Raw genomic sequence first — 104,375 nt, 5'->3', positions numbered from 1 at the left:
GTGTCGCGCGGTTCGGTGGGGTGTGGGTCGGGGCCGTGTCGGGGGGTGTCCGTCCTCGGTCCGGTGGTGAGCGTTGCGCGAGAGGTGCCGTGTCTTGACACCGGACTCTGCGGGCGGACACCCCCCGACACGTCCCCTGGCCGCCGTAGGCGACCGCGGGCTCGGTGGAGGTACGCCAGCCAGGGAACGGCGACTCTCGACGCCGGCCCGGGCACTCTCAGCCCGTCCGGCGTTTGAGGACGAGGCCGCAGGGCCGACAGCGGGGTCTGGGGGCGCAGCCCCCAGCAGGGCCCGCATCGACGCCGGTGCCCTTGAAAATACGGAACCTGATCCTCACGTGGCGCAGAGCATCGTTTTCCGCTTCGGTGGGGGTGAGCCGTTCAGTCAGACCCGCTGGTGATTCTCAATGGAGGACCGGTAATGGACTTCACCCTCGAAGTGATCCCGCTGCCCGTGAGCGACATCGACCGGGCCCGTGACTTCTACCGGGACAAGGTCGGCTTCCACGTCGACATCGACCAGGAGGTCATGCCGGGCATGCGTATCGTCCAGCTGACCCCGCCGGGCTCCGGCTGTTCGATCGCCCTCGGCGACAGCATCTGGGACCTCACCAAGGGCGAGACCGTCCCCGAGCCCGGCTCCTACCAGGGCCTCCAGCTCTGCGTCGCCGACATCAATGCGGCCCACGCGGAACTGGTGGAACGGGGTCTGGAGATCTCGGAGCCCGTCCAGTACTCCCCCGACGACGGCGCCACCTTCATGTACTTCAAGGACCCGGACGGCAACGGCTGGTCCATCCAGGAGTACCGCCGTAGGGCCACCGAACCCCTGCATCAGGTCCTGTCGAAACTGGCGGAGCAGTAGCCCACCCAGGGGCGCGGGGCTGTGTCGACATGCGGCTCCGCCGCGTGGGCGCGACCAGCCCACGACGGGCCGCGGTCGCGACCATTCCCGCGCCCCACGGCGATGGGGCGCTACAGAACCGGCAGGTTCTTGCGCAGCTCGAACGCCGTCACCTCGGAGCGGTACTCCTCCCACTCCTGCCGCTTGTTGCGCAAGAAGAAGTCGAAGACGTGCTCCCCCAGCGTCTCGGCGACGAGGTCGCTGCGCTCCATCAGGGTCAGGCCCTCGCCGAGGTTCTGGGGCAGGGGTTCGATGCCCATGGCGCGGCGTTCGGCGTCGGAGAGGGCCCAGACGTCGTCCTCGGCGCCCGGAGGGAGCTCGTAGCCCTCTTCGATGCCCTTGAGGCCGGCGGCGAGGAGGAGGGCGTAGGCCAGGTAGGGGTTGGCGCCGGAGTCCAGGGAGCGGACCTCGACTCGGGCGGAGCCCGTCTTGCCGGGCTTGTACATCGGGACGCGGACGAGGGCCGAGCGGTTGTTGTGGCCCCAGCAGATGTAGGAGGGGGCCTCGCCGCCGGCGCCCGCGGTGCGCTCGGAGCCGCCCCAGATGCGCTTGTAGGAGTTGACCCACTGGTTGGTGACCGCGGAGATCTCCGCCGCGTGGCGGAGGAGGCCCGCGATGAAGGAGCGGCCGACCTTGGAGAGCTGGTACTCGGAGCCGGACTCGTAGAACGCGTTGCGGTCGCCTTCGAAGAGGGACAGGTGGGTGTGCATGCCGCTGCCGGGGTGTTCGGAGAACGGCTTCGGCATGAACGTCGCGTGGACGCCCTGCTCCAGTGCCACCTGCTTCATGACCAGGCGGAACGTCATGATGTTGTCCGCCGTGGACAGCGCGTCGGCGTAGCGGAGGTCGATCTCCTGCTGGCCGGGGGCGCCCTCGTGGTGGGAGAACTCGACCGAGATGCCCATGGACTCCAGCATGGTGATCGCCTGGCGGCGGAAGTCCATGCCGACGTTGGTCGGGGTGTGGTCGAAGTAGCCCGAGTTGTCGGCCGGCTGCGGGCGTGAGCCGTCCAGGGGCCGGTCCTTCAGGAGGAAGAACTCGATCTCGGGGTGGGTGTAGAAGGTGAAGCCCAGGTCGGAGGCGCGGGCCAGGGCGCGCTTGAGGACGTAGCGCGGGTCCGCGAAGGACGGGGAGCCGTCCGGCATGAGGATGTCGCAGAACATCCGGGCGGTGCCGGGGGCCTCGGCGCGCCAGGGCAGGATCTGGAAGGTCGACGGGTCGGGCTTGGCGATCATGTCGGACTCGTAGACCCGGGCGAAGCCCTCGATCGCCGAGCCGTCGAAGCCGATGCCCTCGTCGAAGGCCTGCTCCAGCTCGGCGGGGGCCACGGCGACCGACTTGAGGAAGCCCAGCACGTCCGTGAACCACAGGCGTACGAACCGGATGTCGCGCTCCTCCAACGTCCGGAGCACGAACTCCTGCTGCTTGTCCATCTTCCGCTTCCCCATCCTTGCTGGTCAGGCCGCCTGTCCCCGGTGCAGCGGGAGGCGGTCGGGCACCTGAGCATCACACCACAACACCGTTTCAGGCGCGTTGCGCACCTTGATCGCCGAAGCGACTGAGGGGCGAACGCCCGGCATACGGCGGGTGTCCCTCCGTGGTGCCCGGTGTACTGCTCTGCCGCCCATCTTGCCTGCTCGGACCGACATCCGTAATGCCCGGCCCCACAGGACCCACCCCGCTTTAATTTGCATCTTGGATGCAAGTTTTAATGATGGCACCGGATCGGCCCGATCGAGCCTGAGGAGACCCGATGCTGTCCGAGCAGTCCGCCGCCACCGTGCGTGCCACCCTTCCCGTCGTCGGCGGGGCCATCGGTGAGATCACCGAGCGCTTCTACGCCGGTCTGTTCGGCGCCCGCCCCGAGCTGTCGAGGGACCTCTTCAACCGCGGCAACCAGGCGGCCGGCACCCAGCGGCAGGCCCTCGCGGGGTCGATCGCCGCGTTCGCGACGCACCTCGTGGACCACCCCGATCAGCGGCCCGACGCGATGCTGGGGCGCATCGCCCACAAGCACGCCTCCCTGGGCGTCACGGCGGAGCAGTACGCGCTGGTCCACGAGCACCTGTTCGCCGCCCTCGTCGAGGTGCTCGGCGAGGCCGTCACGCCCGAGGTCGCGGCCGCCTGGGACGAGGTCTACTGGCTGATGGCGAACGCGCTGGTCGCGATCGAGAAGCGGCTCTACGAGGAGCGGGGCGGCAACGAGTGGCGGGAGTGGGAGGTCGTCGGGCGGGTCGAGGAGACCGCCGATGTCGCCACCTTCCGGCTGCGGCCGGCCGACGGGCGCCCGGCGCCGGACTTCCGGGCGGGGCAGTACGTCTCCGTCCAGGTCGGGCTGCCGGACGGGGCCCGGCAGATACGGCAGTACAGCCTCTCCGCCGCCCCGGGCTCACCCGTACGCCAGATCAGTGTGAAGCGGGTCCTGGGGGAGGCGGCTCCCGACGGCGAGGTCTCGAACCACCTGCACGCGCGCGTGCGGGTCGGCGACCGGCTGAGCCTGTCGGCGCCGTCCGGCGATCTCGTGCTCGGCGACACGGACGCCGCCCCGCTGCTCCTCGCCTCCGCCGGCATCGGCGTGACGCCGGTCGTCGCGATGCTGGGGCACCTCGTGGACACCGGACACCAGGGCCCGGTGGTCGTCGTGCACGGCGACCGCTCCCCCGCCGGGCACGCCCTGCGCGCCGACCACGAGGCGTACGCGGAGAAGCTGGCGGACGCGTCCGTCCACTTCTTCTACGAGGCGGGCGCCGACGACACCGAGGCGTCCCACCGCACCGGCCTGGTCGACCTCGCCGACGTCGCCGTACCGCAGGGCACGCGCGCGTACCTGTGCGGGCCGCTGCCCTTCATGCGGGCGGTGCGGGCGCAGTTGATCGAGAAGGGGGTGGCGCCCGCGGACATCCACTACGAGGTGTTCGGGCCCGACCTCTGGCTGGCGCAGGCGGGCTGAGCCGAGGAGCCGGGGCTCAGGGCGTCCGGCCGATCCGCAGCAGCAGCGGCCCGGTGGGATCCGCGGTCACGTCGGTCACCGTCAGGGGGTCCAGCGAGGCGTAGAAGGCCTCCTGGGCCCGCCGCAGCGCGCCGCGCAGCCGGCAGCCGGAGTGCAGGGGGCAGGGGTTTTCGCCCTCGCACTCGACGACGTCGCCGTCGCCCTCGAAGGCCCGCACGATCGCGCCGACCGACGCGGTACGGCCCCGGTCGCTGAGCGAGAGCCCGCCGCCGCGCCCCCGGCGGGCGTCCACCAGGCCCATGTGCTGCAACTCGGCGACCACCTTGGCGGCGTGCGTGTACGGCACCTCCATGTCGGCGGCGACCTCGCGGGTCGTCGGGGTGGCGTCCCCCAGCACCGCGAGCCGCATCAGAAGGCGCAGTGCCAGGTCGGTGGAGCGCAACAGCCGCATGTTGCGCAGCGTAGATAATGCGCATCCGCGATTCAAAATATTGGCCGGATCGGAACGATCCAGCCGTTCCACCGGCCTTTCCCGCGCCCGCCCTACGAGACGTCCCACCTTCCCCCTTACGATCAGCGGACCCGACCGTCCCTTTCGCCAGAAGGACAACGCCTCATGGGCTCCGCCAAGAACAAGAGCAGGACTTCGCGCCAAGCGCGGATAGAAGAGATGCGGCGTGCCGAGCGTGCTCGTGAGCGTCGCAACCGCATCCTCACGATCGTGGCCAGCACGGTGGTCGTCGCCGGTCTCGTCGTCGGCGGTGTCGTGCTCATCCGGTCGCAGTCCGACGACGGCGCCGAAGCCGTCGACTCGAGTACCCCCGGCAAGTTCGTCACCGGCAAGGACGGCGTGCGGACGTGGGAGGGGAAGCTCGGGCGCACCCATGTCGCCAAGAGCGTGAAGTACTCCTCGGAGCCCCCGGTCGGCGGTGACCACAACCAGGTGTGGATGAACTGCAACGGCGACGTCTACACCAAGGAGCTCAAGAACGAGCACGCCGTGCACTCGCTGGAGCACGGCGCCGTGTGGGTGACGTACACGTCCAAGGCGGCCAAGAGCGACGTCGAGGCGCTGGCGGCGAAGGTGAAGCAGACGCCGTACACGCTGATGAGCCCGGACGAGAAGCAGAAGGACCCGATCATGCTGACCGCGTGGGGGCACCAGCGCAGTGTGACGGGCGCGGACGACCCGAACGTCGGCAAGTTCTTCGAGACGTACGTCCAGGGCAAGCAGACGCCCGAGCCGGGCGCGGCGTGCACGGGTGGTCTGTCGGAGTGAAGAGGCACGTCGGCTGGATCGCCGGGACCGCGGCGGCCGTGCTCGTCGCGGTCGGCGCGCTCACCTACGCCGTCGCCGAGGACGGCGGTGCGAGCCGGACGCCGTCCGCCGACTCGGCGGACGCCGGGTTCGCACGGGACATGGCGGTGCACCATCAGCAGGCCGTGGAGATGTCGTACATCGTGCGGGACCGCACGGACGACAAGGAGGTGCGGCTGCTCGCGTACGACATCGCGCAGACGCAGGCCAACCAACGCGGCATGCTGCTGGGCTGGCTGGATCTGTGGGGGCTGCCGAAGGTGTCGGCGCAGCCGCCGATGACCTGGATGGGCATGGGTGACATGCCCTCCGCCGGGGACGGCTCGCTGATGCCGGGCATGGCGACCGACGCCCAGCTGAAGAAGCTCCAGGGTCTCAGCGGCAGGCAGGCCGAGGTCTTCTACCTCCAGTTGATGACGGCCCATCACAAGGGCGGCATCCACATGGCCGAGGGCTGTGTCGACAGGTGCGGCGTCGAGGTGGAGAAGCGGCTCGCCCAGGGCATGGTGGACGCGCAGCAGTCGGAGATCGACCTGATGACGGACCTGCTGAAGAAGCGGGGCGCGAAGCCGGACGCGTAGTACGTACGGGGGTGGTCCGTACGGCTGTGGAATGGCTTTGTCATTAGGTTAGTTGGGATCTTCTTGGTCCTGGCATTCCCCTCGCGTGAACGGTTCGGCGGTTGAGTGGCCCCCGTCGGGTGATCCACTCGCACACGAATCGCACAGGGGGTTCCATGAGATCTCGACGTGCCGCGCTGCGCACCTCCGTGAGTCTGGCGGCGACACTGCCTCTGCTCACCGGCGCGCTGGCGCTCGGCATACCGGTGGCGCACGCCGCGGACAACCCGGGGCGTGACCGGCTCGCCGGGACCAAGCCCGCGTGGGCCACGGCCAAGGCGGACAAGGGCGCGACCTCGGACGGCGCCCCGGTCGCCGTGCGCGTCTACCTCGCGGGCCGGGACGCGACCGGCCTCGCCGCCTACGCCAGGGCCGTGTCGGACCCGCGCTCGGCCTCGTACGGCAAGTACCTGTCGGCCGACCGGGCGCGGGCCCGCTTCGGCGCGACCAAGGCCCAGGTCGCCGCCGTCAAGAAGTGGCTGACCTCCGCCGGCCTCAAGGTCACGGGCGTCACGCAGCACTATGTCGCCGTCTCCGGTGACGTGGCCGCCGCGGAGAAGGCGTTCGGCACGCAGCTGCACAACTACGCCAAGGGCGCGAGGACTTACCGCGCTCCCATGGCGGCCGTCTCGGTGCCGGACACGCTGAGGGACGCCGTCCTGACCGTCACCGGCCTGGACAACGCCCCGCACCTGGCCCGCCACAAGGACCAACTCCCGCCGCCGGAGACGGTGTTCCGCAACGCCGGGCCGTTCTCGGCGTACCACGGCTCGAACGTGGCGAGCACGCTGCCGGACGCGTACGGCACGAAGATCCCGTACGCCGTGAAGGGCTACACGGGCAAGCAGCTGCGCGCCGCGTACGGCGCGGGCAAGCACACCGGCAAGGGCGTGCGCATCGCCATCACCGACGCGTACGCCTCCCCGACCATCGCCTACGACGCGGCCACCTACGCGAAGCGGAACGGCGACGCGGCCTGGACCACCGGCCAGCTGCGTCAGGTCCTGCCGGCGAAGTACACCCGGACCGAGGAGTGCGGTGCGGCCGGCTGGTACGGCGAGGAGACCCTCGACGTCGAGGCCGTGCACGCGGTCGCGCCCGGCGCGCAGGTCACGTACGTGGGCGCCGCCTCCTGCTACGACGAGGACCTGCTCGACTCGCTCGGCAAGATCGTCGACAACCACCTGGCCGACATCGTCTCCAACTCCTGGGGCGAGGTGGAGGCCGCCCAGACGCCCGACCTCGCGGCCGCCTACGACCAGGTCTTCCAGTTCGGCGCGGTGGAGGGCATCGGCTTCTACTACTCCTCCGGCGACGACGGCGACGAGGTCGCGAGCAGCGGCACCAAGCAGGTCGACATCCCGGCGAGTTCGGCGTGGGTGACGGCGGTCGGCGGTACCTCGCTGGCGGTCGGCAAGGGCGACAAGTACCTGTGGGAGACCGGCTGGGGCACGCAGAAGGCGGTCCTGTCGGCCGACGGCAAGAGCTGGACCGACTTCCCCGGCGCGTTCACCTCGGGCGCGGGCGGCGGCACCAGCAGGACGGTCGCCGAGCCGTACTGGCAGCAGGGCGTCGTGCCGGACGCGCTGGCCAAGGCCAACAGCGCCGACGGCAACCGGGTCGTCCCGGACATCGCGGCCATCGCCGACCCCAACACCGGGTTCCTGGTGGGTCAGACGCAGACCATGCCGGACGGGCGGACGCAGGCCTACGACGAGTACCGGATCGGCGGCACCTCGCTGGCCGCGCCGGTCATCGCGGCCGTCCAGGCCCTCGCGCAGGAGGCCGGGGGCGGGAAGCCGATCGGTTTCGCCAATCCGTCGATCTACGCGCGGTACGGGTCCAAGGCGTACCACGACGTCACGGACAACCCGACGGGGTCGGGGCTCGCCGTGGCGCGCGTCGACTTCGTCAACGGCTATGACGCGACGGGCGGTCTGAGCACCTCGGTGCGCAGCCTGGGCAAGGACAGCTCACTGCAGGCCGTGAAGGGCTACGACGACGTGACGGGCGTGGGTACGCCTGCGAGCGGTTACGTGGAGTCGTACCGCCGCCGCTGACGACCGGCTCGGCCGGACAGCAGGTCGCACAAAGAGGCGCCCCGCCGACGGGGGAAGATCGGCGGGGCGCTTTGGTGCCGCAGTGGTTCAGTGGGGCCGGAGCCCGGGGGCTCAGTGGACGGAGTGCTCCTCCAGGGGGAACGTTCCGCCGACGACGTCCTCCGCGAACGCCTTCGCCGCGTTGCCCATGACCTCGCGGAGGTCGGCGTACTGCTTGACGAACTTGGGGACCCGGCCGCCGGTCAGGCCCAGCATGTCCGTCCAGACCAGGACCTGCGCGTCCGTCTCCGGGCCGGCGCCGATGCCGACCGTCGGGATGTGCAGCACGCGCGTGACCTCGGCCGCGAGTTCCGCCGGGACCAGCTCCAGGACGACCGCGAAGGCACCCGCGTCCTGGACGGCCTTGGCGTCGCGCAGCAGCTGCTGAGCCGCCTCCTCGCCGCGGCCCTGGACGCGGTAGCCCATGGCGTTGACGGACTGCGGGGTCAGGCCGATGTGGGCCATGACCGGGATGCCGGACTCGACCAGCAGGCGGATCTGCTCGTGGGAGCGCTCGCCGCCCTCCAGCTTGACCGCGCCGACCCCGGCCTCCTTGACCAGCCGGGTCGCCGAGCGCAGCGCCTGCACCGGGCCCTCCTGGTAGGAACCGAAGGGCAGGTCGCCGACGATCAGGGCGCGCGAGGTGCCCCGTACGACGGCGGCCGACAGCATGGTCATCTCGTCGAGCGTGACGGGCACGGTGGTGTCGTAGCCGAGGTGACAGTTGCCCGCCGAGTCACCGACGAGCATGACGGGGATGCCGGCCTCGTCGAAGACGGACGCGGTCATCGCGTCGTAGGCGGTGAGCATGGGCCACTTCTCGCCCCGATCCTTGGCGAGCGCGATGTCCCGGACGGTGATGCGGCGGGTGCCCTTCCCCCCGTACAGCGCCTTGCTGCCGTCGGAGGTCTTCGCCTGTGGCGTCTGGGCAGCCGAAAGCTGCGTCATTGCAACGGCTCCTTCATGTCATCTCGAGGCGCCCTGACGGCGTCCCCGGACTCCCCTCCATGGTGGCACCTCGTGCCAGGGAGGGCTAGGCCATGCCGCGTGCGTTCCACCACCCAGCGAGGGTCACGTAAGTTCTCGGTAAGAATTTAAGATACGAGACGGTTCCGTATCGTAAATTCGGTACGTTCGAGAGCATGACTTCTCCCGCCGCCACAGCCCCCCGCATACCGGAAGCCGTGCACCGGCGCCGCTGGGCGATCCTCGGCGTGCTGATGCTGAGCCTGCTGATCGTCGTACTCGACAACTCGATCCTGAACGTCGCCATCAAGACCATCTCGACCCCCGCCCCGACCGGCCTGGGCGCCACCCAGAGCGAGCTGGAGTGGGCGATCAACGCCTACACCCTCGTCTTCGCCGGACTGCTGTTCAGCGCGGGCATCCTCGGTGACCGGCTCGGCCGCAAGAAGGTCCTGCTGGGCGGGCTCGCGGTGTTCGGCATCGGCTCCGCCCTCGCCGCGTTCTCCGGCTCGCCCGGTGAGCTGATCGCCTTCCGCGCGGTGATGGGCCTCGGTGCCGCCTTCGTCATGCCGGCCACCCTGGCCGTCCTCATGAACGTCTTCGAGCGCGACGAGCAGCCCAAGGCCATCGGCATCTGGGCCGGCGGCGTCGGCCTCGCCATCGCCGTCGGGCCGATCACCGGCGGCGTCCTGCTCGACCACTTCTGGTGGGGCTCGGTCTTCCTCATCAACGTGCCGATCGTGCTGCTCGCCCTCGCACTGATGCTGTGGCTGGTTCCGGACTCGCGTGATCCGAACCCCGGCCGCATCGACCCGATCGGCGTCGTCCTCTCCGTCGTCGGGCTGGTCCTGCTCGTCTACGGCATCATCAAGGGCGGCCAGCTCGCCGACTTCACGGACGTGACGGTGCTGGTGACCATCGCCGCCGGGCTCGCCGTCCTCGCCGCCTTCGTGGTGTTCGAGAAGCGCAGCGACCATCCGTCCATCGACGTCACGTACTTCCGCAACAAGGTCTTCTCGGCCGCGATCGGCGTCATCGCGCTGGTCTTCTTCGCCCTGATGGGCGTGACCTTCTTCTCGGTCTTCTACACCCAGAGCGTGCGCGGCTACTCGCCGCTGGAGACCGGTCTGCTGATGCTGCCGCTCGCCGCCGCGCAGATGATCTTCGCGCCGCGTGCCCGGCTGGTCGTCGACCGGTTCGGCAACCGGGCCACGACCACCGGCGCCATGCTGCTGATCGCGCTCACGCTGGCGGCGTTCGCCACGTTCGAGGCGGACACGCCCATCTGGCTCCTGGAGGTCGTCTTCTTCCTGATGGGCGCCGCGATGGCGCACATCATGACCCCGGTCAGCGTCGTCATCATGCAGGCGCTGCCCCGCGAGAAGGCCGGTTCCGCCTCCGCCCTGAGCAACACCTTCCGCCAGGTCGGCGGCGCGCTCGGCATCGCCGTCCTCGGCTCCGTCATGTCGACGGCGTACCGCAGCGGCATCGAGGACCGGCTCACGGTGCTGCCGGAGGGCGTGCGGCACACCGCGGGCGAGTCCATCGAGGCCACCCTCGGCTTCGCGGACCGGCTCGGCCCGAAGGGCGAGTTGCTCGTCGAGGCGGCCCACGCCGCCTTCCTGCACTCCATGCACGTCACGGCGCTGTGGGGCGCGGGCGTCGCGGTGCTCGGCGCGGTGGTCGTGGCGCTGTTCCTGCCGGGGCGGCCGGCGGCGTCTCAGGAGGGCGAGGGCGAGCGGGAGTTGGTGTCCACCGAGCAGTGACGGGCGGGGCCGTCGGCCGGCGCCGGGTGCGGGACCTGTCGTACCAGGAGGAGGACCGGGGGAGAACCGGGGAGAACCGGGGGGAGAATCAGCACAGCCCAGCGAAAGGACCGAACCACGTGAGCCTCGCCGACAGCCACCCCCGGCACGACGGCCCCGTCAGGGGCCGTCCCCGCAGCGAGGCCGTGGAACGGGCCATCATGGAGGGCATCCTGAAGCTGCTGGAGGACGGCGTGCCGCTCGCGGAGCTCTCCATCGAGCGCATCGCCCGGACCGCGGGCGTCGGCAAGGCCACCATCTACCGTCGCTGGAGCGGCAAGGAGGAGCTCTTCGTCGACGTCGTGCGCGCCGCCGAGCCTCCGGACCCCGAACTGCCCGGCACGTCCATGCGCGACGACCTCGTGGCGCTGCTGGAGCAGTTGCGCCAGCGCGGTCTGATGACCCGTTCGTCGGTGCTCCTGCACAACGTCATCGCCCAGATGAAGAGCGCGCCGAAGATCTGGGACGCCTACCACGCGATCGTCGTCGAGCCGCGCCGTCGCAAGCAGCACGCGATCCTGCGCCGCGGGCAGGCCAACGGCGAGTTGCGCACGGACCTCGACGTGGACGTGCTGAACGACATGATCTTCGGCCCGATGCTGGTGCGTGCCGTCATGCGACCGGACGCCGACCTTCCGGAAGGGCTCGCGGCGCAGATGGTCGACGCCGTGCTCGAAGGTCTACGGCCCGTCAGTTCGCCCGCTCCGTAGCCCGCATGTGCGCGTTTCGTCACAGAGCGCGCTTTCCTCCACGGCAACCGGAACTTCCGAAGCCGACTTGTACGTCCTCGCCCCCGTACGGCCGTCATGAGTACGGCATGAACGGAGCCGATCATCCCCTAGGGTTTCTGTGGGCGCGGGGGGACGACGGTGTGCACGGCAGGTAGTGAGGCGACGGTATGGCGCAGCAGGCGTACGTGACGGAGACGGACAACGGCGGCTCGGGTCCCGAGCGCCGGGAATCTGGGCTTCGGCGCCTGACGAACCGCCTGAAGGGCCTGGCCGCGGGCTGGCGCGGCGATCCGCGGATCTGGCGTCGCGGGATCGTACTGGCCGCGCTCGCGGCGGTGCTCGCCCTGGTGATGGGGCTGCACGCGAAGATCCCGAACGCGATCGGCAACCTCGGCAGCCTCACCGAGACGTTTCTGCCCTGGCTGGGCCTGTGCGTCCCGGTGCTGGTCCTGCTGGCCCTGGTGCGCAAATCCGCGACCGCGCTGATCGCCGTGCTGCTCCCGGCGATCGTCTGGCTGAACCTCTTCGGCGGCCAGCTCAGCGACAAGACCGGCACCGGCGGCGACCTGACGGTGGCCACGCACAACGTCAACGCGGACAACGCCGATCCGGCCGGCACCGCCCGGGACGTGGCGGCGTCCGGCGCGGACGTCGTCGCGCTGGAGGAGCTGACGACGGCCGCGGTCCCGACGTACGAGAAGGCGCTGGCGGCGACGTACAGGTACCACACGGTGCAGGGCACCGTCGGGCTGTGGAGCAAGTACCCGCTGAGCGGCGTCGAGCCGGTCGACATCAAGCTGGGCTGGACGCGCGCGATGCGGGCCGCGGTGGCCACGCCGGCCGGGCAGGTCGCGGTGTACGTCGCCCACCTGCCGTCGGTGCGGGTGAAGGTGGAGGCCGGGTTCACCGCCCGGCAGCGCGACAAGAGCGCGAACGCGCTGGGTGAGGCCATCGCCGACGAGCCGGTGCGCAAGGTCGTCCTGCTCGGTGACCTGAACGGCACGATGAACGACCGCGCGCTGCGCGCCGTCACCGCCCAGATGCGTTCCACGCAGGGCGCCTCGGGCAGCGGGATGGGGTTCAGCTGGCCGGCGTCGTTCCCGATGGCGCGGATCGACCAGATCATGGTGCGGGGCGTCGAGCCGATGAGCTCGTGGACGCTGCCGGCGACCGGGAGCGATCATCTGCCGGTGGCGGCGCGTGTGAAGGTCGACACATCCGCTTCCTGAAGCGCTCGGGAAAACTCCTGGTCAGCCCGTGGTGTGCGCATGACCGGCCGGGTGCGGACGGGTCTCGGCAACCTGATCGTCAGCTGCCGGAATACTGGGCCTGAGAGGCTTTGTTCCGTAACTGAACATACAAAGTTCGGAACGCTGCTCTCGACCCCCTGAAAGGCACAGGCTCTTTTCATGCCCCTGGCCCTGCTCGCCCTGGCCGTCGGCGCCTTCGGCATAGGTACGACCGAGTTCGTGATGATGGGCCTCCTGCCCGAAGTCGCGAACGACCTGGACATCTCGATCCCCACCGCCGGGCACCTGGTCTCGGCGTACGCGCTCGGCGTCGTCATCGGCGCCCCGCTGCTGGCGGCGGTCACGGCCCGGATGCCGCGCCGCACCGTCCTGATCGGCCTCATGGCCCTGTTCGTCACGGGCAACGCCCTGTCGGCGTTCGCCCCGACCTACGACTGGCTGATGGCCGCCCGCTTCCTGAGCGGTCTGCCGCACGGCGCCTTCTTCGGCGTCGGCGCGGTCGTGGCGACCGGCATGGTCGCGCCCGAGCGCAAGGCCCGCTCCGTGTCGCTGATGTTCCTGGGCCTGACGATGGCCAACGTCGCCGGCGTCCCGGTGGCCACGCTGACGGGGCAGCACCTGGGCTGGCGGGCGACCTTCCTCGGCGTGAGCACCATCGGTCTGGCCGCGATGGCCGCGCTGGCGCTGCTCATCCCGCGCGGCGAGGCACACGCCGCCCCGCCGGCCGGCCTGCGCGGCGAGCTGGCCGCCCTGCGCTCCCTGCCGGTGTGGCTGGCGCTCGGCACCACGGTCGCGGGGTTCGGCGCGCTGTTCGCCGCGTACAGCTACATCACGCCGATGCTGACCGACGCCGCCGGGTACGCCGACGCCAGTGTGACGCTGCTGCTGGCGCTGTTCGGGGTGGGCGCGACCGTCGGCAACCTGCTGGGCGGGCGCCTCGCGGACCACTCGATGCGCAGGACGCTGTTCGGGGGTCTGCTGTCGCTGGTCGCGGTGCTGGCGATGTTCCCGCTGCTGATGTCCACGGCGTGGAGTGCGGCCCTGGCGGTGGCGCTGCTCGGTATGGCGGCGTTCGTGACCGGGTCCCCGCTCAACCTGATGGTGATGGAGAAGGCGTCGTCTGCCCCGTCGCTGGCCTCCTCCGCCAACCAGGCGGCCTTCAACCTCGCGAACGCCGGTGGTGCGTGGGTCGGTGGGCTCGCCCTCGCGGCCGGGTTCGGTGTGACGTCTCCGGCGCTGGTGGGCTCCGCGTTGGCCGTGCTCGGGCTCGGGGTCGCTTCCGTCGCGTATGCCGTGGACCGGCGTCGTGCCGCTCCGCTGGGGGCGCGGGAGCGGGTCGTCGCGGGGCGTGTTCCGGAGCGGGTCGAGGCGGTTCGGCACTGACGTTTTGGCGGCGCGGCTCGACTACGGATGTGCCGCGGTGTGTGGTCTGTCGGCTGCCGCGCCGTCGTGGCCGGTCGCGCGGTTCCCCGCGCCCCTTGAGGGCCCTTCGGGCCCCTTGGGACGCTGCTGCCAGGTCCCTTGTCAGCCGTGTCGGTGAGCTGTCGGTGGTTTGTCGGTAGGGGCTGGGATTGTCGGTGGCATGACGCGAATCGAGAAGGACCCGGGCGGCGCTGGTGTGGCCGTCTCGGTGCGGGGGCTGGTCAAGCACTACGGCGAGACCAAGGCGCTGGACGGGGTGGATCTGGAGGTGCGTGAGGGCACCGTGATGGGGGTGCTCGGACCGAACGGGGCCGGGAAGACCACCCTGGTCCGGATCCTGTCCACGCTGCTGGCGCCGGACGCCGGGAAGGCCGTCGTCGCCGGGTACGACGTCGTACGGCAACCCCGGCAGTTGCGGCGGGTGATCGGGCTGACCGGGCAGTACGCCTCCGTGGACGAGAAGCTTCCCGGGTGGGAGAACCTGTATCTGATCGGGCGGCTGCTCGATCTGCCGCGGAAGGCCGCACGCGCGCGTGCCGACGAGCTGCTGGAGCGGTTCTCGCTGACCGACGCCGCCAAGCGGCCGGCCAGTACGTACTCCGGTGGCATGCGGCGGCGGCTCGACCTGGCCGCCTCCATGATCGGGCGGCCCGACGTGCTCTTCCTGGACGAGCCGACCACCGGCCTTGACCCGCGCACCCGCAACGAGGTGTGGGACGAGGTCAAGGCCATGGTGGGGGACGGTGTGACCGTGCTGCTGACCACCCAGTACATGGAGGAGGCCGAGCAGCTCGCCTCCGAGCTGACCGTCGTCGACCGGGGCAAGGTCATCGCGGGCGGCGGCATCGAGGAGCTGAAGGCCAAGGTCGGCGGGCGCACCCTGCGGATCCGGCCGGCCGACGCCCGCCAGCTGCGGCCCCTCGCCGCCTACCTCGACGACCTCGGCATCACCGGCCTGGCGACCACCACCGTGGACACCGAGGCCGGCACCCTGCTCGTCCCCGTGCTCAGCGACGAGCAGCTCACCGCCATCGTCGGCGCGGTCACCGCGCAGGGCATCACGCTCGCCTCCATCACCACCGAACTGCCCAGCCTGGACGAGGTGTTCCTGTCCCTCACCGGCCACCGCGCCAGTGCCCCGCAGGACGCCACGCCCGCCGACGCCCGCGAGGAGGTCGCCGTATGAGCGCCACCACCGTTTCCCCGGCCCCGGTGACCGCCACCGGCACCGACGACGCCCGCATCACCCTGCGCGCGCACCTGCGGCACACCGGTGCCCTCGTCCGCCGCAATCTGCTGTGGATCCGGCAGGACCCGGAGTCGATGGCCGACGCACTGCTGATGCCGGTCATCTTCACCCTGCTGTTCGTGTTCGTGTTCGGCGGCTCGATCGGGCAGGCGCTCGGCGGCGGGCAGGACCAGTACGTGCAGTACGTCATCCCCGGCATGATCGCCATGATGAGCATGACGCTGTCGCAGGGCGTCGGCACCGGGTTCAGCCAGGACTTCAACTCCGGTGTCATGGACCGCTTCCGGTCCCTGCCGATCGGACGCGGTTCGGTGCTGTTCGCGAAGATCTCGGTGGAACTGCTGCGGATGCTGTTCGCGACCACCGTGCTGATGATCGTCTCCGTGGCGGTCGGGTTCGACATCACCAACTGGCCCGGTCTGTTCGCGACGGTGGCCCTGTCCACGGCGTTCGCCTCGTCGATCATGTGGGTGTTCCTCACCCTCGGCGTGATCATGAAGAACGCGCAGTCCGTGCAGGCCATGGGCTTCCTGGTGCTGTTCCCGCTCCAGTTCGGCTCGTCGATCTTCGCGCCGACGACCTCGATGCCGGGCTGGCTCCAGGCCTTCACCGACTACAACCCGCTGTCCACGCTCGCGGACGCCGCGCGCGGCCTGATGGTGGGCGGCCCGGTCGCGCACGACCTGTGGGTGACGCTGGGCTGGTCGGTCGCCATCACGGCGATCATGGCGCCGGTCGCCATCCACAAGTTCCGTACGAAGAGCTGACGCGACCGGGGGGTGGGTGCGCGTCAGACGAGGGCGGCGGCCTCCTCGGGGGAGAGGCCGCCGCCCTGCGCGTACGCCGACTCGTAGGCCTCGTCCCCCAGTGCCGCGCGCAGGGTGCGCGTGGCCCGCGCGCGGGTCTCGCGTTCGATGCGCGTCGGGACGTGGCCGGGCGGCAGCAGCGCGTCGCCTGCGCCGACGCAGAGAGCGCCGTCGTGGGCGCGCCCGCCGTCGCCCGCGGTGGCGAGGGCGTGGCCGGCGATGTGCAGGAGCAGGGTGCGCATGCTGGGCGCGATGGCCAGGGACAGCGGGTCCGCTGCCTGCTCCAGGGCCTGGCGGACCTTGACCAGGCACTCCTCGGGGCGCCCGTCGACGGCCTCCAGCCAGGCCTCCGAGCCGAGGATGACGGCGTCGAAGATGACGAAGCTGGCGACGGAGAACTCCTGGCGCAGCAGCCGCAACTGCTCCCGCGCCTCGGCGATGCGGTCGGTCATGCCGAGGTGGCCTGCCAGGAACATCCGGGCGGCCGGCATCGCCTCGTTGCGCGCGCCGTCCCGGTGGGCGATCACCTCGTGCAGCAGGCGTTCGCCGCGCTCGGGCTCGCCGGCCTCGATCAGCGCGCTGCCGAGGCGGGCGTTGAGGACGGAGATCTGGGCGCGGGCGCCGAGCCGTTCGGCGCGCTCGATGGCCGCCTCGTAGTCGGTGGCGGCGGACTCCCACTCGCCCTTGCGTTCGCCTGCCTCGGCGCGCGCGGAGAGGGCTTCGGCGGTGCCCCACAGGTCGCCGAGGCGCTCGTAGATCTCCAGCGCCTCGTCGGCGTCACGGGTGGCGTCGCCCGCCCAGTCGCTTCGGTTGGCGAGCAGGTTGGCACGTGCGTACAGGCTCGCGGCGAGCTCCCAGTCGTATCCGGGCGTCTCACGGGAGGTGCGGACGGTGGCGTCGACGACCTCCCGCAGCCGCTCCATGTCCCCGGTGAGCATGACGGCGAAGAACCACAGGGAGCCGGGCAGGCGGCAGGTCTGCGGCATGCCCGGCTCGTAGGTGGCGGCGATGGCACGCAGTTTGGCCTGCGCCTCGGGGGTCTGCCAGGAGTCCAGTTCGGTGTCCATACAGGCGAGATGGACGAGATGGGCTCCGCGCCGGGCCTCGTCGAGCATCTCCCCCGTCCACGGCGGCGGGGTGTCCGTGCACCGCTCCCGCACGGGCCGCGCGCGACGGACCGGCTCGGCGAACGGGTCCGGGCCGAGGGTGTGCACCTCACGGGACCAGTTGCGCGCCTCGATCCGCAGATCGCGCATCTGCCAGTACCAGGAAAGGGACAGGATGAGGCACAGCCCCTCCTGCTCGTCGCGGTCGGCGACGGCGTGGCGCAGGGCGATCCGCAGGTTCTCGTACTCGCGCTCCAGCCGCCTGATGGCGGCGAGCTGGCCTGGGCCGCGCAGCAACGGGTCTGTGGTGCGGGCGAGTTCGCGGTAGTACGTCAGATGGGCGCGCTCGGCCTCCGGGCGCCGTCCCGTCTCGTCGAGGCGATCGCCCGCGTACTCGGCGACGGTCTCCAGGAGCCGGTAGCGCATCGCGCCGTCCGCCGAAGGGGCGGCCACCACCAGGGACTTGTCGACGAGCGAGCCGAGGGTGTCGAGGGCGGCGGGCCCACAGACCGCCTCGGCGGCCGTGAGGTCGCAGCCGCCCGCGAAGACGGACAGCCGCCGCAGCACCTCCCGTTCGTCCTCGTTCAGCAGCTCCCAGGACCAGTCGACGACCGCCCGGAGGGTCTGCTGGCGGGGCCGGACGGTACGGCTGCCGGAGGTGAGGAGGCGGAAGCGGTCGTCGAGCCGGTCGGCGATCTGGCGTGCCGTCAGCATCCGCAGCCGGGCGGCGGCGAGCTCGATGGCGAGCGGGAGGCCGTCGAGACGCCGGCAGATCTCCACGCAGGCCGCGGCGGTCTCGTCGTCGGCGTCGACGCGGAAGCCGGGCCGGGCGGCCGCGCCCCGGTCGGCGAGCAGCCGCAGCGCGACGGGCTCCGGCAACGGCTCCACGGGCCGCAGGAGCTCTCCCGGTACGCCGAGGGGTTCCCGGCTGGTGGCCAGCACCGTCAGCTCCGGGCAGCGCTCCAGCAGCTCCGCCACCAGACGGGCGGCGGCCTCGACGACATGCTCGCAGTTGTCGAGGATCAGCAGGATCCGCCGCTTGCCGAAGTGCTCGGCGAGCCGCTCCACGGGGTCGTCGTGCCGCTCCGATCCGGCGCGCATGGCCTCGGCTCCGGCGCCGTACAGCACGGTCTCGCGGGCCCCGACGGCGGTGAGGACGGCCTCCGGCACCCCGTCGGGGACGTCGACCGGCGCGAGCTCGGCCAGCCACACCCCGTCCGGCGCCCCGTCCCGCACGCTCTCGGCGGCCTCCTGCGACAGCCGCGTCTTCCCGGCGCCTCCGGGGCCGAGCAGGGTGACGAGCCGGGTGGTGGTGAGATCACCGCGGATGGCCTCGATGTCGGCCTCGCGTCCGACGAAGGAGGTGAGACGGGCGCGGAGGTTGCCGGCGGGAGGGGTGGTGGGGGTGAGGGCGGGAGCGGGGAGGACGTCGGGGCTCGTTCCGGACGTGCCGGACGCCCCCGTCCCTGTGCCCGTCCCCTTACCCGCTCTCGTACCCGCACCGGCCGGCAGGACCGGCGTGGCGGGCTCCGGCCGCAGCAACTCCCCGTGCAGTGAGCGCAGTTCAGGGCCGGGGTCCGAGCCGAGCCGGTCCGCCAGGAGGTGGCGTACGTCCTCGTAGGCGGCCAGTGCCTGGGCCGTGCGGCCCGCGTCGCGCAGGGCGCGCAGGCGGAGGGCCTGCAACGGCTCGTCGAGGGGGTGGGTGTCGCACAGGGCGGTGAGTTCGGGCAGGGACTGTTCGGCGTGGCCCAGGGCGAGGGCGGCGGTGTGGCGGGCGCGCAGGGCGTCCAGGCGGCGGGCGTCCTGGCGGGCCGACTCGGCGGTGCGGTCGGGGAGGTCGGCGACGGCGGGGCCGCGCCACAGGGCGAGGGCGTCGTCGAGGGCCTCGGCGGCCTTGGCGGGGTCGCCGTCGGCCAACGCGCGCGTGCCCTCGCCGACGAGCCGTTCGAAGCGGTGCAGGTCGATGTCGTCGGGCGCGGCGGCGAGGCGGTAGCCGCCCTCCGCCGAGACCACCGCGTCCGCGCCGAGGGCCCGCCGCAGCCGCCCGACGAGTGCCTGCAACGCGCCCGTGGCGTCGGCGGGCGGATCGCCCTCCCACACCTCGTCGACCAGCATGCCCGCCGGCACGGTCCGGCCGCCCCGCAGCGCGAGCACGGTCAGCAGGGCACGCAGCCGGGCTCCGCCCAGCGGAACGGGGCTGCCGTCGGGGCGGAGTGCCTGGGCGGTGCCGAGGATGCGATAGCGCACGGGGTCCATTGTCTCCGGTCGGTTCGGCGAGGGTCACAGGGTTGGGGTGTGAGGCGGGTCGGCCGAGGGCACCCCCACCCTCCCTGGAACCACCGGCCCACCGCGAGACGTTTTCCCCGTACGCCCGGTACGGTCGGGCAGGTCCACCGCCCCGTTCTCCCGTCCCGTCACGTCACGTCCCCCCAGGAGCCCCTCCCCATGACCACCGCTCTCAGCCGCCGCAGCGACCGGCGGATCAGCCCCGTCTTCGTGGGCATCCTGGCCGTCACGGCGGTGACGGGCTGGGCGACCTGGTCCGGGTTCGCCGAGCAGGCCGGACTGGCCGTCTTCCTGTTCGTGACCGCCGCCTGGATCGTGTCCCTGTGTCTGCACGAGTACGCACACGCGCGTACCGCCCTGCACAGCGGCGACATCACGGTCGGCGCGAAGGGCTATCTCACCCTCAACCCGCTGAAGTACACGCACGCGCTGCTCAGCATCGTGCTCCCGGTCATCTTCGTGATCATGGGCGGCATCGGTCTGCCGGGCGGTGCCGTCTTCATCGAGCACGGGCGGATCCGGGGGCGCTGGCGGCACAGTCTGATCTCGGCGGCCGGTCCGCTGACCAACGTGCTCTTCGCCGTCGTGTGCACCGCCCCGTTCTGGCTGGACGCCCTGGACGGCGTCCCCCCGGACTTCCGGTTCGCGCTCGCCTTCCTCGCGCTGCTCCAGGTCACGGCGGCGATCCTGAACTTCCTGCCGGTCCCGGGCCTGGACGGCTACGGCGTGCTCGAGCCCTGGCTGTCGTACCGGATCAAGCGCCAGGTGGAGCCGTTCGCCCCGTTCGGTCTGCTGCTGGTGTTCGCGCTGCTCATGCTTCCCCCGGTGAACCGGGAGTTCTTCCAGCTGATCTACACGGTGATGGACAGCCTGGGCGTCCACGGCCTCGATCGCTACTGCGGGGAGAGCCTCTACCGCTTCTGGCAGGGCACCAGCGAGTACTGCCAGGTCAGCCCGTGACCGAGCCCCGCCGCTCGTCCTTGGCGCGCTTGACGTAGTACCAGGTCATGTTCGACGACAGCCCGGCCAGCAGCACCCAGATGATCCCCAGAAAGCTGCCCTGCGCGAAGGACACGACCGCCGCGGCCACGGCGAGAAGACAGACGATCAGGGTGTAGATGGCGAGGCGGGGCATTTCGGTCGGCTCCTTCGGGGGACACTGCTACGGCGACCAGTGTCCCCCATCTTCCGAAGGTCCTGTCCGCGAGCCCTCACACGTCCGTGACGCGCAGCCCGGCGTGTGCCTTGTAGCGACGGTTCACCGAGATCAGGTTCGCCACCAGCGACTCCACCTGGTGGGCGTTGCGCAACCGTCCGGAGAAGACGCCGCGCATGCCGGGGATACGGCCGGCCAGGGCCTGGACGATCTCCACGTCCGCCCGCTCCTCCCCGAGCACCATCACGTCGGTGTCGATCTCGTCGATCTCCGGGTCCTGGAGCAGGACGGCCGACAGGTGGTGGAAGGCGGCCGTCACGCGGGAGTCCGGTAGCAGGGCGGCGGCCTGCTCGGCGGCGCTGCCCTCCTCCGGCTTGAGCGCGTAGGCGCCCTTCTTGTCGAAGCCGAGCGGGTTGACGCAGTCGACGACCAGCTTGCCGGCCAGCTCCTCGCGCAGGGACTGAAGGGTCTTGCCGTGCCCCTCCCACGGCACGGCGACGATCACGATGTCGCTGCGCCGCGCGCACTCGGCGTTGTCGGCGCCCTCGACGCCGTACCCGAGCTCCTCGGCGGCGGCCCGGGCACGGTCGGCCGCCCGCGAACCGATGATCACCTTCTGTCCGGCCTTGGCGAGCCGGTAGGCGAGGCCCTTGCCCTGCGGCCCGGTACCGCCGAGTACGCCGACGACCAGCCCGGAGACGTCGGGGAGGTCCCAGGGGTCCTTGGCCGGAGCCTTCGCGGGGGCCCCGGCGGGCTGCTGTGCACTGTCGGTAGAGGTCATGGGCCGACTTTACGTCCGCGCCGCGCACCCCTACCTCTCAGGTGAGCTGCGTCACGGGCACCCGCCGGAAGGTGATGGTCTCGTACGGGCCGAAGTCGCCGGTCTCGTAGAGGAGTCCGACCGTCGCGTCGTCGACCCGTGCGAGGTCGGAGTACGCGGCGGGCAGCCCGTCCACCGTGTGTGCGGGCCGCCAGGTGAGGCCGCCGTCGGTGGAGGCGCGGATGGTCATCAGGGCGCGGGCGGCGGGGTCGGCGGGGCCGGAGAAGAGCAGGACGTCGGGGTCACGGAGCTGGAGGACGCTGCCCTCGCAGATGGGCGCGGGCAGGCCGGCCTGCGGGCGGAAGGGCTTGACCAGGGTCTCGCCGCCGTCGGTGGAGTGGGCGTCGGCGCGGTTGCCGGGGGACGGGGAGTCGTTGCGCGTGTTGAAGTAGACGCGGCCGTCGGGGAGTTCGGCGGCGGTGGTCTCGTTGACGTTGACGTAGCCGTCGGTGTTCTCGTCGACGTAGCCGATGCGCCAGGTGGCGCCCCGGTCGTCGCTGAGGAGACAGTGCCCGCTGTTGTACCGGGCCTCGTTGCCGACGTCGTCGCCGGTGGGCGGGACCGTGTGGTTGGCGGGGACGACGACCCGGCCGGTGCTCAGCTGGATCGCGTGACCGGGGGTGGTGGCGTACCAGCGCCAGCCCGGGCGCTTCACCTGCGCGGTGATCTCCCTCGAGCTCGACCAGGTGACGCCGTCGTCGTCGCTGTACCGCACCCAGATCCGGCGGCCGTCGGCGTCGCTCACCTCGCCGCGCAGGATGGCGGCTTCGGTGGCGGTGGCGTGGTTGCGGATGTAGACGAGCAGGATGCGGCCGGTGTCGAGGACGACGGGGGCGGGGTTGCCGGCGAGGTGCCAGTTGTTGTCGGCGACCACTCTGAGCGGGCCCCAGGTGCGCCCGCCGTCCGTGGACCGCTTCAGCACGATGTCGATGTGCCCGTGGTCGGCGGCGGACTCGACCCGCCCCTCGCAGAAGGCGAGCACCGTGCCGGCTCCGCTGACCACGACGGCCGGGATACGGAAGGAGGCGTACCCCTCCTGACCCGCGCGGAAGGGAACAGTGGTCTCGGTCATCGTCGGACTCCTCGCCATGGCCGCCGGAGCCCACTGCTTCCCCAGGCCGGGCGAATTCGGGGTGAACTCCGGGTCACGAGTGGTGGGTTACGGCAGGATGCGGTCGCATGGATGCGGTACGGGTGGCGCTGTTGCGCGAAGTACTCGCCGGGACCGAGTGGTTGGGGGCCACGCGGCGGTTCGCGGGGGCGCTGCGGGCGTCCGCCGTGGCGCACGGGGGCGGGCTGCTGCTGGTCGGCACGCCGGAGTACGAGCCGTGGCATCTCGCGGCCCATCTGGTGGACGAGGCCGCGTGGTCGGGGACGCCGGAGCTGGCCCCGACCCTCGTACGGCATGCCGCGCGCGCCTCGGACCCGGCTCATCTGGCCGTCGGCCTGGGCCGGTTGGCGGCGGCCCGGCGCGGGGAGACCCTGCTGGTGGTGTCGCCGGACGAGCCCGGGGCGCCGCTGCTGGAGCGGGTGCACGACGTCCGGCGGGCCGGCGCGAGGGTGTTGGCCCTCGGCCCCGGCGAGGGCGAGCTGACGGCCATGGCCCACGAGACGCTGGCCGTGCCGGAGGGCGGGGAGCTGGATCTGGACACCGTGCAGCATCTGGTGAGCGCGGGGGCGGGCGAGAACGGGGTGCCCTCCGGGCGGGGGCGGGGATGGTTCCGGGACCGTCTGTCCAGGCTGGCGGAGTCTTTGACGGCGCCGCCACCGCCGCGGTGGTGAAATCCGGTTGCCTTCGCCACCTACCCGCCCGACCATGACCCCTCGTGAACCTCCGTGCCGTGCTCCCCGATCTCACCCCCTGGCGGGCCTCCGTCGACTTCCGGAAGTTGTGGCTGGCGGGGCTCGTGTCGTCCTTCGGCAGCTTCCTGACGTTCGTCGCGCTGCCCGTGCAGATCAAGGAGCTCACCGGGTCGGCGGCGGCGGTCGGGGCGATCGGGGCCGTGGAGTTGGTGCCGTTGATCGCGTTCGGGCTGTACGGCGGCGCCCTCGCCGACGCGCTGGACAAGCGGAAGCTGATCGTGTGGACGGAGGCCGGGCAGGCGGTGCTGAGCGCGGCCCTGCTGGTCAACGCGCTGCTGCCGACCCCCGCGATCTGGCCGCTGTACGTCGTCGCCGCCCTGTCCTCCGCGCTGGTCTCGGTCCAACGCCCAGCCCTGGACGCCCTGCTGCCCCGGATCGTGGCCCACGACCACCTCCCGGCCGCCGCCTCGCTCAACGCGCTGCGCTGGCAGGTCGGCGGGGTCGCGGGCCCGGCCCTGGCGGGTGTGGTGGTCGCGTACGCGGGGCTCGGCTGGGCGTACGGCGCGGACCTGCTGACCTTCGTCGTGTCCGTCCTGTTCGTCGTCGGCCTCGCCCCCTCCCCCGCTTCCCACGAGGCCGCCAAGCCGTCGCTCAAGGCCATCGCCGAGGGCGCCCGCTACGCCTGGAGACGCAAGGAGCTCCTCGGCACGTACGTGATCGACATCGCGGCGATGCTCTTCGCGATGCCGCTGGCCGTACTGCCCTTCCTCGCGGACGAGTTGAACGCGCCCTGGGCGCTGGGCCTGATGTACGCCGCCGTGCCGGCCGGCGCGATGCTGGTGAGCCTGACCAGCGGCTGGACCTCGCGGGTGCACCGGCACGGGCGGGCCGTCGTCGTGTCGGCCGCGCTGTGGGGCGTGGCCATCGCGGCGGCCGGTGTCTCCGGGAACGTGTGGCTGGTGCTGCTGTTCCTGACCGTCGGCGGCGCGGCCGACATGGTCAGCGGGATCTTCCGCGGGGTGATGTGGAACCAGACGATCCCGGACGAGCTGCGCGGCCGGCTCGCCGGGATCGAACTGCTGTCGTACTCGGTGGGCCCGCAGCTCGGCCAGACCTATGTGGGCGGCGTCGCGGCCTGGCGCGGCGTACGGACGTCCGTGTGGTCGGGCGGGCTGCTGTGCGTGGGCGCGGTGGGGCTGCTGGCGCTGTGCCTGCCGAAGCTCATGACGTACGACGCGCGGACGAACGAGCACGCGGTACGGCTGCGCCGGCAGCGGGCGGCGGCAGCGGCGACCACGGCACCGGCACCGGCACCGGCCGAGGGGTGATCAGGCGTCGTCCGACGGGCCGGCCGGGGCGTCGTGCCAGCGGGGGTCGTTCTCCCACTCCAGGTTGCGCTCGCGCGCTAGGTCCATCGCCTGCTGGGCCTCCTGCCGGCTGGTGTACGGCCCGAAGCGGTCCTTGGCGGGGCACTCCGGCCCCTCCTCGACCTTCTTGTGGACGAGGCAGTAGTACCACTCCCCCGGCTTGCCGACCGTGCGCTTCTTGAACAAGGCCATGTCCGGCTCCTCTCGCCACCGACATGTTCCCCCATGCCCGCTGGTTAGACTCGCTGGCATGTCTGGCCAGTCACTGCTCGTCCCAGGGGAGCTGTCCCCCACCCGTTCCGTGCCCGGAAACATCCGCCGCCCCGAGTACGTCGGCAAGCCCGCGCCGACGCCGTACAAGGGTCCGGAGGTGCAGACCCCGGAGACCGTCGAGGCGATGCGCGTCGCCGGCCGTATCGCCGCGCGGGCGATGGCCGAGGCGGCGAAGCTGATCGCGCCCGGCGTCACGACGGACGAGCTGGACCGGGTGGCGCACGACTACATGTGCGACCACGGCGCCTACCCGTCCACGCTCGGCTACCGCGGCTTCCCCAAGTCGTTGTGCACCAGCGTCAACGAGGTCATCTGCCACGGCATCCCGGACTCCACGGTTCTGCGCGACGGCGACATCGTCAACCTCGACGTGACGGCGTACATCGGCGGGGTGCACGGCGACAACAACGCCACGTACCTGGTCGGTGACGTGGACGAGGAGAGCCGGCTGCTGGTCGAGCGGACCCGGGAGTCCCTGAACCGCGCGATCAAGGCGGTCAAGCCGGGTCGTCAGATCAACATCATCGGCCGGGTCATCGAGTCGTACGCCAAGCGCTTCGGCTACGGAGTGGTCCGCGACTTCACGGGCCACGGCATCAACTCGTCGTTCCACTCGGGTCTGATCATCCCGCACTACGACAGCCCGCACGCGACGACGGTGATCCAGCCCGGGATGACCTTCACGATCGAGCCGATGCTGACGCTGGGGACGCACGAGTACGACATGTGGGACGACGGCTGGACGGTCGTCACCAAGGACCGCAAGCGCACCGCGCAGTTCGAGCACACGCTGGTGGTGACGGAGACGGGGGCGGAGATCCTCACCCTCCCCTGACCGGGCGGTCGCCGAGAGAACCCGCCCCCTGCGGAGGGCGGGTTTTCTTTGTACGCTTTTACCGACACGGCGTCGGCAAACCTATTGACTTAGGTAAGCCTAACCTCAGAAGATGGGTGCCCATGGACTCCTTCGCGACAGTCATCCGCACCGCGTCCCACGAGCAGCACATGGAGGCGGAGACCTCGACGTTCATGAGCGACCTGCTCGGCGGCCGGCTGGGCGTGGACGCGTACGCGCGGTACACCGAGCAGCTGTGGTTCGTGTACGAGGCGCTGGAGGCCGATGCCGAGCGGCTGGCCTCGGACCCGGTGGCCGGCCCCTTCATCCGGCCCGAGCTGCTCCGGCTGGCGTCGCTGGAGCGGGACCTGGCGCATCTGCGGGGTCCGCTGTGGCGGACGGGGCTGTCGGCGCTGCCCGCCACGCGGGCCTACGCGGACCGGGTGCGGGAGTGCGCCGAGGGCTGGCCGGCCGGCTACGTCGCGCACCACTACACCCGCTACCTCGGCGACCTCTCCGGCGGCCAGATCATCCGGGACAAGGCGGAGAAGACCTGGGGCTTCGCGCGCAAGGGCGACGGGGTCCGCTTCTACGTCTTCGAGAAGATCCCCAACCCGGCCGCGTTCAAGCGGGATTACCGCGAGCTGCTGGACGGGGTCCGCGCGGACGACCTGGAGAAGCAGCGGATCGTGGCGGAGTGCAAGAGGGCGTTCGCCCTGAACACCGCGGTGTTCAGGGCGCTGGGCGAGGAGTTCCCGCTGTCGGCGTGAGCGGCTGCCGCTAGCGTTCGAGGAACACCCGGCCGCCGACCTCCACCCAGCCTCCCGGCTGCGGCGCCGTGAGGATCTGGGAGCCCGCGCCCTGGGTGATGTTCAGGGCGCGGCCCAGCTGGTCGGTCAGGAGCAGCGCCGCCGCTCCCGTGGCCTCGTCCTCCTCGATGCCGTCGTCCCGCCCGGGGAAGCCCCGGGCACGCACCCGTCCGGCAGCCTCGTCCTCCCACGCCCACGCGTAGATCCACTCCCCTGGCGACGGTACGGCCAGATCGTCGACCTCGGCGGCCGTCGTGTACCGGCGGAGCGTCCTCGGCGGCGCCCACTCCGCCCGCGCCTCGATCCAGCAGAACTCCCCGTCCTGCCGCGCGCCCACCACGCCGGCCGGGGTGACCAGCTCGGGCACGTCGAGCAGCCAGGCCGTCCCTACGCACGGGTGCCCGGCGAAGGGCAGGCGCAGGGTCGGGGTGTAGATGTCGACGACTCCGCGCTCGGGGTCGTCCACGAACACGGTCTCGCTGAACCCGAGTTTCGCGGCGAACGCCTGCCGGTCGCTCCGCTCGGGGATCACGGAGCCCTCACGGACGACGCCGAGTTCGTTGCCGTAGCCGCCGGTCGGTCCGCAGAAGACGCGGAGGACGTCGTAGTCAGTCACGGGGGCATTGAAGCACCCATCCGGAAACCGAAGTCGCGGGGAGACGCGGGACGCCCGTCGACGTGCTGTCGCCTCCCCGAACAGGAGCCCTCCTGGTGACCCCGCGACGCAACCTTTGACCTTCCTTTGACCCCTCTATGGGGTTGTTTTTGGCCACTTAGGTAATCCTTAGGTGCGTTAGGTGAGCCTCACCTTCCTGTCATGTGAGGCGCGTCACGCACACTTTCCGGCCATACCCTGGAGCCTTCATGCGACCCGCCAGACTCTCCGCCGTCGCCGCAGCCGCCACCGTGGCGGCTCTGACCGCCGTCACGGGGTGCACCGAGAAGGGCAGCTCGACGGGTGGCGACCGGGTCGTCAACGTGACGTCCACGGACGACAAGTGCGAGGTGTCGAAGAAGGAGTTCCCGGCCGGCCACGTGGAACTCGCCATCGAGAACAAGGGTTCCAAGGTCACCGAGGTCTACATCCTCTTCCCCGACGACCGCATCGTCACCGAGCGGGAGAACATCGGCCCCGGCACCAAGCAGACCGTCACCGCCGAGGTGAAGGCCGGCGACTACACCATCGCCTGCAAGCCCGGTATGAAGGGCGATGGCATCCGGCAGACCGTCAAGGCCACCGGCAAGGGCGCGTCCGCCGAGCGGGACCCGCGGCTGGACAAGGCCGTCGCCGCCTACCGCGAGTACGTGCAGACGCAGGCCGACGAGACACTGCCGAAGGCGGAGGCGTTCGCCAAGGCCGTCAAGGACGGCGACATCGAGGCCGCGAAGAAGGCCTACGCCCCCTCCCGCATCGGCTGGGAGCGCACCGAGCCGGTCGCCGAGTCCTTCGGCGACATCGACCCCAAGGTCGACGTCCGCGAGGACGGCCTGGAGGACGGCCAGGACCCGGCGACGGACTGGACCGGCTGGCACCGCCTGGAGAAGGCGCTCTGGCAGGACAAGAAGATCGGCGACCGGGAGAAGCAGCTCGCCGACCAGCTCATCACGGACCTGAAGGACTGGCAGAAGCGGGTCGGCAAGGCCGACATCACCCCGACCTCCATGGCCAACGGCGCCAAGGAACTTCTCGACGAGGTCGCCACCGGCAAGGTCACCGGCGAGGAGGAGCGCTACTCGCACACCGACCTGGTCGACTTCAAGGCCAACGTCGAGGGCGCCGAGAAGGCCTACGAGCTGCTGAAGCCGGTCGCCAAGGAGAACGACCAGGCGCTGGTCACCGAGCTCGACAAGCAGTTCGCCGCGCTGAACACGCTGCTCGACAAGTACCGGGCGGACAAGTCGTCGTACGACTTCACCTCGTACGACAAGGTCGGCGACGCCGACCAGAAGGAGCTGTCGGACGGCGTCAACGCGCTCGCGGAGCCGCTGTCCAAGCTTGCCGCCGCCGTCGTCGTGAAGTAGGGGGCACCCCGATGACAGAGACCTCGCAGTCCCCGTCCCGGCGTGCGCTGATCGGCTGGGGCGGTGCCGGGCTCGCGCTCGGCGCCGCGGCGGCCGGCGGTGCCGTGGCGATGGCCCGTACGGGCGACGACGTGGACCCGGTGGGCGCCGACGCGGGCGCCGCGATCGGCTTCCACGGCGCCCGGCAGGCCGGCATCGCCACCCCCGTGCAGGACCGGCTGCACTTCGCCGCGTTCGACGTGAAGACCGACGACCGCGCCGAGTTCGTGCGGATGCTGAAGGACTGGACGGCGGCCGCACGCCGGATGACCGCCGGGCAGGCGGTCGGCGAGGGCGCCTACGGCGGTCTGGCCGAGGCGCCGCCGGACGACACCGGCGAGGCGCTGGGGCTGAAGCCGTCGCGGCTGACGCTGACGATCGGCTTCGGGCCGTCGCTCTTCGAGAAGTACGGCGAGGCGTTCGGCATCGCGGACGCCCGCCCCGAAGCCCTCGAAGAGCTGCCGAAGTTCGCCGGCGACAACCTCGACAGGAACCGCAGCGGCGGTGACCTGTGCATCCAGGCCTGCGCGGACGACCCGCAGGTCGCCGTGCACGCCATCCGCAACCTGGCCCGCATCGGCATGGGCAAGGTCGTCATCCGCTGGTCCCAGCTCGGCTTCGGGAAGACCTCGTCGACCACTCCCGAGGAGCAGACCCCGCGCAACCTCATGGGGTTCAAGGACGGCACCCGCAACATCGCGGGGACGGAGACGGACCGGCTGGAGAAGTTCGTGTGGGTGGGCGAGGAGGACGGCCCGCGCTGGATGGCCGGCGGCTCCTACCTCGTCGCCCGCCGCATCCGTATGCACATCGAGACCTGGGACCGCACCTCGCTCCAGGAGCAGGAGGACATCTTCGGCCGGGACAAGGGCGAGGGCGCCCCGGTCGGCAAGGCCAAGGAGCGTGACGAGCCGTTCCTGAAGGCGATGCTGCCCGACGCGCACGTCCGGCTCGCGCACCCCGCCTCCAACGACGGGGCGACGATCCTGCGCCGCGGCTACTCCTTCACCGACGGCACCGACGGCCTCGGCCGCCTGGACGCGGGCCTGTTCTTCCTCGCCTACCAGCGCGACCCGCGCACCGGGTTCGTCCGCATCCAGCGCAACCTGGCCACGGACGCGCTCAACGAGTACATCCAGCACGTGGGTTCGGCGCTCTTCGCGGTCCCGCCCGGCGTCCGTGACAAGGACGACTGGTGGGGCCGGACGCTGTTCGGCAAGGAGGCGTAGGCGTGTTCTCCAACTACCTGATCGGACTGCGCGAGGGCCTGGAGGCGTCGCTCGTCGTCTGCATCCTCATCGCCTACCTGGTCAAGACGGACCGCCGGGACGCGCTGCGCCCCATCGGGATCGGCATCGGCGTCGCGGTCGCCCTGGCGCTCGGCTTCGGCTGCGCGCTCGAATTCGGCTCGCAGGAGCTGACGTTCGAGGCCCAGGAGGCGCTCGGCGGCTCCCTGTCGCTGCTCGCGGTCGGCCTGGTGACGTGGATGGTGTTCTGGATGCGGCGCACCGCCCGGCATCTGAAGGCCGAACTGCACGGCAAGCTGGACGCGGCCCTGCGGATGGGCACGGGCGCGCTGGTCGCCACCGCCTTCCTCGCCGTGGGCCGAGAGGGCCTGGAGACGGCCCTGTTCGTGTGGGCGTCGGTGCGCGCGGCCGGCGACGGCAGCCCGCGCCCGCTGGTCGGCGCCGCCCTCGGCATCGTCACGGCGATCGTCCTGGGCTGGCTGTTCTACCGCGGCGCCCTGCGCATCAACCTCGCCAAGTTCTTCACCTGGACCGGCGGCATGCTGGTCGTCGTGGCCGCGGGCGTACTCGCGTACGGCTTCCACGACCTGCAGGAGGCGCGCTGGCTGCCGGGCTTGAGCGACAAGGCGTTCGACATCAGCGACACCGTCGATCCGGCGAGCTGGTACGGCACTCTGCTGAAGGGCGTCTTCAACTTCCAGCCCGACCCGACCGTCCTCCAGGTCACGGTGTGGCTGCTGTACCTGGTCCCGACGCTCGCGCTCTTCCTCGCCCCGGTAGGGTTCGCCTCCGGGAAGGGGAAGGTGAAGGAACCTGATGAGCAGGGATCGCGGCCCTCGAAAGCTCCGCAGGCTTGACCGGAGCGCACTGATAGCGGCATCGCTGACCGCTTTGTCGTTGACGGCAAGCGGATGCGTGGTGGTCCACGGGGAGAGGGAAGTCCTCCCGTCGGCCACCAAGGCGGAGGCCGCCAAGGCCCTCCAGCAGTTCACCACCGCGTACAACGAGGCCGACAAGGCCTACGACAGTTCGCTGGACGCCGACCATGTCAGCGGCGCCCTCGGTGACATCGACGCGGCGCGGCTGAAGGCGGGCAAGGCGCTCAGCCCCGACGGCAACCCGGCGCACACCCCGCTGGAGCTGTCGGACACCAAGTTCACGATCCCGAAGAAGGCGGGCTGGCCTCGCTGGTTCGTGGCCGACGCGGCCGCCAACAAGGGCGCCACCGCCCGCTGGGTCTTCGTGTTCAGCCGCAACAGCCTGGCCGAGCCGTGGGAGGCGTCGTATCTGACGCTGATGGCCCCCTCCGACGTGCCGCGGTTCAAGACGGACAAGGACGGCTGGGCCGAGGCGGTCCCCGCGAACTCGACCGAACTGGCCGTGGCGCCGGAGGACTTGAGCAAGGACTACGCGGCGTACCTCAAGGACGGCGGGAACACCTTCGCGGACGGCCGCCACACCAGCGGATGGCGTGCCAGTCGGGCCAAGGAGGCCGAACGGCCGGGCCTGGTCCGGCAGTACATCGACGAGCCGCTGACGGGTGGTGACTACATGCCGCTGGCGCTGCGCACCAAGGACGGCGGGGCGCTGGTGTTCTTCACCACCCGCCACTACGAGAAGGAGACGGCCCACTCCGGTGCCGCCGTCCCTACCCCGGACAAGGCCGTGCTGGCGCTGACCACCGGTGAGATCAAGCAGTCGCTGACGGTGGAGATCGTCTCCAACGGGGCGGCGCTGGACCCGAAGGGCTCCGGCAAGGTGAAGATCATCGGCCGGACCCAGGGCATGACGTCGGCGAAGGGCGAGTAGTCACCGTTCGTACGGTGGCTCGCCGTCACCGGGAGCTCAGTGGCGGCGCAGGGGCCAGGCCGCGGAGACGTGGTCGGGCTCCTCGCCGACATGGCGGGCGCAGGCGTCGGTGAGGGTCTCGAGGAGGCTGAGCGGGTCGGGCAGCGGGTGTTCGAGGCCACGTACCCAGTGCACGGTCTGGCCCTCGCCGGTCAGCTGCGCGGGCGGTACGAGGACGTAGGACCCGCGGCAGTGCCAGCGCAGTCCCGGGTGCTCGTCCATGGTCTCGGGGTGGCAGTCCAGCTCGCAGGGCCACCACTCGTCCTCTTCCTCGGGGGTGCCGCGGGTGAGGGTGAAGAACAGCAGGCGGCCGTCGTCGCTCTCGGCGACCGGGCCGACCTCGATGCCCGCGCCGAGCAGTCGCTCCATTGCCTCGAGCCCGGCCTCGAGCGGGACGTCCAGGACGTCGTGCACCATGCCGGTGGCGGTGATGAAGTTGGCCTGCGGCTGATGGCGGGCCCAGCGCTCGATCTGGGCGCGGTCGGTGGTGGACTGCGTCTGCCAGGCGAAGGACACCGGGTGCCGGGCCGGGGTGGGACAGCCGACGCGGTCGCAGGAACACCGGTAGCCGGCCGGGTGTGCGGCGGGCGCGAGGGGCAGTCCCGCCGCCGCGGCGGCGAGCAGCAGGTCCTCCCGGCCACCGTCGCCGGTGGCGTCCTTGGGGCGGCGTCCGCGCAGCCACTGGGAGAGCTTGCCCTGCAGGCCGGTCCGGCCGCCCAACTCCGCGCTCATCTATCCCCTCGCCTCGCTGTCGTGCGGAACAGCATGCCCTATGGTCCCACCATCGTGCGCTTCGGGGGGCCTTAGCGGACAACCGGGCCAGGTGGGGCGAGGTGTACACAGCACCTGGATCGGCGGTAATGGGATCCTTTGGCGGGATTTACTCCGTTACCGCGCGTGCGGGGCGATGCCGTGCAGGGCGTAGTCGACGAGGGTGTCGGTGTACTCGTACGAGATAGGGCCGGTGTACTGCAGCCAGCGCTGGGCGAGGGGCGAGACCCAGAGTTCGAGGGCGATGCGCGGGTCGACCTCCTGGCGGACCTGGCCGGCCTCCTGGGCGGCACGCACCCGGTCGACGTACAGCAGGAGCGAGGGTTCGAGCAGCTTGGTCATGCAGACCCGGCCGAGTTCCTCGTTGACCACGCCCTCGGCGGCCAGGGCGCGGGCCGGGACCTCGAAGCGGGGGTCCTTGAGCTGGTCGACGGTGAGGCGCAGCACGGCCTTGAGGTCGGCGGCGAGGTCACCGGTGTCCGGGATGGCGAACTCGTACTCCGGCCCGGCTTCCCTGGACGCCTGCTCACTGAGGTCGAGGAAGGCCTCGAGCAGGACGTCCGCCTTCGACGACCACCAGCGGTAGATCGTCTGCTTGCCGACGCCGGCCCGGGCGGCGATGCCCTCGATCGTGGTCCTGGGGTAGCCGACCTCCCCGACGAGGGCGAGGGCGGCGTCGTAGATGGCCCGGCGGGACCTCTCGCTCCGGCGGGTGGAGTTGGGTGCGGGCTGCTGGGCGGACTTTTGAGCTGCCATGGCTCGAATTTATCAGGTTGACAAGACGGAGCGTCTCGCCGGACCCTGGGGAGGTCGACGTATCGAGACGATACGTCTCGTCAATGCGGAATAGCGAGAGGAGCCCACCGTGGCCCGAAGCGGCGGAAACATGCTCGGAGTCGGCGGCACCCGCCGGAACCTCGGCCGCAAGGCCCTGCGCGGCGGCGGCCGCAACGGCCGGATCGGCGGCGGGGCCGACCCCCAGGCCCAGAAGAAGGAACTGCTGCGCAAGCTGCAGGAGAAACGACAGGGAGGCGACGGCACGGCGGAAGAGTCCGCGTGACCGGTCCGCCGCCAGGTGGGCCGACGCCCGGGCCCCTATACCTCCGGTACCTCTGGCTCCCGGTCGTCGGCCGGGGGCCAGGCGGCTCCCCAGTCCGTGTCGCGGGCCGCCCGGTAGAGGGCGCCGTGCCGTTTGGTGACCGTCGTGCGGCGTAGGGCGGGTTCGGTCTCGCACAGGTCGAGGAGGACCTGGCCCTTGCGGATCTGGGGTTTGCGGACGACGCGGGCGGGGGCCGGGGCGACCGGAAGGCGGGTGGCGGCGACGTAGCTGAACTTCTCGTCCTCGTAAGGCAGGGAGCCGCCCTTGATCTGACGGTGGAGCGAGGAACGGCTGACCCGGGCCGCGAAGTGGCACCAGTCCGTGCCGGGGACGATGGGGCAGGCGGCGCTGTGCGGGCAGGGGGCGGCGATGTGGAAGCCGGCGGCGACGAGGCGGTCGCGGGCCTCGATGACGCGGGCGTAGCCGTCGGGGGTGCCGGGCTCGACGATGACGACGGCCTGGGCGGCGGAGGCGACCGTGTCGAGGAGGGCGGTGCGGTCGGCCGCGGTGAGCTCGTTGAGGACGTAGGAGACCGTGACGAGGTCGGTGGGGTCCAGGGCGAGGGACGGGCCGATACGGGCCCGCTGCCAGCGGACCTCCCGCAGCGCCGGGTTGGCGGCGGCGATCTCCCTGCCGGCCGCGAGGGCGGGCTCCGCCCAGTCCAGCACGGTGACGCCGCGCTCGCCCGGCCAGGTCGCGCTGACTGCCCAGGTCGCGGCGCCGGTCCCGCCGCCGACGTCGGCATGACTGCCGGGCACCCAGTCCGGCACGGCCTCGGCGAACGCCTCCAGCGCCGCGTGCACCGCCTCGAACGTGGCGGGCATGCGGTACGCGGCGTACGCGGCCACGTCGGCCCGGTCGCGCAGGATCGGGGCGTCGGTGGGGGTCGCCCCGCGGTAGCTGGCGATCAGCCGGTCGACGGCCTGCGCGGCCTGCCGGGGCGGGAGACCGTCCAGGAGGGTGGCGAGGGCGCTGCGCAGGGTTTCGGCGGCCGGGAGTGCGGGGGCGTTCACCCGGCGATTCTACGAGTCCGGGGCGAGCCCGCCGAGCCGGTCAGAGTGAGGACGAGGACCTCGTGCCTGAGGCCGAGCACCACGTCGGAGCCGAAGGTGGCCAGACCGTCCACCACGAGCGGCATCGCGATCGTCTCGACGAGCCTGTTCACGGCCAGATCCCAGATCCGTACGGTCTTGTCGTCGCTGCCGGTCACGGCGTGGGGCCGGCCGTCGATGGTCATGGGGGCGACGACGTTCACGGCGTCGGTGTGACCCGTCAGCGTGGCCCGGTGGGTGTCGTCGGTCAGGTCCCAGACCCGGACGGTGTGGTCGTCGCCGCCGGTCACCGCGTGGGGGCGGCCGTCGATGGTCACCGTCGCCACGGCGCCCACCGGGGTCTCGTGGCCCTCGAGTGTGCTTCTGAGGGTGTGGTCGGTCAGGTCCCACACGCGCACCGTGTGGTCGACGCCGCCCGTGACGGCGCAGGGTGTGCCGTCGACCGTCACCGCGGTCACCGCACGCACCCCGCCGTCGTGGCCCACCAGTCCGGCGCGGAACGTGCCGTCCGTCAGATCCCACACCTGCGGTACTTCGGGCGTGTAGCAGGAGATGACCGCGTGCGGACGGTCATCGACGGTGGCCACGGTCATCGCGCGGATCCCGTCGGTATAAGGGCCCGACGTCAAGGTGGCGCGGAGAGTGCCGTCGGCCAGGTCCCACACCGTCGGACGCCCGGTCACGTAGCTGCCGGTGACGGCGCAGGGGCGGCCGTCCAGGGTGGCCACGGCCACCGCACGCACCCAGAATCTGTGGTCGCCCAAGGTGGAGTGAAGGGTGCCGTCGGCAAGATCCCACATCCGCACCGTCTGGTCGTCGCTGCCGGTGACGACTCGGGGACGGCCGTCGACCGTCGTCACGGCCACCGCACGCACCCAGTCCGCGTGACCGTCCAGGGTGGCGCGGTGAGCGCCCTCGGTCAGGTCCCACACCCGGACGGTCTGGTCCTGGCTGCCGGTCACGGCGTGCGGTCGGTCGTCGATCATCGCCACGGTCACCACGTTCACCGTGAGGGTGTGGCCCCTGAGGGTGGCGCTGGGTGTACCGGCGGTCAGGTCCCACACCCGCACGGTGGTGTCGTCGCCGCCGGTGACGGCGTGGGGACGACCGTCGATCGTCGCCACGGCCACGGTGTTCACCCCGTCGGAGTGCCCGTCCAGAGTGGCGCGCTCGGAAGCGTCGAGCAGGTCCCACACCCGCACCGTGCCGTCGTCACCACCGGTCACGGCATGCGGACGGCCCTCGATCACGGCCAGGGCCACGGCGGACACTCCGCTGCCATGGCCTTCCAGGGTGGCGCGCTCGGAACCGTCGAGCAGATCCCACACCTGTACGGAACCGCCCTGACCGGCGGCCACGGCGTGGGGGCGGCCGTCGAGGTCGGCCACCGCGACCGCCCTGACGCTGCCGTTGTGACCTTCGAGAATGGCACGCTCGGAACCGTCGAGCAGGTCCCACACCCGCACCGTGCCGTCGTCACCACCGGTCACCGCATGCGGACGACCGTCGACCATCGCCACGGCCACGGCCCGTACGACGTCCGTGTGCCCTTCCAGGGTGGCGCGGTGACCCCCGTCGGTCAGGTCCCGTACCCGCACGACACCGTCGTCCCCACCGGTCACCGCATGCGGACGGCCGTCGACCATCGCCACGGCGACGGCTTCCACCTCGTCGGTGGGATCGTCCAGCGCGGCGAGCGTCGTGCCGTCGACCAGGTCCCACACCCGCACGGTCCCGTCCTGACCGCCGGTCACGGCATGCGGACGACTCTCGACGGTCGCGACGGCCACCGCCCGCACACCGCTGCTGTGCCCGGTCAAGGTGTTGCGCAGCGAGGGATGCACCAGCGCCCCGGTCGCCCAGCGCGGCTGCCAGGACCGTAGGCGCGTGAGCTCGGCGACGAGGTGGGGCTGGTTGTAGCGGGCGGCGTCGATGGCGAGGATGTCGCGTCTCGCGGAGGGTGGGGCCAAGGCGTGGGTGTCCGCCGAGGTGCGGTAGATCGCGCACACCGTCCGGGCTTCGGGACTCCGGGCGGAGCGCATGGCCCGGGACAGCGGCAGGGGCGTCGCGTGGACGAGGTAGTCGGTGTCCTGCAGGAGGGCGTCGAGGGCGAGCGCCGCGGCCGCGTGCGTGGCGAGGTGGTCGCGGATGTACGGGTGGGCGGCCGGCCAGTCCCGGCTGCTGGTGCTCGGGTCGCGGGGCACCAGCGCGAGCAGGGCGTCCGTCACGGCCCGGTGCCGGTCGACGTCGTGGCCGGGGGTGCGCAGGTGCTCGGCCATGGTCTCGTGGAAGAGCCGGTAGGCGGAGCCGGCGGGAGTGGCGGCCTCGACGATGTAGGCGCCGGCGTGTTCGTGGAGCCACTGCAGGTCGTCCTGGGAGCACGGCACACCGGACAGGGCCTCGACGAGCGGCGCCCAGAGCGTGGACCAGGGCAGGCCGGCGCCCTGGGCGTAGGCCAGGGGGCGCATGAGGCGTTCGACCTTGGGGCGGTGGGCGCCGAAGCGGGCGAGGTAGGCGGCGAAGGCCTGCCCGGCGTCACTGGGCAGGGTCTGCTGCCAGCCGGGGCGGTCGGGGTCGATGGTGACCTGTCCGTGGACCAGCGCGCGAGCCGTCATGCGCGCAACGAGGAACGAGGTTCCCGCCCGGCCGGCTATCCCCGTGGCGACGACCTCCGCCAGCGCCCGCTTGTCCCGGTACGGGGACAGGCTGTCGGGGTCGTGCGCGTCGAGCAGGAGGTCGCGCGCGTAGTCCGCGACGTCGCCGGGGCGGATGTAGCGGGGCTGGTCGAGGTCGATGACCTCGACGGCCCGGCCGAGCGCGGTGATCAGGGGACGGCGGGTGCCGACGATCAGGCGTACGGCGGGCAGGGCGGTGAGCGGTTGCAGCAGTTCGCGTGCGATCCGGAATCCCTCGGTGGCGTCGCCGACGGTGCCGGCCTCGTCGAGGGCGTCGACCAGGACGGTGACGGGTTCGGTGCGCTGCCCGAGCGCCTGGAGGAGCTCGTCGCGGTCGGCGCCCGGCAGGTGCAGGGCCTCGGCGAGGTCGGCGGCGAGTTCCTCGGCGCTGGCCCGGCGGGCGTGCAGCGGCACGACCGTCAGCCCTGCCGGTGGCAGCGCGTCGGCGGCGGTTCCGGCGGCGGGGCCGCGGGAGGGGTGGTCGGGGTCGGTCAGGGCGAGGAAGCGGCCGAGCAGGGCGGACTTTCCGGAGCCGGGGTCGCCGGTGACGACACGGGCCTTGCGGTCGTGGCGGTCGGCGCGCAGCCAGCCGGACAGTTCGGTGAAGGCGGCGGTGCGGCCGGTGAAGTAGTCGCCCTTCTCGCCCGCGTGCTCGACGCCGCGGCCGCGCGGGTCGAAGTGGCCGGCGTGCTGTCTGCGCAGCCGGGTCAGGGTCGCGACGTCGAGGTCGTCGGCGGGGAGGTCGGGGACGTGGGCGGGGTTGCGGAAGAACGGGTCCTGTCCGTCGCTGTCGACCGTGGAGTGGCGGGCGTGCTGGTGGGGGTGGTGGCCGCGGAAGTGGGCGTTGACCCGCTCGGTGACCTCGCGCACCCCCAGGAACTCCTGGTAGGCGCCGGCCCGTGGCTGGCCGAGCACGTCGGCGAGGGCGTCCACGAACGCGTTCTCCTTGGCCTTCTCCTTGCCGCGGGCCGCCGCGAGGAGCCAGCGCCCGGCACCGCCGCGCTGGGTGAGGGCGAGTTCGTTGGCGAGGACGGCGATGTCACCGGTGCCGGCGGCGGCGTAGCAGGTGTCGAGGATGACGAGGAGGTGGCCGACCGGGCTGCGGACCAGGGAGCGGGCGAGGTCCTCGCTGGGCAGCGCGGTGCTCCACAGGCCCTTCTCGGTGGTGGAGCACAGCAGGTAGTGGCGGTCGTCCGGGCGTTCGCCGTGGCCGGCGAAGTACACCACCACGACGTCCCGCGCGCCCAGGTCGGCGCCGGCCGCCCAGCGTTCGATGCCCTGGGCCAGTTCGGCGCCGCCCGGGTCCACGGACAGCTCGGGCAGGATCCGGGTGTAGCCCATCGGCTCCAGCAGCGCGCAGATCCGCTCCACGTCGTGCGGTACGCCGGGCAGGTCGCCGATGCCCGGGTCGCGGTACGTGGAGACGCCCACGGCGATGAGGAAGCGCCGTCCGGGGGCCGTGGTCGTTCCGTCGTCGTGCCGGCCGCTCACGAAGCCCGCTCTCCGCTCCCGGAGTCCGTGGCGGCGGGGCCGTCGAGCCCGGCGGCGACGGCGGCGCCGGTGGTCCTGGCGGTGAGATAGCGCAGGAGGTCGTGCATGGCCGTTCCGTTGTGGATCCGACGGTCGGTCACCCGGTCGCCGAAGCGGGGGGCCAGGGTGTGGACCAGGGCGACGATGTCGCCGGGGTCGGCGATGTTCGTCCATCGGTCCACCGTGCCCGGCCAGGCGCCGGTCCCGTCGGCGGGGGCGGGGTGCAGGCGGTCGAAAACGATCGGCAGGCCGAGCGGGGAACCGACGGTGACGAGGTCGGTGACCGGCCAGTCCGGGTGTGCGCACAGGGCCTCGTAGGCGATGACCGAACCGAGGGAGTGCGCCACCAGGACGCGGGTGTCGTCGGTGATCTCGGCGGCGATGCGCTGCTGCGCCGACCGTCTGATGTCCGGCTCGCTCAGATAGCGCCGGACCTGCTTCAACGCGAAGATCAGCAGCCGGTCGGAGACCTTGGCGAAGAACCGCGAAGCGGCCAGCGCGACGAGCGCCTCCCGTACCCGGTCGGAGAGCAGGGCCCGGGACCCCGCGAACCCGATCAGGCCGCGGGTGTCGCTGTCGTCCGGGGGCGGGACCGCCGGGTCGGTGCGGGCCGCGGCCTCCCACCAGGCGGCCAGCAGTTCGGCCTCCAGCCCTTCCTCGACGTCGTGCTCGTCCCAGGGCGGCAGGTCGGTGCCGCGCATGCCGGGTTCGAAGTAGATGTCGCCGTAGAAGGCGCAGGCGACGTCCGAGGGGTCGAGTCGTGGTCCGGACGCGAGCCGTACGCCGTCGCGCAGCGCCGGACCGACCTGTTGTGCCATCAGTTCCGGACCGAGGAACTCCTGTCCGACCCCGTGGACGACCACCACCCGAGCCATGCCCCACCCCCAACTACCGTGCCCCGCAACCCGATACGCCGGGCAGAGCCGCTGAAGTGAACTTTAGGACAGGCCGTGCCGCTCGCGCCGGAACATCCGGGAGCGCGGCACGGGACCATGGGCGCCGGACGCCTCCGGACCCCGTCGGCCACCGGACCGCTCACGCTCCCCGGACCGCCCGCGCCACCCGCGTCCCGGCCGCCGCCCGCGGCCGGCTGTCCGGCGGTGTCCTGCGGCGCGGGTGCACGGTGTTGGCCAGCAGGACCAGGAACGTGTCGGTCACCGGGTCCAGGACCAGGGAGGTCCCCGTGAATCCCGTGTGGCCCGCGGCGCCCCGCCCCGCAAGTTCCCCCATGAACCACGGCTGGTCGACGCCGAAGCCCAGTCCGGGTGGGGTCAGGAGCAGTTCCACGAAGTCGGGGCCCAGGATGCGGGCGGGGCCGTAGGAGCCGCCGGAGAGGAGTGCCCGGCAGAAGACGGCGAGGTCGCGGCCGGTGGAGAAGAGACCCGCGTGCCCGGCGACCCCGCCGAGCGCCCAGGCGTTCTCGTCGTGGACGACGCCCCGCAGCATGCCCCGGTCGGCCTTGGCCCAGGGCCGTCGCTGGTCCTCGGTCGCCGCGGCCTCGGGGCAGGGGCCGAAGCGGGTCGCGGTCATGCCGAGGGGGCGGGTGATGCCGTCGTGGACGAGGACGTCGAGGGTGCGGCTCGTGAGGCGTTCCAGGACGTGCTGGAGCAGCAGGAGGTTCAGGTCGGAGTAGCAGTAGGTGCCGGGTACGCCGACGGGTGGCTCGGCCCGCAGCGTCTCCAGGCGCTCGGCGTCGTCGGCGCAGTCGTACAGGGGGAGTTCGGGGCGCAGTCCGGAGGTGTGGGTGAGGAGTTGGCGCACCGTGACGTCGTGCCGGGCGGCGGCGTGGAAGTCCGGCAGGTAGGCGCCGACCCGTGCGTCGATGCCCAGGGTGCCGCGTTCGATCTGCTGCACGGCGGCGACCGAGGTGAAGAGCTTAGTGAGGGAGGCCAGGTCGAAGGGGGTGTCCGTGGTCATCGGGACGCGTGCCCGGGACGGCAGTTCGACTCCGGTGTCCTGCGCCTCGTCGTAGGCGGCGTACCGCACCGCCCAGCCCGCCGCCTCCTCGACGGCGACGTACGGCCCCCGCCCGACGACCAGCACGGTCCCGGCCGCCCAGGGGCGTGGGCCGGTGGTGAGGTCGTGGACCTCCTGGACGAGGTGACGGATCTCCTCGGGGTCGAGTCCGGCCCTTTCCGGAGTGTCCCCGCGCAGTCTCGGCGCGCTCAGCTCTCTGCTCCCTCGGCATCCGTACGTCTGTTCCAGGGACGGCACATTCCCATGAAGCAGGCCAGCGCCACCAGTGCTGCGGCCAGTTGGACGACGGCCATCGGGACGGCGGTGTCCTCGCCGGCGATGCCCACGAGGGGCGAGGCGACGGCGCCGATGAGGAAGGAGGACGTGCCGAGGAGCGCGGAGGCGGACCCGGCGGCGTGCTTGGTGCGCAGCAGGGCGAGGGCCTGGGTGTTGGGGAGGGTGACGCCCATCGCCGACATCAGGACGAAGAGGGCGGCGGCCACCGGGACCAGCCCGGCCTCGCCGAACACGTCCAGGGACATCAGCAGCAGCGCGGTCGCGGCGAGGATGACGACCGCCAGGCCCGTGCCCAGCACCCGGTCCAGGCTGACCCGCCCCACCAGCACCTTGCCGTTGATCTGGCCGACGACCACGAGGCCGACCGAGTTGAGCCCGAACAGCAGGCTGAAGGTCTGCGGCGAGGCGCCGTAGATCTCCTGGATCACGAACGGGGACGCCGCTATGTACGCGAAGAGGGCGGCGAAGGCGAACCCGCCCGCCAGGGTGTAGCCGGTGAAGGCGCGGTCGGCGAGCAGTCCGCGCATGGCGCGCAGCGCCTCGCCGACGCCGCCGCCGTGCCGGTCCTCGGGCGCGAGGGTCTCGGGGAGCTTCCGCCAGACGAGGGCGGCGAGGAGCGTTCCCACCACCGTGAGGACGACGAACACGCCCCGCCAGTCCGTCAGCCGCAGCACCTGCCCGCCGATGAGCGGCGCCACGATCGGGGCGACCCCGGAGATCAGCATGAGGGTGGAGAAGAAGCGGGCCATGGCGACGCCGTCGTAGAGGTCGCGTACGACCGCCCGCGCGATGACGATGGCCGCCGCGCCCGCGAGGCCCTGCGCCAGCCGGAAGGCGACCAGGAACTCGACGGTGGGCGCGAGGGCGCAGAGCGCGGTGGCGACGACGTAGACGGCGAGCCCTGCCAGCAGCGGGCGGCGGCGGCCCCAGCGGTCGCTCATCGGGCCGACCACCAGCTGCCCGAGCGCCATGCCGGCCAGGCAGGCGGTGAGGGTGAGCTGGACGGTCGCGGCGGGCGCGTGCAGGGAGCGGGTGACCTCCGGGAGGGCGGGGAGGTACATGTCCATCGCCAGCGGGGGCGTGGCGGTCAGCCCGCCGAGGATGAGGGTGACGAGGAGGCCGGTGCGGCGCAGGGAACGGGTGGATGGTCGTTCGGCCGTCGGTGCCGCCGTCTGCGGCACGTCCTGTATCGGCCCCCCACGCTCGCCCATGCGCCCCTCCCACTTCGACTGATCCGCCCTCTATGCTCTCAGCTCGTACAGAGTGCCGAGGGTCACATGAGCGAGGGGCGGGGCCGCAGTGGCGGAGCGAAGCGTGCGGTGGGGAGTTCTGGCGACCGGAGGGATCGCGGCCGCGTTCACCGCTGATCTTGTCGATCTGCCGGACGCCGAGGTGGTGGCGGTGGCCTCGCGGTCCCAGGCGTCGGCCGACGCCTTCGCCGAGCGGTTCGGGATTTCCCGGGCGTACGGGGACTGGCGGTCGCTGGCCGAGGACGGCGACATCGATGTCGTGTACGTCGCCACCCCGCACGCGGCACACCGCGCCGCCGCCGGGATGTGCCTGGAGGCCGGACGGAACGTGCTGTGCGAGAAGGCGTTCACGCTGAACGCGCGGGAGGCCGGGGAACTGGTCGCCCTGGCGCGGGCGCGCGGCAGCTTCCTGATGGAAGCCATGTGGATGTACTGCAATCCCCTGGTCCGGCGGCTCAAGGCGCTGGTGGACGACGGAGCGGTCGGCGAGGTGCGGCACGTCCAGGCCGACTTCGGGCTGGCCGGTCCCTTCCCGCCCTCGCACCGGCTGCGCGATCCGGCGCAGGGCGGCGGCGCACTGCTGGACCTCGGCGTGTACCCGGTCTCCTTCGCCCAGTTGCTGCTCGGCGAGCCGTCGGACGTGACGGCGCGCGCGATGCTGTCGCCCGAGGGCGTCGACCTGCAGACGGGCGCCCTGCTCTCCTGGGACGGCGGGGCGCTGGCCTCGCTGCACTGCTCCGTCGTGGGCGGTACGGCGACCTCCGCCTCGGTGACCGGCTCGGGCGGCCGTATCGACGTGCCGAACGGCTTCTTCTTCCCGGACCGTTTCGTGCTGCACCGCGACGGCCGTGAACCCGAGGAGTTCACGGCCGACCCGGCGGACGGGCCCCGCAACAGCCTGCGGCACGAGGCCGCCGAGGTGATGCGGGCGCTGCGGGCCGGTGAGACGGAGTCGCCGCTGGTCCCGCTGGAGGGCACGCTCGCCGTGATGCGGACGCTCGACGCGATCCGGGACCGGGTCGGCGTCCGCTACCCGGGCGAGGCCCCCGAGGAGGGTTCCGGCGAGGACCTCGCGCCCGTGCTCACGCCGGCGTGAGCCCCGGCTCCCCCACCTCCGTGACGAAGGACGCGGCCGTCGTGACCGGTGCTCCGGGCGCGGTCACGTACGGCACCGTCTTGAAGTCGGTCCGCGCCGACTGCTGCCCGAGCGCGACGGTCACATAGCCGCGCCGCCCGTTGTAGAACCGCATGTGCGGGTTGGCCCGCATGTACGTGTCCCAGTTGGCGGGTTTGTCGGTGCCGTCGCGGCCGCTGGCGATCGACGTGGCCACGATCTCGGTGCCGAGCGTGGCGGAGTCGGGGTCGTCGAAGTCGTCCTTGATGTCGAAGCCGTAGCCGACGTGGACGTCGCCGGTGAGGACCATCAGGTTCTCGATCCCGGCGTTCCGGGCGCCGTCCAGCACGCGGCGCCGGGAGGCGCGGTAGCCGTCCCAGGCGTCCATGGACAGCCGGGAGGGCGTGGCCAGGTCGAACTTCCGCTGGGAGAAGGTGACCTGCTGCGGGACGACGTTCCACAGCGCCGCCGAGTCGCGCCAGCCGTCGAGCAGCCACCGCTCCTGGGTCGCGCCGGTCATCGTGCGGGCCGGGTCGTCGACGTCCGGTCCTGGGATCTGGGAGCCGTCGCCGTAGGCCTGGTTGGTGCGGTACTGCCGGGTGTCCAGCACGTCGAACTGGGCGAGCCGGCCCCACGTCAGACGGCGGTAGAGCTGCATGTCCGGGCCGGCGGGCCGCTGCGGGCGGCGCAGCGGCTGGTTCTCCCAGTAGGCCCGGTAGGCGGAGGCCCGGCGCAGCAGGAACTCCTCCGGCGGGACGCTGTTCTCCGGGGTGTCGTCGGCGTAGTTGTTCTCGGTCTCGTGGTCGTCCCAGGTGACGACGAAGGGGTGTGCGGCGTGCGCGGCCCTCAGGTCGGGGTCGGACTTGAAGAGGGCGTAGCGCAGCCGGTAGTCCTCCAGGGTCACCGTCTCACGGTTGTAGAGGGCGGGCAGGGTGCGGTCGGTGTAGTTGCGGTAGCCGCCGACGGAGTTGACGGCGTACTCGTACAGGTAGTCGCCGAGGTGGAGGACGACGTCCACGTCGTCCTGCGCGAGATGGCGGTACGCGGTGTAGTAGCCGTCGGTGTACGCCTGGCAGGAGACGGCCGCGAGCGTCAGTGAGCTCGCCGCGCCGGTCGGCGCGGGCGCGGTGCGGGTGCGGCCCGTCTCGCTGATCCAGGTGCCCGCGCGGAAGCGGTAGTGGTAGACGCGGTCCGGATCGAGCGCGCCGACCTCGACGTGGACCGTGTGGTGGAACTCCGGGTAGGCGATGGCGGCGCCACGTCTGGCGATCTGGGTGAACTTCTCGTCGTGCGCCAACTCCCAGTGCACGGTGACGCGCCGGTCGGGCAGGCCGCCGTCGGGCTGGTAGGGGGCGGGCGCGAGCCGGGTCCACAGCAGGACCGAGTCGGGCAGCGGGTCGCCGGAGGCGACGCCGAGGGTGAAGGGGTCGGTGTCGATCCTGCGGGCGTCGAGCTCGGCGGCACTGGCCGCGCCGGCCGCCGGCAGGTTCACGGCGAAGGCGAGCGCGGCGGCCGCGCCGGTGACGGTCAGGAAGCGGCGGCGGCCGATGTGGCGGGCGGCCGCACGCAGTTCGGGGGCGTGCTGGGGCTGGGGGTGTGCTGCGAGTGTCATCCGGTCCTCCCCTGACTGATGGATGCACGAGGTATTGGAGTGGCCGGGAACGACACTCGCTTGGCGCGTACACAACACCCGGATGGCGGATGGATGAGTTCCGAATGGCGGACCCTCGCGTAGCCTGCGGCCCCAAGCTGCATGACCCGGGGGCTGTGCCGGATGTGCTGCGGCTACCGCCGCGCGGCCCCCGGACCTCCAGCAGAAGAGCAGGTCGGTCGGCGTGACCGGCGCGAACATCGCGAGGCGGATCCACATGATGGCCAGGCAGACGGAGACGGGGACGGGGACGGACGCGGGGATCGCCGTGGTGACCGGAGCGGGCTCCGGCATCGGCCGCGCGGTCGCGGCGGAGCTGCTGCGCGCGGGCTGGTCGGTGGCGCTGGCCGGGCGGCGCGTCGGGACGCTGGAGGAGACGGCGGCGCTGGTGCCGGACGGGGTTGCGCTCGCCGTACGGACGGACGTCTCACGGCAGGAGGACGTGGCCGCGCTGTTCGCCGCCACCGTGGAGCGGTTCGGGCGGGTCGACCTGCTGTTCAACAACGCGGGGACGTTCGGGCCGGGCGGGGTGCCGGTCGAGGAGCTGGCGTACGACGCCTGGCGGCACGTGGTGGACACCAACCTCAACGGGGCGTTCCTGTGCGCACAGGCGGCGTACCGGCAGATGAAGGAGCAGGACCCGCAGGGCGGCCGGATCATCAACAACGGCTCGATCTCCGCGCACACGCCCCGCCCGCACTCCGTCGCCTACACGGCGACCAAGCACGCCCTGACGGGCCTGACCAAGTCCCTGTCCCTGGACGGCCGCCGCCACAACATCGCCGTCGGCCAGATCGACATCGGCAACGCGGCGACCGACATGACCGCGCGGATGCAGACGGGCGCTCTTCAGGCCGACGGTTCGGTGGTGCCCGAGCCGGTGATGGACGTGGCCGACGTGGCACGGACCGTGCGGCACATGGCGGAGCTGCCGCTGGAGGCGAACGTGCAGTTCGCGACGGTGCTGGCGACGGCGATGCCGTACGTGGGACGCGGCTGAACCGTCGCGGCTTTCACAACTTGCACAAGCGGAGTCAGAAATTCCGCTGCGTCGGGGCCGGTAGACGACTTATGCTCAACTTCACCTACACCAGAGCTTCACATTTGGAGTAGGGGCTTCGATAGGCCGAACCGAGGGGGGAACGGCAGCCGTTCCATGGACCGGGTGGGGGTGGACCTCGCGTGGGACCGCGAGGTACGCACCGGTACGTGGAACGGCTGCCGTATGCCTACCTCCTCCGGCGGCACTCAGCGCCCGAGGATCCTGTCGACCTCCGCCACCTGCTCGGCCGTCAGCGGCCCCTTCGCCAGCGCGCCGGCGTTCTGCTCGGCCTGCTCGACGGAACGGAACCCCGGGATCGGCACCGTGCGCAGGCTGCGGGCCCACAGCCAGGCCAGGGCGCCCTGGCCGAGCGTACGACCGCCGCTGGTGAGGACGTCCTTCAGCGCGTCGACGCGGGCCAGCCAGTCCGGGTCGGCGCCGGAACCGTCCTCGAAACCCTTCAGCCACTGAGGCGGCCGGCTGCGGATGTCCCCGGCCTCCAACGCCTGCCCGGTCCTGCGCTTGCCGGTCAGCAGACCCATCGCCAGCGGGCTGCGGTTGATGCTGGCCAGCTCCAGCTCCTCGCACAGCGCGAACATCTCCGGCGCGTCCTGGAGCACGTTCGCCATGTGCTGTACGGCCGCGCAGTGTTCCCCACGCGCGAACACGGCGGCACGGGCCGGGTCGTCGGTGCTCCACGCGTAGGCGCGGATCAACCCCTCCCGCACGAACTCCTCGCAGGCGTCACGCAGCTCGGCGGCGCGCTCCGGGTCGGCGTCGGAGAGGTGCAGCTGGTAGAGGTCGACGTAGTCGGTGTCCAGGCGCTTCAGCGAGGCGGTCAGCGCCCGGCGGGCGTACGCCACGCTGTCGTCGGCTCCGGTGAGGGTGCGGGTCTCCTCGTCGAAGACGTTGCCCCACTTAGTGGCGACGACGACGTCGGCGCGGCGCTTGCCGAGGGCGCGGCCGAGGACGCGTTCGCTGTGGCCGGCGCCGTAGGTGTCGGCGGTGTCGAAGAAGGTGACGCCCAGATCGAGGGCGCGCCGGACAGCCCGTACGGACTCCTCGTCGTCGACTTTGCCCCAGCCGAGCGGCTGCCCGTCGGCCGACTGCCACTCACCGCCGATGGCCCAGCATCCGAAGCCGAGGGCGCTGACTTCGATGCCCGTCCGGCCCAAAGTCCTCTTGGTCTCCATGGTCTCCATGAGAGAGGACGTTAGGAGTTGGAGTGCACACGAGGGCAAGCGCTTGTGAGGGCTTTTCCGGGCGGTCGGTCAGGCCTGGCCGGTCTCGAAGCGGGAGATCCTGCCGTCGTCCTCGACCTCGAAGTGCCAGCGGGTGCGCATCTCGCCCCAGGTGTCGTTGCGGTAGTGGGTGAGGAGGTCCCGGCCGCGGTTCGACTCGTTGTCGACTTCCATGTGGCCGTTGGAGGCGAAGATCTCCCGCTCGATCCAGTCGGCGAGGTCGCGGTCGGTGCCGTCGTCCGCCATGGTCGCGCCGGGCGCGAGGATGCTCAGGAAGCCCTCGCGGTCATGGGCGTTGACGGCGGTGACGAAGGCGCGGACGGCGGGGTCGCTGAGTTTGGACGTCTGAATCGTCATACCGGTCAGCGTCACATCGCCTCCGCAGGCCCGCCACCCGAACGGCGGCGAGCGCGGGCCGGGTGGGTGTGGGCGGTGCGACGGTGGATACACGGGAGGTCGTCCTGCCCGTGTCATCCGCCCGCGCTGTCTGTTCCAGGAGTCACCGTGAGTGCTTACGACCGACGTGATCTGGGCCTGCTGCTGCTCCGGCTGGGGGCCGGCGGGGTGCTGGCCGCGCACGGCACGCAGAAGTTGTTCGGCTGGTTCGGCGGGCACGGCATCGAGGGGACCGGCCAGTTCATGGAGTCGGTCGGCTACAAGCCGGGCAAGGCGAGCGCGACGGCGGCGGGCCTCGCGGAGGCCGGCGGCGGCACCCTGCTGGCGCTGGGCCTGGCGACCCCGGCGGCGGGTGCGGCGGCCGCCGGCGGCATGGCGGGCGCGGCCACCGTGCACGCCCCGAACGGCTTCTTCAACCAGGAGGGCGGCTACGAGTACGCCGCCACCCTCGCCCTCGCCGCGACCGGCCTCGCCATCGCGGGCCCCGGCCGCCTCTCCCTCGACCACGCCCTCGGCCACATCTTCGACCGGGGCTGGATGGTACCGACGGCCCTCGGAGCGACGGCGGCGGTGACGGCGCTGGTGGTGGGGGCGCGGAACAGGAGGCTGGACAAGCCGGAGAAGGAGGAGGGGGCGGCCGGGTTCGAGGGACAGGAGTCGTTGTTCGGGGAGTAGGGGCCCGGCCGGCCGAACGACGGTTCGGCAGCGCCCTGAGGGGCGCGGGGAACTGCGCGACCAGCCACGACGCACCGCAGTCGCCCTACGACCTGTCGCAGCGCTGTCATCGGGCGTTCGGCATCAACCGCAACACCGTCCCCTCTCCATTCCCCGACAGCAAGAGAACCCCATCCGGCCCTGCCGCCAACCCGGCGAACCGGCGGGCCATGCCCGGCATCCCGTGGGCAAAGAGAGCAGGTTCCGCTCGCGGGACCACCCCCGGCGGCACCCCGACCGGCAGGTCCTCCGCGTCGACACGGCTCTCCCCCGTCGTCAGCGCCACGGCCCGCAGCCGGCGCCGACCGGTCTCCACCGTGAACACCTCGTCGCCCAGGACCGCGAGGCCCTGCGGCGCGTCGAGCCCGTCCACGACGACCACCGGCGCCCCCTCCGCCTCGACCCGCAGCACCGCACCGAGCCGCTCATCGCTGACGTAGCACCGTCCCTCGGCGTCGAACGCCACGTCCACGGGCTGCTCCAACCCGTCGGCGAGGACGGTGAGGGCGTCCTGCTCGTCGACGGCCACGATTCGCCCCGCGCCCGACTCGGCGACCACGAGCGAGCCGTCCGGGGCGACCGTGATGCCGAGCGGCCGCCGCAGCCCGCCCGCCCGCTCCCGTACGGCCCCGCTCCCGGGGTCGTACGTCTGGACCTGCCCGAACTGCGAGGTGAGGTGCAGGAGTTCGCCGTCGGCGACGATGCCGTGCGCGAAGTGCAGCAGGGAGTGGGTGGTGACGCCGGTCGGCGACGGCCCGGCCACCCGGTAGTGGTCGGCGGCGTACACCGTGCCGCCGAGGTCGATCGTCACGCCGTACGGCCCGTCGAGTCCGCGCGGCACGATCTCGCGGGTGCGCCCGTCGGGGTGCATCTCGGTGACGCCGCCGCTGGCGTAGCTGGAGACGAACATGCGGTTCTCGGCGTCGAAGGCCGCGTTGTCCAGCCCGACGACGCCGCTGGTGACCAGGGTCCGCGAGCCGCCGCCGTGCAGGTCGACCCGGGTGACGATGCCCTCGGGGCCACGGGACAGCACATGCAGCACCCCGCCCTGGTCGAACCGGACGGCGACCGGCTGGTGCACGTCGTCCGCGACGACCTCGGGCGCGCCCCCGTCCGGCGGGATCCGCCAGACCTGACCGGTGAGCAGAGGATTCGGCCCGCTCATCATGTGCGGGTAGTAGAGGTGCCCGTCCGGGCCGACCTGCATGGCGTTGCCGAGGGCGAGCCCGCCGGTGAGGACGACCGGTTCGCGGTCGCCGTCGGGGAAGAGCTCCAGCAGCCGTCCGTCCGGCCTCATCTCGTTCACGAAGAGCCGGTCGCCGAGGCAGGTGATGCCGTTGGGGTTGGCCACGTCCTCGGAGACGAGCGTGTACTCCCCCTGCGGGCGGCGCCGCCACACCCGCCCCGGCACCAGGTCGGCGATGTACATCGAGCCGTCCGCGCCGAAGGCGAGGTCGTCCGGCGACTGGACGGGGCTGTCCATCGGTACGACCACCTCGACGTCCCCCGTGGCCGGGTCGACGGCGCTGATCTGCCCGGCGAGGAACTGGGCGACGTACAGCCGCCCGTCGGGGCCGAAGGCGACGCCGTTGGAACCCCACAGCCGGTTGGGCGGGTTGAGCCGCTCGACCGCCCACCGGGCACTGGCGGCACCGCCGCGCCCGCCCGTCGCGCCGTACCTGCTCGGCTGACCGCTCGGCCCCCTGCTCGACTCGCGGACGCCGCTCATGCCTCCCCCTCCACCAGCACCTCGCGCATGCCGCCCTCCGACCGCCAGCGCCGCAGCAGTTCGTGGAAGGCGACGGGCCCGTCGCCGTACGACTCGCTGCGCTCTCGTGGCCGCCCCTCGTTGTTGTAGTACCCGGGCGTGCACTCGGCCTGGAACCTGTACAGGTCGGCGGCCTTCTCCCGGATCGTCGCCACCCAGGCGTCCTGCGCCGCACCGGTCGGCTCGACGTACCGGGCCTGCCGTTCGCGTGCCTCCGCGACGACCTCGGCGACATGGGTGGCCTGTTCGTCGAGGATGTGGACGAAATTGACGGAGGCGGCGTTCTGCGTCGAGCCGAGCAGGAAGAGGTTGGGGAAGCCGCGGGTGGTGAACCCGTGCAGCGTCTTCAGCCCCTCGCTCATCCAGGTCTCCAGCAGCCCGGCGCCGCCGCGCCCGTACACCGGGAGCCTGCCGGAGAGCACGCCCGACCGGCCGACGTCGAACCCGGTGGCGAAGACGATGCAGTCGACCTCGTACTCCTGGCCGCCCACCACGACGGCGTTCTCGGTGATCCGCTCGACGCCGTGGGTGTCGGCCGTGTCGACGAGGGTGACGCCCGGCCGGTTGAAGGTCTGGAGGTAGTGGTCGCTGAAGGTGGGCCGCTTGCACATGTAGCGGTACCAGGGCTTGAGGGCTTCGGCCGTCGCCGGGTCCTCGACGATGTCCTCCACCCTGGCGCGCAGTTCGTTCATCTTCTGGAAGTCGGCGATCTCGTAGGCGAGTTCACGCTCCTCGGCCGGGACGTCCGCGTAGGCGTTGGTCGGGATGAGCTTCTCCTGGAGCCGCGCGCTGGACGTCCAGGCGTCGTTCACCAGGTCCTCGTCCTGGCGGACGCCGGTGACGACCTTGAGGAAGTTCTCCATGCGGCGCCGCTGCCACCCGGGCTTGAGCGATTTCGCCCACTCCGGATCGGTGGGCCGGTTGCCGCGTACGTCCACGGAGGACGGGGTCCGCTGGAAGACGTACACCCGCGCCGCGTCGGCCCCGAGGTGCGGTACGACCTGGATGGCGGTGGCGCCGGTGCCGATGACGGCGACGCGCTTGTCGGCGAGCCCGGTCAGACCGCCGCTCGCGTCGCCACCGGTGTAGTCGTAGTCCCAGCGGCTGGTGTGGAAGGTGTGCCCGCGGAAGGTCTCGATGCCGGGGATGCCGGGGAGTTTGGGCTGGCTGAGGGTGCCGCTGGAGACGACGACGTAGCGCGCCCGCACCTCGTCACCGCGATCGGTGCGCACGATCCACTCCGAGTCCTCTTCCTCCCACCGCAGTTCGGTGACCTGGGTCTGGAAGCAGGCGTGGTCGTAGAGGCCGAAGTGGTGGGCGATGGCCCGCGCGTGTTGGCGGATCTCCTCGCCCGGCGAGTACTTCCACTTCGGGACGTAGCCGAGCTCTTCGAGCAGCGGGAGATAGATGTACGACTCGATGTCGCAGTGGATGCCGGGGTAGCGGTTCCAGTACCAGGTGCCACCGAAGTCCGCGCCCTTCTCGACGACCCGGATCTCCTGGACGCCGGCCTGCCGCAGCCGCGCGCCCGCGAGCAGCCCGCCGAACCCGCCGCCGACGACCACGGCCTCGACCCGGTCCCGCAGGGGTTCGCGGGTGAACTCCGGGTCGGCGTGGGGGTCCTGGTCGAACGCCCCGAACTCACCGACGGGCTGCTGGTACTGCGCGGAGCCGTCGGGCCGGACACGCCGCTCGCGTTCGGCGCGGTACTTGGCGCGCAGGGCTTCGAGGTCGAACTCCAGGTGCCGGGGCTCGGGCATGGGGTGCTCTCCTGGTCGTGGGGCCGGCCGCGGGAGGGCCGGGTCAGGGGAAGTGAGCGCCAGTCAAGCGAACCGGGCTGACAGCTCCCGGACATATCCCGGACACTTGATCGATGTGCTCAAGGCCACAGGACGCCGACCAGGTGCTCACGGCCCTGTGGCCTGCCCCAGCCAGTAGCCGAACCCCCGCCGGGTGTGGATCAGCGCGCTCTGCTCCCCGTTCACCTTGAGCCGCAGCCGCGAGACGAGCCGCTCGATCGCGCCGTCGGTCGGCGGGTCGTCCCAGACGTGCCGCCCGATCTGCTCCTTGGACAGCACGCGCTCGGCGTTGACGAGCAGACAGCGCAGCAGCCGGTACTCGGCGGGCGTGAGCTCGATGGTGCGCTCGCCGCGCCGGGCGCGCCGGGTGGAGTGGTCCAGCACGAGGTCGCCGTGGCGCAGGGCCCCGTCCCATCCGCCGGGCTCCCCACCGCGCACCAACTGCCGTGCGCGGGAGAGCACTTCGGCGACCCGGCCGGAGGCCCCGCCCACCGGGCCGCCCACACCGTCCGCACCGTCGGGGCCACCGCCCGGAAGGCTGCCCAGGAACTCGCCCTCGCCCGTGAGGAGCAGGACGGCCGGGCGGTCGGGGGCGAGGAGACGGCGACTGTGCCGCAGCGCCTCGGTGTCCGGCAGCGTCACATCGAGGATGACCAGATCGAACCGGCGCTCGGTGAGCAGGTCGGTGGCCTCGGTGGCACGGTCGACCACGACGGTCCGGTATCCGGCGAGCTCCAGCATCGTGGAGAGCGGATCGGACGTACGGGGGTCGCCGACGACGAGGAGGACCTCCGCTACCGCGTCGGTCGACGGCGGCTTCGGCATACGGTCACTTTACGCGCGGGTTGCCTGAGGCGAGTAAGCGCGCCCCCGGCTGCCCCCTCACGTCCAGGGCGTGGCGACGAGCCGGATCCGCGCGTCGGGACCGAGGAGAGGTGCCGCGGTGGTGGGCAGGGGGATGTGGGCGACCCAGCGATCCGGGGTGGGGTCCTCGTCGACACGCGGCTCCCCGGCGACGCTGTGGTCCCGGATGGCGCCCTCGATGTCCGAGTTCCAGGCGGCCCAGATTCCGGGACCGGCCTCCGGTGTGCCCACGTCGATGACGAGGGTGTCGGAGAAGTCGGCGGTCTGCTCCAGGTGGTCGCCGAGGTCGAGGATGCCGTGCCGCTCGCGCAGGGAGATGATCCGCAGACCGAGGATGAACCGCATGGGTACGCCTTCGGACTGTCTGAGCGCACTGTTGAGAAACGTCGTCGCGAGCGACACCGCGGCCGGCGCGGATGCCGACGCGTCCGGCCCGTCCGGGGCCACGTCGAGCTGGATGGGACACCAGTGGGCCGCGAGCCGCTGATGCATCACGACGGGCAGCCCGCGCACCGACAGCCGCGTCTCGCCCTGCCACACGAGCCCGCCCTCGCGGCGCAGCCGGTAGTCGACGAGCGAGGCCTCGATCCGGGTGTCCCCGAACAGGAACCGCCGCAGGTTCTGGTACCCCTCCTCGGAGTTGACCATCCCGTAGCGCCCGCTGTGGCTCCGGTGCACGAACGCCCGTTGCGCCCCCGGCACATACGCCCGCTCGATCTGCACGAGCCCGTCGCTGTGCGGCCCCACGGCGGCGGAGGACAGCCCGAAGGCCACGTCGTAGTCGGCCGGATCGGTGCCGACCAGGCAGAAGACCCGCTCGACGGGCAACGCCCCCGGCCCGGTCGGCATCCGACGGGCGTCCCATCCCTCGGGCGGCCCCTCGGGGTCGAAGTCGGCCTGCGGGGTGAGGTACTCGTACATCCGCCGGGGCCCGAAGATGTCCGCGCCCTGGACGCCGGTCATGTCCCGAAGCCGCTCCAGCAGTCCGCCGCCGAGGTCGAAGGTGATGCCTCCGTGCGGGGTGCCGTAGGTGAAGAACTTCGCCACGCACCCGACGGCGTCCCGCCCCCGGTCCGGCAGCACCTTCTGCAGCAGACACCGGCAGATCAGCCCGCCCATGGAGTGGGCGACGAGGATGACGGCCGGCGCGCCCGTCCGGTCGAGGATCAGATCGATCAGCTGGAGCAGGTCGGCGGCCGCCGTCTCCAGCCGGTACTCCTGGGGACTGCCGCCCCAGGTGGTGGCCGAGCGGTCGTAGAAGCGGTGGATCCAGATGGTGTTCGCCGGGATGTCGTCGTGCTGGTCCAGGTAGGCCGCCTGGTCCCCCTTCACCAGCAGCTCGTAGCCCTCCTCGCGCAGGAGGCGCAGCAGCGGGCTCTCGAACTGGTGGAAGTGGGGCTGGTTGTTCGCCCCGACGCGGATGTGTACGGAGCCCTCGTTGAAGCCGTAGAAGGGGTCGTCGACGGCTTTGTCGATGCCTCGGGTGCCGCCGGCGAAGCCTCGGACGTAGACGATGGGCAGTCTGCGGTTGTCGTCCACGGCACGCCTCCACATAGCGGGGTCCACTTCTCCTGGTTAGAGCAAGCCCGGAAGTCCCGCCTCCAGGGATAGCCCGCAACGGTGATGTACCGGCATCCGCCGTGAACCCGCGCGACGGACGCCCCGCCCCGCCCCGTAGAGCAGACGACAGACACACGTCTGCGGGGAGGGGACCCAGAACGTGGCAGGACAGGGAGTCAGAACGGCCAGAGGTACGGCGGCCACGATCGCGGCGCTGGTGGCGCTGACCGGATCACAGGCGCCGGGCGCGGTCCCGGCACGGGCCTCGGCGCCGGCATCGGGGCAGCCGCCGGCCGGTCACCGCCCGAGCGTGTCCGGCGACACCCCGTACCGCACCGAGCTGCCGCCACTGCGGACCGGACAGCCCGACGGCGACAGCGCACAGGCACCCGGGCAGCCGACCGCCACGCTGCCGGCGAGCGTGTTCGACGCCTACCGGCGAGCGGAGGAGCGGCTGGCGCGCGAGGCGCCCGGCTGCCGGCTGCGGTGGCAGCTGCTGGCGGCGATCGGACAGGTGGAGTCCGGGCAGGCGGGGAGCGGCCGGGTGAACGGCGAAGGTACGACGGTGACGCCGATCCTCGGACCGCGGCTGGACGGCGTGGCGTACGCGCTGATCCGGGACACCGACGGCGGCGCGCACGACGGGGACGCGGTGTACGACCGGGCGGTCGGGCCGATGCAGTTCATCCCGTCGACGTGGGCCCGCTGGGGCGCGGACGGCAACGGCGACGGGCGCACGGATCCGAACAACGTCTTCGACGCGGCGCTCGCCGCCGGGCGCTACCTGTGCGCGGGCGGGCGGGATCTGTCCGTCCCGGCCGAGCTGGACCGGGCGATCCTCGGCTACAACCACTCGGCGGTCTATCTGCGCACGGTGCGGGCCTGGTACGCGTACTTCCTGGAAGGGCACCGGGTGGTGCCGGACAGCTCCGCCGGCTCCCCGGACGGCCGCCCCGAGCGGTCGTCGACCGCCCCCGCGAAGCCGAAGGATGCCTCACCCACCACGTCCTCGTCCCGCGCGACCGCAACCCCGTCCCGTACTCCGTCGCCCCCCGGTGCCACCCCGGCTCCGACCACATCCCGGCCGGCCGGCGAACCCGACGAGACGAAGGAGCCCCAACTCCCCCTTGCCGTGCCGGACATCGCGGTCCCCGGCGAAGACCTGCTGTCCAGCGACGCCCCGCTGACCAGTAACAGCGCGGACTCGATGCCCGCCGCCCCCTCCACAACCGCCGATACTCGGCGGTAATGTCGCGCCCCGCCGGTCGGAACGACACCGGTGTGAGCGCGAAGGGGCCCTCATGGCGACAAACCTGCCTGCGGAGACGGAAACCGCCCACAACCGTTGGCAGCGCATGTGGAGCCACCGCGAGCAGCTGCTCAAGGTGGCCCGCCGCAGGTCGATGAGTGCGGAGGACGCCGAGGACGCGGTGCACGAGGCGATGCTGCGTGCCGCCGAGCGCCCCGACCTGGACGACGAGCGGCTCGCCGCCTGGCTGACGACGGTCACGATGCGGCTGTGTGTCGACCGCTACCGGCAGGTCAACCGGGAGGCCGAGGTGCGCATCAGCCCGACTCTCGTCGCCCCCGGCCCCGTGCCCGTCGAGGAGGCGGTGTGCGACCGGGCCGAGGCGAAGTGGCTGGCGGTGCGCAGCGGCGAGCTGCCCGCGCGGCAGGCCGAGGCGCTGCGGCTGAAGTCGCAGGACCTCGACGTCGGGCAGGTCGCTGTGCGAATGGGGCTCAGTTACCGGACCGTCGAGTCGTTGCTGGCCCGGGCGCGGCGGACGCTGCGGCAGTCGCTGGCCGCGACGCTCGGGTCCGCCCTGTTCCTGATCGGATGGGGGCGGCCGCGCGGCGGCGGCAAGGTGCAGGCCGCGGCGGTGGCCTCGACGGCGGCGACCCTGGCGGTGGCGGGGTTCGTGCTGCCGTACTCGCCCGACGGGGGCGGCGACGGAGGCGGTACGGCGCCTCGGTCGGCCGTCGCCACACCGGGCCCGGAGACGCTGCGGCCGGAGGGGGCCGGTGAGGGCCGTACGCCTCAGGGGAACGACCCGGCGGCCACGGCGGCGGAACGGAAGACGGTCGAACCGAAGGCGGTGGAGTCGCGGTCCGGCGCCTCCATCCTCCCGCTGTCCGTGCCGCCGCTGCCGGAGCCGTCGGTTCCCGAGGTCCCCGTGTCGCCGCTGCCGGTGCTGTCCGCGCCGGAGGTCGCGGTCCCGCGGGTGCCCGAGGTGTCCGGGGTGCCTGACGTGCCCGACGCTCCGGAGCTGCCCGAAGCCCCCGACCTGCCGGGCACGCCCCCCTCCTCGCTCTCCGTCCCGACGCCGACCCCGACACCATTGCCGTAAATCCACGCGAACCACCCGCTCCGAAACCCGCGCGAAAAAAATCCACCACGGAAACGACGGACGCCCACCCCCTCCCCGTAGAGCAGATGTCAGAGCTGCTCCACGGGCTGAAGGGTGGACCGGATGGGTGTCGAGATCTGTGTCGAAGGGCTGACCAAGGCCTTCGGTCACCAGGTCATCTGGCAGGACGTCTCGCTGACGCTGCCCGCCGGGGAGGTCTCGGTCATGCTCGGCCCCTCGGGCACGGGGAAGTCGGTGTTCCTCAAGACGCTCGTCGGACTGCTGAAGCCGGAGCGGGGGTCGGTGAAGGTCGCCGGCCGGGACATCACCAAGCTCCGCGAGCACGACCTGTACGAGGTGCGCAAGCTCTTCGGCGTGCTGTTCCAGGACGGCGCGCTGTTCGGCTCGATGAACCTGTACGACAACATCGCCTTCCCGCTGCGTGAGCACACCCGTAAGTCCGAGAGCGAGATCCGGCGCATCGTCCTGGAGAAGATGGACATGGTCGGGCTGATCGGCGCGGAGGGGAAGCTGCCCGGCGAGATCTCCGGCGGGATGCGCAAGCGGGCGGGACTCGCCCGGGCGCTCGTGCTCGACCCGGAGATCATCCTCTTCGACGAACCGGACTCGGGCCTCGACCCGGTCCGCGTCGCCTACCTCAACCAGCTGATCGTCGACCTCAACGCCCAGATCGACGCGACCTTCCTGATCGTCACCCACGACATCGCCTCCGCCCGCCAGGTCCCGGACAACATCGGGCTGCTGTTCCGCCGCGAGCTGGTGATGTTCGGACCGCGCGAGGAGCTGCTGACCAGCGACGAGCCGGTCGTACGGCAGTTCCTGCACGGCCGGATGCAGGGCCCGATCGGCATGGCGGAGGAGAAGGACGCCGCACAGGTCGAGCAGGAGCTCGCCGCCCTCGACGCCGACGGCAAGGGCACACCGTCTCCCGGAAGTCAGGCCATGACTCCCCGCCTGCTGCCCGGACCGGGCATCCCGCGCCCACCGCGCTGGGAGGCGATCGCCCGGCGTGAGGAAGCGCTGCGGCAGAAAGCCGGGGCCGGCGCATGAGCCTGTCACCGATCGGAGCGCTGCGGCACTCCGGGAGCCTTTTCGCGATGGCGCTCGACGTCATCCGGACGGTTCCCCGACGGCCCTTCCAGGCAAGGGAGTTCATCCAGCAGGCGTGGTTCGTCGCGAGCGTGACGATCCTGCCGACGGCCCTCGTCTCCATCCCCTTCGGCGCGGTCATCGCGCTGCAGATCGGCAGCCTGACCCGGCAGCTCGGCGCCCAGTCCTTCTCCGGAGCCGCCTCCGTGCTCGCCGTGCTGCGCGAGGCCTCACCGATCGTCACCGCGCTGCTGATCGCGGGCGCCGGCGGCACCGCGATCTGCGCCGACCTCGGGGCGCGGAAGATCCGCGAGGAGATCGACGCGATGCAGGTGCTCGGCATCGATCCCATCCACCGCCTGGTCGTACCGCGCGTCCTGGCGTCGATGGTGGTGGCGGTGCTGCTCAACGGCCTGGTGTCGGTGGTCGGCGTCGCGGGCGGCTACTTCTTCAACGTCGTCCTGCAGAACGGCACTCCGGGCGCCTACCTGGCCTCCTTCACCACCCTCGCCCAGCTCTCCGACCTGTGGGCGGCCGAGGTGAAGGCGCTGGTCTTCGGGGCGATCTCCGGGATCGTCGCCTCGTACAAGGGACTCACCGCGAAGGGCGGCCCGAAGGGTGTGGGCGACGCGGTGAACCAATCGGTGGTGATCACCTTCATGTTGCTGTTCGTGACCAACTTCGTGATGACCGCGGTGTACTTCCAGGTCGTCCCGCAGAGGGGCTGAGAGAACCGACGATGAAATTTCCCCGACTCCTCGCCCGCCCGCTGCACTCCCTCGAAGCACTCGGCGTCCAACTCTCCTTCTACGGCCGCTCGCTGGCCTGGACCGGCCGCACCCTGCGCCGCTACAAGAAGGAGACCCTGCGCCTGCTCGCCGAGGTGAGCTTCGGCCGGGGCGCGCTGGCGGTGGTGGGCGGCACGGTCGGCGTGATCGCCTTCCTGTCCTTCTTCACCGGCACCGAGGTCGGCCTCCAGGGCTACGCGGCCCTGAACCAGCTCGGCACCTCCAATTTCGTCGCCTTCCTCTCGGCGTACTTCAACACCCGTGAGATCGCCCCGCTGGTGGCCGGGCTGGCCCTGTCCGCGACGGTCGGCGCCGGCTTCACCGCCCAACTCGGCGCCATGCGGATCAGCGAGGAGACCGACGCGCTGGAGGTCATGGGCGTGCCCTCGCTGCCGTTCCTGGTGACGACACGGATGATCGCCGGGTTCGTGGCCGTGATCCCGCTGTACGTGATCGGCCTGCTGTCGTCGTACCTCGCCGCCCGCACGATCACCACCGGCTACTACGGCCAGTCGGCCGGCACGTACGACCACTACTTCCAGCAGTACCTGCCCCCCGTCGACGTGCTCTGGTCCTTCGGCAAGGTGCTCGTCTTCGCCGTCGTGATCATCCTGGTGCACTGCTTCCACGGCTACTACGCGAGCGGCGGCCCAGCGGGCGTCGGCGTGGCGGTCGGCCGTGCGGTGCGGACGTCGATCGTGGCGATCAACGTCCTGGACTTCTTCCTTTCGCTGGCGATCTGGGGCGCCAACACGACCGTACGGATAGCGGGGTGAGCCGCCCTATGCGGGTGCCGAGGGTACTGAGACTGCGGTTGTACGGCGTCGTCTTCATCGCCGTACTCGCCCTGCTGCTGGGCCTGTCGGTCGCGGTCTACCAGCAGGCGTTCACGCCGGTCGTGCGGATCACGCTGGAGGCCGACAGCCTCGGCAACCAGCTCGATCCACGGGCCGACGTCAAGCTGCGCGGGCTGCTGGTCGGCGAGGTGCGCGAGGTGCACGCCGACGGGACGAAGGCGCGGCTCGACATCGCGCTCAAGCCGGAGCACGTGGCGTACATCCCGTCCGACGTGCACGCGCGGCTGCTGCCGAAGACGCTGTTCGGCGAGAAGTACGTCGACCTGGTCCCGCCCACCGGCGCCGGGTCCTCGTCCGCCCGCCCGATCCGCGCCGGGGACGTCATCACCCAGGACCGCACCCGCGTCGGCATCGAGGTGCAGCAACTGCTGAACGACCTGATGCCCCTGCTCCGAACCGTCCAGCCCGGCAAGCTCAACGCCACCCTCTCCGCGTTCGCCACCGCCCTCGACGGCCGCGGCGACCGCATCGGCGACAACCTCACCCGCGTGGAGGCCTATCTGCGCCGCCTCAACCCCCATCTGCCGTCCCTCACCGAGGACATCGCAAGCTTCGCCGAAGTGGCGGAGGTGTACGGTGACGCGGCGCCCGACCTCATGGACATCCTGCGCAACACGGTCACCACAAGCCGCACGATCGTCGACCAGAAGGACCGGTTGGCGGCGGCGCTGAAGACCACGGCCACCGTCTCGGGTACGGCGGAGGACTTCCTCTCCGTGAACGGCGACCGGCTGATCACCCTCGGCCAGGTCTCCCGCCCGACCCTGGAGCTGTTCGCCCGCTACTCCCCCGAGTACCCGTGTCTGCTGGCCGGACTGGTCCGGCAGGAGAAGGCCTCGGAGGAGGCGTTCCGGGGCGGGAAGATGCACATCACGCTGGAGGTCGTACGGCCGCAGGGGGCGTACGAACCGGGCGAGGAGCCGCGCTACGGCGAGCGGTCGGGGCCCAACTGCCGTGATCTTCCCGGTCCCCCGGTACCGGCGCCCGGGACACACCTCAACGACGGCTCGAAGCCCGGGAGTTCCTCCGCGGGCGGCCCGCTCGGCGTCTCCGCCACCCGGGCCGAGCAGCGGGCGGTCGGCTCACTCGTGGCGCCGGCCCTGGGCGTGCCCGCCGACGAGGTGCCGCCGGTGACGACGCTGCTGTTCGGGCCGCTGGCGCGCGGGACGGCGGTGAGTGTGGCATGAGCCGTACGACAGCCAAGGGCGCCCGGCAGACCGCCGCCCCGCTGATCAAGTTCAGCCTCTTCGCGCTGGTGACGATCCTGGCGACGGCCCTGCTCGCGGCCACCATCGTGAACATCTCCTTCAGCCCGAAGGACACCTACCGCGCGGTCTTCAGCGATGTCACCGGCCTGGAGAAGGGCGACGACATCCGGGTGGCCGGCGTGCGGGTCGGCGAGGTCGAGGGCATCCGGATCAAGGACCGGACGCTGGCCGAGGTCACCTTCACGGTCAGCCGGGACCGGCCGCTGCTCCTCGGCACGGGCGCGGTCATCCGCTACCGCAACCTCGTCGGCCAGCGCTACGTCGCGCTCACCGAGGGCACGGGCGACGGCACCCGACTGCGCCCCGGCGCGACGATCCCGCTGTCGCGCACACAACCGGCGCTGGACCTCAACGCCCTGCTGAACGGCTTCAAACCGCTGTTCGCCGCGCTCAGCCCGAAGGACGTCAACCAGCTCGCCACGGAGATCATCCGTACGCTCCAGGGCGAGGGCGGCACGGTCAACAGCCTCCTTGTGCACACGGCGTCCCTCACCTCGACGCTGGCCGGCCGCGACAAGCTGATCGGCTCGGTCATCGACAACCTCAACACCGTGCTGGGAACGCTCGACAAGCGCGGCGCCCGCTTCTCCGGCCTGCTCAAGCAGCTGCGCCGGGTCGTCTCGGGCCTGTCCGCCGACCGGGGGCCCATCGGGCAGTCCCTGGTGGGCATCGGCGACCTGACGGAGGCCACCTCGGGCCTGCTGAAGGACGCGCGGCCACCACTGAAGGACGACATCGCCGAGCTGACCGAGCTCACCGGAACGCTGAACGACAACGAGAAGACCGTGGAGGGCGTGCTGAAGCGGCTGCCGAACAAGCTGGGCGAGCTGACCGGGACGGCGTCCTACGGCTCGTGGTTCAACTTCTACCTGTGCGACTTCGACGGCCGGATCGTCCTGCCGAAGACGGAGTCGGCCCCCCAGCAGGTGCTCACGCCCGACCTGCACGTGGCGAGGGCGAGGTGCGGGGCATGAGCCGTAAGCATCGTCCGGAGCCGCTGTTCACGGTGCGGGTGGAGCCACCGAGGCTGCCGAAGCCGCGGTTGCCGCGCGTCCGCCTGCTGCCGCGCCGCACACCCCGCCGGCAACCGCTGGTCAAGGTGCGCGTCGCACCGCCTCGCCTACGCCTCCCCCGCATCCGCCGCCCGCACCTGTCCCCCTTCCGCGAGCGCAACCCCGTCGTCATCGGCGCGATCGGCCTCACCGTCCTCGCACTGCTGACGGTGGCCGCCTTCAACGCCGACCGGCTGCCGGTCATCGGCGACGGCGAGACGTACAGCGCGGCGTTCGCGGAGGCGGGCGGTCTCAAACCGGGCGACGAGGTGCGGATCGCCGGGGTCAAGGTCGGCAAGGTGCAGGAGGTCGACCTGGACGGCGACCACGTCAAGGTCACCTTCAAGATCAAGGGCGAGCCGGCCTTCGGCACCGACACCGGGGCGTCGATCCGGGTCAAGACGATCCTGGGCGCGAAGTACCTGGCGCTGCACCCCAAGGGTCACGGCCAGTTGGCGCCCGGCAGCGAGATCCCGCTCCGGCGCACCGTCCCCGCCTACGACGTCGTACAGGCCTTCAGCGACCTCACCACCACCACGGAGGAGGTCGACACCGACCGCGTGGCGAAGGCCCTGGACACGATCTCCGCCACCTTCGAGGACTCCCCCGAGGAGGTACGGGCGTCACTCAAGGGCCTGTCGCAGATCTCCCGGACGGTGGCCTCCCGCGACAAGGCGCTGCGCCGACTGCTCGACCACGCGAACAGTGTCACCGACGTCCTGGCCGACCGGTCCTCGGACTTCACCACCCTGGTCAAGGACGGCGACAAGTTGTTCAAGGAGATCAGCAAGCGGCGCGAGGCGATCCACAAGCTGCTGAAGAGCTCCGCCGCGCTCGGCATCCAGCTCTCCGGCCTGGTCCAGGACAACCGCAAGGAGATCGGGCCCGCGCTCAAGGGCCTGAACCGTGTGGTGGAGATGCTCGAACGGAACCAGTCCAGCCTGGACAGGAGCATCAAGCTTCTCGCTCCCTACGTGCGGCTCTTCACGAACACCCTCGGCAACGGCCGCTGGTTCGACTCCTACGTCCAGAACCTGGTCGCGGCTCCCGTGGTGCCGCAGCCGCGGACGGGAGGGGCGCGGTGAGCGGCCGTTGGGGCGCGGTGGGCGCCCGCTGGAGGAAGCGCGCGGCGCTGCTGACCGTCCTGGTCCTGGTCGCCGGGCTCACCTACGTGCTGTGGCCGCGCCCGGAGCCGGTCCGCGTGACGGCGTACTTCCCGCGCACCGTCGGTATCTACCCGGGCTCGGACGTCCGCGTCCTCGGAGTCCGGATCGGCGAGGTCAGGGAGATCACGCCGGAGGGCGGCCGGGTGCGGGTGGAGCTGGAGTACGACGCGGGCCGCAAGATCCCGGCGGACGCACAGGCCGCCATCATCAACTCCTCGGTGGTCAGCGACCGTTACGTGCAGCTGCTGCCGGTGTACCGGAGCGGCCCGGTGCTGCGGACCGGGGCCGAGATCCCCGAGTCGCGCACGGCCGTACCGGTCGAACTGGACCGTGTCTTCGACAGCCTCCACACCACGGCCGAGGCACTCGGCCCGGACGGCGCCAACAAGGACGGGGCCCTGTCCCGGCTGCTCGGGGTGAGCGCGGACAACCTGGACGGCCAGGGCAAGAACCTGCACCGGACGGTCGAGGACCTGTCGGCGGCGGTCACGACGCTGTCCGACGGCCGCACGGACCTGTTCGGCACGGTCCGCAACCTCCAGGTCTTCACGGCGGCGCTGGCGGCCGACGACAAGAGCGTGCGGTCGTTCAACAGCAGCCTGGCGAAGGTCGCCGAGCAACTCGCGGGCGAGCGCAAGGACTTGGCGGCGGCGCTCAAGAACCTCGGCACGGCCCTCGGTGACGTGTCGGCCTTCGTGAAGAACAACAAGAAGTCGCTGACGTCGAACGTGGAGGGTCTCAGCAAGGTGACCAAGGTCCTCGTCACCCAACGGGCGGCACTGGAGGAGCTGTTGGAGGTGGCACCGACCGGCATGTCCAACCTCAACAACGCCTACAACCCGGCGGCCGGCACCCTCGACACCCGCAACAACGCCGACCAGGCGCAGGACCCGGCGTCACTGCTGTGCTCCGTACTGAAGACGACGGGTGACGAGGGCGGCAAGAACCCCGACTGCGCGGAGCTGAGGAAGCTGTTCGACTCCCTGCCGGAGCTGCCGCAGGGCGGCGCGGCGGTCACGGGCACGGTCGATCGCACGCTCGGCGGAATCCTGGGGGCGAGGGCATGAGCGACGAGAGCCTGCTCCGGAGGGGCTTGCTGCGAAGGGGTGCGCTGGGGCTGGGCAAGGGCGGGGTGGCGGCGTGGGCGGCAGTCGGCTCGCTGCTCCTCACCGGCTGCGAGTTCAACGGCTGGTACGACGTCCAGCTGCCCGGCGGTGCCGCCTCGGACGGCAACGCGTACCACGTCACCGTCGAGTTCCGGGACGTACTGGACCTGGTCCCGCAGTCGGCCGTGAAGGTCAACAACGTGACGGTGGGCGCGGTCGAGAAGGTCGAGCTGGACGGCTGGCACGCGCGCGTGCACCTGCGCGTCGCCGACTCGGTGAAGCTGCCGGCGAACGCGATCGCCGAACTACGGCAGACCAGCATGCTCGGCGAGAAGTACGTGGCGCTGTCGAAGCCGGCGGGCACGGCGCCGGTGGGCCGCCTCGGCGAAGGCGACGTGATCCCGCTGTCCCGCAGCGGCCGCAACCCGGAGACCGAGGAGGTGCTGTCAGCGCTGTCCGCGCTGCTCAACGGCGGCGGAGTGGCCCAGCTCAAGACGATCACCGTGGAGCTGAACAAGGCGCTGGAGGGCCGGGAGAACAGGGTCAAGTCGCTGCTGAAGGAACTGGATGTCTTCCTGGGCAGCCTGGACAAGCAGAAGGAGGACATCGTCCGGGCCCTGAAGGCGGTGGACCGGCTGGCCAAGCGGCTGGGCAAGGAGAAGGAGACCATCGCGGACGCGGTCGAGGAGATGCCACCGGCGCTCGAGGTCCTGGCGGACCAGCGACGCGACCTGACGAGGATGCTGACGGCCCTGTCGAAGCTCGGCCGGACGGGCACCAGGGTGGTGAACGCCTCGCACGAGGACACGGTCGCCAACCTGAGGCAGCTCCGCCCGATCCTGCAACAGCTCAACAAGGCGGGGGCCAACCTGCCCAACTCACTCGAACTGCTGACGACTTACCCTTTCCCGCGGAACGTGGTGGACGCGATCAAGGGCGACTACGTCAACCTGCACATCACGGCGGACCTGGATCTGGCGGGGATCTACGACAACTTGACGAAGAAGCCGGGTGACGAAGACGGGGACGCAGACGACGGGGACACTCCGGGCCCCGAGCTCCCCGAGACCCCCGGCCTCCCCGACGTACCGGATCTCCCGGACGTGCCGGGCGTGCCGACGCCCACGGCGCTGCCGAGCAGCACGCCGAGTGTGCCGTCCTCACCCTCCGGGGGCGGGGGCGACGGCGACCTGCTGTGTCCGCCGGTGTGCACGGCCGGCTACGCGTCGGGGGCCGGCTGGCCCGAGGGGATCAACCTCGAGGGGATCAATCTCGAACTCGCCGAGCTGATGCTGAAGGGGGTCCAGCCGTGATCACCCGTACGGTCAAGATCCAGCTGCTGGCCTTCGCCACGATCACAGCGGTGGGGGTGTCGTACGTCGGCGCCGAGTACACGGGGCTGGTGGACGAGGTCCTGGACCGCGGCTACACGGTCCGCGCGGACCTCCCGGACTCCGGGGGCGTGTTCCCCGGCGCGGAGGTGACGTATCGCGGGGTGCCGGTGGGCAAGGTCGGCGCGCTGCACCTGACGGGCGGCGACGGTGTCTCGGTGTCCCTGGACATCGAGGACGGAGCGCCTCGCATCCCCGCGGACACGCTCGCCGTCGTGGCGAACCGCTCGGCGGTGGGCGAGCAGTACGTGGACCTGCAGCCGCGCACGTCCCACGGCCCGTACCTGCTGGACGGCAGCGACATCCCGCGCCGGAACACCCGCGTACCGCTGCCCACGACAGACCTGGTTCTCAGCCTCGACCGCCTGGTCAACTCGGTCGGCAGGAAGGACCTGCGGGTGACGATCGACGAGTTGGGCGAGGCCTTCGCCGGAACCGGCCCGAACCTGAGCCGCCTGGTGGACTCGGGTAACGAGTTGGTCGAGTCGGCGTCCGACGCGCTGCCCGAGACGATCGCGCTGATCGAGGACTCGAGGAAGGTCCTGAAGACACAGGCGGACCAGGGCTCGTCGATCAGATCGTTCGCACGTGATCTGGCCCTGCTGTCGGCCCAGTTGAAGGAGAGCGACGGCGACCTGCGCAAGCTGATCGGCAATGCCCGCCCGGCGGCGCAGGAGGTGAACTCACTCCTGAAGTCGACAGGCCCGGAGCTGTCGGTCCTGCTGGCGAACCTGATCAGCGGCGGCCGGGTGACGCTGGCGAGATTGCCCGGCGTCGAGCAGGCCCTGGTCACTTTCCCGGCGATGGTGGCGGGCAGCTACACGGTCGTCCCCGGCGACGGCACGACCCACTTCGGCCTGGTGGTGAACGCCGATGACCCGCCCGCCTGCACCCAGGGCTACGGCACGACGCGCCGCGACCCGGCGGACACGAGCACACGCGAGGCGAACACGCGGGCCCGCTGCACGCTGCCGCGCGGGAGTGAGTCGTCGGTGCGGGGCGCGCAGAACGCGCCAGGTGCGTCGCGCGCGTACGGCAGCGGCGCGGACCATGCGGCGTACGCCTCGCCGTACGTCACCCCATACGACCCGGAGACCGGCACGACCGTCGCTCCGGACGGCAGGAACGTCGAGATCGGCTCGACGGGCGGCCAGCGGGCCGTGTTCGGAAAGGAGTCGTGGCAATGGCTGCTAGTTGGCCCGATGGCATGAGGCGCATGCTGAGCGGCAGGGCGATGACGGCAGGACTGATCGCGGCGACGATCCTCACCACAGCGCTGACGATCTGGCTGACCCTGGGCCTGCTCGCCCAGCGCGAGGCGGATGAGCGCCGCCAGGACGTCCTGTCCGCGGCCCGCCAGTCGGCGCTGAACTTCACGTCCCTCGACTACCGCCACTACGCCCGCGACAGCGCGAACGTCCTGTCCTCCGCGACCGGAGACTTCAAGAAGCAGTTCGCCGCACAGACGAAGCAGCTGACGGAGTTGGTGGCCCGGAACAAGTCGGTCTCGGAGGGCCAGGTCCTGGAGGCGGGCATCGTCCGCTCCGACGCCGACTCGGCCCGAGTCCTGGTGGTGGCCGACAGCAGGGTGACGAACACGGCGGTGCCGCAGGGGGAGGCGCGGACGTACCGCCTTCAGCTCGACCTGGTCCGCGAGGACGGCCACTGGCTGACGTCGGACGTCGAGTTCGTCGGCTGACAGCACGATTGAGGAGTACGACGATGCCGAAGACCACCACCGCGCGCACCTCCGGCCCCACCGCCCGCCGCACGATGACGGCAGCGGCCCGCGCGGCAGCCAAGCGCGCGGAGCGCGGCCACCGCGAGGCCGGCCCGGCGACGGCCACCGACGAGGACGCCGAAGCCCGTGCCGAGCGCTCGCCCACGGGTCGCACGGTCCTCATCGATGCCCCGAAGGACGGCTGGCAGGACCCCCCGGAGCCGACACCGGAGATGTTCGAGGAGGACGAAGCACCGGAGAAGCCAGCCACGCCCGCCCGCCACCGAAGGCTGCTCACGGCCCTGCTCGCCGTACTGCTCATGGCGGGTGCAGCGGCAGCTGCCGTACTGGGGTGGCAGTCCAGGGACGCCCACCGAACGGAAACCGCCCGCAGCGAGGCGCTGGCCGCGGCGCAGAAGGCGGCACCGGTCGTCCTGTCGTACGACTACCGCCACCTGGACCGGGACTTCGCGAAGGCCCGGGCCCACCTGACGGGCGGCTTCCGCGAGGAGTACGGCAAGACGACGAAGACGGTGGTCGGCCCGACGGCCACGAGGTACCACGGCGTGGTGAAGGCAGCGATCGCCGCTCCCGCCTCCGGCGGAACCCCGGCAGCCTCGGTCGTCTCGGCCTCCCCTGACAAGGTCGTGGTCCTGCTCTTCGTCAACCAGGTCACGGAGAGCACACAGGTGTCGGGCTCGCGGCTGGACCTGAACCGGGTGCGGATGACGATGACGCGCACGGACGAGGGGTGGAAGGTGAGCGCGGTGGACGCGCTCTGATGGCGGGTGGCCGCGGCACCCCGGGCACGACGTCAGGTGTTGATGCTGATGTTGAGGTTGGATGTCAGGCGGTCCGGGGCACGATGCTCACCGCGCGGTAGTCGTACCCGTCCTGCTTGAAGCCGGGAGCCTCCCACACAAGCTCGACCTTCTGTCCGGCCGACAGCGTCCGGAACCCGCCCTTCTGGATGTCGGAGTAGTGCCCCCAGCACCCACCTGGCGTCTCGGGGCAGTCGAGCACGCCCCACCCTTCTTCGTCGTGCCATTCACGGACGGTCGCAGTTGCCATGGGGAGACCCTACGGTCCCGTGGTCCGCGGCGTCGGTGACACCGGGACAGATCGTCAGTACCGGATCTCGATGACGCGCCCTTCCACGTCCACGTCCACCTCGGGGGCCGCTGGAATCCGGCCCGCTATGCCCAGCGCGATCCGGTGCGCCGACCAGGCCGCGGCGGCGGCGTCGAGAACGTCGTCCACGGGAACGCGGTCCGCCTCGCCGAGTTCGTCCGGCAGCACGAGTCCGGCTTCGGCCAGAAGCCGACGACGCGCGTTCTGGCCGCGCCAGCTCTTCTTGGGGTAGGCCGACGGCACGCCACCGGCGAGTTCGCGGAAACACACCTCGGGGTGCACTTCGTGGATCCGTTCATCGGCCAGCCAACACGCCCGAGCCTCCAGCAGCTTCGGAGCCAGCGCCCACGCCTGCCGGCTCAGCCGACGTCCGGTGATCTCATGGCATCGATCTCCGGCCGCCACGTAGTCCGACTCCAGCCAGGCCGACCGAGGCGCCACGAGGAAAACACTGCTGCGCCGCACTCCCAACAGCGCCCGCGCCTTGAGATCCGCGGCCCGCCAGCCCTTCTCGACCAGCCCGAGCGGCATGTCCACCGCGATCGCCGCCACCCCGCCGGCACGCTCGATCAGGACATCGAGCCGGACGTCGACCAGGCTGCCCGTGTACACGCCGTCCCTGAGCCTGATCCCCACCCACCCCTGCTTGCCACAGGCATCGATCCCCAGGACATCCATGCCGCCCGCCTCTCGCGCAGGATACGGGTGGAGGCCCATCGTAGGCGGGGCTACGTACGTCGACGCACGATCCCGTTTGAACCGGTGCGGACCAGGGTCCCGGCGAGACCACCCATACAGAGGGAAGGCCTCTGATCTCCGTTGCCACTGATCAGAAGCCCTAAGCGGCAGACGAGTCGGGCTGTACGCCGGGGAGAGTCGTCGCAGCGCTATGACCTGCGAAAACATTCCAATTGACCGCGCCCACGGCTACTCTGACGGCTACGCAAGCTGGCCCCCTCATCGGAAGTCGCGAGGACGGGGCAGGACGCGGCACGGTTCCCCGTTTACGGAATCAGCCTTCGTGCAGGGGTCGCGGACCTCCACGCCTGCTGCAGATCGGCAGGACCAGCCGCCCTCGTTCCCAAGCATTCCGGGCCGGGAGGCTTCATCGCCATCGGGGCTTCAGACGGTCCGCTCGATGTGCTCAGGTTGTCGGCCGGATCGGCTAGCTTGTTTCGGAGCCGCTTCGACAGCTCCCGACCGAAGGACAGACACAGACGTGCAGACCACGCCGCTCAGCCCCGAGGATCCGGCACAGATCGGCGGCTTCGAGCTGCTGGGCCGGATCGGCCAGGGCGGCATGGGACAGGTGTACCTGGGCGAGTCTCCGGGCGGTGAGCCGGCCGCTGTGAAGATCATCAAGCCGTCGGTCGTCGATTCGACCGCCCGGCTGCGCTTCGCGCAGGAGATCGACATCCTGAAGACGGTCTGGGGCGCGCGGATCGCGCAGCTCCTCGACGCGGACGCGGAGGCGGAACAGCCCTGGCTGGCCACGGAGTACGTGGAGGGTCCGGACCTCGGCAAGCATGTGGTGACCCACGGTCCGCTGCCCGCGCTCCTCGTCCTGTCCCTCGGCGCTACCCTTGCCGAAGGCCTGGGTTATGTGCACAAGCAGGGACTGCTGCACCGGGACCTGAAGCCCGCGAACATCCTGCTGGGCCCGAACGGCCCCAAGATCATCGACTTCGGCCTCGCGGTTTTCGCCGAGTCGAGCGCTTCCCTCACCGCAGCCAACACGGTCGTCGGCACCCCGTCCTGCATGCCGCCCGAGCAGGCCAACGGTGTGAAGCCGCTGACAAGCGCCGTCGACGTGTACGCACTGGGTACGGTTCTGCTGTTCGCCGCGACGGGCCACCTGCCGTACCACGCGAACAACATCCACGTGCTGTTCCACATGGTGACTGATCCGACGACCGCCCCCGATCTGACGGGGGCGCCACCCGAGCTGGTCCCCCTCCTGACGGCCATGCTGTCCCACCACGCTCAGGACCGGCCCACGATCACCGAGGTCGTCCAGCAGTGCCGTGGCCTGGTAGAGGCGCAGGGGCTGAAGCTCGCCCAGGCGCGCCGGCGTCTCACCACCTACACGGCCGCGCCGCCCCAGGATTTCCCGACGCTGCTGTCGGCGCCGGCGCCGGAAGACTCACCTCCTGCTGCCGCCCCCGCTATGGCCGACCCGGCAGCCGAGCCGCGTCATGACGAACCGCCGACCCCACCCGTGGTCGTGGACGGGCCCGCTTCGGATGCCCAGCCCACCATGCATCTCGCCGCGCCACAGCAGACGGCACAGGCCGAGCAACCCGCTCAACCGGTGCCCACGGCCCCGGTGCCTCCGAACGCGGAGCACCAGCAGAGCGCTCCGGACGAGGACGTGCCACGGCGGCCAAGCCCCACCGGTCGGACCCCGGCTCGTTCCCTGCGCCATTCCGCCCAGGCCCGCCGCACCGCCCAGCAGTTGCGCGAGACGTACGCAGCGCGCGCCGCGTTCTGACCACATCCCGCGCACCGCTCCAGGTGCCTCCCCCGGCACGCCCCCCACCGCGCACCATTGACCTGCGGGTCTGCCCCGGTGAAGGTGGTTCACGCGCTTTGCCGCCCATACGGCACAGTGGAGCGGTACAACAGCGTGAGCGGCAGGTCTGCCCCAGCCGGGCGTCGGCCGCAACAACAGCACAGCACGACGGACACGGGAGGCAGCGGGTGACCGCCCAGCAGAGCAGCACCGCACCGGTCGGCCCTCGCCCCGACGGGGAGGACCAGTTTCCGGCAGGCGCGCAGGTCTTCGTGCGCGACGAGGTGTGGCTCGTGCGGAACTCCGTGCGCACCGAGCACGACGGCGCGAAGGTCGACGTCGTGGGCGTGTCCGACTTCGTACGGGACCAGGAGGCCGTGTTCTTCACCGGCCTGGACACGATCGAGCTGATCGACCCCCGCCGGACGAAGCTGGTCCGAGACGAGTCGTCGAACTTCCGCCGTTCCCGTCTCTTCCTGGAGGCGGTCCTGCGAAAGACCGCGTTGCCGCAGTCCGAGCGCCGGCTGGCCCTCGCCGACTCGTTCCTCCTCGACTCCCTCCCCTACCAGCGCCGCCCCGCCGAGCTGGCCCTGTCGGGCCGCAACCTGCGCCCGCGGCTGCTGATCGCCGACGTGGTGGGGCTCGGCAAGACCCTGGAGATCGGTCTGACGCTGGCCGAGCTGATCCGGCGGGGGCGTGGCGAGCGGATCTTGGTGGTCACCCCGCAGCACGTCCTGGAGCAGTTCCAGCACGAGCTGTGGACCCGGTTCGCGATTCCTCTCGTACGGCTGGACTCGGTCGGCATCGAGCGGATCCAGCGGGAGATCCCGGCGGGCCGTAACCCGTTCACGTACTTCAAGCGGGTCATCGTCTCGATCGATACCCTGAAGAACACCGACCAGTACAAGCATCATCTGGAGCGGATCAACTGGGACGCGGTCGTCATCGACGAGTCGCACAACCTGATCAACCGCGGCTCCCTGCGCAACCAGCTCGCGCAGATCCTCGCCCCGCGCACGGACGCCCTGATCCTGGCCTCGGCGACCCCGCACAACGGTGACGCGAAGTCGTTCGCGGAGCTGATCGGCCTCCTCGACCCGGCGGCGATCCGTGATCCGGAGCACTATCGCGCCGAGGACATCGAGCACCTCTTCATCCGCCGTACGAAGATCAGCCCCGAGGTCCGCGAGCAGATGAAGGGCCAGTGGGCGGACCGGGGCCCCTCGCAGTCGGTACGGTGTGCGGCGACACCCGCCGAGGAGAAGATCTTCGAGGAGCTGGCGGCCGTCTGGCTGCCCGGGGAGAACGGCACCTCGGTGAGCGGCGTCCCCCTCTTCCCGTACACGCTGCTCAAGTCGTTCCTGTCCTCGCACGCCGCCCTGAAGGCGACCGTCAGCGCACGTATCAAGACGCTGGAGAAGAAGGACGAACCGACGGCGACCCGCGCCGAACTCGCCGCGCTGCGCACGCTCCAGGAGCTGGTGGCACCGATGGCGGAGGCGGACTCGGCGAAGTTCGCTGCGCTGGTCGAACAGCTGAAGACGATCGGTGTCGGCCCCAAGTCGGACGTGCGGGTGGTGGTCTTCTCCGAGCGGGTGCAGACCCTGGAGTGGCTGCGTACAGCGCTCCCGGCGGCACTCGGTTTCCGGGGCCGGGCGGCCGAGGAGTCGACACGGGTGATGCACGGTGGCCTGTCGGACGAGCAGCAGATGCAGTGCGTGGAGGACTTCGGCCTGGCGGACGCGCCTGTACGCGTCCTGCTGACCGGCGATGTGGCGTCCGAGGGCGTCAACCTGCACCGCCAGTGCCACCAGCTGATCCACTACGACGTGCCGTGGTCGCTCATCCGCATCGAGCAGCGCAACGGCCGTATCGACCGGTACGGGCAGGCGCACCAGCCGCAGTTCCGCGCGCTGATCCTCACCAGTGAGGTGGAGGGCGCGAAGGACGACACGGTGGTTGCGGAGCGGCTGCTGGACCGGGAGGACCAGGCGCACCGGGCACTGGGCACGGCCGAGGCGGTGACCGGCCTGTACCGGGCGGAGGCCGAGGAGAAGTCCCTCATCCAGGATCTGCTGCGCGGCCGTACGGTGGACGAGTCGCTGGACGCGCACCGGGCGGAGGCCGAGGCGGACGCGGCCATGGACGACTTCCTGGCGGACTTCTTCGGTTCGGTGGGTGACGCCGGACCGGGCGCGGAGGACGGCGATCCACAGGACACCGAAGGAATGGGTGCCGGCACGTCCGCACTGGGCAACGCGGCGGTACCCCGGCTGTTCACGTCGACCGCCGAGTTCCTCGACGAGGCGCTGAGCGAGGTGTTCCCCGACGCGACCACCAGCCTGGACCTGCACCGGGACACCGAGTCGGGCCTGCTGTCCTTCCGCCCGCCCACCGACCTGGTGCACCGCCTCAAGGCGCTCCCGCTGGACTACGTACGCGAACAGCGCCTGCGCGAGCGGCTGTTGGTGACCTTCAACCGCCGGCTCGCCGAGCACTCCCTGAAGCGGGCCCGCGAGTCGTCCACGTCCAGCTGGCCGGAGATCTCCCTGCTCACGGATCTGCATCCGGTGGTGGAGTGGCTCACGGACAAGGTCCTGGTACGCCTGGGCCGGCAGGAGGCGCTGATCATCACGGCGGACGTGCCCGAGCCCACGTACCTCGTGCAGGGCGTCTACTCCAACGCGCTGGGCCGTCCGACCGTCGTCAAGTGGATGGGCGTGACGCGGGGCGGCGCGGTCGAGGACGACATGGTCGGCCTGCTGCACCGCTCCGGGGTCGGACCGACCATGGCCAACCCGATGCGCCACAGCGAACCGGCGACGGCGCTGGAGGCCGGCATTCCCGACGCACTGGCCGCCGCCGAGCAATTCCTCGACCGGCACCGCGACGCCTGGGACGAGCCGCTGCGCAAGCCGATCGACGACTACAAGGCCCGCCTGGGCGACTGGGAGCAGCCCACCCTCGCCGGTGAGCGGACGAAGAAGTCCCTCGCCTCGCTCGCGGACTCGCTGCTGACCACCGGCCGTCCCCTGATGCGGGTCCTCGCCGTCCTGGTCCCCGACCCGGAAGCGCCCGCTCCTCCGCCGTCCACGGCCTGAGCCCACACCGCCCACGGCCCGGCCCGCCGCCCCGTCGCCCGCCAGACCTCCCGACCTGAGATTCCCTGAGAAGAGACCGGACATGACGTACGACTCCCTGGTCAACCGAGGAGACTACTTCTCGGCGCACTACCTCGCCGAAGTCCTGCCCAAGGACCTCAAGTCGGGCCTGCTGGCCGCCTGGAAGCAGCGCGAGGACGAGGCGAGGGCGGAGGCCGAGCGGGCGGCCACGGCGGGCGCCGACGGAACGGCCGAAGCGGGCCCGGGAGAACCGGACGCCGACGCCCTGCCGGTCACCCCGCGCGCGGGCCTGCGTGAGCTGCGCCGCCGCTACTTCCGGGCCCGTTCCTCCTTCGCGCTCCCCGAGGACGACGAGGACGGCACTGCGGCCGCCCAGGACACCGAGGACGACACGGCGACGTACGACTCCCCCGCCTGGTGCGAGCGGGTCCGCGCCCTGAACGCGGAGGTGCTGCGGGCGCTCGGCTACGACGCCAAGCCGCGCACGATGACGGTCACGCGCGCCGACCAGCCGTACGAGGTCCGGGTCGCGCACGCCGAGAAGGGCCTGGTCGCGGTCGACTGCGGCTGGGCCGCCGAACCGGACGCCGCACTCGACCCGGAGGGTCCCGGCCGCCTCCTGGAGCCGGTTCCGCTGGACGGCCGCAACACCGTGCCGACGGGCTCGAAGCTCGCCTCGTTCCTCTTCGCCTGCGAGGACGCGCCCCGTTACGTGCTGCTGCTGGTCGGCGGCGTCGTCGTCCTCGCGGACCGGATGGTGTGGGGCGAGGGCCGCTACCTCGCGGTCTCCCTCGACGCCGCCCTCCAGCGCAACGACACCAAGGCGGGCGGCGAACTCGACACGATCGCCGCCCTGTTCGGCGCGGACTCGCTGCGCACGCCGGAAGAGGGCGGCGAGAACCCCCTCGCGGAACTCGTCGGCAAGTCCACCAAGCACGCGGTGGGTGTCTCCAGCGAACTGCGCGACGGTCTGCGGCTGAGCGTCGAGCTGATCGCGGGCGAGGTCCTCGCCCGGCTGCGCGAGCAGGGCGTACGCCCCGAGGACATCGGAGACCTGCCCGACCTCGGCAAGCAGTTGACTCGCGAGTCGCTCCGCTACCTCTACCGCGTCCTGTTCCTCCTCTACGCGGAGGCCCGCCCCGAACTGGGCATCCTGCCCGCCGACTATCCCGAGTACCAGCAGGGCTACGGCCTCGGCCGCCTCGGCGAACTCATCGCCGAGCGTGACCTGGTCGACGAGAAGTCCCGGCAGGGCACGTACCTGTACGAGTCACTGGACCTGCTCTTCCGCAAGGTGCAGGAGGGCTACCGCTCGCGGCGGACGCACGGCCCCGCAGGGGCGGAAGCGGACGGCGTGGAGGCCACCCCCAAGGCCAGCGAGGACGTGGGTCTGCGTTTCGAGCCGCTGCACTCCAAGCTGTTCGAACCGGAATCGATCCGGCTGATCGGCCTCGGCACGATCCCGCACCCCCACGACGACACCGACGACGATGACGACGAGGCCGGCCTTGAGGGCTCAGGCGGCGTCCTGGACACCCGGCTGCGGAACGCCACCCTCTACAAGGTGCTGCGCCTGCTGATGATCACGCGCGGCAAGAAGGGCGAGCGCGGCGGCTTCATCTCGTACGCCCAGCTCGGCATCAACCAGCTGGGGGCCGTGTACGAGGGCCTGATGTCGTACAGCGGGTTCATCGCGGGCGACGAGGAGCTGTACGAGGTCGCGAAGAACGGCGACCCGAAGGACGGTTCCTGGCTGATCCCGAGGTCGAAGGTCGACGACTATCCGGGGAACGTGTTCGTGCACCGCCGTGACGAGGAGACCGGAGAGGACGTCCGCGTCGCCTACGCCCCCGGCTCGTTCGTCTACCGCCTGTCCGGCCGCGACCGCCAGACCTCCGCCTCGTACTACACCCCCGAGTCCCTTACCAAGGTCACGGTCCAGCTGGCCCTCCAGCACCGCCTGGATCAGGACGGCACGACGACCGAGGCGCGCGAGCTGCTCGACTGGAAGATCTGCGAGCCGGCGCTCGGCTCGGGCGCGTTCCTCAACGAGGCCATCAACCAGGTCGCGGCCGAGTACCTGCGCCGCCGCCAGGAGGAGCTGGGCACGCCGATCGACACGGAGAAGTACGCGGTCGAGTTCCAGAAGGCGAAGGCGTACGTCGCCCTGCACAACTCCTACGGCGTCGACCTCAACGAGACGGCCGTGGAACTGGCGGAGGTGTCGCTGTGGCTCAACACCATGCACCCCGGCATGGAGGCCCCATGGTTCGGCCTGCACCTGCGGCGCGGCAACTCCCTGATCGGCGGCCGGCGTGAGGTGTACCCGCCGGAGAAGCTGAAGAAGGCGGCCTGGCTGGGGACGACGCCGGAACGCTTCCCGCTGACGGAGGCGGCGAACGGCCTCCCGGTGACGGTGACCGAGCGCACCACCCGAAGCGGTTCGGTGCAGCGGGTCACCGAGAACGCCGTCCACCACTTCCTCCTCCCCGCGAAGGAGTGGGGCGCGGTCGCCGCCGAGAAGGAGGCGAAGGCGCTGGCCCCGGAGGCGGCGCGGGCGCTGGGCAACTGGCGCAAGATGATCACGCGCACGCCAACCGCCAAGCAGGCGGAACGGCTTCAGGCAGCGGCTCGGCGGGTGGAGTTCCTGTGGGGGCTGGTTGTACGACGCTTGGAGATCTCCGAGCGGGACATCTCGCGCCGGATCGACGTCTGGGGCGCGGAGGACGGTTGGCTTCGGTCGCCTGAGGTCGCGGTACAGCGGGACAAGGTCATCGCTGATTTGACGGCTCCGGACACCCCGTACTGGCGTCTCAAGACGTTGATGGACGCGTGGTGCGCGTTGTGGTTCTGGCCGGTGCAGGAGGCCGGGCTGCTGGACGGTACGGCGGAGGTGTACGAGCGGGGGGCTGAGGTACTTCCTTCGGGTGTTGTGGCGGAGGGGCTGCGGGCTGCGGACGAGTCCGGGGTGCTGATGTCCTGGGAGACGGAGGATCTGTTCGGTGAGATCACGGGGGGCGGCGAGCTGACGGCGGCCTCGGTGGAGCGCCGGCGCGCGGGGCGGCGCAAGGAGGCCATCGGGGGTGCGCGGAAGCGGGCGGTGGTTCCGCTGGCGGGGCTGGACGACTGGCTGGAGTTCGCGGAGGCGCTGATCGGCACGGAGGATGTTCCGGCTGACTCGCTGGTGGCGGAGTTCGGGTCGCTGGCGGAGCTGGAGCCTTATGAGGATGCGCTGCCGGATTTGATGGGCATGGAGCATTTTCAGCAGCTGGAGCTGCGGTTCCCTTGGGCGGGGGTTGCGGGGGATGTGGCGCGGGCGCAGGGGTTCTTCCATTGGGAGTTGGACTTTGCGCAGGTATTTGCCAAGGGTGGGTATGACTTGCAGGTGGGGAATCCGCCTTGGGTTCGGCCGAGATGGGAGGAGGATCTGGTACTTGCGGAGCTAGACCCATGGTTCATGTTGACAGAAAAGCCAAGCCCGGCCGAGTGGAGATTGCGAAAGGAGGAATTGCTGGCAGCAGAATCACCGAGCTTTTTCCTCCAAGAACTCGGAACCAATGCCGGCCTTGTAGACGCCCTGGTCGCAAAGTCGATGTATCCGTCCCTGACAGGGACGCAACCAGACCGCTATCGCGCCTTCATGTGCCAGACCTGGAAACACCAACGCAAGAACTCCACGTCAGGCCTAATCCACCCCGACACTCACTTCACCGGAACAAACGAAAGAACACTAAGAGAAGAGGCTTATCGCCACCTGAGGTCACACGCGCGATTTCAGAACGGGGCCAACTGGGCTTTTGAAGACCTGAACCGAAATCAGGAATTCGGCCTTCACGTGTACGGGAATCCGGGAGAAATCAATTTCACTCACCTAAGCGAACTCTACGGGACCGAAGTGCTGACCGACTCCCTAACACACGATGGCAGTGGATCGGATCCAGGAATCAGGTACGGCGACAAGTGGGACACCCGACCTCACGCAAATCGAGTGATCCAAGTAAATCTGGATCTCCTCACAGAATGGAACAGGCTATTCGACACCGAAGACCTACCCCCAGAGCAAACCCCTCTCCTTTATCCAGTCCTAAGATCAGAAAAAGGTGCTATTTCAGCGATTTCCAATTTTCCGACTCGCCTGAGCGAATACGATCCATCAATCACACGCGGGTACGACGAGGCGAACGGGAAGAAGGCAGGGTATATCGAGTGGAGGTCCCAACCTTCGGAATCATGGAACGATGTCGTGCTGCAGGGGCCACACATCGGCATTGGCAATCCACTCAACGCCGAACCTAACATTCCATGCCGCAACAGAAACGATTACAAGACGCTCAACCCGATCGAAATCGCTGCCGATCAGACACCCGCCACCAATTACGTACGGGCCTGCTCTGTAGAGGATTTCAAGTCCGCCCAAGACAAATGGAACGGAGTATCGTACACATCCTATTTCCGCCTCGCTTGGAGAGAAATGATCCCTCCGAGCAACGAAAGGAGTCTTTTCGCCGCCATAATCCCTCCCGGACCATCCCACATCCTTACAGTTCAGTCAATGTCCATGGACAACGAAAGACTGATGGCGCTGACTGCGGGATTCTGGGCGTCGATTCCTCTTGACTACGTCCTTCGAATCACTGGTAGGAAACATCTACAACGAAGCGACGCACTGAAGATGCCCTCTCCGATCGAAGAGCACCCTTTGGCTCACCCACTTCTGGTGCGGACGCTACGCCTAAATTGCCTTACGAACGCATACGCCCCCCTATGGAAGAGCCTTTACCACCCAACCTGGGCCGGATACGAAGCTTGGTCCTACGATGCCTGGCCACATCTCAAAACACTGGCTGGTCACCTTACGTCCGAGTGGAACCACGAAACTCCATTCCGCACCGAGCACGAGCGTCGCGCGGCCCTCGTTGAACTTGACGCACTGGTTTCGGTGTGGCTAGGGATCACATCAGACGAACTTTCCGCACTCTGTAGGACACGGTATCCGCAACTAAGCGAGCGCGAAGAAGCCATGTATTTCGACGTCAATGGTCGAAAGATCGCGCGCAACCACAATACTTACGGCTACGGCCAAACCAAGGAGACATACCCCGCCCTCATGGCACACCTGGAATCCCCCGACACCGCGCCACCTCCGGAGGGATACGCCCCCCCCTTCTATAAAGCCGACCGTGAAGCCGAGATGCGGGGTGCTCACGCACATTTCCAAGCGCGGCTGGATGCCGAGATTGCCGCAGGGCGGTGGACTCCGCCCCAACCAGCAGTCGGTGGGCGTGGCGTGCCGGTGGATGGCTAACCGTCAGTGGCGTGTGCCGACGCCACGCCTGCCGCACCCCATCCCACGCCTCCCGATAGGTTCCGTCCATGCCAGGACAGTTGCTCGAACTGCACGTGGAGAACTTCCGGAGTCTGCGGGACGTGACCATCCCGTTAGGTCCGCTGACGGTTCTCGTCGGTGCGAACGGTGTCGGTAAGTCGAACGTCCTCAAGGTGTTCGACCTGCTCGCCGACATCATCCGTACCGACCTCGAACCCGCCCTCGAATCCCGGGGCGGGTTCGACCAGGTCGCGTTCTGGGGCGGGCCCAAGCCGCCGACCACCCTCCGGATCCGACTCAAGGCCACCTGGACCACCCACTCCAGCCCCAACGCCCCCGACGAGTACGACCTCAAGGTCCGGCGCTACTCGGCGCCCAGCAACAAGGACAGCGGCCGTTACCGACTCACCCGCAGCGAGAGCTTCCAGTTCAAGCGGACGCGAGGGCGAGGCCGCCGCATCACCGTGTCGGGCGAGCGCGCCACAGTGGTCGACACCCGGCCGAGCAGCGGTCTTGAGGACAGCAGCGAGTTCGGTATCCAGCGACTCAGCAGCGGTCTGTCCACCCTCCCCCGCTTGACCAGTACCGAGGGTGGAACCGAGGTGGCCCGGGTGGCCCACCAACTCTCCTCGTTCCGCGTATTCGACGTGAACGTCGACGCGGCTCGCCGTCCTTCCCGCGTCGACTACGACGACCTGTCATCCGACGCGGACAACCTGGCCGCCTTCCTGTACGCGCTCCACACGGGCGACGACGACCTCTGGAACCGGCTGGTCGACGACGCCCGTTCCGTCCTTCCGCAACTGCTGGACATCGAATTCGTCCACATCGGAGGCCGGGCAGATCAGGTCACTGTCATCCTTCGTGAGCGCGGGCTGCGGCAGCCCACCCCCCTCGCCGACGCCTCTTACGGGACCGTCCGCCTCCTCGGTCTCCTGGCCCTGCTCCACGACCCCACACCTCCCGCACTCACGTGCGTCGAGGAGATCGACCACGGTCTTCACCCCCAAGCGCTGAGGTTGATCGTCGAGCGCTTGAGGGAAGCCAGCGAAAGGACCCAGTTCATCGTCGCCACGCACTCCCCCGCACTCACCGACCGACTCCTGCCCGGAGAGATCGTGATCTGCGAGCGGGACGACGAGGGAGCCTCGCTCATCCCCGCGATCAGCACGGACGACGTGAGTGCGATCGTCGAGGAGAGCGGAGACCTGCCGCTCGGTGAGCTGTGGTTCTCAGGTGTTCTCGGAGGCGACCTGACGGGAGACGAGCTGTAGTGGCCGGGAGCAGAGGCCCTCAGGGGCGCGGCGTCATCGTGCTGGCCGGCGAGGACTCCAACGACTGCCGGATCGTCGCCGAGATCATCAAGCAGCACCATCCGGACCTGGGCAGCGCCCGCCTGGTCGAGATCAGCGACAAAACCCGCCTCAAGACGGCCACCGGGCCCGACCTCGCGGCCCGCGTCCGCACCATCGTCGGCAAAGCGAAGGGCCGCGCGCTCCGGGCGAAGGGCCCACTCGTCGGCCTGGTGATCCACGAAGACCTGGACGGCTACACGGACACCGAGTACACCCGTGTCCGCGCGAACGTCGCCGGAGCACTCTCCCGCGAAAGCCCCTGTAACTCGGCGTTGGCGCTTGCCGCTTGGGAGTCGGAGGCATGGCTCTTACTCTTCCCGGACGCCTTCCCGGCTGTCCGGCCCAACTGGAAGGTTCCCGCGCAGCTCCGAGGCCGCGACACCGGAACCATCAAGAGTCCCAAGGAAGACCTGAAGCGCAAACTCGGTTCCCCGGCGTTCCGGGAGTGCGACGGGCCCAAGGTCGCCGAGCAGGCCCGATCGCTTGGCCTACTGGCCTCGGGCCCGACCGGCACCAACCGCTCCTACAAGGACTTCGTCCACGAACTCGGCCAGTGGTCCGCAGTTTCCGTCCCAAGTCCGCGCCGCAGGTGAGCCGTTCACAACCTGCCCTACAGCTCAGTTCATCTGGTCTACGGCGTACCCAACGAACATAGCCCAGGCATCCGGGCCAACAGCCAGTCCAGCATGGGCCGTGTCCTTGGAGTCCCGCACATGGATCGAGTGGGGGCAGGTGGCCACCTCTACGCACTCCCCGCCAGCTCCACTGCTGTAGCTGCTCTTGATCCAAACAAGATCAGGTACAGCACCTTCAGGCATCGCGGTCGTCATGTCGCTCCAAGAAGCTTCTCTACAAAGGTCAGCGAATCGTGCGGAGTCATCCCCTGTGCTCGCAGGATGCCGTACTGCTCCTCGAACTCGCGAACTGCACGTCGCTCCGTATGCAGGCGGCTGTCCTGGTGCGCCTCCACGTAAGCGATCCTGCGCCCTTCCCTCGTCTCAATCAAGGTGAAGGGCCCGCCAAGCGCCGCGTGTGACTCGCGGCACGTCGGCATCACCTGGATCTCCACGTTTCTCGACTGACCAACCAAGAGAATTTGCTCCAGTTGTCCCTGCATCACAGAGCGGCCTCCGAGAGGCCGGCGGAGCATGGTCTCCTCGATAACGAAGCTGATTGTGGGCATGGGCCGCCGGAAGAGGATCTCCTGCCGGACGAGGCGAGCAGCAACCCGTTGCTCGATGGTGTCCTCATCCAGCAAAGGACGCCACATCCCGAACACTGCCCGCGCGTACTCCTTCGTCTGCAACAACCCCGGTACAGCCTGGTTCGCGTACACATGCAGCTCAACCGCCTCAGCCTCCAACCGAGCCGCATCCCGAAAGAACGCCGGATACTGAGCCCTCGCCACCTCCTCCTTCATCTCCTGGAGAACCCCGCCCGCGTCCAGCAGCCCGTCCGCCACATCGATGAACCGAGGCGGCGGTACCCGCCTCCCCTGTTCGAACGCCGCGATCGTGGAAGCCGAGTAGCCGGTCCGCGAACCGAACTCGGCCCGCTCCAGCCCCGCCCGCAGCCGGAAGCGTTTCAACTGCCGTCCGAACACCCGGAGGATGCCCGAGTCCGGCTCGGGCGGTCCCGGAGACTCCGTCCCGACATCCGAGCCCATGCCCGCAGCCGCGGTTCCGTCCGGCTCCCCTGCCAGTTCGCTCACCCGCTCGCTCACCTCCACCGCCCGTACCGATCAACGAACACCGTAGAAAGCACACGCTGACCACGCCGCCGAAGCTCGAAATTTCACCCGCACAAGCGTTCAGGCGGCCGAGTGGACCGCTCCGGCCTTGCCGCGGTCATGGCGTTCCCTGCAATCGCGGCACAATGCGCGGGGATCATGCGTACGGATCGCGCGTTCGCAGCCGTCGCAGGTGACCAGCGGCGCCCGCTGTGCTGCGGGCGTCGCCGCCGTCGCCGTACGGAGAGGCTCCGTCGGCAATGGCGGCGGAAGAAGGGTCGTCAGGCGGTATTCGACGAAGCTCGCCGGGTGGCGGATGGGGTCGCCCTCGGGCGGCAGGCCCGCAGTGAGCGTGCGGGTGATCTGGTCCGGCGTCGCGGCACGGCCGAGCCAGATCTCGACGGCGGGCACGAGCCGCCGGATGTCCCGTTCGGACAGCAACAGCCGGGTGTCGGCGAGCCGTAGACGCGCGAGCAGGTCAGCCGCCGGACCGGTGGGCAGGGTGGCGGGTTCCGCGGCAGCACGCCTCGTACGTACGGAAGCCGGCACCGAGACCTCCACCGGCGCCGGAACAGCCACCGGCCCCGGCGCAGACAGAACTTCAGGCGAGGGCCCGGCTGTCGCCGGGGCCACGACGCTCAAGTCACCACCGTGCACCGAGGCACCTACAACAGCCCCCGGATGATCGAGAAAGAACGTGCGCGTGGAGATACGGCCACCCCCGAGCGGCACCCGCCTCCGGACGAGATACCCGGCCGCCTCCAGTTCCCGCAGGGCCCTGCCGATTGTCACCTCGCCCTCCGGGAACCGCATGGTCAGCGCCTTGATGGTGACCGAGGCGCCATCGGGCAGGGACTGGATGTGGACGCCGATACCGATCGCCGTCGCGGAGAGGCGGGGGTGCTGGGCGAGGTGGTTACCGACGACCGTGTAGCGCTCGGTGTGGCGGTGCCGTACGTGGAAAACTCCGGAGCGGGGCGCGTCCGGCGGGAGTTCCGGAGGCACGGGAGCCGACTGCCGCTCGGGCGACGGGTGCGCGGGCAGGGCCGCGTTAGACTGCGGGTCAGCCATCGGGAAGCCATCATCTTCCTGGTTGGTCAGGCCCTCGCCGGGATTGCCGTCCTGCCGGGGGCCGTTCTCTGTCTGTGGTTGTGTGCGGCGACCGTACCCCACCCGCCCGACGAGCCGACGTTTCCATCACCCGAACGAGTGGCGCCCCAACTCGCGGGCGCCCAGGCCGGGTTTGGTGGGGGTCGGTAGTTACCCTAAGGGCTTTCAAGAACATCGCGCACCACCGCGTCGCGGAACCCCGCGCCCCGGTGCCGAGCTGGGTAAACAACCGACCACTGGGCCACCCGACTGTCCCTCGACATCCGCCGTCACCGCCCTCGGCCCAGGCGTCCCGTCAACGCGGGTTCAAGGCGCGCCTGGCCGCGTTGATGACGCCGTGGGCGTCAGCCCCGTACACCGCCGACTCACTGAGAGTGCTCCAGACCAGACCATTGCGTACAACGCGATGTTGTCGGCGTTGTCCAACCACATCTCGGATTGGGCACACACCCAGAGGAACAAGCCAGGTCCTCCGGACGGCTGCCCGCCTCCACCTGGTGGATTCGGGCTCGACGACCGGACGTCGAACCGTAGACTTCGGCGGCGAACGCCGACGAGGACTGGCCGTCGCGCGCTCTTGGGGGAGGACATCGCATGCAGAACCCTTCGGACTCATCGGACTCGATGGAGATCGCCGAGCCTGAGGAGAACGGCCGGAGCGATACCGCCGACTCACCTGTCGTGGACGATCCGACACCCGACTCGGACATCGACTCAGAGACGGCATCGACGGTCCTGGTAGAGGTGCTGCCAGGTATTGCCGTCGTCTGCGGCGCTGAGGTTCCGGCGGAACTGAAGCCCGATCTGCTCGACTTCGGGATCGTGTCGGCCGCCGACCGCAAGCAGATCTCCACGGTCCTGGCCGCGATCGGGAACACGGCGACCGTGGCCGGCAATCTCGGCAACGCACTCGCCAGCGTGCAGGGGCTCTACAGACTCAGCGCCGCAACACAGGCCTGGCTGAATGCCGGTGCAGCGCTCGCCGTCAAGGACGGCGCGAACCTCGGAGCGGTGTTCGCCAACGGAAAGATAGTCCACCAGGCCCGCCTCCTGCCCGTGGCTTCCGTGAGTGCGGCGCAGAACGCCGCATCGATCGGGCCGGTGTTGGCCATGGTCGCCCTTCAGATGCAGCTGAATGAGGTCACGGACCTTGTCAGGATCAACATCGCGCTGACGAGCCAGGTACTCACAGACATTCGCAACGAGCAGTGGACCGAACTGACGGGGCTCGTCGCCACCATCGATCGCGCGGTCGACCAGGCGCGGGAGATCGAGTCGGTCCCCGCCTCCTTGTGGGACAACGTCGCGGGTAGTGAAGCGTCGCTGCGTAAGCAGCTCGACCTGTACCGGCTGAACGTCCGCGGCCACGTCAGGCAGATCGATCGGGCCGACGCGGGTCGCCGACGCGAGTATCTCCAGATGAACGCCGAGGCAATCGTCTTCGACGCCAACGCCCTGCTGTCCTCCCTCAAGGCATGGACCGGGTATCAGGCACTCCGCGCCGGCAGGGCGAGGGCCGCTGGACGCGACGACGCTGACGAGGCGCGGCTCGTCGACGTGATCGCGCGCGACACTCGCGCGGAGCTCGACTCCGCTCTCACCGAAGCGACGAGCCTCGCCGACTCGCTGACGCGGCAGCTGCGCATCATCGCCGAGCTGCCCGGACGCGACACTCTGCCACTGCCGGGGAAGCGGAAGGAGTCGATCGCAGCCCGCCAGGCTTCCGCCCTTCTGTTGAAGGCGATCGAGCCCCTTGCCGATGCGCTCCATCCGCCGGCCCCTCCGCTGGAGGCTCCGGGCGTCGTCTGCGCACCCACGTCCCTGGATCTCGAGCCGCACCTTCGCATCCTGCGATGGTTCCTCGAGGACGGTGAGACCTTGCGTGTCCTCGGCTTCCCCGATCAGCTCGATGCTCTCGGTCCCCTTTCCGCGATCCTCGGCGGAGCGAAGGAGAAACTGGCCGCCGGGAGGGACAAGATGGCGGCAAAGACGCTGGTCGCCGTCACGGATCGCCGCATCATCACGACCAAGTCGAACGCGTTCCTTGAACAAGGCGAGATCCGTCAAGTCATCCCGATCGACCAAGTGCGATACGTCAGAACCGCGACCACCCAGGACAAGAGCGCACGCTTGGCGATCGACCTCATCACACGCGACGAGAACATCCGCTGGCTCTTCCAGGCAGACCTGGACGCCATTCAAGTGGACGCGCTCGCCGCCGTGCTCGCCGAGTCGATGACGATCCCTGACGTCGAACGCGATGAGCTGCAACGGCGGCGCCACGTACCCATCGAGGCGTGAGGGAAGGGCGAGAGTACGGACCCGACGTCTCAGGAACCGACTGGATCCGAGGCCACTGCCGACAATGGCGAGTAGCTCTCCGAGCCAATCGACCGTGGTTGTGGTTGTTTTGGCGGCGACCGTACCCCACTCGCACCGCCGACCGAAGCTCCCATCGCTCGCATGGAGCGGCCATCGCTCCCGCTGGTGCTGAGAACATGGGTGTGCCTCATGAAGCAGCCCGCACGCCCCTGCCGACCTCGGTCAACCGCGCCTGCACGTGGCACCCGTTCGCATGTCCCTGCACATCGCCCCGGGGTCACGGCCTCCGCGTGATGCGCTCATCGTCCATGGTCACGATATGTACGAGGCCGTTTGGATTGTCAGACCGCGCAGATAGCCTAACGGCGTGTACGACATGACGGACCCGGTGGCCGTTCGCAGGGCGGCGAAAGTCGCTGAACAAGAGCGCCTGAGACGTGCGCGTGAACGCAAGGAGAGCCAGGACTCCTCGGGCGTGAGCGGATTCGTACAGCGCAAGTGGCGTTGGCTTGGCGTCGGCGGCAGCGAGGCGGTCGAAGCCGTGATGTCCATGGTCACGGAAGCAGCGTCCGCCGCCGGAATGCCCGAGGCGGAGCGCGCCGTACTCGCTCAGGCCCTCGAAGGGGATCCGGACCGCGAAAACCTGTTGCCCGCGGTACGCGTGGGGCTGAGCCTCCTGCCGCCGGAGTCGGTGCTCGGCCATCTGCGGAACATCTGGGCCAACGGTGTGCGATGGCTCAACGAGGCGGGCCTGGAGCGGTGCAGGCTGTTGTGTTCGTCGGCACCCAGCCTGGACCTGGTCACCAAGCGTTCCCATGCGGTCTCGGGCGGACCCGCCTTCAGCCTCTTCGCGACCGCGGCCACGCGCGGGGCGATACCCATGCCGAACCGCCATCTCGACGAGCTTCTCCCGTGGGCGCCCCTCTCCGTCATCGACGATCTGATCGAACACGGTGGCCTCATGCCCGAGGACGCTCCCTGGACGAGACGGAACGCGGAGGAAGGCCTCTACCTGCAGGCGCGTCTCGCCCCCGCGAAGGTCTCCGGCGAGCAGGCCGAGCGCCTCGAATGGCAGGCGTATCTGCGGCGGCGGTCCTTCCTCCAGGGTGAAACCCTCGTCCGACAGGAACCGGACGACGTGTGGGACCTGCTGTATGACGTCGTCATGGACGGCGACGTGACGGCCGTCAGCGCACTCGACGCGGCTCTGCCCCGGAGCCAGCAGATCGAGCTCCGCGACCTCAAGTCGGGTGCGCTGTCCGGGCAGTGGCCGCTGAGCATGACCGAGGACCAAGGGCTGTGGCTGCTGATGGCAGCCCTGTGGCGCCCAAGGAACCTGGTCGACGCCGGGCGGAGTCCGTTCTACGCTCTCGTCGCCCTGAACCGCGCCTACGACCTCGTGAAGACCGGTGACCTGGAGGCGGCGGCCGAGCAGGCTCGCTCCCTTACTCGGGACAGTGTGAGCAGCCGCAAGGTTCCGGCGGACCTGGTACAGGAGGCCCTCGCCCTCGCGGCGTACGTGGCCGTGGCGCAGAGCGAACGGCACGAATCGCCCGCCGGACGGGACAGGCTTCTCGACTCCGCCGAGGAGTACGCCGGTAAGGCCGCCGCGCAGGGAGGAGCCGTAGCCGAACGCAACCTCAGGCTCTTTCGCGCCTGGCGGGGGACGAAAAGGAACGACCGTGGTCCGTTCAACAATCCCTTCCTCGACATCGGCCTCGATCACGGCGCTGACGGGTGGGAGGAACGCTGCCGGGACATCTTCCGGGAGCGCGAAGGTGACGCCAGGGCCCAGTCAGACCTGAACATGGCCGAGGAACGCATCCGGGGCGCGCAGCGCGGCGAGGCGGGCTGGGACGTCTTCTATCAGTTGCCGCTCGACCGGTCGCGATACGTCATGCCCTCCCAGGTGCCGAACCATCTGGTGCCCCCGCTGGAGGCCCTGCCACGCCGGACTCCGGTCACCAGTGGCGGCGAGCTGGAAGCCATCCGTGCCCGTGCCGCCGTCGAGCTGCTCGACGACTTCCGGACCACCGCCCCACACCTCGACCGCCACAGTTCCGCCCCATGACCGCGCCGTAGTCCTGACCAACCGTCCGAGCCGAACGAAGCCGAGCAGCACTGATGCCTCCGAAGAAGAAGACTCCGAAGAGACAGCGAGCACATCGCCCGTGTCCCGCGTGCGGCCAGACGCAACCCGGGACACAGGGCGCGCCGCCACCGCACAAACCCGGAGGTCTGAAACGCCGCCGGGCGCAGCACACGGACACCAAGGTCAAGCCCGGGGAGACAGGTGTCGTCGAAGCTCCTCCTGCTCCCGATCCGATCGACGCGATGACGGTCATCAAAGGGGTGGCGGCCCGCGTGCCGGAGGCACTGGAGGCCGCCGGGGCCGACGAGGTGCCCCCGGCCGGCGCGCTCACCGCGGCGGTGCGCAGGGCGGTCCTGGACGAGTTCCGCACCCGCGCCCAGTTCGCCGGTCGTCTCGCCGAGATCGACGCGCTGCTCTGGTCCCGGGCGGGAGAGAGCCGCGAGACCGTCGAGGGCGCGATGACGGCGCACTTGCGGGAACTGCGGCTGCTGCGGGTGACAAAACCCGAGGAGAGCGACCGGTTCGTGGTGACGGAGGGCGAGGGAGACGCCTTCGAGCTGCTGAGTCCGGCGTATGTGGATGAGTTGACAGGAAAGGTCATTCTCGCGGGGCAGCTCCGGCGCATCGCCGGGCCCGCGGGTGTGAGGGCGGGGGAGGAAGCATGACGGCTGCCGGAATCGACTTCGGTACCACCAACTCGGTCGCGGCCCAGTGGAACGGCGAATACGTCGAGGTCCTGGAGATCGGCGGGCAGGGCCTGGACGCCAACTGGAGGCGCGAGGGGTTCGAGCTGCTCTACCCGTCGGTCGTCGGCACGAGTTCCCTGCGGCCGGGCACCTTGTTCGGGTGGGAGGCGAAACTCCGCTCCGAGCAGGCCGTCGAGGCATGCAAGCGGATGCTACGCGAGGAACCCTTCGTCACGCTGGGCGGTGCGCGGTTCGCCGCGACCACGGCTGCCGCCGGCGTCTTCCACGCCATCGCGGGCGCGGCGGAGGAGGAGGCGGCCACCGAGATCCGCGAGGCCGTGATCACCGTGCCCGCCAACGCGACCGGCGCGGCCCGTTTCCGGACCCGCGAGGCTGCGCGTGCCGCGGGCCTCACGGTCCGCACGCTGCTGAACGAGCCGACGGCCGCGGCGATCGCGTACGCGCACGAGATGGAGGTCGACGGGGAGTTCCTGGTCTTCGACTGGGGTGGCGGCACCATGGACGCCACCCTCCTGCTGCATGACGACGGGTTCTTCGACGAGAAGGCGAGCCGGGGCGTCAACCGCCTCGGCGGTCTGGAGATCGACGCCCGGCTGCGCCGCATGGTCCTCGACCGCGCACCCGCGCGAGGGCGTTGGAGCGATTCCGAGAAGCGGATGTTCGCCCTGGAGATCGAGCGGGCCAAGATCCTCCTCTCCCAGCAGGAATCGGTGCGCGTCCAGACGCCCGACGGCGTCACCGTCGAGATCGGGCAAGGGGAGTTCTCCGAGGCCATCCAGGACCTCATCAGCCAGGCCCTCGACCCGGTGGAGGAATGCCTGGAGCAGGCTCGTATCGACCCGCGGGACCTCACCGCGGTGCTGATGATCGGTGGCAGCAGCCAGATCCCGGCGGTGCGCGCCGCGGTCTCGGAGGCGCTCGACTGCGAACTCGTGGACACAGCCCTGTGCGACCCGATGACAGCCGTGGCCGAAGGGGCGGCCATCAGCGCCGCCGCCATGGACGGCGAGCTGAAGAGCATCATCCGGGTGGTCAACACGCACGCCCTGGGCACGATCACCAAGGACCGCGAGGGCAAGCGGAACTTCAGCGCCATCATCGACCGGAACCAGCGCCTGCCGCAGCAGCGCGTGAAGTCGTACGAGCCCACGAAGGACAACGTCTCCCAGCTGACCGTTGAGGTCTGGGAGGGCGACCCCGACCGCGAGGTCGGCCACCCGGACAACGCCAAACTCACCGACCTCGTCCTGACCTACCCCCGCCGCTGCACAGTCGAAGACGGTGTCTTCGACCTGGAGTACACCTACAGCAAGGAAGGCCTGCTGACCGTCAGGGCGACCTTGCAAAAGACTGGCGAGGTGGTCCTCGACGGCGAGGTGAAGGTTTTCGGGGACGGGCACGTCCTGCCGGAGGTGAAGAAGGAGCTCGATCGACTGCTCGCCCTCGCCCCGGCCGCCCGGCCCGCGACCACCCCGACCCATCCCCAGCAGGTCCGGCCCCAACGCCAGGGCAGCAACGGGGCGCCCAAGCCCGCCCCGCCTCGTTCCGCGCTCCAGTCGGCCAGCGCGAACACAGCCGCGCCGGCGCTCGTGATCGACGGATCCAACCTCGCCTGGAACGGACGCCCGCCGCGTGCAGCGGGCGGAAAGCCGAGCTTCGCGGCATTGCAGGCGGCTGTCCGATCGCTGCGGTTCAAGCACCCCGATAGCGACATCCACGTGGTGGTCGACGCCACCCTGCGCCACGACGTATCCGCCGAGGAGAAGCCCCTTGTGGAGGCAGCCATCGCCGACGGCACCGTCGTACAGCCTCCGGCCGGGACCGAGGGGCGGGGCGACGCCCTGGTGATCAGCATTGCCGAGGAGGTCAGCGGAGTCATCATCTCGAACGACAACTTCGCGCCCTTCCAGAGGGCGAATCCGTGGCTGAGGGTCGCTGGACGGGTCATGGGGGCGACTCACTCACAGGGAGTGTGGGTGTTCAACCGTCGCGTACCCAATCCGGCGCCGTCTGCCCAGCGAAGGTGACACGCTCGGCTCCATCCGCGCGGACGAGAACACGCTTAGGCAGACAGAGACATGGAGATTGCGCCCTGGCGCCGACGTACGCACGCGTCGTCCGGGGCGACCGGACGGGGTTGGGGGGGACCGCCATGGAGAGCATGAGACTGTCGGTCGTCACGGTAGTCGCGTTACTTTTCTCCACCGGCTGCTCGGCTCAGCCGAGCACCGGCCAGGCGCAGAGCAACGTCTGTCCGCCCGTCGCGTCCGATGTCTCAGCTACTCCCACGCGCGCTTCCGGGCCCGTACGTCAGGTCGAGCTGGGGGACGTACGGTGCTCGGACAAGGACTCGGGCATGAGCGCCGTGGACATCACGGTGAAGAACACCGGCACGGGCGAAGCCAACTACTACGTCACCGTAGAGTTCCTCGACTCCGAGCAGGGCTCGCTCGCCACTGTGTACACCTACTTCGGCCACGTGAGCGCCTCGGCGACCATGTCGAGGACGGCCTACGGGGTACTGCCGACCGACGGCCGCGGGCTGGCCGTCCGCCTCGTCGAGGTGAAGCGTGAGGCCGTTCCGACGAAAGCCCCCGCAAGTGCTCTGGACACGGCGGTGGACCTCTTCGTGGAACAGGGCCTCGTACCGGCCGGCACTCCGTACGGGGATTGCCCGGACACCGCACCCCAGGCCTATTGGATCGGTGACCGAGGAAACTGCTGGACCGCCGTCAAGGCCTTGCCACCACTGCCCGCCACATCAGCTCCACAACCGACCCTCCCAGTTCCGACGCCCACGCCCGCGCTCCCCGGGACCGTTTGCCGCGATGGCTGGGTCTCCGGCTCCACCGGCCGCGGAACCTGCTCCCACCATGGCGGTATCGGCCGCTGAGTTCGGCCGGGGCTACGGGTGGAATGCAGGGCGCTGGCCGTAGTCGATCAGCTACTGTACGGACACGTTCGATTCATGGGCGGCATGCACGTATGCGGAGGGGCACATCTTGGTCGGCAGCGCTCCCGTACCTGAGCCGGAACAGTCGTCACCGAAGTCCGCGTCCACAGTGTCCTCGGCACCGCGGAACGACGAACCGCTCGTCGAGCTGACCGACACCGGAGTCAGTGCCGGCATCGAAGCGGAAGACCTTGGTCCGAGCCACCGGGCGCCATTCGACCCGGAGCTGATCGACGTCTATCCGCGCGCAACGACCATCGATCTGATGCTTCAGCGCCTCAAGCGAGGGCTCATCGATCTACAACCCGACTTTCAGCGACGCTCCGGCATCTGGAACGAGACGGCGCAGAGCAGACTGATCGAGTCCCTCCTGCTGCGTATCGCGCTACCCACGATCTATGTGGCGGAGGAGGCCGACGACTCGTGGACCGTCGTGGACGGGGTGCAGCGACTCACCACCATCGTCCGGTTCATCAAGCCCGAGGCCGCCGGGCTGGAACCGCTGGTGCTGAGGAACCTGGAGTATCTGGACTACAACGGCAAGACGTTCGAGGACCTACCGGGGCGCATGCAGACCCGCATCCTGGAGACCGAGTTGTCCTTGCTGCTCATCCGGAAGGGCACCCCCGAGGAGGCCCGGTTCAACATCTTCACGCGGATCAACACCGGAGGGCTGCCCCTCTCCCAGCAGGAGCTGCGGCACGCGCTCATTCCAGGTCAGGCGCGAGATCTCCTGGCCCGGCTCGCCGAGAGTCCCTTCTTTCTCAGCGCGACTGCAGGCAGCGTCTCCCCCAGCCGCATGGTGGAGCGTGAGCTGTGCCTGCGTTTCCTCGCGTTCTGGCTGACTCCACCAGGTCGATACGTCACTCAGGACTTCGACGGCTTCCTGCGCGCGGCGATGCACCACATCAACAGCCTGACTCCCGCCGAGCTGGAGGACCTGGAAGCCCACTTCTACCTCGCCATGGTCGACAGCGAGCGGGTCTTCGGGGACCAGGCGTTCCGCAAGCAGTTCGACACATCGGTTCGGCGCTATCCGATCAACAAGGCACTCTTCGAGGTGCAAGCCGTGACCCTGGCCCAGTGCACACCGGAAGAAACCAAGGTGCTGTCCGAACGCGCGGACACCGTCGCAGTGAAGTTCCAGAGGCTGATGGACGACCCGGCGTTCTACGACGCCATCTCCTCGGGCACCGGTGACGCCAACAAGGTCAACTACCGCTTCCAGTCCATGAAGGACCTGTTCCGCGAGGTGTTGGAGTCCACGAATGCTTGAGACACTCACTCTCACGAACTTCAAGGCGTTCGCCCACCAGGAGCTCCGTCTGGCCCCGTTCACCCTGCTCACCGGACTCAACTCCTCCGGCAAGAGTTCTGTACTCCAGTCCCTGGCACTGCTGCGGCAGTCGTACGAGTCCGGTGACCTTGCGCCGGTCGGCGGCGGCGAGGCTGGGCTGCTGCTCAACGAGGAGCTGGTCCAGCTCGGCATCGGACAGGACGTACGACACGAGTCGTACGACGAGACAGGTCCGCACATCACGCTCGGGGTGCGCGGCGACGGAGCTTCCATCCAGTGGAGCGCCCTCTACGAGCGGGAAGCCGACCATCTGAAGCTGCTGTCGGACAAGGGCGGGGACAGGGACGGCCGGGATCATGCCGGTCTGCTTCCGACCCTGTTCGGGCCGGGCTTCCAGTACCTGAAGGCCGACCGCGTCTCACCCCAAGTCAGCTACCCGCGCTCGCACCACGCCGTGTCCACGCGCGGTTTCCTCGGCGCGCATGGTGAGCACACCGTGAACTACCTGCGTGCCCACCAGGACGATCCGGTCGAGGCCCCCGCGCTCCTCGTCCCCGACGCGGCGTCCGCCACTCTGCTCGGTCAGACAGAAGCCTGGATGCAGAAGCTCTGCCCCGGGGTGAGCCTTGAAGCGGCCGGCATCGACGGAACCGACACGGTCCGGCTCAGCTACCGCTTCGGCTCCGGAGTCTCCCAGTCCAACCGCTACCGCCCCACCAACGTCGGCTTCGGACTCACGTACGTCCTGCCGATCGTCGTGGCCTGTCTGTCGGCCAAGCCTGGGACGCTGATCCTGCTGGAGAACCCAGAGGCGCACCTGCATCCGCAGGGCCAGACCTGGATGGCGTACCTGACAAGCGCGGCGGCGGCGAGCGGGGCGCAGATCGTGATGGAGACGCACAGCGACCACGTACTCAACGGCCTGCGGCTACGGGTCAAGCAGGAGCTCCTGAGCGCCGACGCGACCGCCGTGCACTACTTCCGTCGCAAGGATCAGACCTCGGAGGTCGTCAGCCCGGTCATCGGGCCGGACGGGCGGCTCTCCGAGTGGCCCGAGGGCTTCTTCGACGAGTGGGAGAACTCCCTCGACCAACTGCTCGACTGAGCTGCAGCACGGAGTCATTGAAGCGCCCCGGGGGGTCGGGGTGATCGGTGCAGAGCGAGAATGGGGTGGGGTGTGCCGCTGCACGTGTTTCTCAACGAACAGTCCTGTGCGTCCGATTGCGGAGCGGACGAAGTCTCGGAGGGCATGCGCACCTTCGTGGGCGTGCTGAGGCGGTTACAGCGTCTGCGCGGCATCAGCCTCGCTACGCAGAATCCCTTCGACGAGACAGAACTCGCACGAGGTTATTACTACGCGCAGTGGCGCAATGACGCCCGCAACAAGGAAGAAGCTCTCTACTTCCAGCGAATGCGCGACCGCTGTGTCTCCTTCACAGCGGCTCTGCACGCGGCGGCGATGGAGGAGCGGGACGACATATGGCACCGCTTCAAGGGAGTCGACGTCCATGGACTTCGCGCGGCCTTGATGGCGGACGGACTCGCCCTCAGCCTCCCGCTGGCCCCGGAGTGGGACACCGCCTGGCTGGATCTGGACATCGAGGAGCTGTCCGAGGGTCCCGAGCCAGGAGACGTCGTCGCCGACGAGTACACGGACCAGGTCCGGCACACCTCCCGGAAGGCACACCTCGCCGAACACGAGGAGTGGATCCTCCGGGAAGGACTGGACCGCGTCTCCAGTGGAGCCGAACTCTGGGCGGGACGAGCAGACTTCTTCCCCCACCTCCAATTTCTCGACCGGGTGAAGGACGATCTGGAAAACCTCGACCCACGGTGGTTCAAGGGAGCCCGCCAGTTGCTGCGACAGCTTGAGGCCACCGCGGCTCAGTGGGACCCGGCTTCTCCCACCGGGCCGCACTGGGAGGCCCCGAACATCAGAGGCGAGCACGAGAACGCCCGCAAGGACCGGATGTGGGAGGACAACGGCAAGGACGAGTGTTTCCAGTTGCACGGAAACCTCAACCGAGGCGCCGGCCGCATCTACTTCCGGCTCGTTCACGACGAGAAGGCCATCCGCATCGCCCACATCGGGCGCCACCTCTGAAACAGACACTCCCGCCCCTCCCCAACCGACAAAGGCGCAGGTGACATGACTGATTCCACCGCCGGCCCCGCAGAGACGCAGTCCCGCGCCCGCTACCTCCTGGACGGACGACGGGTGACACTCACCGACCTCCTCAGCGCCGGGCTGCTCACAGAAGGCGAGCACCTGAAGTTCGTACGGCCCCGGATGGGCGAGTCGCACGACGCCACGGTCACGCCCCGGGGATGGATCCGGCTGGCGGACGGCGAGGAGTTCCGCTCGCCCTCCAAGGCGGCCACGGTCGCTGTCGGGTACGGGACGTTCGACGGGTGGGAGGCGTGGCAGGTGGACGACGGCAGATTCCTGACGCAGTTGCGCCAGGAGTTGCTGGACCGGGCCGCCGAGGAGACCGAGCCCACGGAACCGGAGGAGGAGCGACAGACATCGCTGTCGCCCAGCGAACGCCATGCCCGACTGAAGAAGGCACGTGAGTCGGCCGAGGCAGGCAGCCCGTTCACCCTCACCGTGCAGGAGCTGCTGGGCTGGTGGGGTGCGACCGGCCGGGGACTGGTCAATGAACAGATCGAGGCCGACCTCGCCAACCACAGCCTCATCACCTCGCCCGAGTTCGACAAGGTCCCCCTGACCGCCACGGTCCAGCTGGTCAAGGCTGCGGAAGAGGATGCCGAGGACATTCCTCTCGCCGGGTCCTCAGCGCCCCTCACAGCGTCGGTCGGCACGTCCGAAGAACAGGAGTCACGCGAGACCGGGCTCACCGTAGGCACCCTGCCCTCCGCCCTCGGCGGTGTCGTCAGCGTGAAGCCGACCGCCACCTTCGAGGAGGTCATCACGCTGATGGTGCTCCACGACTTCTCGCAGCTCCCCGTCCTAGCCGGTCCGCACAACCTGCGGGGATCCGTCTCGTGGAAGTCGATAGCGCGTGCCCGGCACGCCGACCCCGGCGCCCATCTCTCCCAGGCCATCGTGGACGCCCGGGACGTACGCTACGACCACGACCTGATCGATGTCCTTCCCACACTGGCCGAACACGACTTCGTCCTCGTCCGTGACCAGCGGAACGCCATCGCCGGCATCGTCACCGCCGCCGACGTGGCCCAGGCCTACGGCGAACTGGCCGGACACTTCCTCCTGATCGGTGAGATGGACCGCAGGCTGCGGCAGGTCATCGCGGGCGCCTTCACCCTGCCCGAGGTCACAAAACTCTGCGACCCGAAGGGAGAACGCATCACCTCCTTCGGCGACATGAGCGTCGGCGACTACAAACGCGTACTGGAGAACCCCGACCTGTGGCAGCAACTGGGATGGCCACTCGACCGCAAGGTGTTCATCGACCGGCTTGAGGAGATCCGCAGGATCCGCAACAACGTCATGCATTTCAACAGCAGCGATCCCCTGCCGAAGGACGACGTGGACAAGATCCGCAACCTCAACAAGCTGCTGCGGGAGTACGGGGAGTAAATCCTGGGCCCTGCTGCCGCACACCGCCGCCTACACGCCACACGCCGTCGCCTACGGCGGCTCGCTGTGTGCGCGTCGGCACTGGGCACATCCGTGTGCGCCCGGCAGCGTAGGCGCCATGAACAGGAAGCACTCACCCACCTCCATGACGGCGGCCGCAACACGCGACGCGGCAGAAGTGGGCTCCACGACCGCCGAGTTCACGATGCGCTTCAGCTCCACTCCGCGCGGCGCCCGCCTCGCCCGCCGCCTGGTCGCGGACCGGCTCGACGCGTGGGGCCACCCTCATACGTCCACCGCCAACGAGACACTGACCCTCATCACGGCTGAGCTGGCCGCCAACGCCGTACGCCACGGGTACGTACAAGGACGCGACTTCGAGGTGCGACTCGTCGCTACCGGCGAGACGCTGTGCGTGGAGGTCTCCGACACGCGTGCGGAGCGCGTGCCACCGCTCTCCCCGCGCGAGGCTCCCGGTGACGCCGAGACCGGTCGTGGGCTGATGCTCGTAGCCACTCTGGCCGACCGGTGGGGCATCGAGCCCCGGGCGATGGGCCCCGGGAAGACCGTGTGGGCCGAGACGGGCTGTCCCCCTCACCAGCCGCTTGCCCGCCCTCGGGATGCCGCGATGACTCGCGTACTCTCCGTGCATGGTTTACGTCATAGCGCTCAGCGAGAAGGAACTTGACCGTATTGACATGGACTTACGGCTGAAGCGGTCCATCACCAAGACTGTCGCCGCCGAGTCCTTGCCGAATGGTTCCGAGCCGCAGATCACTCTGCTCGTCAGACGGTCGTCCGTGGCCGGGCCGGCTCCGCTGGTTTGGCTGGGGGTCGTACGACAGCCACGCGGAGAGAAGGTGGCCGCAGTCGACTCCCGGGTCAACGTGGAACTGCTACGAGAGTGCCCCGTCTCGGTCTCGTTACAGGCCATCGAAGCGAAATTGCCCCTTGATGTCCGCAACGTGATCCTTACCGCTTCGGGCCGGGAATTCACCATCCTCGACGACGTTGCGTCCGAAGCTCTCCTTTCGGCCCTCGCCCAGCACCATGAGAAGCTGCGCCAACTGCTCGACTTTCTGGGTGAGGCCGCCGAGCCAGAACGCCTCGATCCGCTGAGTCGGGCCGAGGACGCCTCTTGGCAGGAGCAACTCGAAGCTGCCCGGCTGGCTATGGCAACCGTGGGGATTCCGCCTGCTCGGCTTGCCGCGTGGCGCCGTCCGACCGATCGCCACGCGCCAGCTCTGGCTGGTCTGATCGCCGAACCCTATGAACCGTCGCTACTCGACTACGACATGCATCACTTCTTCGACGGGGACGACGTCTTCCAGTCCATGGGACCTCCGTATGTCGGCGGCTCTCTCGGCTCCGCCTTTCGATGCGATATCCAAGTCTTCGAACACCTCGGCCGCCGAATCGAAATCGCGAACGTCAACGCATCACCGGTCGAAACTCGCCTCGGCACCGACCTGATTTTCTACCACGAGCCGACGCAAAGCTTCGTGCTGGTGCAGTACAAGCGTCTGCCGCACGAGGCCGGAAACCGCTGGATTCGCGTTGACAAGAAACTGCTGAGTCAGCTGGACCGACTGGAGCGCGTGGCCGCCCTCAGCCGCCCAGCGGGCCTTCCCCACGAATGGCGGCTCGGCCCTGATCCATGCTTTGTGAAGCTCTCCTACTGGCCCCTAAAGGAAACCATCGACCCAGGCCCCTCGCCCGGCATGTATCTGCCCGTACCGTACGTGCGGCTACTGCTGGAAGACGACGTCACACGGGGCCCCAACGGCGGACGGCTGCTCGGGTACCCCCAGATCGACCGGTATCTGACGAACACCGAGTTCACCACGCTCATCAAGAATGGATTGGTGGGCACCGTCGGCACAACTATCGAGGAACTCGCAGCAATCGGTGCGCAACGGGCCGAGGAGGACCGGATGTCCGTAGTCGTCGCCGTCGAGAGGGCCACGGGCCCACTGCGCGAGACGGTCAAGGAGCGGCACAAGCGCAACCACGCTCAGGGGTACGACAAGGCGCTCGCCAACCGCTTGCGCAGGCAGCGTCGTTACGCACCCATGCCCGGTCAGCAGACGTTCCCCGAAGCATAGGGCTTGGCAGTCTCGGGGCGGTCCGACTCGGCTAGGCTCGATTCGGCTCGGGAACGCTCACAGGCCAAGGCTCCGCACCACGAACTGCATGTGCTGGATGTTGCCCACCTTGTTCCACGTCGAGTGGTTACCGGTGCTGACTGAGCCTTCGGTCCGGTCGCGCAACCACCTCTCTCCTGTTCCCGCCTCCACGCCCCGGAAGTCCGCGAGCCTGGTGAGACAGCGCGCTGCCTCCCGGTTGGCGTCGTCGTACTGCCTGCCGTGCGGCACCTTGGACAGGTGGTAGGAGCGGGCGGTGGTGTAGCGGAGGATGCCCCACGGCGGGCCTCCTCCGCGCGCGGGCGGCGTCTGGGTGACGTACGTGGCGGGGTGGATTCCGTAGTCGCCGTAGCGGAGTCGGGGGAGGTACGGGCGTTCGCCGTGCTGGATCTCGTGCCAGGTTTCCCAGTCCGTGCGCGGGGCCTCGTACGGGACGCCTTCCCGGAAGTCGGCCGGCGGTTCGGGGAAGCCGCCCGCCACCACGCTCACGGTGCGCCACGAGGTGAGCGGGATCAGGGAGTCCAGGGCGCGCAGCGCCTCCTTGGCGGCTTCGGGGCGGTCGGGCAGGACCGTGCAGAGGTCGAGGAAGAGGGCGGCCGGGTGGTTCGCGGGAAGCCGGTCCAGCAACTCGCGGACGTCCGAGGCCGTGCCGTCGTTCCACTCGCCGGGGAGACGCACGCGGATACCGAGTACGTCCTCGCGTCGCCGAGCCACGGCGAGGGCGAGTGACTGCTGCGCGACGGGGCGTCCGGGTCCGGTTACGGGCCGCAGGTTGCGGTGGTCCCACCAGTCGAGGGTGAGAGCCTCGGCCAGGACCGCGGCTTCGGTGGCGTCGGCGAACGGCGCGTCCAGCCACGCGGATCCGTGGCGCTGTGCGGCGGTGACGTCGTCGGCGTCCTTGCCGATCCGTTCGGCCAGCGGCTTCGGCAGCATGCCGGGGCGGGGAGGCAGTGTCCACAGGGGAGCGACCCAGCGCTGTACGTCCGGCGTCAGCTCACGGTAGGCGGCCGTGGCGTGCGGCCGGGTCGGCAGGACGGGAACGTACAGCGGTACGGACATGGCGTCCCCCTCGGCGCTGCCCGTGCACGGTGTTTTCCTTGTTTTCCTTCAGGGTGAAACCATTGGCCGGGGCCGGAAAGGGCGCCAATCAGCCATCGGTTCGCGGCTGGGCACGTCCGATGCGGCAGCGGGCCGGCGCCGGATCACCCGGACCGGGTGTACCCGTCCCCTCACACACTGTCCGACCTGCGCTATACGGTTGATCCGCACCACACGAGGCGACCGTTGCCACGCGCGCGTCTCGGGATCCACGGACGAAGGGGAGCGTCGTGAAGCCCACTCTGGCCGCCGCGCAGCTGCGGGGCAGTCTGACGCAGTACCTCACGACGACCTACGCGCTGGCCGACGACGACACCCGGCGGGCGCTGGAGCGGTTTCTGGGGGACCCGGAGTCGGGGATCTTCCGGGGACCGTATCTGCGGATCAGGACGCCGTTCCACAAGGCGGACGACGGGTGGGAACGGCATCTGGAGTGGCGGCCCGGGTTCGCACCGTGGCGGCACCAGGCCAAGGCATGGCAGCGGCTCAGCACGCTGGGCGGCAGGGAGGCCGAGCCGACGCTCGTGACGACCGGCACGGGTTCCGGCAAGACGGAGTCGTTCCTGGTGCCGGTGCTCGACCACTGCCGACGGCAGAAGGCGCTCGGGCGGCGCGGTGTGAAGGCGGTACTCCTGTATCCGATGAACGCGCTGGCCACCGACCAGGCGGGCCGCATCAGCGACTACCTGACCGCGACCGACCTCGCCCAGGTGACCGCGGGTCTGTACATCGGCGACCGGCCGGACACCGACTTCCGGCGGGTCCTGACCCGGCGCGAGGAGATGCGTGTCTCCCCGCCGGACGTGCTGATCACCAACTACAAGATGCTGGACCTGCTCCTGCAGCGCGGTGAGGACCGGGCCCTGTGGGAGGGCGCGGACGTCGCGTACGTGGTGCTGGACGAGTTCCACACCTACGACGGCGCGCAGGGCACTGACGTGGCCATGCTGCTGCGCCGGCTGGCGACGGCGGTCGGCGCGACGCGGCCGGACCGTCCGCTGGGGCGGATCTGCCCCGTGGCGACCTCCGCGACGCTCGGCGCGGGGAGGGCGGGCACGTCGGCCGGGGGCATCCTGGACGTGGCGGCGCAGGTGTTCGGCATGCCGTTCACGGCGGACGCGGTCATCGGCGAGGAGCGGATGACCGCCGAGGAGTTCACCGGCGAGGTCGACTACGCGCTTCCCGAGCCGCCCACTCCGCAGGAGGTCGTCGCGGTGTCGGGCGGCGTCGGCGTGGAGGCGAAGCCGGACCTGCTGGACCTGGACGGGCTCGCCGCCCGCATGCTGGGGCGGCAGGGCCTCGACGCGTTTCGTATCGGCCGTCTGTTGAAGCGGCACGACTTCACGCAGGGCGTGCTCGCGCTGCTCGACGGCGAGCCGCTGGACGAGTGGGGCCTACGGGACCGGCTCGCGCGCTTCGGATACGCCTGGGGGCGCACCGCCCGGGAGAATCCGCAGCTGGTGCTGCAAGCCCTGTCCCGTTTCGTGGCCCTGCTCTCCGCCGCCCGGGACCCCGACTCCGACGAACGGCGTCCGCGTCCGCTGCTGCACGTGGAGGCCCATCTCTGGGTGCGGCCGGTGACGCGTGTGCTGCGAGGGGTAGGTCGGACACCGGAGTTCCGCTGGTACCAGGACGACCGCACGCAGGCGCGGCGCGCTGCCCTGGCCGCGGCTCCCCCCTCGGACGAGGAAGACGGGTCCTCCTCGGGCAACGGGTTCTCGGGCGGGGCGAACCGGCCGCAGCCCCTGGCAGGCACGGATACGGCGGTGCGGCCCGCGCAGGTGCATCTGCCCGCCGTCTACTGCCGCGCGTGCGGGCGATCCGGCTGGGCCGCGCTGTCCCCGGAGTCCGATCCGCAGCAGCTCGTCATGGCACAGGACCGGATCTGGCGGGCCGGCGTCGGCCGTGACAAGCGCCGCATCCGCTACTTCATCTCTGCGACAGAGCCCGAGCGACGCCAGGCACTCGACGCGCTGACCGGGCGACTGCCCGCGGGCAGCGGCGTCGATCCGCTCTCCGTGGTGGTACTCGACGGGGCGCAGGGCACCTACCGGCTACCGACGGCGGGAGACGACGGAGACCTGGTGGACGCCTGGTTCGCGCTCGCGCTGCTCGACAAGAAGACCGCCGACAAGGCGGCAAGGGACGACCGCTGTCCGGCGTGCAACACCGACAACAGCATCCGGTTCCTCGGTACGGCACAGGCGGCGTTGGCCTCGGCCACGGTCACCCAGCTCTTCACGGGCGGGGACATCGCGCTGGTACCGGAGGAACGCAAGACGCTGCTGTTCAACGACTCGACGCAGGACGCCGCGCACCGCGCCGGGTACGTCGCCAACGCCTCGTACAAGTTCTCCCTGAGGTCACTGCTCGCGCACAACCTCGACGACTCGGGGGCGCCGACAGCGCTCAACGACCTGATCGGCAACGTACTCGACTCGGTGGACGACCCCGAGGCGCTGGCCGCCGTCGTACCGCCGGATCTGCACGACGAGCCGGGCGTCGACCGGGTGTTGTCGGGGCGCGGTACCGGCGACGCCCGTACCTGGCGGCTGATCGGTGAACGGCTGGCGTTCGCAACGGTCATGGAGTTCGGGCTGCGGTCACGGCTCGGTCGCACCCTGGAGCTCACGCGGACGGCCGCCGCCGAGGTCGTCGTTGAGAACCCCGAGCGGGTCACCGACCTCGCCCGTGATCTGCACCTCGCGCTGCCGGGCCAGATGGTGATGACGGGCGGACTCCCGACACCTGAGCGGTATCTCGCCTATGTGCGTGGCCTTCTGGAGCGGCTGCGGCTGCGCGGCGCGGTCCGGCACCGGTGGCTGGAGCAGTGGATGCGGGAGGCTGGTGCCGACCGGTTCCTCATCAGTGGGCGGCGACCGGACGGCATGCCCGCGTTCCCGGAAGGGGTCGCCCCGCCGAGGTTTCTGCTGGACGGCCAGAAGGACAGGACAGAGTTCGACGTGGTCACCGGTCGACAGGCCTGGTTCCAGGACTGGACCCGCCGCTGTCTGGGACTGGACGCCGTCGGGGCCACCGAGTACCTCCGCCGGCTGCTGCCCGCCCTGGCCGACGAGCACGTGCTCAGCGTGCGGACGGCAAAGGACCGCACCACACGCGTCTACGGTCTCCAGCCCGGCCACATCCAGGTACGGCTGCTGGACGACTCGATCGTCAACAAGGCGTTCGTGGCGTGCGAGGACTGCGGCTGGCAGCAGGTCGTGCCCCCGGAGCGGCGTACTCGCTGGTACGGCCATCCGTGCCCGCGCTACCGGTGCAAGGGCTACCTGACACCGCCGCAACCAGGAATGCGCCTCTCGGCACCGTCCGAACCGGACGGCGTCAGCGGGGGCGTCACGGGGGCGGGCTTCGGTGCTCCGCAGGAGCGGGACTACACAAACGACTACTACCGGCGGCTCTACCTGACCGGTGGCACCTTCCGTGTCGTGACGGCCGAGCACACCGGCATGCTGACCCGTGCGCAGCGCGAGCAAGTCGAGCGGACCTTCCGCGCCGGCACGCACTACACCGACCCGAACGTTCTGTCCTGCACTCCCACGCTGGAACTCGGCATCGACATCGGCGACCTATCGGCCGTCCTGATCGGGTCGCTGCCGAAGGGGCCCGCGAACTATGTGCAGCAGTCGGGCCGCGCGGGACGTAAGACGGGCAACGCGCTGGTCGTCGCGTTCGGCGGACGCCGGGCTCGGGACCTGTACTACCTGGACCAGCCGCGAGAGATGATCGCGGGCGACATCGTGCCGCCGGGCTGCTATCTGTCGGCGGTGGAGATCCTGCGCCGCCAGTACACCGCGTGGCTCCTGGACCTCGCCGCGCGGGGCGGGCTCAGGACCGCGGACGGCGAGCAGTTGCAGCCGGTGCCCCGGCTGGCGTCCGCTCTCTTCGGAACGACGGGTTGGTGCCAGGACCTCGCGGATGCCGCACAGACGTATGGGGCGACACTCGTCGAGCAGTTCCTGGCCCTGTTCCCCGAGGGCGGGTCCCCCGTGCAGGGCCCAGGTGACTCCCCCTCGCGGGACGGTGACGACGCCGGGGTGTCCGCGCACGCCGCCGACGCACTCCGGGAGTACGCGAACGGCGGCATCGTGCGCGCGCTCCAGGAGGCGGAGGAGGACTGGACGGGACGGCGAGAGGAGCTGCGGCGCAGGATCGCCGCGATCGACGAGGCGGTCGACGCGCTTGCCCGCACGGACGAGATCCAGGACCGCGAACGGCGGGAACTGCTCGCCGAACGCCGCAGCACCGGCGATCTGTTGCGGGACCTGAGCCGGACCAGCGCACACGGCACGCTCGTCGAGCTGGGTCTCTTGCCGAACTACAGCCTGGCCGACACCACGACGCAGCTGGAGGCCACGCTGTACTGGTCCGAGGTCCCCTCGGACACCGACGAGACCGTCCAGACGCCCGGCGGTACCGAGGCGCCCAGGGAACACCGCACCCCCGCCGGTACACCTCGCGTCTACCGCAGCGAGACCCGCGACTACGAGCGCTCCCGCAAGATCGCCCTCACCGAACTCGCCCCGGGCAACAGCTTCTACGTCAACGGCTACAAGCACGTGGTACGCGCCCTCGACATCGG

General features: G+C 70.3%; 83 protein-coding genes and 1 pseudogene (1 of these 84 only partly in view). 54 read left to right on the top strand and 30 right to left on the bottom strand.

What is annotated here, in order from left to right:
• Positions 1 to 420 precede the first annotated feature (420 nt).
• Complete coding sequence (locus ACFZBP_RS35365; protein WP_391419398.1) at positions 421 to 864, top strand: VOC family protein; 444 nt, start codon at positions 421 to 423, stop codon at positions 862 to 864.
• 110 nt (positions 865 to 974) lie between these two features.
• On the opposite strand, the gene glnA is transcribed toward ACFZBP_RS35365, so the two are convergent.
• Positions 975 to 2,336, bottom strand: a complete 1,362-nt coding sequence (gene glnA, locus ACFZBP_RS35360) for a type I glutamate--ammonia ligase (protein ID WP_062719336.1) — start codon at positions 2,334 to 2,336, stop codon at positions 975 to 977.
• A 320-nt stretch (positions 2,337 to 2,656) separates the two neighbouring features.
• Here glnA and ACFZBP_RS35355 point away from each other — a divergent pair, with 320 nt between their 5' ends.
• Complete coding sequence (locus tag ACFZBP_RS35355; RefSeq protein WP_391419394.1) at positions 2,657 to 3,853, top strand: globin domain-containing protein; 1,197 nt, start codon at positions 2,657 to 2,659, stop codon at positions 3,851 to 3,853.
• A 16-nt stretch (positions 3,854 to 3,869) separates the two neighbouring features.
• On the opposite strand, the gene ACFZBP_RS35350 is transcribed toward ACFZBP_RS35355, so the two are convergent.
• The gene (locus tag ACFZBP_RS35350) at positions 3,870 to 4,304 is read right to left on the bottom strand and encodes an Rrf2 family transcriptional regulator (RefSeq protein WP_391419391.1); all 435 of its coding nucleotides are present in this window, start codon (positions 4,302 to 4,304) and stop codon (positions 3,870 to 3,872) included.
• 165 nt (positions 4,305 to 4,469) lie between these two features.
• Here ACFZBP_RS35350 and ACFZBP_RS35345 point away from each other — a divergent pair, with 165 nt between their 5' ends.
• The 3 genes from ACFZBP_RS35345 (at position 4,470) to ACFZBP_RS35335 (ending at position 7,851) form a co-directional block, all read left to right on the top strand.
• Entirely contained in the window at positions 4,470 to 5,132 is a 663-nt protein-coding gene (locus tag ACFZBP_RS35345) for a DUF3105 domain-containing protein (RefSeq protein WP_383450810.1), read from the top strand.
• On the top strand, positions 5,129 to 5,752 hold the full coding sequence (locus ACFZBP_RS35340; RefSeq protein WP_383450806.1) for a DUF305 domain-containing protein: 624 nt from the start codon (positions 5,129 to 5,131) through the stop codon (positions 5,750 to 5,752). The genes ACFZBP_RS35345 and ACFZBP_RS35340 overlap by 4 nt, the downstream gene beginning before the upstream one ends.
• A 155-nt stretch (positions 5,753 to 5,907) precedes the next feature.
• Complete coding sequence (locus tag ACFZBP_RS35335) at positions 5,908 to 7,851, top strand: protease pro-enzyme activation domain-containing protein (RefSeq protein WP_391419388.1); 1,944 nt, start codon at positions 5,908 to 5,910, stop codon at positions 7,849 to 7,851.
• A 111-nt stretch (positions 7,852 to 7,962) separates the two neighbouring features.
• On the opposite strand, the gene panB is transcribed toward ACFZBP_RS35335, so the two are convergent.
• Positions 7,963 to 8,838 (bottom strand): 3-methyl-2-oxobutanoate hydroxymethyltransferase, encoded by an 876-nt coding sequence (gene panB, locus ACFZBP_RS35330; RefSeq protein WP_391419385.1) that lies wholly within the window; start codon positions 8,836 to 8,838, stop codon positions 7,963 to 7,965.
• Between the two features lie 194 nt (positions 8,839 to 9,032).
• Between panB and ACFZBP_RS35325 the strand changes: the two genes are divergently transcribed.
• The 6 genes from ACFZBP_RS35325 (at position 9,033) to ACFZBP_RS35300 (ending at position 16,080) form a co-directional block, all read left to right on the top strand.
• On the top strand, positions 9,033 to 10,622 hold the full coding sequence (locus ACFZBP_RS35325) for an MFS transporter (RefSeq protein WP_383450798.1): 1,590 nt from the start codon (positions 9,033 to 9,035) through the stop codon (positions 10,620 to 10,622).
• A 119-nt stretch (positions 10,623 to 10,741) separates the two neighbouring features.
• Positions 10,742 to 11,371 (top strand): TetR/AcrR family transcriptional regulator, encoded by a 630-nt coding sequence (locus ACFZBP_RS35320; protein ID WP_383450795.1) that lies wholly within the window; start codon positions 10,742 to 10,744, stop codon positions 11,369 to 11,371.
• A 188-nt stretch (positions 11,372 to 11,559) separates the two neighbouring features.
• Entirely contained in the window at positions 11,560 to 12,621 is a 1,062-nt protein-coding gene (locus tag ACFZBP_RS35315) for an endonuclease/exonuclease/phosphatase family protein (RefSeq protein ID WP_391419382.1), read from the top strand.
• Positions 12,622 to 12,801: 180 nt separating this feature from the next.
• Positions 12,802 to 14,025 (top strand): MFS transporter, encoded by a 1,224-nt coding sequence (locus tag ACFZBP_RS35310; RefSeq protein ID WP_383450789.1) that lies wholly within the window; start codon positions 12,802 to 12,804, stop codon positions 14,023 to 14,025.
• Positions 14,026 to 14,224: 199 nt separating this feature from the next.
• Positions 14,225 to 15,250: an ATP-binding cassette domain-containing protein gene (locus ACFZBP_RS35305; RefSeq protein WP_383450786.1), complete on the top strand. Its 1,026-nt coding sequence runs from the start codon at positions 14,225 to 14,227 to the stop codon at positions 15,248 to 15,250.
• On the top strand, positions 15,247 to 16,080 hold the full coding sequence (locus ACFZBP_RS35300) for an ABC transporter permease (RefSeq protein ID WP_391419378.1): 834 nt from the start codon (positions 15,247 to 15,249) through the stop codon (positions 16,078 to 16,080). Before ACFZBP_RS35305 ends, ACFZBP_RS35300 begins: the two co-directional genes overlap by 4 nt.
• Before the next feature lie 23 nt (positions 16,081 to 16,103).
• Here ACFZBP_RS35300 and ACFZBP_RS35295 read toward each other — a convergent pair whose 3' ends face one another.
• Positions 16,104 to 19,481, bottom strand: a complete 3,378-nt coding sequence (locus ACFZBP_RS35295; RefSeq protein ID WP_391419376.1) for a BTAD domain-containing putative transcriptional regulator — start codon at positions 19,479 to 19,481, stop codon at positions 16,104 to 16,106.
• A 189-nt stretch (positions 19,482 to 19,670) separates the two neighbouring features.
• On the opposite strand from ACFZBP_RS35295, the gene ACFZBP_RS35290 reads away from it, so the two are divergent.
• Positions 19,671 to 20,471 (top strand): site-2 protease family protein, encoded by an 801-nt coding sequence (locus ACFZBP_RS35290; RefSeq protein WP_383450778.1) that lies wholly within the window; start codon positions 19,671 to 19,673, stop codon positions 20,469 to 20,471.
• On the opposite strand, the gene ACFZBP_RS35285 is transcribed toward ACFZBP_RS35290, so the two are convergent.
• The 3 genes from ACFZBP_RS35285 to ACFZBP_RS35275 all read right to left on the bottom strand — a co-directional run bounded on the left by ACFZBP_RS35285 (position 20,461) and on the right by ACFZBP_RS35275 (position 22,559).
• Positions 20,461 to 20,646: a hypothetical protein gene (locus ACFZBP_RS35285; protein WP_391419373.1), complete on the bottom strand. Its 186-nt coding sequence runs from the start codon at positions 20,644 to 20,646 to the stop codon at positions 20,461 to 20,463. The two genes, ACFZBP_RS35290 and ACFZBP_RS35285, sit on opposite strands and share 11 nt — an antisense overlap.
• A 76-nt stretch (positions 20,647 to 20,722) precedes the next feature.
• Positions 20,723 to 21,448 carry an NADPH-dependent F420 reductase gene (gene npdG, locus ACFZBP_RS35280; protein ID WP_383450773.1) on the bottom strand — a complete coding sequence of 242 codons (726 nt, stop codon included), beginning with the start codon at positions 21,446 to 21,448 and terminating at the stop codon, positions 20,723 to 20,725.
• Positions 21,449 to 21,485: 37 nt separating this feature from the next.
• Positions 21,486 to 22,559, bottom strand: a complete 1,074-nt coding sequence (locus ACFZBP_RS35275; protein ID WP_391419370.1) for an exo-alpha-sialidase — start codon at positions 22,557 to 22,559, stop codon at positions 21,486 to 21,488.
• A 107-nt stretch (positions 22,560 to 22,666) separates the two neighbouring features.
• Between ACFZBP_RS35275 and ACFZBP_RS35270 the strand changes: the two genes are divergently transcribed.
• The gene (locus ACFZBP_RS35270; protein WP_391419368.1) at positions 22,667 to 23,269 is read left to right on the top strand and encodes a hypothetical protein; all 603 of its coding nucleotides are present in this window, start codon (positions 22,667 to 22,669) and stop codon (positions 23,267 to 23,269) included.
• Between the two features lie 44 nt (positions 23,270 to 23,313).
• The gene (locus tag ACFZBP_RS35265) at positions 23,314 to 24,618 is read left to right on the top strand and encodes an MFS transporter (RefSeq protein ID WP_391419365.1); all 1,305 of its coding nucleotides are present in this window, start codon (positions 23,314 to 23,316) and stop codon (positions 24,616 to 24,618) included.
• Here ACFZBP_RS35265 and ACFZBP_RS35260 read toward each other — a convergent pair whose 3' ends face one another.
• Entirely contained in the window at positions 24,619 to 24,849 is a 231-nt protein-coding gene (locus tag ACFZBP_RS35260) for a hypothetical protein (protein ID WP_383450764.1), read from the bottom strand.
• A 58-nt stretch (positions 24,850 to 24,907) separates the two neighbouring features.
• Here ACFZBP_RS35260 and map point away from each other — a divergent pair, with 58 nt between their 5' ends.
• Together map and ACFZBP_RS35250 are read left to right on the top strand one after the other, a co-directional pair.
• The gene (gene map, locus ACFZBP_RS35255; RefSeq protein WP_383450761.1) at positions 24,908 to 25,765 is read left to right on the top strand and encodes a type I methionyl aminopeptidase; all 858 of its coding nucleotides are present in this window, start codon (positions 24,908 to 24,910) and stop codon (positions 25,763 to 25,765) included.
• Between the two features lie 122 nt (positions 25,766 to 25,887).
• Positions 25,888 to 26,535: a biliverdin-producing heme oxygenase gene (locus ACFZBP_RS35250; RefSeq protein WP_391419362.1), complete on the top strand. Its 648-nt coding sequence runs from the start codon at positions 25,888 to 25,890 to the stop codon at positions 26,533 to 26,535.
• Between the two features lie 10 nt (positions 26,536 to 26,545).
• Here the strand turns inward: ACFZBP_RS35250 and ACFZBP_RS35245 are convergent, their stop codons facing one another.
• The gene (locus ACFZBP_RS35245; protein WP_391419360.1) at positions 26,546 to 27,190 is read right to left on the bottom strand and encodes a PhzF family phenazine biosynthesis protein; all 645 of its coding nucleotides are present in this window, start codon (positions 27,188 to 27,190) and stop codon (positions 26,546 to 26,548) included.
• A 248-nt stretch (positions 27,191 to 27,438) separates the two neighbouring features.
• Here ACFZBP_RS35245 and efeO point away from each other — a divergent pair, with 248 nt between their 5' ends.
• Genes efeO through ACFZBP_RS35225 form a run of 4 tightly spaced genes read left to right on the top strand, consistent with a single transcriptional unit; the run spans position 27,439 to position 31,691 of the window.
• On the top strand, positions 27,439 to 28,596 hold the full coding sequence (gene efeO, locus ACFZBP_RS35240; protein ID WP_383450753.1) for an iron uptake system protein EfeO: 1,158 nt from the start codon (positions 27,439 to 27,441) through the stop codon (positions 28,594 to 28,596).
• An 11-nt stretch (positions 28,597 to 28,607) separates the two neighbouring features.
• A complete protein-coding gene (gene efeB / locus ACFZBP_RS35235) occupies positions 28,608 to 29,864 on the top strand; it encodes an iron uptake transporter deferrochelatase/peroxidase subunit (RefSeq protein ID WP_383450750.1) in 1,257 nt (418 codons plus the stop codon).
• A gap of 2 nt (positions 29,865 to 29,866) precedes the next feature.
• A complete protein-coding gene (gene efeU / locus ACFZBP_RS35230; protein ID WP_391419357.1) occupies positions 29,867 to 30,739 on the top strand; it encodes an iron uptake transporter permease EfeU in 873 nt (290 codons plus the stop codon).
• A complete protein-coding gene (locus ACFZBP_RS35225; RefSeq protein WP_391419355.1) occupies positions 30,699 to 31,691 on the top strand; it encodes a hypothetical protein in 993 nt (330 codons plus the stop codon). The genes efeU and ACFZBP_RS35225 overlap by 41 nt, the downstream gene beginning before the upstream one ends.
• 36 nt (positions 31,692 to 31,727) lie before the next feature.
• Here ACFZBP_RS35225 and ACFZBP_RS35220 read toward each other — a convergent pair whose 3' ends face one another.
• The gene (locus ACFZBP_RS35220; protein WP_391419353.1) at positions 31,728 to 32,462 is read right to left on the bottom strand and encodes a bifunctional DNA primase/polymerase; all 735 of its coding nucleotides are present in this window, start codon (positions 32,460 to 32,462) and stop codon (positions 31,728 to 31,730) included.
• A 156-nt stretch (positions 32,463 to 32,618) separates the two neighbouring features.
• Positions 32,619 to 33,257, bottom strand: coding sequence for a TetR/AcrR family transcriptional regulator C-terminal ligand-binding domain-containing protein (locus ACFZBP_RS35215; protein WP_391419351.1), 639 nt, complete (start codon positions 33,255 to 33,257; stop codon positions 32,619 to 32,621).
• 109 nt (positions 33,258 to 33,366) lie between these two features.
• On the opposite strand from ACFZBP_RS35215, the gene ACFZBP_RS35210 reads away from it, so the two are divergent.
• Positions 33,367 to 33,561: a DUF6243 family protein gene (locus ACFZBP_RS35210; RefSeq protein WP_383450738.1), complete on the top strand. Its 195-nt coding sequence runs from the start codon at positions 33,367 to 33,369 to the stop codon at positions 33,559 to 33,561.
• Between the two features lie 35 nt (positions 33,562 to 33,596).
• On the opposite strand, the gene ACFZBP_RS35205 is transcribed toward ACFZBP_RS35210, so the two are convergent.
• From ACFZBP_RS35205 to ACFZBP_RS35185, 5 genes are all read right to left on the bottom strand, one after another.
• A complete protein-coding gene (locus ACFZBP_RS35205) occupies positions 33,597 to 34,613 on the bottom strand; it encodes a small ribosomal subunit Rsm22 family protein (RefSeq protein ID WP_391419349.1) in 1,017 nt (338 codons plus the stop codon).
• Positions 34,610 to 38,818, bottom strand: a complete 4,209-nt coding sequence (locus ACFZBP_RS35200; RefSeq protein ID WP_391419346.1) for a caspase family protein — start codon at positions 38,816 to 38,818, stop codon at positions 34,610 to 34,612. The genes ACFZBP_RS35205 and ACFZBP_RS35200 overlap by 4 nt, the downstream gene beginning before the upstream one ends.
• The gene (locus ACFZBP_RS35195) at positions 38,815 to 39,732 is read right to left on the bottom strand and encodes an antibiotic ABC transporter ATP-binding protein (protein ID WP_383450730.1); all 918 of its coding nucleotides are present in this window, start codon (positions 39,730 to 39,732) and stop codon (positions 38,815 to 38,817) included. The genes ACFZBP_RS35200 and ACFZBP_RS35195 overlap by 4 nt, the downstream gene beginning before the upstream one ends.
• A 160-nt stretch (positions 39,733 to 39,892) precedes the next feature.
• Positions 39,893 to 41,071, bottom strand: a complete 1,179-nt coding sequence (locus ACFZBP_RS35190) for a serine hydrolase domain-containing protein (protein WP_383450727.1) — start codon at positions 41,069 to 41,071, stop codon at positions 39,893 to 39,895.
• Entirely contained in the window at positions 41,023 to 42,321 is a 1,299-nt protein-coding gene (locus ACFZBP_RS35185; RefSeq protein WP_391419343.1) for a Bcr/CflA family efflux MFS transporter, read from the bottom strand. Before ACFZBP_RS35185 ends, ACFZBP_RS35190 begins: the two co-directional genes overlap by 49 nt.
• A 103-nt stretch (positions 42,322 to 42,424) precedes the next feature.
• Between ACFZBP_RS35185 and ACFZBP_RS35180 the strand changes: the two genes are divergently transcribed.
• On the top strand, positions 42,425 to 43,456 hold the full coding sequence (locus tag ACFZBP_RS35180; RefSeq protein ID WP_383450723.1) for a Gfo/Idh/MocA family protein: 1,032 nt from the start codon (positions 42,425 to 42,427) through the stop codon (positions 43,454 to 43,456).
• Here ACFZBP_RS35180 and ACFZBP_RS35175 read toward each other — a convergent pair.
• On the bottom strand, positions 43,443 to 45,086 hold the full coding sequence (locus tag ACFZBP_RS35175; protein ID WP_391419340.1) for an alkaline phosphatase D family protein: 1,644 nt from the start codon (positions 45,084 to 45,086) through the stop codon (positions 43,443 to 43,445). The genes ACFZBP_RS35180 and ACFZBP_RS35175 overlap by 14 nt on opposite strands.
• Before the next feature lie 256 nt (positions 45,087 to 45,342).
• Here ACFZBP_RS35175 and ACFZBP_RS35170 point away from each other — a divergent pair, with 256 nt between their 5' ends.
• Positions 45,343 to 46,125 carry an SDR family NAD(P)-dependent oxidoreductase gene (locus tag ACFZBP_RS35170; RefSeq protein WP_391419484.1) on the top strand — a complete coding sequence of 261 codons (783 nt, stop codon included), beginning with the start codon at positions 45,343 to 45,345 and terminating at the stop codon, positions 46,123 to 46,125.
• Positions 46,126 to 46,373: 248 nt separating this feature from the next.
• Here the strand turns inward: ACFZBP_RS35170 and ACFZBP_RS35165 are convergent, their stop codons facing one another.
• Positions 46,374 to 47,360: an aldo/keto reductase gene (locus tag ACFZBP_RS35165; RefSeq protein WP_391419481.1), complete on the bottom strand. Its 987-nt coding sequence runs from the start codon at positions 47,358 to 47,360 to the stop codon at positions 46,374 to 46,376.
• A 78-nt stretch (positions 47,361 to 47,438) separates the two neighbouring features.
• On the bottom strand, positions 47,439 to 47,765 hold the full coding sequence (locus ACFZBP_RS35160; protein ID WP_217211641.1) for a nuclear transport factor 2 family protein: 327 nt from the start codon (positions 47,763 to 47,765) through the stop codon (positions 47,439 to 47,441).
• Positions 47,766 to 47,912: 147 nt separating this feature from the next.
• On the opposite strand from ACFZBP_RS35160, the gene ACFZBP_RS35155 reads away from it, so the two are divergent.
• Positions 47,913 to 48,479 (top strand): DoxX family membrane protein, encoded by a 567-nt coding sequence (locus ACFZBP_RS35155; protein WP_391419337.1) that lies wholly within the window; start codon positions 47,913 to 47,915, stop codon positions 48,477 to 48,479.
• A gap of 106 nt (positions 48,480 to 48,585) precedes the next feature.
• Here the strand turns inward: ACFZBP_RS35155 and ACFZBP_RS35150 are convergent, their stop codons facing one another.
• The 4 genes from ACFZBP_RS35150 to ACFZBP_RS35135 form a co-directional block, all read right to left on the bottom strand.
• A complete protein-coding gene (locus ACFZBP_RS35150; protein WP_391419335.1) occupies positions 48,586 to 50,247 on the bottom strand; it encodes a hypothetical protein in 1,662 nt (553 codons plus the stop codon).
• The gene (locus ACFZBP_RS35145) at positions 50,244 to 52,046 is read right to left on the bottom strand and encodes an NAD(P)-binding domain-containing protein (protein ID WP_391419332.1); all 1,803 of its coding nucleotides are present in this window, start codon (positions 52,044 to 52,046) and stop codon (positions 50,244 to 50,246) included. Before ACFZBP_RS35145 ends, ACFZBP_RS35150 begins: the two co-directional genes overlap by 4 nt.
• 147 nt (positions 52,047 to 52,193) lie before the next feature.
• Positions 52,194 to 52,910, bottom strand: a complete 717-nt coding sequence (locus ACFZBP_RS35140; RefSeq protein WP_391419329.1) for a winged helix-turn-helix domain-containing protein — start codon at positions 52,908 to 52,910, stop codon at positions 52,194 to 52,196.
• Between the two features lie 57 nt (positions 52,911 to 52,967).
• A complete protein-coding gene (locus ACFZBP_RS35135; RefSeq protein ID WP_391419327.1) occupies positions 52,968 to 54,488 on the bottom strand; it encodes an alpha/beta fold hydrolase in 1,521 nt (506 codons plus the stop codon).
• 181 nt (positions 54,489 to 54,669) lie between these two features.
• Between ACFZBP_RS35135 and ACFZBP_RS35130 the strand changes: the two genes are divergently transcribed.
• The 13 genes from ACFZBP_RS35130 to ACFZBP_RS35070 all read left to right on the top strand — a co-directional run bounded on the left by ACFZBP_RS35130 (position 54,670) and on the right by ACFZBP_RS35070 (position 68,097).
• Positions 54,670 to 55,758: a lytic murein transglycosylase gene (locus tag ACFZBP_RS35130; protein WP_391419325.1), complete on the top strand. Its 1,089-nt coding sequence runs from the start codon at positions 54,670 to 54,672 to the stop codon at positions 55,756 to 55,758.
• Between the two features lie 52 nt (positions 55,759 to 55,810).
• Positions 55,811 to 56,857 carry a sigma-70 family RNA polymerase sigma factor gene (locus ACFZBP_RS35125; protein WP_391419323.1) on the top strand — a complete coding sequence of 349 codons (1,047 nt, stop codon included), beginning with the start codon at positions 55,811 to 55,813 and terminating at the stop codon, positions 56,855 to 56,857.
• Between the two features lie 123 nt (positions 56,858 to 56,980).
• Positions 56,981 to 57,928 carry an ATP-binding cassette domain-containing protein gene (locus ACFZBP_RS35120; RefSeq protein ID WP_391419321.1) on the top strand — a complete coding sequence of 316 codons (948 nt, stop codon included), beginning with the start codon at positions 56,981 to 56,983 and terminating at the stop codon, positions 57,926 to 57,928.
• Positions 57,925 to 58,695, top strand: coding sequence for an MlaE family ABC transporter permease (locus tag ACFZBP_RS35115; protein WP_383450696.1), 771 nt, complete (start codon positions 57,925 to 57,927; stop codon positions 58,693 to 58,695). The genes ACFZBP_RS35120 and ACFZBP_RS35115 overlap by 4 nt, the downstream gene beginning before the upstream one ends.
• Before the next feature lie 11 nt (positions 58,696 to 58,706).
• Complete coding sequence (locus ACFZBP_RS35110) at positions 58,707 to 59,531, top strand: MlaE family ABC transporter permease (RefSeq protein WP_383450692.1); 825 nt, start codon at positions 58,707 to 58,709, stop codon at positions 59,529 to 59,531.
• Positions 59,532 to 59,539: 8 nt separating this feature from the next.
• Positions 59,540 to 60,799, top strand: a complete 1,260-nt coding sequence (locus ACFZBP_RS35105) for an MCE family protein (RefSeq protein ID WP_391419317.1) — start codon at positions 59,540 to 59,542, stop codon at positions 60,797 to 60,799.
• On the top strand, positions 60,796 to 61,854 hold the full coding sequence (locus ACFZBP_RS35100) for an MCE family protein (protein ID WP_391419315.1): 1,059 nt from the start codon (positions 60,796 to 60,798) through the stop codon (positions 61,852 to 61,854). Before ACFZBP_RS35105 ends, ACFZBP_RS35100 begins: the two co-directional genes overlap by 4 nt.
• 176 nt (positions 61,855 to 62,030) lie before the next feature.
• On the top strand, positions 62,031 to 63,017 hold the full coding sequence (locus ACFZBP_RS35095; RefSeq protein WP_391419478.1) for an MCE family protein: 987 nt from the start codon (positions 62,031 to 62,033) through the stop codon (positions 63,015 to 63,017).
• Positions 63,018 to 63,034: 17 nt separating this feature from the next.
• The gene (locus ACFZBP_RS35090) at positions 63,035 to 64,165 is read left to right on the top strand and encodes an MCE family protein (protein WP_391419476.1); all 1,131 of its coding nucleotides are present in this window, start codon (positions 63,035 to 63,037) and stop codon (positions 64,163 to 64,165) included.
• Positions 64,162 to 65,517 carry an MCE family protein gene (locus ACFZBP_RS35085; RefSeq protein WP_391419313.1) on the top strand — a complete coding sequence of 452 codons (1,356 nt, stop codon included), beginning with the start codon at positions 64,162 to 64,164 and terminating at the stop codon, positions 65,515 to 65,517. The genes ACFZBP_RS35090 and ACFZBP_RS35085 overlap by 4 nt, the downstream gene beginning before the upstream one ends.
• Positions 65,514 to 66,806, top strand: coding sequence for an MCE family protein (locus ACFZBP_RS35080; protein ID WP_383450682.1), 1,293 nt, complete (start codon positions 65,514 to 65,516; stop codon positions 66,804 to 66,806). The genes ACFZBP_RS35085 and ACFZBP_RS35080 overlap by 4 nt, the downstream gene beginning before the upstream one ends.
• A 5-nt stretch (positions 66,807 to 66,811) precedes the next feature.
• Positions 66,812 to 67,294 (top strand): hypothetical protein, encoded by a 483-nt coding sequence (locus tag ACFZBP_RS35075; RefSeq protein WP_383450680.1) that lies wholly within the window; start codon positions 66,812 to 66,814, stop codon positions 67,292 to 67,294.
• A 23-nt stretch (positions 67,295 to 67,317) separates the two neighbouring features.
• Positions 67,318 to 68,097 carry a hypothetical protein gene (locus ACFZBP_RS35070; protein WP_391419310.1) on the top strand — a complete coding sequence of 260 codons (780 nt, stop codon included), beginning with the start codon at positions 67,318 to 67,320 and terminating at the stop codon, positions 68,095 to 68,097.
• 64 nt (positions 68,098 to 68,161) lie between these two features.
• On the opposite strand, the gene ACFZBP_RS35065 is transcribed toward ACFZBP_RS35070, so the two are convergent.
• Together ACFZBP_RS35065 and ACFZBP_RS35060 are read right to left on the bottom strand one after the other, a co-directional pair.
• Positions 68,162 to 68,386 (bottom strand): cold shock domain-containing protein, encoded by a 225-nt coding sequence (locus ACFZBP_RS35065; protein ID WP_391419309.1) that lies wholly within the window; start codon positions 68,384 to 68,386, stop codon positions 68,162 to 68,164.
• Between the two features lie 54 nt (positions 68,387 to 68,440).
• Positions 68,441 to 69,124: a DUF429 domain-containing protein gene (locus tag ACFZBP_RS35060; RefSeq protein WP_391419307.1), complete on the bottom strand. Its 684-nt coding sequence runs from the start codon at positions 69,122 to 69,124 to the stop codon at positions 68,441 to 68,443.
• 541 nt (positions 69,125 to 69,665) lie between these two features.
• Between ACFZBP_RS35060 and ACFZBP_RS35055 the strand changes: the two genes are divergently transcribed.
• From ACFZBP_RS35055 to ACFZBP_RS35035, 5 genes are all read left to right on the top strand, one after another.
• On the top strand, positions 69,666 to 70,937 hold the full coding sequence (locus ACFZBP_RS35055; protein WP_391419305.1) for a protein kinase: 1,272 nt from the start codon (positions 69,666 to 69,668) through the stop codon (positions 70,935 to 70,937).
• A 209-nt stretch (positions 70,938 to 71,146) separates the two neighbouring features.
• Positions 71,147 to 74,059 (top strand): helicase-related protein, encoded by a 2,913-nt coding sequence (locus ACFZBP_RS35050; protein ID WP_391419303.1) that lies wholly within the window; start codon positions 71,147 to 71,149, stop codon positions 74,057 to 74,059.
• An 82-nt stretch (positions 74,060 to 74,141) separates the two neighbouring features.
• Positions 74,142 to 79,385 (top strand): class I SAM-dependent DNA methyltransferase, encoded by a 5,244-nt coding sequence (locus ACFZBP_RS35045; RefSeq protein ID WP_391419300.1) that lies wholly within the window; start codon positions 74,142 to 74,144, stop codon positions 79,383 to 79,385.
• A gap of 68 nt (positions 79,386 to 79,453) precedes the next feature.
• On the top strand, positions 79,454 to 80,680 hold the full coding sequence (locus ACFZBP_RS35040) for an AAA family ATPase (RefSeq protein WP_391419299.1): 1,227 nt from the start codon (positions 79,454 to 79,456) through the stop codon (positions 80,678 to 80,680).
• A complete protein-coding gene (locus ACFZBP_RS35035) occupies positions 80,680 to 81,354 on the top strand; it encodes a hypothetical protein (RefSeq protein WP_391419297.1) in 675 nt (224 codons plus the stop codon). The genes ACFZBP_RS35040 and ACFZBP_RS35035 overlap by 1 nt, the downstream gene beginning before the upstream one ends.
• A gap of 24 nt (positions 81,355 to 81,378) precedes the next feature.
• Here the strand turns inward: ACFZBP_RS35035 and ACFZBP_RS35030 are convergent, their stop codons facing one another.
• From ACFZBP_RS35030 to ACFZBP_RS35015, 4 genes and pseudogenes are all read right to left on the bottom strand, one after another.
• A complete protein-coding gene (locus ACFZBP_RS35030; RefSeq protein WP_391419474.1) occupies positions 81,379 to 81,579 on the bottom strand; it encodes a DUF397 domain-containing protein in 201 nt (66 codons plus the stop codon).
• A gap of 8 nt (positions 81,580 to 81,587) precedes the next feature.
• The gene (locus tag ACFZBP_RS35025) at positions 81,588 to 82,427 is read right to left on the bottom strand and encodes a Scr1 family TA system antitoxin-like transcriptional regulator (RefSeq protein WP_391419472.1); all 840 of its coding nucleotides are present in this window, start codon (positions 82,425 to 82,427) and stop codon (positions 81,588 to 81,590) included.
• A gap of 144 nt (positions 82,428 to 82,571) precedes the next feature.
• Complete coding sequence (locus ACFZBP_RS35020; protein WP_391419295.1) at positions 82,572 to 83,561, bottom strand: hypothetical protein; 990 nt, start codon at positions 83,559 to 83,561, stop codon at positions 82,572 to 82,574.
• A 334-nt stretch (positions 83,562 to 83,895) separates the two neighbouring features.
• Positions 83,896 to 84,038 (bottom strand): annotated as a pseudogene (locus ACFZBP_RS35015) (transcriptional regulator); the annotation flags it as partial.
• Between the two features lie 156 nt (positions 84,039 to 84,194).
• On the opposite strand from ACFZBP_RS35015, the gene ACFZBP_RS35010 reads away from it, so the two are divergent.
• From ACFZBP_RS35010 to ACFZBP_RS34960, 11 genes are all read left to right on the top strand, one after another.
• On the top strand, positions 84,195 to 85,901 hold the full coding sequence (locus ACFZBP_RS35010; protein WP_391419293.1) for a hypothetical protein: 1,707 nt from the start codon (positions 84,195 to 84,197) through the stop codon (positions 85,899 to 85,901).
• Between the two features lie 496 nt (positions 85,902 to 86,397).
• On the top strand, positions 86,398 to 87,993 hold the full coding sequence (locus tag ACFZBP_RS35005) for a hypothetical protein (protein WP_391419291.1): 1,596 nt from the start codon (positions 86,398 to 86,400) through the stop codon (positions 87,991 to 87,993).
• A gap of 263 nt (positions 87,994 to 88,256) precedes the next feature.
• Positions 88,257 to 88,679 (top strand): hypothetical protein, encoded by a 423-nt coding sequence (locus ACFZBP_RS35000; protein ID WP_391419289.1) that lies wholly within the window; start codon positions 88,257 to 88,259, stop codon positions 88,677 to 88,679.
• Positions 88,676 to 90,748: an Hsp70 family protein gene (locus ACFZBP_RS34995; protein ID WP_391419287.1), complete on the top strand. Its 2,073-nt coding sequence runs from the start codon at positions 88,676 to 88,678 to the stop codon at positions 90,746 to 90,748. Before ACFZBP_RS35000 ends, ACFZBP_RS34995 begins: the two co-directional genes overlap by 4 nt.
• Positions 90,749 to 91,077: 329 nt before the next feature.
• Positions 91,078 to 91,614: a hypothetical protein gene (locus ACFZBP_RS34990; RefSeq protein WP_391419285.1), complete on the top strand. Its 537-nt coding sequence runs from the start codon at positions 91,078 to 91,080 to the stop codon at positions 91,612 to 91,614.
• A gap of 169 nt (positions 91,615 to 91,783) precedes the next feature.
• Complete coding sequence (locus ACFZBP_RS34985) at positions 91,784 to 92,950, top strand: DUF262 domain-containing protein (RefSeq protein ID WP_391419283.1); 1,167 nt, start codon at positions 91,784 to 91,786, stop codon at positions 92,948 to 92,950.
• A complete protein-coding gene (locus tag ACFZBP_RS34980; RefSeq protein ID WP_391419281.1) occupies positions 92,943 to 94,076 on the top strand; it encodes a DUF3696 domain-containing protein in 1,134 nt (377 codons plus the stop codon). The genes ACFZBP_RS34985 and ACFZBP_RS34980 overlap by 8 nt, the downstream gene beginning before the upstream one ends.
• Before the next feature lie 144 nt (positions 94,077 to 94,220).
• A complete protein-coding gene (locus ACFZBP_RS34975) occupies positions 94,221 to 95,075 on the top strand; it encodes a hypothetical protein (protein WP_391419279.1) in 855 nt (284 codons plus the stop codon).
• 45 nt (positions 95,076 to 95,120) lie between these two features.
• Entirely contained in the window at positions 95,121 to 96,533 is a 1,413-nt protein-coding gene (locus ACFZBP_RS34970; protein ID WP_391419277.1) for a CBS domain-containing protein, read from the top strand.
• 118 nt (positions 96,534 to 96,651) lie between these two features.
• Positions 96,652 to 97,221, top strand: coding sequence for an ATP-binding protein (locus tag ACFZBP_RS34965; protein ID WP_391419274.1), 570 nt, complete (start codon positions 96,652 to 96,654; stop codon positions 97,219 to 97,221).
• A complete protein-coding gene (locus tag ACFZBP_RS34960; protein WP_391419271.1) occupies positions 97,184 to 98,638 on the top strand; it encodes a hypothetical protein in 1,455 nt (484 codons plus the stop codon). The genes ACFZBP_RS34965 and ACFZBP_RS34960 overlap by 38 nt, the downstream gene beginning before the upstream one ends.
• A 57-nt stretch (positions 98,639 to 98,695) precedes the next feature.
• Here the strand turns inward: ACFZBP_RS34960 and ACFZBP_RS34955 are convergent, their stop codons facing one another.
• A complete protein-coding gene (locus ACFZBP_RS34955) occupies positions 98,696 to 99,736 on the bottom strand; it encodes a beta family protein (RefSeq protein WP_391419269.1) in 1,041 nt (346 codons plus the stop codon).
• A 269-nt stretch (positions 99,737 to 100,005) separates the two neighbouring features.
• Between ACFZBP_RS34955 and ACFZBP_RS34950 the strand changes: the two genes are divergently transcribed.
• Positions 100,006 to 104,375 carry the 5' portion of a DEAD/DEAH box helicase gene (locus tag ACFZBP_RS34950; RefSeq protein ID WP_391419267.1) on the top strand. The gene runs 2,683 nt beyond the window's last position, so only the first 4,370 of its 7,053 coding nucleotides appear in the window; its start codon is at positions 100,006 to 100,008; the stop codon falls past the right edge of the window.

Source organism: Streptomyces sp. NPDC008086 (genome assembly GCF_042957325.1).
In the GTDB taxonomy this organism is placed as follows: domain Bacteria; phylum Actinomycetota; class Actinomycetes; order Streptomycetales; family Streptomycetaceae; genus Streptomyces.
The sequence above is the reverse complement of the archived record's forward strand: the minus strand, read 5'-3'. Positions and strand labels throughout refer to the sequence as shown.

What these genes read in the sequence shown, in the direction of transcription:
- ACFZBP_RS35225 (WP_391419355.1), top strand. Translation starts at nt 30,699, where the DNA reads ATGAGCAGGGATCGCGGCCCTCGAAAGCTCCGCAGGCTTGACCGGAGC.
- ACFZBP_RS35345 (WP_383450810.1), top strand. Translation starts at nt 4,470, where the DNA reads ATGGGCTCCGCCAAGAACAAGAGCAGGACTTCGCGCCAAGCGCGGATA.
- ACFZBP_RS34975 (WP_391419279.1), top strand. Translation starts at nt 94,221, where the DNA reads ATGCGCACCTTCGTGGGCGTGCTGAGGCGGTTACAGCGTCTGCGCGGC.
- ACFZBP_RS35060 (WP_391419307.1), bottom strand. Translation starts at nt 69,124, where the DNA reads ATGGATGTCCTGGGGATCGATGCCTGTGGCAAGCAGGGGTGGGTGGGG.
- ACFZBP_RS35165 (WP_391419481.1), bottom strand. Translation starts at nt 47,360, where the DNA reads ATGGAGACCAAGAGGACTTTGGGCCGGACGGGCATCGAAGTCAGCGCC.
- ACFZBP_RS35170 (WP_391419484.1), top strand. Translation starts at nt 45,343, where the DNA reads ATGATGGCCAGGCAGACGGAGACGGGGACGGGGACGGACGCGGGGATC.
- ACFZBP_RS35315 (WP_391419382.1), top strand. Translation starts at nt 11,560, where the DNA reads ATGGCGCAGCAGGCGTACGTGACGGAGACGGACAACGGCGGCTCGGGT.
- ACFZBP_RS35305 (WP_383450786.1), top strand. Translation starts at nt 14,225, where the DNA reads ATGACGCGAATCGAGAAGGACCCGGGCGGCGCTGGTGTGGCCGTCTCG.
- ACFZBP_RS35125 (WP_391419323.1), top strand. Translation starts at nt 55,811, where the DNA reads ATGGCGACAAACCTGCCTGCGGAGACGGAAACCGCCCACAACCGTTGG.
- ACFZBP_RS35150 (WP_391419335.1), bottom strand. Translation starts at nt 50,247, where the DNA reads ATGAGCGGCGTCCGCGAGTCGAGCAGGGGGCCGAGCGGTCAGCCGAGC.
- ACFZBP_RS35310 (WP_383450789.1), top strand. Translation starts at nt 12,802, where the DNA reads ATGCCCCTGGCCCTGCTCGCCCTGGCCGTCGGCGCCTTCGGCATAGGT.
- ACFZBP_RS35275 (WP_391419370.1), bottom strand. Translation starts at nt 22,559, where the DNA reads ATGACCGAGACCACTGTTCCCTTCCGCGCGGGTCAGGAGGGGTACGCC.
- ACFZBP_RS35335 (WP_391419388.1), top strand. Translation starts at nt 5,908, where the DNA reads ATGAGATCTCGACGTGCCGCGCTGCGCACCTCCGTGAGTCTGGCGGCG.
- ACFZBP_RS35000 (WP_391419289.1), top strand. Translation starts at nt 88,257, where the DNA reads ATGACGGTCATCAAAGGGGTGGCGGCCCGCGTGCCGGAGGCACTGGAG.
- ACFZBP_RS35105 (WP_391419317.1), top strand. Translation starts at nt 59,540, where the DNA reads ATGCGGGTGCCGAGGGTACTGAGACTGCGGTTGTACGGCGTCGTCTTC.
- ACFZBP_RS35075 (WP_383450680.1), top strand. Translation starts at nt 66,812, where the DNA reads ATGCTGAGCGGCAGGGCGATGACGGCAGGACTGATCGCGGCGACGATC.
- ACFZBP_RS35025 (WP_391419472.1), bottom strand. Translation starts at nt 82,427, where the DNA reads ATGGGCTCGGATGTCGGGACGGAGTCTCCGGGACCGCCCGAGCCGGAC.
- ACFZBP_RS34990 (WP_391419285.1), top strand. Translation starts at nt 91,078, where the DNA reads ATGAGCGCCGTGGACATCACGGTGAAGAACACCGGCACGGGCGAAGCC.
- ACFZBP_RS34980 (WP_391419281.1), top strand. Translation starts at nt 92,943, where the DNA reads ATGCTTGAGACACTCACTCTCACGAACTTCAAGGCGTTCGCCCACCAG.
- ACFZBP_RS35115 (WP_383450696.1), top strand. Translation starts at nt 57,925, where the DNA reads ATGAGCCTGTCACCGATCGGAGCGCTGCGGCACTCCGGGAGCCTTTTC.
- efeB (WP_383450750.1), top strand. Translation starts at nt 28,608, where the DNA reads ATGACAGAGACCTCGCAGTCCCCGTCCCGGCGTGCGCTGATCGGCTGG.
- ACFZBP_RS35355 (WP_391419394.1), top strand. Translation starts at nt 2,657, where the DNA reads ATGCTGTCCGAGCAGTCCGCCGCCACCGTGCGTGCCACCCTTCCCGTC.
- ACFZBP_RS34955 (WP_391419269.1), bottom strand. Translation starts at nt 99,736, where the DNA reads ATGTCCGTACCGCTGTACGTTCCCGTCCTGCCGACCCGGCCGCACGCC.
- ACFZBP_RS35120 (WP_391419321.1), top strand. Translation starts at nt 56,981, where the DNA reads ATGGGTGTCGAGATCTGTGTCGAAGGGCTGACCAAGGCCTTCGGTCAC.
- ACFZBP_RS35325 (WP_383450798.1), top strand. Translation starts at nt 9,033, where the DNA reads ATGACTTCTCCCGCCGCCACAGCCCCCCGCATACCGGAAGCCGTGCAC.
- ACFZBP_RS35195 (WP_383450730.1), bottom strand. Translation starts at nt 39,732, where the DNA reads ATGGCTCGGGTGGTGGTCGTCCACGGGGTCGGACAGGAGTTCCTCGGT.
- ACFZBP_RS34965 (WP_391419274.1), top strand. Translation starts at nt 96,652, where the DNA reads ATGAACAGGAAGCACTCACCCACCTCCATGACGGCGGCCGCAACACGC.
- map (WP_383450761.1), top strand. Translation starts at nt 24,908, where the DNA reads ATGTCTGGCCAGTCACTGCTCGTCCCAGGGGAGCTGTCCCCCACCCGT.
- ACFZBP_RS35270 (WP_391419368.1), top strand. Translation starts at nt 22,667, where the DNA reads ATGGATGCGGTACGGGTGGCGCTGTTGCGCGAAGTACTCGCCGGGACC.
- ACFZBP_RS35250 (WP_391419362.1), top strand. Translation starts at nt 25,888, where the DNA reads ATGGACTCCTTCGCGACAGTCATCCGCACCGCGTCCCACGAGCAGCAC.
- ACFZBP_RS35260 (WP_383450764.1), bottom strand. Translation starts at nt 24,849, where the DNA reads ATGGCCTTGTTCAAGAAGCGCACGGTCGGCAAGCCGGGGGAGTGGTAC.
- ACFZBP_RS35100 (WP_391419315.1), top strand. Translation starts at nt 60,796, where the DNA reads ATGAGCCGTACGACAGCCAAGGGCGCCCGGCAGACCGCCGCCCCGCTG.
- ACFZBP_RS35030 (WP_391419474.1), bottom strand. Translation starts at nt 81,579, where the DNA reads ATGCCTGAAGGTGCTGTACCTGATCTTGTTTGGATCAAGAGCAGCTAC.
- ACFZBP_RS35290 (WP_383450778.1), top strand. Translation starts at nt 19,671, where the DNA reads ATGACCACCGCTCTCAGCCGCCGCAGCGACCGGCGGATCAGCCCCGTC.
- ACFZBP_RS35065 (WP_391419309.1), bottom strand. Translation starts at nt 68,386, where the DNA reads ATGGCAACTGCGACCGTCCGTGAATGGCACGACGAAGAAGGGTGGGGC.
- ACFZBP_RS35085 (WP_391419313.1), top strand. Translation starts at nt 64,162, where the DNA reads ATGAGCGACGAGAGCCTGCTCCGGAGGGGCTTGCTGCGAAGGGGTGCG.
- efeO (WP_383450753.1), top strand. Translation starts at nt 27,439, where the DNA reads ATGCGACCCGCCAGACTCTCCGCCGTCGCCGCAGCCGCCACCGTGGCG.
- ACFZBP_RS35145 (WP_391419332.1), bottom strand. Translation starts at nt 52,046, where the DNA reads ATGCCCGAGCCCCGGCACCTGGAGTTCGACCTCGAAGCCCTGCGCGCC.
- ACFZBP_RS35350 (WP_391419391.1), bottom strand. Translation starts at nt 4,304, where the DNA reads ATGCGGCTGTTGCGCTCCACCGACCTGGCACTGCGCCTTCTGATGCGG.
- ACFZBP_RS35215 (WP_391419351.1), bottom strand. Translation starts at nt 33,257, where the DNA reads ATGGCAGCTCAAAAGTCCGCCCAGCAGCCCGCACCCAACTCCACCCGC.
- ACFZBP_RS34995 (WP_391419287.1), top strand. Translation starts at nt 88,676, where the DNA reads ATGACGGCTGCCGGAATCGACTTCGGTACCACCAACTCGGTCGCGGCC.
- ACFZBP_RS35010 (WP_391419293.1), top strand. Translation starts at nt 84,195, where the DNA reads ATGCAGAACCCTTCGGACTCATCGGACTCGATGGAGATCGCCGAGCCT.
- ACFZBP_RS35300 (WP_391419378.1), top strand. Translation starts at nt 15,247, where the DNA reads ATGAGCGCCACCACCGTTTCCCCGGCCCCGGTGACCGCCACCGGCACC.
- glnA (WP_062719336.1), bottom strand. Translation starts at nt 2,336, where the DNA reads ATGGACAAGCAGCAGGAGTTCGTGCTCCGGACGTTGGAGGAGCGCGAC.
- ACFZBP_RS35040 (WP_391419299.1), top strand. Translation starts at nt 79,454, where the DNA reads ATGCCAGGACAGTTGCTCGAACTGCACGTGGAGAACTTCCGGAGTCTG.
- npdG (WP_383450773.1), bottom strand. Translation starts at nt 21,448, where the DNA reads ATGACCTCTACCGACAGTGCACAGCAGCCCGCCGGGGCCCCCGCGAAG.
- ACFZBP_RS35070 (WP_391419310.1), top strand. Translation starts at nt 67,318, where the DNA reads ATGCCGAAGACCACCACCGCGCGCACCTCCGGCCCCACCGCCCGCCGC.
- ACFZBP_RS35020 (WP_391419295.1), bottom strand. Translation starts at nt 83,561, where the DNA reads ATGGCTGACCCGCAGTCTAACGCGGCCCTGCCCGCGCACCCGTCGCCC.
- ACFZBP_RS34960 (WP_391419271.1), top strand. Translation starts at nt 97,184, where the DNA reads ATGGTTTACGTCATAGCGCTCAGCGAGAAGGAACTTGACCGTATTGAC.
- ACFZBP_RS35110 (WP_383450692.1), top strand. Translation starts at nt 58,707, where the DNA reads ATGAAATTTCCCCGACTCCTCGCCCGCCCGCTGCACTCCCTCGAAGCA.
- ACFZBP_RS34970 (WP_391419277.1), top strand. Translation starts at nt 95,121, where the DNA reads ATGACTGATTCCACCGCCGGCCCCGCAGAGACGCAGTCCCGCGCCCGC.
- panB (WP_391419385.1), bottom strand. Translation starts at nt 8,838, where the DNA reads ATGACGCAGCTTTCGGCTGCCCAGACGCCACAGGCGAAGACCTCCGAC.
- ACFZBP_RS35365 (WP_391419398.1), top strand. Translation starts at nt 421, where the DNA reads ATGGACTTCACCCTCGAAGTGATCCCGCTGCCCGTGAGCGACATCGAC.
- ACFZBP_RS35045 (WP_391419300.1), top strand. Translation starts at nt 74,142, where the DNA reads ATGACGTACGACTCCCTGGTCAACCGAGGAGACTACTTCTCGGCGCAC.
- ACFZBP_RS35220 (WP_391419353.1), bottom strand. Translation starts at nt 32,462, where the DNA reads ATGAGCGCGGAGTTGGGCGGCCGGACCGGCCTGCAGGGCAAGCTCTCC.
- ACFZBP_RS35295 (WP_391419376.1), bottom strand. Translation starts at nt 19,481, where the DNA reads ATGGACCCCGTGCGCTATCGCATCCTCGGCACCGCCCAGGCACTCCGC.
- ACFZBP_RS35285 (WP_391419373.1), bottom strand. Translation starts at nt 20,646, where the DNA reads ATGCCCCGCCTCGCCATCTACACCCTGATCGTCTGTCTTCTCGCCGTG.
- ACFZBP_RS35175 (WP_391419340.1), bottom strand. Translation starts at nt 45,086, where the DNA reads ATGACACTCGCAGCACACCCCCAGCCCCAGCACGCCCCCGAACTGCGT.
- ACFZBP_RS35160 (WP_217211641.1), bottom strand. Translation starts at nt 47,765, where the DNA reads ATGACGATTCAGACGTCCAAACTCAGCGACCCCGCCGTCCGCGCCTTC.
- ACFZBP_RS35185 (WP_391419343.1), bottom strand. Translation starts at nt 42,321, where the DNA reads ATGGGCGAGCGTGGGGGGCCGATACAGGACGTGCCGCAGACGGCGGCA.
- ACFZBP_RS35140 (WP_391419329.1), bottom strand. Translation starts at nt 52,910, where the DNA reads ATGCCGAAGCCGCCGTCGACCGACGCGGTAGCGGAGGTCCTCCTCGTC.